The sequence below is a fragment of the Brevundimonas sp. NIBR10 genome, assembly GCF_027912515.1.
GTDB lineage: Bacteria > Pseudomonadota > Alphaproteobacteria > Caulobacterales > Caulobacteraceae > Brevundimonas.
Genome location: NZ_CP115464.1, coordinates 732,600 through 847,942, shown reverse-complemented (window position 1 = coordinate 847,942; position 115,343 = coordinate 732,600). Strand labels below are relative to the sequence as shown.

Here is a 115,343-nt window from a genome sequence, read left to right as displayed (position 1 = left end):
GGATCAGCCCCGGCGCGACCGCCGAAATCTGTTCGAACGAGTTCACCACATTGCGCGTAAGGGTTTCCTGATCGGCGACGACCACGGTCACCGGCACATCCTGCAGCGCCTGATTGCGCTTGAGGGCCGTGACGACGATCTCATCGACGACGGTCGTATCCGTCTGCGGGTCGGACGGCGGTGCGGCGGGATCCGCCGTCTGGGCGTGGGCCGCTCCGGCGGCGAGCGCCAGTCCGACACAGGTCGAGCACAGCAAACGAATGGCGATAGGTCTCATGATCAGCCTCCCTGTCGGCCCCCCGCCTTCTGTGGGCGGAGCAGCCATTCCCGTATGTTAGCGGGGTTCCGCTAATTTCTTTATAGAAGGAATAAGACGCCGTGCGACGGCCCTGTCAACTGATTTCCTTTTGAAAGGAAAAAGCCTAGACGGGGGAGGAATCCGGGCGCAGCCCCTTGACCACCAGGTCATAGACAAACTCCGCGGTGGGGGTGCGGATGGTCTGGGCGGTGGCTTGCGGCCCGAAGATGTCTTTGACGATCGGGCCGTTGTTGGCCGCGAACTCGCAGACGGCGACGATCGTCATGTGCAGGTACCGGGCGTCGACCTTGCGGAAAAGCCCGGCCTCCATGCCGCTTTTGAGAATCTCCTCAAGGTCCTCGAGCGATTCTGAAAGGATGCTCGCCCACTCCCGATAGGCTTCCGAACTGGGATCGGAGTTCAGCATGCTGACCAGCAGCTTGTGATGGTGCGGGTTCTGGTCGAACATGCCCAGGGTGCGGTCGATGCGGTAACGCAACCGCTCCAGGGGCTCGTCGCGGTCGCGCATGCGCGACATGTCCCGGCGCGCCTTGCGGTGGGTGTCCGCGACGACCTCGGCGAGCAATCGGGGCATCTTGCCGAAATAATACCGGATCAGATTGGGATCGACGCCGGCCCGTTCCGCCACGAGTTGCCGGGTGATCATCGCCGGCTCGGTCTCGCGCAGGACCGCCTTGGTCGCCTCGATGACCGCATCCCGGCCCGTCGCCTCCTCGCTCACGGCGGGACGGCCCCGGCCTTTTCGTTTCGGTTCAGCCTGCTGCATCCTTCTCCTATCGGCCATCGCTCGCCGGATTTCCAGCGTGAGCGAAGCCGCGCCCTGTCGTGCGAGGCGAAGGGGCCCTGACGGCGCGGCGAGGGCGATCGACGCCGCCCGGCCGAGGTCGCCTTCTGCGATCAATGGCTGTATCGACGCAGCGATGTCCCTCGACCCTTCTTCGCCCGGGCGGCGCCCGAACGTCGTGCGCTCGGCCCAGACCCGGTCCAGGCTGTTGGAAGCCACCGTCGACTGCCTGCATCAGGTGGGCTACGCCGCAACCACCACCCCTATGGTCAGCCGGCTGTCCGGGGTCACCCGCGGCGGGCTTTTGCACCACTATCCCAGCAAGGTCGCCCTCATCATCGCCACCGGCGAATACTGCCTGTCGACGATGCACGACGACCCCGTCTACGGCGGCGAACCGACCCCCTCGCCCGAGGAGGTCATGGCCAAGCAGATGACGCGGTACGGGATCGCGCTGACGGAAATCATCGTCGGCAGCCGCAGCGACCACGCTCTGGCCGCGGAGTTCAGCGACCTGGGCCGGGCCATTCTCACCCTCTACCGGCGGGGCGCGGAGAAGTTTGCGCGCGATCTCGGGATCTCCGATTCGCGCACCATAGAAGCGATGATCTGGCTGCACATGGCCGCCTTCCGCGGCATGGCGCTCATGCAGATGGCCGGGGTGCGGTCCGAGGTCAATGAGGAGGCCATCGCCCTGCTCCACCTGCACCGCGAGACCGTGTTCGAGAAGATCCGCGCCGCCGAACGCGGTCCCGGCCGGGAGCCTCAGGACCCCTGAAACCCACCTGTCTCTGACCGGTCCCATACGCACAACTTTACAAGAAACAGTCATGCATGTTTTTTTGTGGAATGGGGGCGGGTTTCGCGCTACGCCTGATCGTGAGGAACGCAGATCGACGAAAAGTCGACGCCGGGATCGCGATCGAACGCCATCCTGACCGGGCCTCGCTTCCGTCCGCACAGGGCGCGTCCGGGGAGGGACGGGGTGGCTGATTTTCTGACGTCAGACGGCCTCCGTCTGAGCTACCGGACCTGGGGTCCGACCGACGGAACGCCGGTGGTGCTGCACCACGGCTTCGCCGCCAACGCATCGACCAACTGGGAGAGCCCGGGGGTCGTCGCCGCCCTCGTGGATCAGGGCCGCCGCGTGGTCGCGATCGACGCTCGCGGACATGGCGCCTCCGACAAACCCCACGACCCCGCCCGCTACGGCGAGGTCCGGATGGCGCAGGACCTGGGCGAACTCGTCACCCGGCTCGGCTGCGAGGCGATCGATCTCGTGGGCTACTCCATGGGGGCGGTCGTGTCCCTGGTGTTTGCCTCGACCGACCCGCGTGTGCGCCGGCTCGTTGTGGGCGGTGTCGGCGAGGGGGTCGTGGTGTGCGGCGGCGTCGACCTGCGCGCCCTCCCCAGCGTCGCCCTGGCCGAGGTTCTCGAAGCCGACCTCATCGCCGCCGATACCGATCCCGGTCTCGTGGCCTTTCGCGCCTTCGCCGAACTGATGGGCTCCGACCGTCTGGCCCTGGCGGCCCAGGCGCGGTCGATGCATCGCGACCCGATCGCCCTGGACCGGATCACCGTCCCGACACTGGTCCTGGCCGGCGACGCCGACCCGCTCGCCGCCCATCCCGACAGACTGCGCCAGGCCCTCCCCGACGCCCGGCTCGTCAGCCTCGCCGGCGACCACCTCGGGGTCGTGCGCAACCCGGAATTCGCCCGGGCGATCGTCGATTTCGTCACTTGAATCATAACAGCGGCACAAGCCGCACAAGGAGGAAGCCATGAGACTGAGGATCCTGTTGAACGCCGGCGCGGCCGTTGGCGCATTGGCCTGGCTGGGCCTGGGGCTGGCCGATCCGGCGGCCGCCCAGTCCCGCGACGAGTCCCCCAGCACGGTCGACGACATCGTCGTCACCGCGCAGAAGCGCGAACAGAGCCTTCAGGACGTGCCGATCGTCATCACCGCCCTGAGCCAGGAGACCCTGTCCAACGCGGGGGTTCGTGACATCAAGGACCTGCAGATCCTGACGCCCGGCCTGAATGTCGCCTCCACCGGAGGCGAGGCCTCCACGACGGTGCGGATCCGCGGCGTCGGCACCGTGGGCGACAACCCTGGCCTCGAATCCTCGGTCAGCGTGGTCATCGACGGCGTCTACCGACCCCGCAATGGCGTCGCCATGGGCGATCTGGGCGAACTGCAGCGGATCGAGGTGCTGAAGGGACCGCAAGGCACCCTGTTCGGCAAGAACACCTCCGCCGGGGTCATTAACGTCCTCACCGCCGCGCCCTCCTTCACCTTCGGCGGCCAGGCCGAGCTGACCGCCGGCGCCTATGACGCCCTGGGCGCGTCCCTGTCGTTGACGGGCCCCTTGATCGCGGATCGTCTCGCCGGCCGTCTCTATGTCGCCACCCGGGAACGCGACGGCTTCTATTCGGTCAGCACCGGCGCCGGTCCGCGCACCGAGACAAAGGATGCGAGCCAGGACTTTTACACGGTTCGCGGCCAGCTCCTCTTCACCCCGACGGATACGCTCGATGTCCGGATCATCGCCGACTACACCCGGCGCGACGAATTCTGCTGCGCCGGCGTCCAGATCATCAGCAGCGGCACCGCGGCGCTTATCGATGCGCTGGCGCCCGACTCGGGCGTCGCCCGCCCGGCCGCGCCTTTCGACCGGCGCGCCTGGCTGAATCGCGACACAATCCAGAACATCGAGGACAAGGGCGTATCGGCTGAAATCAATTGGCAGACCCCCTGGCTGGGCGACGCCGTCCTGACCTCGATCACGGCGACGCGCAGCTGGTTTTCCAACGGCTCGGCGGATCTCGACTATAGCTCCGCCGACATCTGGCAGCGCCCCTATGGCTCTTACAGCGCCGGCTTTGACCAGTTCAGCCAGGAGCTGCGTCTGGCTGGCGCGACCGATCGTCTCGAATGGCAGATCGGGGCCTTCTATGCCGATGAGGATCTCGCCAGCCAGACGCCGGTGATCTTCGGCGCCGCCTACGAGACCTATTTCGGCCTGCTGTTGTCGGCCGGGGCCGCGCCCGGCCTGGTCTCGGTCCTGACCGGTCTTCCGGCGGGGACGTCCTTCACGCCCGGCTCGGGGCAGCTCGACACCTTCGCCCAGACCAGCCGAAGCGTCGCCCTGTTCACCAACGAGACCCTATCCGTGACCGACCGGCTCAAGCTGACGATGGGCCTGCGGTGGACCCAGGAGAAGAAGTCGCTCGACAGCCACTACACCAACCTGCCGGGCAATAACGGCTGTGGCGCAGCCCTGGGTCGGCTGCCCGCCATCGCCGCCATCGTCGGCGCCGCCGCGACGCCGACGGTCGTGGGCAATCTCTGTCTGCCCTGGACCGATCCGGCCTTCACCAACCTCACGACCCGGCAGGACCGCGACGAGGATCAGGTCACCGGCACGGCCAAGATCGGCTACGACTTCACCGACACCGTCATGGGCTACGCCTCCTACGCCCGCGGTTACAAGGCCGGCGGCTTCAACCTGGACCGGGCGCGCAGTTCCATCGGCGTGGCCCAGACCGACACGTCCTTCGCCGAAGAAACGGTCGATTCCTATGAGGTCGGGCTCAAATCCTCCCTGTTCGACCGAAGCCTGTCGCTCAACGGCGCCTGGTTCCATCAGCGGTTCGAAGGCTTCCAGCTGAACGCCTTCACCGGGGTCAGCTATATCGTCAGCTCCATCCCGGAAGTGACCTCCGAGGGACTGGATCTCGACGCGCTCTGGTTCACTCCCATCACCGGACTGTCACTCCAGGGCGGCCTGACCTACGCCGACACCCGGTACGGCGATTTCGTGCCCGTGACCGGCGTCTCCCCTCGCCTGCCCGGCGCGCGTCTGTCATTCGCGCCGGAGTGGTCGGGATCGCTGTCGGCGAATTACGAACGCCCGCTCGACGGCGGCGTGACCCTGCGTCTCAGCCTGGCCGCCAAATACAGCTCTGAGTATAATACCGGCTCGGACCTCGCGCCGCAGAAAATGCAGGAGGCCTTCACCGTCGTGAACGGCCGCATCGGCCTCACCGGGCAGGACGACCGGTGGACGGCCGAGCTCTGGGCGCAGAATCTCTTCGACGAGGACTACTACCAGGTCGCCTTCGACGCCCCGCTCCAGTCCGGAGGGTTCAACGCCTTCCTGGGCGCTCCCAGAACCTGGGGCGTGACCGTCCGCAATCGCTTCTAGACGGCTTTCCCGAACTGCCGGAGCGGCTCCCGGCCGCTCCGGCGTCTTTTTGGCCGGCCGCAAGGGCCGATGCCAGCTCGGCGCCGTCAGGGGGCGGAGGCCTCCACGCGAACAACCTCGCCCAGACCCAGGGCGCGGATACCGGCCTCAACCTTCGACATGTCGCCCACAATCACCCACGTCAGGGTCGACGGCTTGAACAGGGCCGCGGCCTCCGAGGACACCGCCTCAGGGGTCAGGGCCTCGTACCGCTGCCGCAGCGTCGCCGCATAGTCATAGGGTCGCCCCTCCTGGATGTTCTGGGCCAGTTGCTGCATCGTCTCCCAGGCGGTCTGGTAGGACCCGGGAAGGCTCCCGACCTCGCCATTGATCACAGGCGTGAGTTCCGCCTGGGTGATCGGCCGGCTGGAGCCGATTTCCGTCACCTCCCGCACCAGTTCGGCCAGAGCCGGCGCCGTCTTGTCCGTCTGGACCGAGGTGCCCGCCTGCCAATAACCCTGGGTCTGCAGGCGCCTCAGGCTCGTGTTGGCCCCATAGGCCCAGCCCTTATCCTCGCGGATGTTCATATTGATCCGCGACGAGAAATAGCCGCCCAGAACCGTGTTGGCGGACCGGGCGACAAAGGCTTCCTCGTCCGGGAGGATCGGCGTGGTGAAGGCGCCGGTGATGACCGATTGCTCGGCGCCGGGCCGATCGACCAGCAGGATCCGGGGCGTCGTCCGCGCGGGCGCGACAGGCCGATCGCGCGCCACACCGGCCGGACCGACCGGACGCCAGCGCCCGAACGTCCGTTCCAGCTCAGGGCGGATTTCCGCCAGGGTCACATCGCCGACCACCAGAAGGCGACCGTTTTCCGGACGGATCCAGGCGTTGCGGAACGTCAGCAGGTCGGCCCGGGTGATGGCCGCCAGCGACTGCGGATTACCGGCCAGCGGCTCACCATAGGGATGACCCTCGCCGAAGATCTGGCGCATCAGGACGCGGTCGGCGAGCGCCGTGGGATATTTTTCCGCGTCCTTCATGGCTTGAAGCCGTTCGTCGCGGATCCGGTCGATGTCCGCCTGCGGAAAATCGGCCTGGGTGACGAGATCGGCGAGCAGTTCCAGGGACGGCTTGAGGGTGCGCTTCAGGGTCAGGGAGGCGACCGATCCCCAGTCCCGCGAACCGCCGACCATCAGCATCGCGCCGTCCGCCTCGGCCCGGCGCGCGATATCCGCCGAAGACAGGCCGCCGGCGCCTTCATCCAGCATATCGAAGGCGAAGGCGTTCAAACCCTCCTTGCCTTCGGGATCGGCGGCGACCCCCACGTTCATCAGCAGGTTGACCGCCACCGTCGGCGCCCCGCGGTTGGTCACCACATCGACCCGCAGGCCATTGGACAGGGTGGCGGTCTCCAGCCCCGGCATCACCAGATCCCGTGCCGGGCCGACGGGGGGCATGACCGATCGATCCGCGCCCGTGGCTGTCACCGCCAGAGACGCGCGCGGCAGGACCGTCACCGCATGGGACCCGCGGCTGAGATAGAGCCGGGTGGCGTCGCGAACCTGGGCCGGGGTCGCCGCCAGGGCCAGTTCGATGTCCTCAACGCCGGCGTTCGGATTGCCGCGATAGAGTTCGCCCTCGGCGAGAAGGCCGGCGCGACCGATCAGGAAGGCCCGGTTCTGAACCATCGCGGCCTCCTGGGCGGTCGCCTTTCGCCGGACCTCGTCGCGGCTGGGCCCCTCGGCCATGAAGCGATCCAGTTCCTCCTGCACGACGGTTCGAATGCGGGGGATATCGTCTGGTGATCGCGGAGACACCCTGAGGGTCACCATGCCGGCGACCTCTGCGGTCATGGTCTGCAGATAGACGTCGGTCGCCAGCTTGTCGCGAACGACCAGCCGGTCATAAAGCCGGGACGTCTTGCCCTCACCGAGGGCGGCGACGCCGAGAGACAGATACACCGCCTGCGGATCGCCGAGCGCCGGAGCCGGCCAGGCCCGGTAGAAGGCGGACTGGGGGACATTGTCGTACTGAACCTGTTCGGATTCATTGAGCCGGACCGGCACATTGGCCTCAAACCGCGTCGGCTCGGGGCCGCCCGGAATATCCCCGAAATACAGCTCCATCTTCTGGCGCGCCGTCGCCGGGTCGATATCCCCGACAAGGACGACGACCGCATTGTTGGGGGCGTACCATTTCTTGAACCAGCCATGGACGTCCTCGACCGAGGCCGCGTCCAGATCCGCCATCGAACCGATAACCGAGTGGTTGTACGGATGATCCGGCGGGAACACATTCTCGTCGAGCAGATAGTCGACGAGGCCGAAGGGCTGGTTGTCGCCCTGGCGCTTTTCGTTCTTCACCACCGCCCGCTGTTCATCGAGCTTGGCCTGATCGAACGCCGCCAGGCTGTGACCCATCCGGTCCGATTCCAGCCACAGGGTGCGATCGAGACCCGCCGTCGGCACCGTCTCGAAGAAGTTCGTCCGGTCCAGCCAGGTCGTGCCGTTGATCTCCAGGGCGCCCATTTGTTCGATGGCGCCGAACCAGTCGGTGTTGTGGTGCTCCGACCCGTTGAACAGAAGGTGCTCGAACAGGTGGGCGAAGCCGGTCTGACCGTGCGGCTCGTCGCGCGATCCCACGTGGTACCAGACCCCGACATGGACGAAGGGCGTCGTATGATCCTCATGGACCACGACCCGCAGTCCGTTGCCGAGGGTGAAGCGGGTGTAGGGGATCGCGAGATCCGACGCCGCCGGCGAGGCGGACGAGGCGACCGCTTCGGCCGCCGGGGTCCCGGCGGCGGACGGGAGCGACGCCGCCCGAACCGGAACCGCCAGCGAAAGAGCCGCGACCAGGGCGAGACAGGAGGTAGAGGTTTTCATGACGGTCCTTGACCCGGCTGAACAATGGCGGCCGGCCTCGCCCTGGTCCGCACCCTGCAGGCGGACCTATGCGCAATCCTTGCGGTCATGACGGGTCCGGCGCGCCGGACCCGTCATAAGGTCGGATGCGATCAGAAGGCCTTGGCGATCTCGAGGAATCCGGTGCGTCCACGAACATCGTAACGGCTGCTGTCGTAGGGCGTCGTCGAATAGGCGCCGACGTATCCAGCTTCCGAGCCGATCAGATTGCGCACCCCGGCCGTGATCCGCACGCCGTCCCGCCAGGCGGAGCCGGTGTTGTCGAACGTATAGCCGAGGCTCGCATCCGCCTTCAGATAGTCGTCGGCGCGGCGGTCCTCGCCCGTGTTGAAGGCGGCATAGCCATAGGAGGGGCGATAGGTGAAGGCGACGTTGGCCCGCCAGTCCCTCCGGGTCCAGTTCAGGGAGGCCACCGCGACATAGCGGTCCGCGCCGGTGATGTTGTCGCGACGCGCCACCGCATCCAGGCCCGGAACAAGTTCGTCGTCGAGCCTGAGGGTGAAGGTCGCATTGAAGGACGCCGTGAACAGGCCCAGGTCCCCCGCATCCACAGCGTATTCGCCGCCGACATCGATCGTTTCGGAAACCCGGGAAGACAGGTTGATGGCGTTGATGTTGACCTGAACCAGATTGCCCGCGGCGTCCCGCACGGCCGTGCCGGGGAACTGGTCGGGGTGGGTGAACACATATTCCGCGAAGTCGCCGAACAGCAGATCGACCGTATTGCCCAGGAGGTTCTCGAATCGGGTGACATTGTAGCCGACGCGGACATTCCAGGGCTTGTCCTGCGGGGCGTAGTCGAAACCGAGCGTCCAGGTCCTGGCCGTCTCGGGCTGCAGGTCCGGATTGCCGCCCGAGGACAGGGTCACGAAGGCGATGTCCGGCCCGCCCGGGGCGGCGTAGTCGAGCAGGGGAATCGTGTCCGGGAACAGTTGGGTCGGCAGGAAGAGCTGGCGCGGATCGGGGGTACGGAAGGATTCGCCATAGGTGGCGCGCAGCCGCAGCGCTGTGAACGGCTGCCACAGCAGCCCCACCTGGGGACTGAACTGCGAGAAGCTGCGGTCATCATCGGCAGCGCCGTCACTGTCGAAATCCCCCGCGAGCGCATACTCTTCCCAGCGTCCGGCCAAGGTCAGGCTCAGGCGGCGCGCGAAGGCCTTGTCCTTGAGCAGCGGCACATCGACCTGGGCGTAGACCGAGGTGATGTCGCGCGGCAGGGTGTCGGTGTTGAAGGTCATGGCCGAGGTGGGCGACCCCGAATAGTCGAGCACTTCGCGCCGGAACTCCGCCCCGGCGGCGAAACGGACCTCACCGGCCGGAAGCGTGATCAGGCCGCCCGACAGGCCCAGATTGGCGCCCGTGACCCGCGATTCATTGGTCAGGGTTCCCGTATCGCCCACAAGCGAGGACAGCAGGGCGTCGTTCTGCGCGGATCCATTACCAAACAGGTTGAGCGCCGTCGCCAGCGTCGCCCCGGCCAGGGCGTCGGCAAAGGCGTCGGAGAAGAGGTCGAGCCCCCGCGAGGACGACTCCGAGGTTTCGCGCGAGAAGACCGCATAGGCGTCCAGCGACCAGTCGCGGATCGGCAGGCTGTATTCGCCGCCGAGATTGATGTGGAATCGTTCATCCCGGGACCGCGAGGTGTTGCGCGGAAGAACCCCGCGTTCGACCTCATTGGCGAACAGATAGCTGACGAAGACGTCCTCTCCGAAGCGGTTGAACGCATTGGTCTCAGGCACATAGGCGAAACTGACCGACGGGGCCTGGCCGATCTGGCGCGTGTCCGTGCGGCTGTAAAGCGCGTCCACATACAGGCGCAGCTTCTGGCTCACGGTCTGCTCCAGATAGACGGTCGCGCTCGACTGCTCGCCTTCCGGACGCAGATAGAGCGGCAGGATGCTGACCGGGACGATATTGGCGTCCGACAGGTCCGCCGGCGTATAGACAACGCCCGCCGAACTCGCCGGCAGCGCGCCGTAGCCATAGACGACGCCCGGCTGGGAGAAGCTGGTGATGCGGAAATCGTCGCCGCCCCGGTCCCGGTAGTCCATCGATGACAGGCCGTAGTCGGCGGTCCTGACCGGATCGGTCTTGCTGTAGCCGAGGGTCGCGATCATCCGGCCGCCCGACCAGTCGTGGCTGATGACCTGCGACAGGCTCGTCCGGTCGGCGCCGTTCTCTCCGATCTCCTGGCGCACCGTGGTCTCGAACCGGCTCGGCAGATCGGTCTTGAGGATGACGTTGATGACGCCGCCGATCGCATCGGACCCATAGATCGCCGAAGCGCCGTCGAGAAGCACCTCGACCCGTTCGATGGCGTTGGCGGGAATGCTCGACAGGTTGAAGGTTGAGCCGTCGAAGCTGGCCGAGCCCGCCACCCGGCGTCCATTGATCAACACCAGGGTCGCGTTGGTCCCGAGACCGCGCAGATTGGGCGCCGATTCCCCCAGACTCTCGGTCGACTGGTTCTTCGACGCGAACGAACTGCTGTTCAGGGCGGACAGGTTCTGCGGCAGCAGATTGATGATCTCCTCCGCCGTCGCCGCCCCGCGCGCCCGGATCTCTTCCTGACCGATGACCACGACCGGCGAAGCGACCGTGCCGCCGCGGATGCGCGTCCCGGTCACCGTCACCGCCTCGACCTCGTCGGCGGTGGGCTCGGCCGTCTGGGCGTGGGCGCCGCCGGCGGCGGTCAGGGTCAGGCCGCAAAGGGCGGCAAGGCCGACGCAGCCCAGCAGGCGGCGGCGGTCGGCGATAGGCGTTGTGATCATGGTAGTCCCCCTTGGAAAAAGCAGTGTTGTCAGCGCGCCGGGTCGTCAGGCCCGGAGTCGATGGGTGGGAAGGCGAGAACGAAGGCGGCGCCGCCGTCCTGCGGCGTCTCGACCGATATCTGGCCGCCATGCAGCGTCATCGCCTCGGAAACGATGGCCAGTCCCAGCCCCGCCCCGGCCTTGTTCGGCGGCTGTTTGAAAAAGGGCTTGAACAGGTGAGGCCGGTCGGCTTCAGCGACCCCGGCTCCATGGTCCCGGATCCGCACCTGGCGGTCGGCGCCCACGGTCACCTCCACGGCGGTTGCGGGCGCCGTGTGGAGAAGGGCGTTCTCCATCAGATTGACGACGGCGATCCGGACGATCTCGGCGTCCCCGGCGATCATGGCCGACCCGTCCTCGACATAGGTCAGGCTCTTGCCGGCCGCGATGGCGATCGGCGCGTATTCGATACAGACCTCGCGCACCAGCCCGTTCAGGCTGATCGGATCCAGCCGGGGCGCGACCGCCTGCCAGGAGGCGAGCTTCAACAACTGGCTGATGATCTGGGACATCCGGCGCACGTCGCGCTCGAGCTGGTGCCTGAGCGCGCCCTCGGGAAGCTCGCCCAGCCGGCCGCCCAGGATGGCCAGCGGCGTGCGGAGCTCGTGAGCGGCGGCGGCGGTGAAGGTCTTCTGGCGCCGGACCGCATCCTCGATCTGGAAGAAGGCGCGATTCACAGAGCGCACCAGCGGCAGGATTTCGCGCGGCAGGCGCGCCTCGGGCAAAGGGGTGAGGACGCCATCCGGTCCCAGATGGTCCGCGATGGCCACGACCGCGCGAAGAGAGCGGGTGGCCAGGTAGAAGACGGTCAGGATCACCAGGCCCACAAACAGGGCGACCAGCGCCAGGCTCTGGCCGTATCGGGTCAGCTCGGTCCTGAAGACGCTGCCGAAGGCCTCGCGTCGGGTCACCACCGCGGTCCGGACCGCCCCGACCTCGATATAATAGGGCGCTTCATCACACCGCCGGGCCTGGACACGGCCCGCCCCGTCCGCATCACGAATGTCCAGGGCCGTGGTCTCGACCCCGCACGCGCTTGCGCCGTCCTGCGGCGCCGCCGGTTCGCGCCACCGTCTGGGCGGACCGCCGATCGTGAACCGGTCGCGGGGCGTATCGATGAAAAGCCGCAGCTCCGGATTGGCCCGGCGCGTCCGCATGAGGACGTCGGACGCCTCCAGGCGGGACCGGTCTATGCGGCCGTCGGGGGCGATTGCGTCGCGGGCGTCCGCAACGAGCAGGTTCAGGGAAATGTCCGTGCGATCGAACCGCGCGGCGTAGGACCCGATCGGCGCCAGGATCAGGATGAACAGGGACAGGGCCGTGGCCGCGACCGATCCGGCGATCAGCGAGGTGACGATCGACGGGTTGTCGCGCCCGTGGGAGCGGCTCATGGCGCCTCCTCCCTCAGGAGATAGCCGATACCCCAGATGGTATGGATGATGACGCCGGCGTTCGCCTTGCGCAGTCGCCCCCGGAGCCGGGAAATCTGGGACTCCAGGGTGTTGGACTGGACCAGTTCATCGAAGCCGTAGACGGCCTCTTCCAGCATTTCCCGAGGCGCGACATGGCCTTTCCGGCGCAACAGGGCTTCCAGGATCAGGCCTTCGCGCCGCGGCGCCTCGAAGGGCGCGCCATGCACCAGGATCTGCCGGTTCACAGTGTCGAAGGCGACACCGCCCAGGCGCAACCATTGTTCGGTCTCCCGATCGGGACGCCGCAGCAGGGCCTTGAGACGCGCGAGCAGTTCTTCCGGGGCGAACGGCTTGGCGAGATAGTCGTCGGCCCCCGCCGCGAGTCCGGCGACCTTGTCGTCCGTCTGATCGAGGGCGGAGAGGACGAGGACGCGCGGCGCGGCGTCAACCGGGCAATGCGCCAGCAGAGACAGGCCGTCTCCGTCCGGAAGACGGCGGTCGAGGATGATCAGGGGATAGGCGAAGCTTCGCACAGCCTCCATCGCTTCGCCAAGCGTCGGGACCCGGTCAACGACGTAGCCGCCGCTGGTCAGCAGACGTCCGAGGACCTCGGACAACTCTGTTTCGTCTTCAACGAGAAGGATGCGCATCGACCACCGTGCCGCTTGTTGGAGGCACTAGTGTGACAGGAGCTTGCGGAAAGCTTGCGCAGCATTTGAGCGAGCGGTTTTGCGTGGCGTGTTGGTCAAATCTTGCGCCTTCGCGACGCGCGCGTGACGATAATGGCACAATCTTGCCGCCAGACCTCAGATGCGCAGGGACTTTAGCGGTGGCCTTGTCCGCGCCTTCAGGTCTGGAACCTGTCTCTCCCCTCATCGTGAGGCAGTCCGTGGGCCTCCAGCGCAGCCCGCCATAAAGGGGGAAGTCCGACCGGACCGTCGGCGCTGCGGCGAACGAGCGTGGCTTCACAGACCGCCACACATCGCCCGTCCTGAAACGCTCCCTCGACGACGGTCCAGGAGGTCCGGCCGATGCGAAGCACGCCAATCGCGATCACAAGATCGGCGGGATAGAGCGCGTCCCGCAGAAAGTCGGTCTTCATCGCGGCGACCACAGTCGCCCCGTTTGGAAGGTGTTCGCCGCCGCCCAGCGCCTGGACGAACCGGACCCGCCCTTCCTCGAACAGCGACGCCAGGGCCACATTGTTGAGGTGCCGGTTGAGGTCCTGGTCGCCGAACCGCGTCCCCAGGCGGCACTGGAAGGGATAGGCGTCGAGACGGGTCAGGGCCGGTGCGACCCGTTCTGGCCGGGCCGTCACGTCTTCGCTCCACCGCGAGGCTGCGGGCTGTGGAGCATCAGGACAGGGCCGGATTGGCGACATCGCGCAGACGGCCATCCGTCCGGGCCAGATCGACGAGAAGATCGGACGGGGCGAACTGCGGTCCAAGCCGCCCCGCCAAAGTCCGGAGGCGCTCGACGACAGAGGCCAGGCCCTCGGCGTCGGCCCAGTACATCGGCCCTCCCCGCCAGGCTGGCCAGCCATAGCCGTTGCGCCAGACCACATCGATATCCGAGCCGCGCAGCGCCTTATGTTCGGCGAGGATCTGTGCGCCCTCATTGACCATCGGCAGGATGAGCCGGTCGAGGATCTCGGCGTCGGCGATCTCGCGTTGCGGCGCGTCCAGATCGAGCCGGTAGGCTGCGATCAGATCCTCGGCGGCCTGTGAACGGATCGCCTTGCGGTCCGCAGTATAGTCATAGAAGCCCGCGCCGCTCTTCTGGCCGCGGCGGCCCGCTTCGCAGAACCGCTCGCGCAGCGTTCGCCCCCTGGACGTTCGCGCGTCCCATCCCAGATCGAGCCCTGCGAGATCCCCCATGCGGAACGGGCCCATCGGCAGACCGAAGGCCTCGATGACCCGGTCGATGGCATAGGGGCTGGCGCCCTCGAGCACCATCGCTTCGGATTCCCGCTTGCGGATCGCCAGCATCCGGTTGCCGATGAAGCCATGGGCGTTGCCGGCCACGACAGCCGTCTTGCCGATGCGTCTGGCGAGCGCAAGCGCCGTCGCAACGACGGCGGGAGACGTCTTCGCGCCTTTGACAATCTCCAGCAGCTTCATGATGTTGGCGGGCGAGAAGAAATGAAGCCCTACCACATCGTCGGGACGACCGGTGGCCGCAGCGATCGCGTCGATGTCCAGGTAGGAGGTGTTGCTCGCCAGGATCGCCCCCGGGCGAACCCGGAGGTCGAGTTGCGAGAAAATCTCGCGTTTGACCTCCAGCGTCTCGAAGGCGGCCTCGATCACCAGGTCCACATCGCTGAGGGCGGCGAGGTCTGTCGTTGAGGACAAGGCCGTCCGGATGTCGCGATACGCCTGCTCGGTCAGACGCCCGGCCTCGAGATTGCGCGTGAGCGCAGCAGCGATCACCGCGAGACCTCGCGCCAGGGCTTCGGGCGCCTTCTCCATCAGGACGACTTCCACCCCGCCCTGCAGCAAGGCCAGGGCGATTCCCGTTCCCATCGTGCCGGCGCCGATAACGCCGACGCGTTCGACGCTGCGCGTGACCGCGTCCTCCAGACCCGGAACACGGGACGCGGCGCGATCGGAGAAGAAGCTGTAGCGCAGGGCGGCCGACTGGGGGCCGGCGCGCAGGGCTTCGAAGCCGGCGCGCTCGACGACCAGACCCGCCGCAATCGGGGCATCGACGGTCTCGCGCACGACCTCGACGATCCGGCCCGCCGCAATCGCGCCGCGGAACCGACGGGGGTTGTCAGTGACGAAGGCTTCAATGTCCGCCGCCGCCCCGGGCGGCCAGGGCAGGTGACCGGTGCGACGCAAGGCCCTGGAGGCCGCCGCGGCGCGAACCCGCCCGGCCGCTTCGTCGACAGCCTCGCCCGGCTCCGCCACCGCGTCCACCAGACCCCAGTCCAGGGCAGTCTGGTGACCGATCCGGACCCCCGAGGTCATCATCTCGAGCGCGCGGGGGACTCCGACGAGGCGGGGCAGCCGCTGCGTCCCACCCGCGCCCGGCAACAGGCCCAGCGTCACCTCGGGCAAGGACAGTTGCGCGCCGGTCTCGGCGATCCGGATGTGGCAGGCGAGCGCCAGTTCCAGACCGCCGCCGAAGGCGACGCCATGCACGGCGGCGGCTATCGGCTTTTCGAACGCCTCGATGACGGCGAGAACCTCGGGAAGAAGCGGTGCGACCGGCGCCTCGAATTCACGGATGTCGGCGCCGCCGGACCAGAGTTTGCCGGCGCCGCGCAGGACGACCCCGTCGACTCCGGCGTCGAGGCGCGCCGCCTCCAGCGTCGTCAGAAGGGCCTGGCGGATCACATGCCCGAGGGCGTTCACCGGCGGATGATCGATCGTCAGGACGAGGACGCGGTCCCGACGCTCGGCGGTGATGACGCCGTCCATCAGGAAAACGCCTGCAGGCCGGTCTGGGCGCGACCCAGGATCAGGGCGTGGACGTCGTGGGTGCCCTCATAGGTATTGACGGCCTCCAGGTTGCACATGTGCCGGATCACCCCGAACTCGTCCGAGATTCCATTGCCGCCATGCATGTCCCGGGCGGTTCGGGCGATCTCGAGCGCCTTGCCGCAGTTGTTGCGTTTGAGCAGGCTGATCGCTTCAGGCGCCAGCGTCCCCTGATCCATGCGGCGGCCCGCGAAAAGACAGGCGCCAAGCCCCAGGGTGATCTCGGTCTGCATGTCGGCGAGCTTCTTCTGGAACAGCTGGGTCTGGGCCAGAGGCCGCCCGAACTGGTTCCGATCAAGACCGTACTGCCTGGCCGCATGCCAGCAGAACTCCGCGGCGCCGAGCGCCCCCCAGGCGATGCCGTACCGGGCCCGGTTGAGGCAGCTGAACGGTCCCTTCAGCCCGACGACATTGGGCAGCAGCCGATCCTCGGGAATGAAGACATCCTGCATGACGATCTCGCCCGTGACCCAAGCGCGAAGCGAGAACTTGCCCTCGATTTTGGGGGTTGAGAGCCCCACGTCGCCGCGCTCGAGAATGAATCCGCGAATGGCCTCGTCGTCGGTTTTGGCCCAGACGACCAGAACGTCAGCGACGGGTGAGCTGGTGATCCACATCTTCGCGCCGTTCAGCACATACCCGTCGGCGACCTTTCGCGCCCGGGTTTTCAGACTGCCCGGGTCCGAACCGGCGTCGGGCTCTGTCAGTCCGAAGGACCCGATCCATTCGCCGCTCGCAAGCCGGGGCAGGTAGCGCTCACGCTGCGCCTCATCGCCATAGGCGTGGATGGGATGCATGACGAGGCTGGACTGAACCGAAAGCGCGGACCGATAGGCCGAGTCCGCGCGCTCGATTTCGCGCGCGACGAGACCATAGGCGACATAGGAGACGCCCGGGCAGCCATAGCCGTCGATCGTCGCCCCCAGAAGGCCGACCTCGCCGAACCTGCGCATGAGATCCCGGTCACAGGTCTCATGCCGGTTGGCGTCTCGAACGATCGGCATCAGCACCGATTGGGCGAACTCCCTGGCGCTTGCCGCGATCAGGGTCTCCTCCTCGCTCAACAGGGAGGCGAGGCCCAGCGGGTCTTCCCAGGCAAAGGCGGGCGAGGCGTGTGAAGCGGCCATGGGTCAGTTCCGGAGCGGGAGGGTGAGAGGATCGGTGACGGGAGAGACGTGGAAGACGAGCGGGGCGCCCGTGACGGCGGCGAGAGCCGCCGCATCGACGCCGGGCGCCATCTTGCGGACGATGAAGGCCTCCCCGGCCGGGTCGAGCACCGCCAGGTCGGTATAGATGCGATGCACGATGCCTCGGCCGGTCGCCGGCATCGTGAGCGCATCCACCAGCTTGGGTCGCCCGTCATGGGTCAGATGGGTGCAGATGATCCGGACGCTTCGCGCGCCCAGGGCCAGGTCCATCGCCCCACCCACGCCGGGGACGCCGCCCTGGCCTGTCGACCAGTTAGCCAGATCGCCGCTCGCCGACACCTCAAAGGCGCCCATGATGCAGATGTCGAGGTGACCGCCGCGGATCATGCCGAAGCTGTCCGCGTGGTGGAAATACGAACCGCCGGCGAGCAGGCTCACGCTCTTCTTGCCGGCATTGATGAGGTCGCGGTCGTCAGTCCCCGCCGCAGGGCGGGGCCCCATGCCGAGAATGCCGTTCTCGCTGTGAAGGACGATCTCGATCCCGCCGGGAAGGACATCGGCGACGCACTCCGGTCGCCCGATGCCGAGGTTCACATAGGCGCCGTCGGGGATGTCGCGCGCCGCCAGGGCCGCGGTCTGGTTCAGAGTCCAGCCTGTCGCCATGACGGCCTCCCGAGTTCGTCAAGATGATCGCTCTCGCTGACCGGGTTCTCGACGCACACGATCCGGTCCAGATAGACGCCCGGCGTGACGACGGTTTCGGGATCGATCTCGCCGAGCGCGACGGTGCGGCGCACCTGGGCGACCGTGACCCGGGCCGCCGTGGCCATGATGGGCGCGAAATTCCGGGCGGACTTGTTGTAGGTCAGATTGCCCCATCGGTCGGCGCACTCGGCCTTGATCAGCGCCAGATCGGCGAAGAGGGCGTCTTCAAGCACATGAGGACGGCCCCGATAGTCCCGGACCTCCTTGCCCCGGCTGATCTCAGACCCGGCCGCTGTCGGGGTGAAAAAGGCGGGTATCCCCGCCCCCGCCGCCCGGATGCGTTCGGCGAGCGTCCCCTGGGCGACCACTTCAAGCTCAATCCTGCCCGCCTGGTAGAGCTCGGTGAACACGAAGCTGTGCGAACTCCTGGGATAGGAACAGATCATCTTGCGCACCCGGCCGGCGGCGAGAAGCGCGGCCAGGCCGATGTGGCCGTTACCCGCATTGTTGTTGACGACCACCAGATCGCGCGCCCCCTGGTCAATCAGGGCATGGATCAGCTCGGTCGGGCTGCCGGCCTCGCCGAAGCCGCTGATCATGACGGTTGCGCCATCATGAACATGGCCGACCGCTTCCGCGGCCCCGGAGACGCGCTTGTCGATCACGGACGATCAGGCCCGGGGCCCTCGACAGGCCCCTGACCCAGCCTGGCGTAACGGGCGAGGTGGTGATCCTCGTCGCCGAGCTGTTGATCGATCATGATCAGGCGTTTGGCGAAATGGGGCAGCGGCAGCTCCCAGGTCATGCCGATGCCGCCGTGCAGCTGGATGGCCTCCTCGGCGACCAGGGCGCCGGTCCGTCCAACCGTATATTTGGCCGCGGAAGCGGCGCGGTCCCGGGCGAGAGCCGGACCCTCCAGCGCCGCGGCGGCGTTGATCACCGCAGACCTCGCCTGTTCGATTTCCAGCAGGACGGTCGCCATCCGGTGCTGCAGGGCCTGGAAGCGGCCGATCGGCGCGCCAAACTGGACACGGGTCTGCAGATAGTCGACCGTCGCGGCCCGGGCCGTTTCCATCGCCCCGAGCGCTTCCGCAGAGAGGGCCAGCAAGCCCGCCGCCGTGGCTCCGGCGATCAGGGCCGCGCCCTCGCGAGCGATCAGGGCGTCCGGTCCCACAGACACCCTGTCGAACCCGACCTCCGCCGCCCGGCCGCCATCGACCAGGCTGTAGCCCCGCACCGTCAGGCCCGCCGCATCTGCGGGAACCAGGAACAGCGACGGCTCGGCGGCGCCCGGCAAGACTGCCGGGACGACCAGCAGATCGGCCGCCCCGGCGTGCAGGACCACCCCCTTGGCGCCGGTCAGGCTCCAGCCCGCGTCGCCCGGCGTCGCGGTCAGGACCGAGGCCAAGCCATCCGCGTCGCGGGCGTCTTCGTGGGCGAAGGCGATCAGAACCTCGCCCGCGATCACCCTGGCGAGAAGATCCTGACGGCCGCCCGCTCCGGCGAGGACGCGTCCGGCCATCAGGGTTCCCAGGAAGGGTTCGACCACGAGCGCGCGTCCCAGGGCCTCGAAAACGACCATGAGGTCGAACCCCTGGCCGCCGAAGCCCCCGGACGCTTCATCGAACAGCGCGCCGATGACCCCCAGCTCGGCCAGGTCGCTCCAGGTCCCGGCGCTGTAGCCGATCGGTCCGAAGGCGGCGTCATTGCGCCGCTCGATCGGATACCGGTCGGCGAGATAGCGGTTCAGGGTGTCCGCCAGCATCTGGCGGTCTTCGGTATGATTGAAGTCCATCGTCAGAGGCCCAGGATCGCTTTGGAGATGATGTTCTTCTGGATCTCGTTGGAGCCGCCGAAGATCGAGAGCTTGCGATTGTTGAAATAGCTGGACGCCGCCGCGGCGCCTTCGGGCGGGCCGACCGGCTCCCCGTTCCAGCCAGGCTCCAGCGCCTCGGGCTGATACGGCTGGGCATAGGGGCCGAGCGCGCGGCGCAGCAGGCCTGTGATCTCCTGGCGAATCTCGGTTCCCTTGATCTTGAGCATGGAACTTTCGGCCCCGGGCGCGCCTCCGCCGGCCACCGCGGCGATGACCCGCAGGTTCGTGGTCTTCATATTCTCAAGATCAATCTCGATGCGCGCCATCCGCGCCGCGAACAGGGGATCGTTCACCATCCCGAGCCGTCGCGCGACGGTCGCAAGCCGCTCGAACGCCGCCACCGAGGCCCCGACGCCCGCGATGTTGGTGCGCTCGTAGGTCAGCAGATATTTCGCATAGGTCCAGCCCCGGTTCTCCTCACCGACGCGGTTCGCCACGGGGACGCGAACATCGGTGAAGAAGACCTCGTTGACCTCGTGGGCGCCGTCGAGGGTGATGATCGGCCGGACCTCGACGCCGGGTGAGGTCATGTCGATCAGAAGGAAGGAGATGCCCTCCTGTCGCTTGCCCTCGGTCGAGGTGCGCACCAGACAGAAGATCATGGTCCCCCACTGGCCCAGGGTGGTCCAGGTCTTCTGGCCGTTGACGACATAGTGGTCGCCCTCGCGCACGGCGCGTGTCTGGACGTTGGCGAGGTCGGACCCGGCGCCCGGTTCGGAATAGCCCTGCGACCACCAGTCCGAACCGTCGAGAATGCGCGGCAGCCAATACTGCTTCTGGGCCTCGGAGCCGTATTTGATCAACACCGGGCCGAGCATATTCACGCCGAACGGCACGATGCGCGGCGCATGGGCCAGGGCCGCTTCGTCCTCGAAAATCGAGCGTTGGACGACGTCCCAGCCGGGCCCGCCCCAGGCGACCGGCCAATGGGTGGCAAGCCATCCCCGGGCATTGAGAACAGCATGCCAGCGTTCGTGATCGGCCTTCTGCAGGTGGCGCCCCGTGCGCACGGCCTCCGCCAGATCCGCCGGCAACTCCGCCTTGAGGAAGGCGCGCACCTGCTCGCGGAAGGCGGTCTGTTCAGCGGTATAGGACAAATCCATCGGGGGCCTCAGGCGATTTCGAACAGACCGGCGGCGCCCATGCCGCCGGCGATGCACATCGAGGCCACGACATAGCGCGCGCCGCGGCGACGGCCCTCGATCAGGGCGTGACCCGCGATCCGGCTGCCGGTCATACCGAACGGGTGGCCCACCGCGATGCCGCCGCCGTCGACGTTGAGAAGCGCCGGATCGATGCCCAGGGCGTCGCGGCAGTAGAGCACCTGACTGGCGAAGGCCTCGTTGATCTCCCACAGACCGATGTCGGCCACGCTCAGCCCGGCGCGCTCCAGGAGCTTTGGAATGGCGAAGACCGGACCGATGCCCATCTCGTCGGGCGCACAGCCCGCGACCTGGAAGCCGCGGTAGACGCCGAGGATCGGCAGGCCTTCGCGCTCGGCGGCGGCGCGATCCATGACGACCTGCGCCGAGGCCCCGTCCGAAAGCTGACTGGCGTTCCCGGCCGTGACGAAGCGGCCCTGCTGGACCCACTGGCCATCGCGCCAGACCGGTTTCAGGGCCGCCAGACCTTCCGGCGTCGTATCCGCGCGAACGCCTTCGTCCGAGGACAGGGTGACCGTCTCGCGGCCGGTCACCGATCCGTCTTTCGCCAGAAGGTTCTTTTCCACGGTCAGGGGCACGATCTCGTCGGCGAAACGTCCCTCGGCGAGCCCGGCGGCCGCGCGTCTGTGGCTTTCTGCAGCATAGGCGTCCTGGTCTTCACGGCTGACGCCATAGCGTTCGGCGACGATCTCGGCGGTCTCGATCATCGGAATATAGGCTGTCGGCTCGGCCGCGATGACGGCCTGAGACCGGTTGCGCCAGGTCGAGGCGTGGGTGTTGACCGTGAGCGAAATCGACTCGCATCCGCCCGCCACCGCGACGTCGATGTCATTGGCGATGATGGATCGCGCGGCCAGGGCCAGCGCGGTGAGGCCTGAACCGCATTTCCGGTCCAGGGTGAAGGCCGGCACGCTCTGCGGCAGGCCGGCGGCGTGGACCGTCAGTCGCCCGAGGTTATAGCTCTGGGTGCCCCACTGGTTGCCGGCCCCGAAGAACAGATCGTCGATCCGCGCCGGATCGATGCCGGCGCGCGCGACCGCCGCCCTCACCGCATGGGCCGACAGAACGGGCGCCTCGGTGTCGTTGAACGCGCCGCGGTAGGCGCGCCCTACGGCGGTCCTCGCGGTCGAAACGATGACAGCCTCGCGCATTGCCAGTCCTCCCCATGGCCGCGCCTGAATGCACGCGGTCCCGTTTTCGCTGCGGCGACGCCGCACGATCCGATTGTTCGCCGCTCGTGCTCCGGAGCTTCCGGGACCGACCGCCGCAGTTATTGACTGCCTGACAATAAACCGGCAAGCAAGGAAATCAATTAATGGGGTAATAATATGAGAGCCTACCGGATCGGTCAGATCGTCCCCAGTTCCAACACGACAATGGAAACCGAAATTCCCGCCCTGTTGCGGGCGCGTGAGGCGATCCGCCCGGAGCGCTTCACCTTCCATTCGAGCCGGATGCGCATGCAGAAGGTGGTCAAGGAAGAACTGGCGGCCATGGACGCCCAGAGCCTGCGATGCGCGGCCGAGCTGGCCGACGCGCGTATGGATGTGATGGGCTACGCCTGCCTGGTGGCGATCATGGCGACTGGCCTGGGCTACCACCGCGAAAGCGAGACAAAGCTCACCGAGGCCAGCACCGAGGTGGGCGGCCCCTGCCCCATCGTCACCTCCGCCGGCGCCCTGATCGACGGCATCCGGCTCCTTGGAGCCCGGAAAATCTCGATTATCACCCCCTATATGCGCCCGCTGACGGACCTGGTCGTCGCCTACATCCGCAATGAAGGCATTGTCGTCCAGGACTCCATCGCCCTGGAGATTCCGGACAATCTCGAGGTCGGCGCCCGTGACCCCATGGCGTTGCTCAAGGACGTCGAACGCCTTGATGTGACGGGCGTCGATCTGGTCGTGGCCTCGGCCTGCGTCCAGATGCCGTCCCTGCCCGCGCTGGAGCCGTTGCAGGACCGGCTCGGCCTGCCCGTGACCTCGGCGGCGGCCTGCACGGTGCGCAAGATGCTCGACAGTCTGGGCCTGGAACCGGTCGCTCCGACTGGCGCCGCCGTGCTGGGAAAGGCGGTGCGTGTGGCCGCTTGACGGCGGTGTTTTATTGATCCACCATCAATAATGAAGCGACCGAAATGTCGGCGCGGTGGGCGAAAGCCTGGACCCAGGGAGGGTTATCATGACGACCGGAGTAAACACGCCCGCGCGGCGCGCGGCTTTCGCTCGCCTGCTCAAGGGCACGGCTGCGGCTGGAGTTCTCACCATGGCGGCGTCGCTTTACGCCCCGGCGGCCCTGGCGCAGACCGCGCCCCCGCCGCCCTCCGACCCCCAGACGGACGGCGCCTCCCTGCTCGATGAGGTCGTCGTCACAGCGCAGAAGAAAAACCGCGCCGAAGAAGTCCAGTCCATCCCGATCGCGATCACCGCGGTCAACGCCGCCCAGCTCGACGCCCTGAACGTTGTCACCCTGCGCGACCTTGGATCGATCGCGCCCAATGTCGCCCTCGAACCGAACGGGTCGGCCAAGGGGGTGGCCAACTTCACCATCCGCGGCATCGGTGCCAACTCCTCCATCGCCTCGGTGGAGCCCACGGTCGGGACCTTCATCAACGGCATCTACCAGGGGGTGAACGGCGGTGTCGTGCTCGACGCCTTCGACCTCGACGGCGTCGAGATCCTGCGGGGTCCCCAGGGCACCCTGTTCGGCCGAAACGTCACCGGCGGCGCCGTGCTCCTGCGCACGGGGCGGCCGACGGCGGAGTGGCAGGGCGCCATGCGCGCCTCGGTCGAGACCGGTCCGCAATATACCGTGGCCGCCACGGTCGGCGGACCTGTGATCGGCGACTATGTCCTGGCCAAGCTGACCGCCTACCACAAGGATGACCGCGGCTGGTTCCACAACGACGCCACCAACAGCCAGTTCGGCGAGGAACGAACGACCTTTGTGCGCCCGACGATCGTCATCGATCCCCACAACGGCCTCAGGCAGACATTCATCTATGACCACCTGACCACGACCGGCGACGGGGTGCCGACGCGCAACATCAATGCGAACCGCAAATTCCAGCTGACCCTGAACAATCCCGGCTTCACCGATGTGAAGAGCGACGCCTTCACCTCCGAAACGACGCTGGATGTGCCCTTCGGCAACGGCGTCATCACCAATCTGTTCGGCTATCGCGCCCTTGACCAGAAGACCGGCACGGATCTGGACTCGACCGCCAATACGATCAGCCATTCGCTGGCGACCGTCTACCAGAGCCAGTACAGCAACGAACTGCGCTACGCCGGGACCTTCTTTGACCGCTGGGACCTGACCGTCGGCCTGTACTATTTCGAACAGGACATCCGCACCTTCGACCGGCGGGACCTGGGTCCGCCGCTCGCCCCGCTCGGCCGGTTCACCACCGGCGGCGGACACATCGACCAGTCCAGCTATGCCGCCTTCACCCAGAGCGACATCCGCCTGACGGACTCGCTCACCGCGACCCTGGGGCTGCGCTATTCGCACGAGACCAAGTCCGCTCAGGTCGCCCTCACCTCCGCGGCCGCGCCCTGCGACTTCTTCGCCGAAACCTGTAATTTCAACACCGCCGGCGCGCTCACCGGTGAACGGGACTGGCATGCGCTGACCCCGAAGATCGGCCTGCGCTGGCAGGTCCAGCCCGGCGTCATGATCTTTGGCTCGTACAGCGAGGGGGTCCGCAGCGGCGGTTACAACCTGCGTCGGTCCAATCCGATCGATCCGGGGGTCTATGACCAGGAACGCCAGAAGACCTATGAGCTGGGCCTGAAGTCGGGCTGGCTCGACAGGACCCTGAGGATCAACCTCACCGGCTTCTACAACGACATCGGCAATATGCAGCGGGATTCCAACACCCAGGGCCCGACCGGGCCGGTGCAGATCCTGTTCAATGCGGTCGACGCCGAAATCTACGGGGCCGAAGGCGAGTTCATCTATGCGCCGACCCGCGCCCTGCAGCTGAACGCCAACTTCGGCTACACCCACGGCGAATACACGGACGTGCGTCTGGATCTCAACGGCAACGGCGTCATCAACGAGGCCGACTACGCCCTGAAGATCCCTCGCCTGTCGCCGTGGACCTACAACGTCGGCGCCACCTACACCGGCGACGTCGCCGGCGGCCAGCTCAGCGCCCATGTCGATTACGGCTACCGCAGCGGCTCGTTCGGCAACGAGGCCAACTCCACCATCTTCGTCCCCTACCGCAATCTGAACGCCAACCTGACCTGGGACGCCCCGGGCGGGATCTGGTCGGCCTCGCTCTACGGCCGAAACCTCGGGGACCATGAGCAGAACGGGGCCTCGGTCCCGGTCGTCACCAATGTCGCTTACTACTACACCATCCAGAAAGGCCGTCAGCTCGGCATCGAGTTGAACGCGAAATTCTAATGAATGCATCAGCGCCCACGGCGGGCCTGCGGGGGTCGGGATGGAATCCCGACCTCCTTCCCGCCGGCACCAAGGTCGAGATCCAGCGCCTGACGACGGCGGACGGCGCCCAGGCGACCGGCTGTCTCTACAGCCGGGGCGGCGAGAAGACCGTCGCCTTCATCATGCACCCCCGGGAGATGACGCTCACCTTCTACGCCATTCCGTACTTGCTGGAGGCCGGGATCGCCTGCTGGTCGCAAGGCGCCCGGACAACCGGGAATGATTTGCGGCTCGAGCACGAACTCGCCATCCAGGACGCAGCAGCCGGCATCGCCTTCCTGCGGGAGCGCTTCGAAAGGGTTCTGAGCCTGGGCGTCTCGGGCGGCGCCAGCCTGATCGCCTTCTATAATCAGCAGGCCCTGCTCGCGCCCGACGCCCGTATCGCCCGCACCCCCTCCGGGCGACCGACCAAACTGAACTTGGCGACCATGCCCGCCCTCGACGGCTTCATGTTCATCTCGCCCCATCCGGGACAGGGCAAGCTGCTGTTGAACGAGATCGACCCCTCCGTCGTCGACGAGACGGACGCCCGTTCGATCGATCCCGACCTGTTCCCCTTCAGCCCGAAGAACGGCTACGCCCGGCCTCCCGAGGGCGCCCATTACGATCCGGACTTCCTGGCCCGTTACCGCGTCGCCCAGCGTCGGCGCGTGGAGCGGATCGACGCCTTCGCCCTTGAGAAGGTCGCCGAAAAACAGGAGGCCCGCAGCCGCCTGAAGGCGGGGACCGCCACGCCTCTGGACCGGATCGTGGCGGCGCATCAGCCGATCTTCCAGGTCTGGCGCACCGATGCCGATCCTCGATGCTTCGATCTCTCTCTCGATCCTTCCGATCGCTCCTTCGGCTCCTTGTGGGGACCGGATCCGTTCGCCTCGAACTTCGGCGCGGTCGGCTTCGGCCGGGTCTGCACGCCGGAGAGCTGGCTCTCGACCTGGTCGGGCGTCACCTCCAACGCCGCCTTCGAAAAGACCGGCGGCGCCATCCATCAGCCGGTGATGATGATCGAGATGACGGGCGACAACTCGGTCTTCCCCTCCGATCTTGACGGGATCTTCGCCAGCATCGGCTCGGCGAACAAGCAGCGCGCAAAGGTGCGCGGCAATCACCACGGCCTGGCCCTCACGCCCGGCGAGACCAGCGGACAGACCCTCGCCTGCAATCTTCTGACCGCCTGGATCGAGGAGACGTTCAAATGACCCAGGACACGGCTCGCGTCGACAGGGTCGCCCGGCCGATGCCCGGCGTCATCTACCCCGACCCTGTGAGGCTGGCGAAATACCTGTCCGCCGGCGAGTTGCCCCGCCGCGGCCTGATCGACGGGCTGATGGACAGCTTCACGCGAAACGCGGACCGCGCCGCGCTCTGGTACGAGGGCGAAACCGTCACCTATGCCGATCTGGACGTTCGCAGCGATCGTGCGGCCGCAGGCTTTCTGGCCCTGGGCATGAAGCCGCTGGACCGCGCGCTTTTCCAGATGCGGAATTCGCCGGAATTCTACGTCGCCTTCATCGGCTGTCTCAAGGCCGGCATCATCCCGATCTGCTCGCTTCTCGCCCATCGCGAGCACGAGATCGAATATCTGGCGACCGAGGGCCACGCCCGGATGCACCTCGTCGACGGGGACGATCCCAGATTCGATCTGGTGGCCTTCGCCAGAGCCGTGCAGACCCGCACGCCGACGCTCAAATTCATCGTCGCGGCCCGCGGAGCTCCCGCAGCCGACATCACACGCCTTGACGCCCTGACGGAGGCCCAGACGCCCGAGGCGGCGCGCGCCACCGTGGCCGCGGTGCCCCGCGATCCGTTCCAGGTCGCGATCTTCCAGCTGTCCGGGGGCACCACCGGAGTGCCCAAGATCATCCCGCGGTTCCAGAACGACTATCTCCTGAACATGACGCTGACGATCGAGCGGCTCGGTTACCGGGCCGACGACACCATGTTCATCGCCTATCCCCCCATTCACAACGCCGCCATGGGCTGCTGCTGGGGCCCCACCCTGCTGGCCGGCGGAACCGTGGCCATCGCCTCCGAGCTCAGCGGCGAGAGCTTCGCCCGCCTCATCACGGACGCCCGTCCGACCTGGATCGCCCAGCTGATCAGCGGGCTGACGCCCTATTTCCAGCAGGCCCAGGCCCTGGGCGCCGATTTCTCGAGCGTGCGCGCCCTGTGGCAGGCGGGCTCGACGGAAATGGCGGAACAGGCCCGCGCCTGGCTCGGCGTCCCGACCTGGCAGATGTTCGGGATGACCGAAGGGCTGAACCTCTATCCGCGGACGGGCGACCCGGAGGACGTCTGGAAGACCACGCTCGGCCGGCCGTTATCGGACTGGGACGAGGTCGTGATCCTCGAGCCGGAAGGATCGCGTGAGGTTCGCGACGGCGAGGTGGGCGAGATGGCCTGCAGAGGCCCCTTTATCGTGCCCGGGTATTTCAACGCCCCGGCGCGGAACCGCGAAGCCTTCACCGAGGACGGCTTTTACCGCAGCGGGGACCTGATGAGCCGGGTCCGGATCGGCGGGCTCAGCTACTTCCGCTACGAGGGTCGCCTCAAGGACGTCATCAGCCGGGGCGGAGAAAAGATCAACGCCGCGGAAGTCGAAGGCGTCCTGCTCCGACACCCTGCGGTCATGCATGCCGCGGTCGTCGCCTATCCCTGTCCCCGGATGGGCGAGCGCGCCTGCGCCATGATCGTGCTCAAGGCCGATGCGCCCGGGTTCGATCTTGCGGAGCTGCAGCGGTTCTTCGGCGCCGTCGGCGTCGCCAAGTTCAAATGGCCCGAACGCGTGCAGACCGTCGCGGCGCTGTCCCTGACCAAGGTCGGCAAGATCGACAAGGCGGCCATGAAGAAGGCCGTCATCGCGGCCCTCGAGCAAGAGGGGCAGGCGGCCGCATGAGCCCTTCACCGTCCAAGGAGATTCGTCATGACTGAGCCAGACCTGACCCTGACGCTGAATGGCGTCCACCATACCGCCCGGCCAACCTGGAAGCTGCGCGAGACCGTCGAATTCTATCGCGACATCATGGGCCTTCCCCTGATCCACTGCATCGCGGCGCGCGGCTGGGGCCCCAACGACCACCCCGACTTCCTGCATTTCTTCTTCGACAGCGGAAACGGCAGCACGATCGCCTTCTTCTACTATATCGGCACCGATCGGCCCACGGAGCTGGTGCAGAAGGAACACCACTTCGACCGGGCCACCCACACGGCCTGGCAGGTCCCCGATCTGGAAACCCTCGCCCGGTGGCGCGCCCGCCTTGAGGGCAAGGGTCTCGAGATCCGCTATCAGCTCCGTCACGAAGTGATCGAGTCGATCTACTGCCTGGACCCGAACGGCTACAGCGTCGAAATCACCGCGCCACTGCGCCCCTTCGTCCCCCTCGACGCCCTTGACGCCGAGATGTCGATCCAGGCCGCGATCGAGGCGGAGGACGCCGCCGCCGCCGCCGGCGACCGGCTGCGCAGCATCACCGACATCTGGGAACGCAAGGGCCAGCTTGTCGCCCGTCTTCTGGAGACCGCGGCATGACGGCGGTGATCTATGTGCCGGACCTGGAGGAGTTCCTTCCGGTCGTCGAGACGTCACGCGAGGCGGGCTATGCCGTGCGCGAGCCTGTGAAGGGCTACTGGCGCATCGAGGCCGAGGACGAGATCCGGCTGCGACGCAAGGCCCTGGGCCTCGGTCCGGCGCTGTGGAACTCGGCTTTGATCGGCGGGATCGTTGGTCGCATCGCGGCCTTCGACAAGGACGAGATGATCATCAGGGGCGTGGAATGAAAATCGGGATCGTCGGCGCCGGCCCGGCCGGCCTCTACCTCGCGCTGATCCTGGGCAAGCGTCTCCCCGGGGCCAGCATCGATGTCTATGAACAGAATCCGAGGGACGCGACCTACGGCTTCGGTGTCGGCCTGAACAGCTCCAGCTGGGGGCGTATGCGCATGGCGGATGAGGCGTCACACGACGAGATCATGCGTTCGGCCTATTTCGGCCGGCATCAGCTTCTGGGTCACCGGGGCGAACGCATCCTGGTCGAGCGCGACGGCTATGGCGCAGGCATCGGGCGCCTGACCCTGCTCGGCATTCTCAAACGCCACGCCGAAGCCGCCGGGGCGCGGATCCATTATGACGTCCGGCTTGAGGGCCTGGACCGGTTCGCGGACTGCGACCTGGTCGTCGGCTCCGACGGCAGCAATTCGATCGTCCGCCGGGCGCATGAGGCGGAGTTCGGCACGCGAAGCCGGACCCTGACCAACCGGATGGCTTGGTACGGTTCCGACCGGCACTACGCGCCGCCGTTCCTGATCTTCAAGAAGACGGAGTTCGGCTATTTCTGGTCGGTGGGCTACGCCCACACCGAGCTGACCAGCACCTTCGTGGCGGAATGCGACGACGAAGCCTGGCGGCGCTCCGGGCTCGGCGAAATGTCCCACGACGAACAGGTCGCGTTTAGCACGGCGATGTTCGCCGAAGAGCTCGACGGCGGCAATCTGATCACCAACAACTCGATCTGGCGCGCCCTGACGATGGTCGAGGTGGACAACTGGTCGGTCGGCAACCGCGTCCTGATCGGAGACGCCCTGCACAGTCCGCACCCGACCATCGGCTCCGGAACGCGGATGGCCATGGATGATGCGGTCACCCTCGCCTTCTCCATCATCGAGAACCCGAACGACGTCGACGCCGCCCTCGCCACCTTCCGCAAGGTGCGTGAACCGGCCAAGGCCAAGCTCGTTGAGGCGCGCGATCGCAGCATCGCCTGGTATGAAAATGTCGGCGAGATCGCCGACCGTCTGGAGCCCGTGCCGTTCGTCTTCGACTTCATGATGCGAACCGGCCGCATCGGGCTGGACCGTCTGCGCTCCGAGTTCCCCGACTTCATGGAGCGGTACGGCCATCTTGCGCCGCCCGATGACGCCCCCTCTTTGGCGTTGGCGGGATGATCCATTTTCGCGAGGGCCTGGTGGGCCGGCGCCCGGTCACAGTCGAGCGTCAGGTGCTTTGGGGAGACTGCGATCCCGCCGGTTTCGTCTACACGCCCCGGTTTGGCGACTACGCCGCCGGGGCGGCCCAGTATCTGTCCAGCGAGGTCATCGGCGAACTGAGGGACCCGGCCACAGATCGCAGGCTCGGCCTGCCGATGAAAGCCCTGTCGACGGTCTTCCGCAGCTTTCTGCGGCCCGATGATCGCTTCCGGATGGTGGTTACGGTCTCCTCGATCGGCAACACCACCTTCGAAATGATCATTGCGGCCGCGCGCCTCTCGGGCGAGCCGGTGTTCGAAACCCGCATGACACGCATCTGTCTCGACCCGGTTGCGGTCGCGGCGGTTCGTCTGCCCGAGGCCGTCAGAGCCCGGCTCGAAGACTATCAAAGGGAATGCGGCGAATAAGCCGCGCTGGCCGCAGAGCCGAGGAAACACAGATGTCCATCGATACGCCTGCCAGGGTTCAGGTCCCGCGCGCCAGCTGGGTGGCGCTGGCCCTTCTGTTCGCCATCGGGGTCTTCAACTATCTCGATCGCACCATCATCTCGATCCTGCAGATCCCGATGAAGGCCGAGCTGGGCTTCACCGACACCCAGCTCGGTCTGTTGCTCGGCGCCTCGTTCGGACTGGTCTACACCACCTTCGGACTGCCGATCGGGCGGCTCGCCGACAGGACCAGCCGCAAGGGCGTGCTGGGCGTCTGCCTTCTCGTCTGGACGGGGCTGACGGCCGTGACAGGCTTCGCCACAAGCTATGCCGCCCTGCTCGTATGCCGCATGGGCGTCGCGATCGGAGAGGCCGGCTGCGCGCCGATCAGCCATTCCCTGATTTCCGACCTCTTTCCTCGCGAACGCCGGGCCGGCGCGGTGGCGCTCTGGGCCATGTCGCTGCCGCTGGGCATCCTGCTGGGCTTCCTTCTGGGCGGTTGGTTGAGCCATGCCCTGGGGTGGCGCCACGCCTTCCTCTGGGTGGGCCTCGCCGGAATGCTGCTCGTGCCGGTCACCTTCCTCATCCTGCGCGAACCGATCCGCGGAGCCCTAGACGGCGCCCGGGCCCACGCCGTGCTGCCGCCGCTCCGCGACGTTCTCAAACTGATGTGGGCGTGCCGCTCCTACCGCCTCATCCTCGTTGCAGCGGCCCTGCACCTGTTCAGCTTCTACGCCACATCCATCTGGTTTCCGCAGTTCTACGCCCGGGTCCACCATATGCCGATCCGCGAGGTCGGCGGTGTCATGGCCCTGATCGGCGGCGTGGGCGGTCTGATCGGAATGGCCTCGGCCGGCTATCTCAGCGACCGCCTCGGCAAAACGGATGCGCGCTGGTACCTGCGGTTGCCGGCGATCGCCGAGGCCCTGCTGATCCCGCTCACCCTCGTCCAGCTGTTCACGCCGAACCTGGGGCTTTCGGTCGCGGTCGGCGTCGTGAACGGGGCGCTGGTGCAGATGTATTTCGCGCCCATGATCGCCACGACCCAGTCGCTGATGCCGGCGCGCGTCCGGACCTTCACAGGCGCCTTCTACGTCTTCTTCGCCAATGTCTTTTCCATGAGCCTGGGTCCGGTGTTCGTGGGCGTCATCAGCGACCGCCTCGGCGGCGGTCCCCAGGCGTTGAGCATCGCCATCGCCCTGGCGCTCGTGGCCAGCGCTGCCGCCATCGTCGTGTTTCTGACAGCGGCCCGCACCCTTCGCTCCGATCTGGTCACCACTCCGGCGACCGAATTCGCCGAAAAAGCCGGATGAGCATGGCCGCCCGGGGCGAAACGTCCCGGGCGGTCTCTGCCCGATCCCGGCCGTCACCCGGGCCTGCGGACAGGCGCGCCCGGCTCAACAGCCTCGGCTTTCCGGGCGACCGGTCCCGGGACCGAGCGGGCGCCCGGTCCGCCCTGGCTCAGATGAGCTTGGCGCGACGGATCTCGAACGCATCCATCATCATCGACAGCCCCTGTTCGAAAAGGGTCTCGTGATCGGTCTGGAAGAGCTCGTCGGAGGCGAAGGCGATGCCCGGATAGGCCTCGGGATCGAGCTTGTCGAAGACGCCGCGCAGAAACGGCTCGTGCGCCCGGGGCAACCGCGTAACGATCGCGGCCCGCGCCTGGGCTGACAGAAACTCGATCAGGGTCTCGCAGAACAGGACGGTATGATGGGCGTCCAGACGCATGCGCATCGCCGCCTGGAACAGCCGGTCCAGAAACACCAGACCATAGTCGGTTTCGCCGACCTCAACCTGCTGGACGACGCGGTGCCGGTTGTGCGCGCCGATGTAAAGCACCACGCCCCGGTATTCGACATAGTAGCGGCGGACGTGATGGGAGACGGCGACGAGGTGTTCGCGCCAATTGCCCGCAGGCTCCGGCCAGTCCACGCTCAGGCGTTGATAGAAGGCGTTCATGACCCCGGAAATGAGCCCTTCCCGTGACGTGATGAGATAGTGAATCATGGCCGGGGTGACATCCAGGGCGCGCGCGATCTCCGTGATCGTGATGTCCTGCAGCGCTGTCGTCCTGGCGATCTGCAGCCCGCGTTCGAAGACGTCCATCTTGGTCAGGGACGTCTGGTCGGCGATCAACGGCCGGCCGCGTCTCCGCGGTGCGGGGCTGGCGTTCTCGCGCGCCGCAGTCTTCTCCATATCGAGCACTTCATAGTCCTTGCAGAACCTTCTGCATAAACCCGTTCGCCCCCCGGACAAACAGCTTCATCCTCGCGCCAGCGCCCCGGCCCGGAGTTCGGCGCCTGGCCTGGCGCCGAACTCCGACGTTTGCCGTTGGCGTCCGCCTCAGGCGGAGGCCGTGCCCTGACCGCCATCGATGCGGTAGTAGGCGCCGGTGATGAAGGAGGCCTTGTCCGAGGCGAGGAACAGCATCAGGTCGGCGATTTCATCGGCGGTCGCATAACGCGCCATGGGCACGCTGGCCTCGAACCGGGCGCGCGCCTCGGCCTCGTGGCCTGGGGCCGCATTGGTCTCGATCGACCGGATCATGGCCGTGTCGACGCCGGAGGGCGCCACCGCATTGACCCGCACGCCGAAGGCGGCGGCTTCGAGGGCGGCGGTCTTGTTGAGGCCCATCAACGCGTGCTTGGAGGCGATATAGGGGCTCATGCCCGGCGCGCCCAGAAGCCCGCCGTTCGAGGCGGTGTTGACGATGGCGCCGGCCTTCTGGGCGATCATGACCTTCATCACATGCTTGAGGCCGAGGAAGGCGCCGACCACATTGACGTCGAGCACCTTGTGGAAATTCTCGATCGTCTGGTCGACGAGAGGGCCGAAATCCCCGTTGATCCCCGCGTTGTTGAGGAAGACGTCGATGCGGCCGTAACGCGCGACGGCCTGATCGACATAGCCCCGGACCTCGCCCTCCTGGCTGACGTCCGCCGCGATCAGCAGAGGGTCGCCCGGCAAGCCCTCCGCCGCCCTGGCCAGAGCCTCAGGGAACAGGTCCACCAGAACGAGCTTGGCGCCTTGTGCGGCGAATTTGCGGGCGGCGGCGATGCCGATCCCGCCGGCGGCGCCCGTGATGACCACGACCTGATTTTCAAACGACATGACTTGCTCCTGGAAGACCATTGCGCGGGATCAAAGGCATTGGCGCCGGCCCGCACAACAGTTAGTGAACGATCACTCACACTTGTCGCTCCCCTATCGCGACCGTATGGGTCAGGTCAAGGCGAGGGAGGGCGCAATGGAGGCCGACACGGAACCGACGACGCGTCAGGGGCGCGGGCAGGCGCGCCGGCAGACCCTGCTGAAAACTGCGAGGGCCCTGTTCGTCGCCCAGGGACTGCACGACACCGGCATGGCGCAGATCGCCACCGTCTCCGGGATCCGGACCCAGCAGATCTACCGTGACTTTCAGAACAAGGCCGAGATCATCGCCTGCGTCTTCGAACGCGAAAGCGACATCTGGCTCGATGAACCGACCCTGCAGGCCGCTCTGGACGCCGGGGATGCAGACGGGGCGCGGCGCTGGATTTTCCAGATCATGCGGATCGGAACCGACGTCGACCAGCCGCGCCTTCTGGCCGAGATCATTTTCGAAGGCGCGCGCAATCCGCTCGTCAGCGCGGTCAATCGTCGTCTCGAACGCAATATCCTGGCCCGGCTGGAAGCCGCGATCGCCCTGATCGCACCCGGCGAGGACAGGAGCGAACGCCGCGCGGTCGCGGCCAGCACGCTCCTGACGCTCAGCTTCGGCGCCACCCTTCGCTGCGCCCTCAACTCGGCGGTCGCGCCGGAGGAGATGACACGCCAGGTCCACGCTCTGGTCGAGCGGGAACTGGAACAGATCGCGAGAGACTAGACGGCCACAGGCCGCGGTCAGGGTGGCGGCATCGCCGCCGAGGCCGGAGCCGACAGGTTTGCATCGCGAACATAGAGGTCAAACCAACGGTCCAGTTCACGCCGGACGTCGGCGTAGTTTTCCGACAGGGTATGGCTGCCGCCCTCATAAACCTTGAGCCGACAGGGCCGGTGCAACGCCTGCAGCGCCGCGGCCATGCGAACCGCGTCGGACGGGTCCACCCGGTCATCGGCTCCCCCCTGGAGCAACAGAAGCGGGATGGCGGCCAGGGCCTGGGGCCATTCGATCGGCGACAGTCGCGTCAGCGCCCGCGTCGGATCCGCGGCATAGTCGGTGATGACGTGAGGATAGACAAAGGCGTCGAACTCGGCGCGCCGGCTGGCATGGACGAGATCAGTCGGACCGCCCACGATCACAGCCGCCCGCAGACCCGGATCCCGGGCGAGCGCGCCGTAGGTGACCAGGCCGCCGCGGCTGAAGCCCCACATGCCGATGCGGTCGGCGTCCGCCTGGGGCAGCCCTGCAGCAACCGTCATGAGGGCGAGACTGTCTGACACATCGCCGCCGTCCATGCTGGGCTGGCCGTCGCTGCCGCTTTCCCCCCGATAGGTCGAGGCCAGGACGATATAGCCCCGCTCCGCCAGCCGGTTGAACTCCAGCACCTCCGGCAGAAGGATACGGCCCCATTGCATGACCCCGCCATGATTGTAGATGATCACCGGATGGGGTCCGGGCGTGCGCGGCGCCACCATCAGGCCGTGGATCGTCAGGCCCTGGTTTCGATACCGGATCCGCTCGATGTGCGTCGTCCGACCCTCGACGTAGCGGGCATAGTCGGCCTCGCTGTAGAGGGTCGCGTAGTCCGCCGCCGCCGCCTCGCCGCCCTCGAGCCCCCGCACAAAGGCGAGCCAGGCCGCCCGGGTCGTATAGGGAAAGACGAACGCCGAGCGATCCACAAGGACAGGCGCCTGCGCGCCGGGACCCTCGCCCGCCTTTGCGAAGACGGGGCCCGCCCCTCCCCACAGGCCCGGCGTCAGCGCCGCCGTCGCCATGGCCCACACAAGGGCGCGCCGCCTCGACGGACGCCGGGACAGGCGCGGCGCAGCGACGTTCACCACCGCATTCCTCCGCCGCGCCCGGCGGGCATCAGAAGTCGGCCTTCAGGCCGATACGGACGGTGCGCGGCGATCCCGGCGTGATCCACAACTCCGAATAGGAACTCGCGAGGTAGTGTTCGTCGAAGAGGTTATCGACCTCAATCCGCCCGGACAGACGCGGGGTGAATTGATAGCCGGCGCTGGCGCGCGCGATCACGTAATCGGGCAGACGGAAGGTGGCGCTGCGCGCGCCCGAACCGGAGTTGACCGTGGCCGTCCCCGCAGGCGTCCCTTCGCGCTCGCCCACATAGGTGACGCCGGCGCCGAGGCTGTAGAAACCGCTCTCGGCCTCGCTCGACCGCCACTGCGCGAACAGACTGCCCGACTGCCGCGGGATGTTGGACAGTTCCGTACCGGCCGGGATGGCCTGGGCCCCGCTGCCGCGATCCTTCAGAACCTCGGTGTCGACGAGGGCGTAGACCCCCGTCAGATCCAGCTGACGCGAGAGCCTCAGATTGACATCGGCCTCGACGCCCCGGCTTCGGGCCCGCCCGATCGCCGCGGAATAACCCGCATTGGCCGGATCACTGGCCAGGACGTTCTCCTTTTCGATATCGAAGGCCGAGACCGTGCCGTTGAGCGCCCCGTCGAAGAGGGCGTATTTGACCCCGCCCTCCCAGACCCGGCCGCGCTCGGGCGCGAACGCTGCGCTGTTCACATCGACGCCCTGGTTGAAGCGGAACGACCGCCCCCAGCTGACATAGGCCGACCAGGCGTCATTGACCTTGTAGGTCAGCGCCGCGCGCGGACTGGTCACCGATGGCTCCTGTTCGACCTCGGTGTTGCGCAGATTATTGCGCACCATCTGGTGAATGGTGTCGCGACGGATCCCCAGCAACAGGCTCCAGTGATCCCCCAGCGTCATCAGATCCTGGGCGTAGATGGCTGTTCCACGCTGACGTTCCGTCGTGTTTGACTGGGGCGCCAAGGTGGGCAGGGGCTGGCCGTAGACGGGGTTGTAGATATTGAGCCCGAAGGGAATGAGGGCGTTTCCGACGAAGCGGTCTCCCCGGGAATCGAGCGTATAGTCATAGGCGTCCACGCCGATCCGGGCCTGGTGCCCGAGGCCCAAGGCCTCACCCCTGGCAGACAGTTCCAGACGGCCGCTGAGGTCATCGAAGGCATTGTCTCGCAACAGGCGGCGGCGGCGCACGACGTCACCGATCAGGGCCGTGGGCTCGGACGCTGCGCCAAAGAGCGTTCCCTTGCGCCAGGCCACACCGCCCTCCAGCGCAATCCCGTCTGACAGTCGCGCCACGAAGGAGCCCTGGTGCTGGAACGACTCCAGCCGGGTGTCGTCGCGACCGGGCTCGCCGAGGTAGCGTTCGGGCGGCAGGACCGTCCCGTCGAGAACGCCCGACCCCGCAATGCGCTCGACGGCGACCACGCCCCGGTCCAGAGGCGCGTGCACCAGGGAGTATTCCGCTTGATACAGAAGGCTGAGGCCGTCTGCCGGGTGGTAGGCGAGCGACGGCGCGACCAGCAGCCGGTCCGTCGTCACCGAGTCCCGGAAGCTGCCGTCTTCCTGGCGGACGACGATCAGACGGGTGGCCCAGGCCTCGGACAAGGGGCCGCCAAAATCGATCACCGCGCGGCGATGATCATAGCTGCCCGCCTCCGCGCTGACCGAGGCATGGGCCGCGTCGAGCGGAGCCTTGGTGACGATGTTGATCGAGCCGCCGGGCTCGCCCTTGCCGCTCAGGGCGCCGGCCGGCCCCTTGAGCACCTGGAAAAGGTCGATGGTGGCGACGTCGCGCTGGGCGTTGAAGCCCCGGTTGGAGTTGAAGCGGTTGATCAGCAGATCCGGGCCGCCGTTGACGTCCCCGGAAAAGCCGCGGATCGCATAGTTGTCCCACAGCCCGCCGAAACTGTTTTGACGCGAAAGCGACCCGGACAGGTCGATCAGGTCGTCCAGGCGGGTGGCGCCCAGATCCTCGATCAGGCCGGCGTCGAGCACCCGAGTGTTCTGGGGCAGGCGCAAGGGCTCGATCGAAACCCCGTTGATGCTCGCGGCGGCGCGACGGGCGGTGACCACCACCTCGTCAAGCTGGGAGGCCGTCTCCGGCTCGGTCGGGGCGAGACCGATTGCCGCAGGTTCAGGCGGGTCGGCCGCGAACGCGACGCCTGGAAGGCCCAGCGCCACAAGGGCGCAACCGGCGCGAAGCGTCCGGGAGATTGGATAAAGCATCGGGAAAGAGCCTTTGGTGCGCGGACGTCACCCCCGGACAGGGGTTGCGGTATTGTTATGATATAACATACATGACGCGACAGCTTGACCTTGGCAACCCCCGTTCGCTGCGGCTTCCCGTTCAGGATTTCTCATGCCCGATCTTTCCACCGCCGCGCTGCAAGCGTGCGCGCTGCACCAGACCTATGGCCTCCGACCGGTTCTCAAGGGTCTCGATTTCGAGGTCGCGCCCGGCGAGATCTACGCCCTGCTCGGCGGCAACGGCGCCGGCAAATCCACCACCCTGAGCGTCTTCCTGGGTCTGGCGCGCCCGACCTCGGGGGTGGCCCGGGTCTGCGGCCGGGACGTTGCGGCGGACCCCGGGGCGGCCCGCGCCAACATCGCCTATGTGCCCGAAAATGTGGCCTTTTACGACCATCTCAGTGCACGCGAAACGCTGGACTATATGTTGACCATCGCCGGCGCAGCCGACCGCTCCCGGGCGACGGTGGACGCGGCGCTCGACGCGGTCGGCCTGGTCGAGGAGGCCTGGGACCGGCGTGTCGGCGGCTTTTCCAAGGGCATGCGGCAGAAGGTGGCGATCGCTCTCGCGATCGCCCGCCAGACCCCCGTTCTGCTGCTCGATGAGCCGACCTCGGGACTGGATCCTCGCGCAACAGCCGAGTTCAACCGGCTTTTGCAGACCGCGCGCGAGCGCCGCGTCGCCACCCTGATGGTCACCCATGACCTGCTCAGCGCCGCCGAAATCGCCGATCGAATCGGCTTCCTGTCGGCGGGACGGATCGAGGAAGAAGTGGCGTCCGGGGCCGGCGACCGCTTCGATCTCTCCCTTTTGCACCAGCGCTATGTCCAGTCGGTCGAGGCGGCCTGAGATGCGGCTCGCCCTCATCGGCCGTATCGCGCGCGAAGACTGGCGCGAGGCGGCCCGCAGCCGGGTCGCCCTGCTCGCCGGCGCGCTTCTGGCGATCCTGACCCTCAGCACGGTCGTGCTCGGGATCGACGCCCGCAACGCCATGGACACGGCCCGGGCCCGCTACCAAGCCCAGTCGGACACCGCCTTCGACGCCCAGCCCGACCGGCACCCCCATCGTATGGTGCACTACGGCCAGTTCGTGTTTCGCCCCCTGCCCCCGCTGGCCTTCTTCGATCCCGGCGTCGATCCCTTCACCGGCTCCACCGTCTTCCTTGAAGGCCACCGCCAGAACAGCGCCAATTTCGCCCAGGCCCGGCAGTCATCGCTGGTGTCGCGACTGGGGCCGCTGTCGCCGGCCTTTGTCCTGCAGACCCTCGCCCCCCTGCTGATCATCTTCCTGGGCTTCGGCGCGATCACGCGCGAGCGAGAGCGCGGAACGCTCCGGCTGCTGCTGGCCCAGGGCCTGACCGGCGGCGAACTGATCGCGGGAAAGATGCTGGGTCATCTCGTCCTGACCGGCCTGGTCGGCATGCCGGCCCTGATTGCGCTTGCCGTCGCCGTGGCGGCGGGCTGGGCGCCGCTCCTGCCCGCCGCACTCATGGCGCTGGCCTATGGCGCCTATCTGGCGATCTGGTCGGTCGCCTCGGTTCTCGCCTCCGCCTTCATGGGCCACAGCCGCAACGCCCTGACCACCCTGGTCTGCGCCTGGATGGTGCTGGTCGTGCTCCTGCCCCGGGCCCTGCCCGAGGTCGCCGCGGCGCGCATCGAAACCCCGACCCGGATCGAGACGGACGTGGCCATTGCCCGTGAGCTCAAGGCCCTCGGCGACAGTCACGATCCCGACGACCCCCATTTCGCGGCCTTCAAGGCCGAGACGCTGCGCCGTTACGGCGTCGCCACCACCGACGCCCTGCCTGTGCAGTGGGCCGGGCTGGTGGGAATGGAGGGCGAGCGCCTGACCAGCGGCCTGTTCGACCGGCATTTCATGGACAACGCCGCGCGCGAAGCCCGGCAGAACGGCCTGGTCCGGTCGCTGGGCGTGGTCAGCCCCCTGGTCGCCTTGCGCCAGAGCTCCATGAGCCTGGCCGGAACAGACCTCGAAAGCCATCAGGATTTTCTGATCCAGGTCGAGCGTTTCCGCTACGCCTTCGTCCAGCGGCTGAACCTTATGCAGGCGGAGCTGATCCCGGGCGTCAATGCCGGAGAAGACCCTCGCATCTCCGCCGACCACTGGCGCGCCGTGCCCCGGTTCGCCTATCGGCCGCCGGATGTCCTGAGACTCGGCGCGAACAGCGTCGCCCTGAACTTCGCGGTCCTGGCCCTCTGGCTCGCCGCCCTGACCGCCCTGTCCGCAGTGGCTGCCCGACGCCTGGAAAGGATCGCCCGATGAGCGCCGTCTTCGCCGACCTGCGTCTGCTGTTGCGCGGACGATTCAGCCTTGCCGTCCTCGGCGTTCTCCTGCTCCTGTCCGGCCTGGCGGTAATCACCGGGCTGTCGATCGTAGGTCGCCAGAACGCCGCCATCGACCGGGCGGCGGACGCCCAGGCTTCCGATCTGGCGGCTGTCGCGTCCGAATATGGCAAGCCCGACGGCGATGCCGGCTACGCCGCCTACTACACCTTCCACCCGACCTGGGACCGGCCCTCGACACTGGCTTTCGCTGCGATCGGCCAGAGGGACATTCAGCCCTGGATATTGCGTGTCCGGCTTCTGGGCCTCCAGTCCCAGCTCTATGAATCCGAGACGATCAATCCCGAGCTGACCCTGCCGGGCCCGTTCGACTTCGCTTTCGTGCTCCTCTATCTGGCGCCCCTCGTCGTCATCGCCCTGATGCATGATCTGGTCACCGGCGAGCGCGAGGCGGGACGTTTGCGCCTGCTCGCCTCCCTGCCGCGTCGCAGCCTGGGTCCGTGGTGGCGGCGGACCCTGCTGCGCTATGGCCTGACGCTGGCCGCGGCGATCCTTCCACTCTGGCTCGGGGGTCTGTCGCATCAGGCGCCTGCGACGGGCCTGCTCGTCCTGACCCTGGCCGCAGCCCTCTATCTCGCCATCTGGTTCGGCCTGGCCCTGACGGTGGCGGCGCGCGCCTCCAGCTCGACGGCTTCGGCCATGGCCCTGGTGGGATCCTGGATCGTCCTGACCCTGATCGTCCCCGGCCTGGCGTCGGCGGCGATCGCCCGCGCGGTTCCCGTCGACCGGGCGATCGACCTGACCCTCGCCCAGCGCGAACACGTCCATCATGGCTGGGACGTGCCCAAGTCGGACACCCTGACCCCCTTCTTCGCCAAACACCCCGAATGGCGCGACACCGCGCCGATCGTCGGCCGCTTTCACTGGAAATGGTACTACGCCATGCACGAGGCCGGCGACGACGCCGTCTCCGGCCAGGTCGCGGCCTATCGGGAGAGCCTGAGGCGGCGCCAGACACTCTCGGACGCCCTGGGCTGGGTCACGCCCGCCGTCGCGCTCCAGGGTGTGATGCATCGCCTGGCCGATACTGACCTGGCGGCCCAACTGGCCTACCAGGACAGCATCCACGCCTTCCACGAGCGGCTCAAGACCTTCTACTATCCCTATCTGTTCCGGGGTCGCCCGTTCACGCGGGCGGATTTCGACGACCTGCCGACGTATGCGCCCCGGCCCGCCGGGGGGCGGACACCGTCGGCGCCCCTGCTCGCCCTGGCTCTGCTCGCCGGCCTGGCGTTCGGCGCCGCCGCCCTCACCCTGGGCAGACCCGGGCGCCTTCTGCGATAGGAGGCCTCGCCGGCGCAGAGCCTTTCGGCGCCCCATCGGCTTGCGGGCGGTTTACTTTTGGGCCCCGGCCCGCGAGACCGGACCGGGGCGCCGCGTCCTCGAAAGGACCGAACGCTGACCGAGCCCGGCCCCCTGAGCGATCTTTCCCGCCGGTCCCACCCGGCAGACGCCCTTGGCCGGATGCGGGCCTACGCGCATCCCTTCTACTGGCGCGAGGCCAGCCTGTGTGTGCCGGCCCTGCCGCTTCTGATGACCGCGGGCATCCTCCTGGGTCAGGTCGGCCCCGCGGCGGTCGCGGTCGGGTCCGCCTTCGCCGTCGGCTTCGGCGCGTCGCGCGATCTGGGGGGCAGGCGCTGGGCGGCGATGCGAACGGCGCTCATCGGGATGACCCTCGCCACCCTCATCGGCTCGACCTTCGGCGCCCATCTTGTCGTCATCGCCGCCCTCGCCTTCCTGGCCGCGGCGGTCGCCGCCGCCCTGGTCCTCATCGACGAGGACCTCTGGTGGGTCTGCCTGCAGGTCGTGATCGCCCTGCTCGTCTCGGCCGCCTATGCCGGCCCGCCCTCCCAGGCTTTCGGACGCGCCGGCCTGGTTCTCGCAGGCGGCGCGCTCCAGATTCTCATCATCGCCGTCCTCGCCCGGGTCTTCCCTCAAGCCTCTGCGCGGTTGCCGCGTAGCACGGGCGTCCTGCCCTCTCCGCCCCGTCTTGTTTTGTCGCACGGCGCGCGCGCCGGCCTGTCCGTCGCCCTGGCCCTGGTGGCGGCCACCGCCCTGAAACTGGGCAACAGCTACTGGGCGCCGATGACCGCCATGCTGGTGCTTCGTCCCGGCCTGCGACAGACGCGGCTGCGCGGCGTCGCGCGCCTCGGCGGGACGTTGGGCGGTGCGATCGCCGCCATGGCCTATGTCGCCCTGTTCGGTGAGGCGCCCTGGCTCCTGGCCATCGGCGTGACCCTTTCGGCCGGGGCGGCCTTCGCCTTGCAGAAGGCGCATTACAGTCTGCTGACCTTTGCGATCACCGCGACCGTGGTGCTGCTGACGACCCTCGGCCACGGCGGCGTGGTCGCCAACTCCGAACATCGCCTGTGGGCCACGATCCTGGGCGGGGCGATCGCCCTGGGGGCGGCGGCGATCCTGCCGCACCGCCCCCGACGCCCCGTCTGCGATCTGTCCCTAACGCCGGCTGAGCATCCCGGCCAGGCCGATCACAGGACGGGCGACGCGGCCCGCGAGTGACGGCTTGACCCGGTCCAGGCCACGCCTCTTGTGTCCAAGATAAGGAAACAGGCTCAGGGCATGGTCGCGAACGACGCCGACCCGCTCCGCCTCGGTGAAGACCGAAAGCTCCTGGAGCGATCGGGTTTCGAGACCGACCGCGACGCGAGGCGCAAACGGAAAGTCGCTGCCGAACAGGATATGGGAGGGGTCGACGAGCGCCTTCAGCGCGCCCATGGCCCAGGGCGACGGCGAAAGGGCCGTGTCGAAATAGAAGCTCCGGATCGCATGCAGGACACCGTGAGGCGCATGTCGGGCGAGACTGGGCATGGCGTTGGCCAACGACAGCCGCCAGGCCACATAGGGCAGGAACCCGCCCGCATGGCTGAGAATGAAGCGAATGTTCGGATAGCGTTCGATCACCCCCTTGAAGATCATATTGGTCGCCGCGCGGGTGGTGTCGCACAGGAACTCGACAAAGAAGGCCGGCAAATCCAGACCCAGGTCCAGACTGGTCGGGTGGACATTGGGATGGACGAAGACCACCGTCCGGCGGCGGTCCAGTTCCGCCATCAGTTCCTCGAAACGCGCATCGCCCAGGAAGATCCCGTTGGTGCTGGCCAGCAGGACCACGCCATCGGCCTTGAGGACGTCGAGCGCATGGATGGCCTCGCGGCAGGCGGCTTCAGTCAGCGGCATCGGCAGGGTGGCGAAGAACCCGAACCGGCCCGGATGGGTTTCGCGCGTCTCTGCGGCGAACTCATTGCAGGCGCGGGCAAGGTCACAGGCCTCCCGATCATCCCCGAAATGAACGCCGGGCGCAGACAGGGACAAAAGCGCCGTACCGATCCCGAACGCATCCATGGTCGAGAGCGATTCCCGCGCGCTCCACGCCGGCAGCGGCGCGCCCGCCACTTCCGGGATTCCGTGACGCGCCATGGCGGCGGTAAAGGCGGGCGGTATCAGGTGATGGTGGACGTCGATCCAGCCCGGCTGCGCCGTGGTGCTCCGCCAGGTCATCGGACGCCCGCGCCTGAAGACCTTGACGGCCGGGGCGAAGGTGCGACGAGGCCGCCGCCCTCACGCCCCGTCGAGCGTTCATTGATCATCATACCTGCTCCTTCGCATCGTCGCCGTCATGTCATCATCGGCCGTCGCCCTGGTCGGCGAGGCCAGACGGCCGGGACAGAACCCTGTCCCGGCCGTCTTCGGATTAAAAGCTCCAGCGTGCGCCAAGAGCCAGGCCGACGCCCTCGCCTTCCGCCGTGCCGCGCAGGCGCGAGACGGTTGCTACCGGCGTTCCGCTGTAGAGGGTCCGATCGAAAGCGATGTCGGCGCCCGCGAAATCGACGACGGTCACCGCGCCGTCGAGACTGAAACCCGGCGTCACATCATAGGTGGCGCCGACCGAATAACGCGTCCGGTCCGAATCCGGCGTGCGGGCGGAGCGCTGGCCGTCCCGCGTCGGGGTTGGATTGAAGGCGGCCCCGGCCCGCAGCGTCAGACGCGGCGACCAGGCGTAATCGACCCCGATCGCCCCGGTCGTGATGTCCTTGTAATCCTGGACGATCGCGTCGGTGGTTGAACCGTAGGCGATGCGGATCGCATCGAACTCGCTCCATCCCAGGCGATTGATCTGGGCGTTGAGGGTCCAGCGGGGCGTGAGGGCGTAGCGCAGCGAGGCCGAGGCCATCCAGGGCGTGGAGAAGGTCGCCTGCCCCGGCCCATCGACATTCGCCCCCGCCAGCGGCCCGAGCAGGCCCGTGATGCGCACATTGCCCTCGAGCGTGTGCTCGATCGCCGAACGGTAGCTGACACCGAAACGCCAGGGTCCCTGATGGGCCTGCAGACCGGCCGCCCAGCCGTAGTCCCAGCCGTCGCCGGTCAGATCCGAGGCGCCGTCGGGCAGGAGGGGCGAGAGGTTGGGCAAGGCGGTGGTCAGCTCGGCATCGCTGTACTCGGCGCTCACCGACACGCCCAGATCGAGCCAGTCAGTGGCTTTCATCGCGACGGTGAACTGGGCGTCCAGGGTGCGCAACTCACTGCGGAGCGCATCGTAGCGCGTGAACGACCCGGCCGGATATTCGTTGGTGAAATTGTACGGCGCAGCGACCGAAACGCCGATGGCCAAGCGGTCGCTGACCGGCAGGGCCAGGGCGAAGTTGGGCAACACGCCATTCTCGACCGGATCCTCGATCCGGGCGGCGCCCCCCGTCGCCGTGGTCAGACCGGCCGGCGGGACCGGGCGCGTCACGGTCGAGCCGGCGTCGGTCACTGTGGAGTTGATGAGAAGCCCATGGGCTCCGAGATAGATCTCCCGGCCCGATCCGGCGATCGCGGCCGGATTCCACCAGAGCGACTGCACGCCGGTATCGGCGGTCTCGCCCGAATAGGAGCGACCCGCGCCCCGCGTCGATTGTTCCTGAAGATAGAAGGACTGCGCCAGCGCAGGCGTTGAGACCGTCGCGGTCAGGATGCCGGCGGCCAGGACGTTTCGAACCCTAGTATTCTTTTTCATTTTGCACCTTTGTGCTTGCCCGAATGGGAGAGGATCAGTGGTCGTTTTTTCCGGCGCCGGGCCGGCCCTCCTTCATGATTTGCCAGTGATGCGTTCGAGCAGCCGGGGCGCGAGCCTCAGCATCAGCGGCATGGCCCGGGTCTGGCCGGCGAAGGCCTCCCGCGAGCGACGCCGCAATCCCTTGACGATGGCGGCCGCCATCGTGTCCGCCGAAATCTTGGGCGCCGACCGATGCGCCACCGCGGGGGTGTCCACCGTCGGAGGCACCACCTCCATGACGTGGACGCCCAGCGGGGCGAGTTGCAGTCTCAGCGACACCACAAAGGCGCGGATGCCGGCCTTGGCCGCCGAATAGAGGGGCGCGCGTCGTGAGGGCGACCAGCCGAATCCCGAGCCGAGCATGACCAGGCTCGGCCGCGACCCCAGTCTGAGCAACGGCAGGGCCTGGTTGACCAGAAGCACCGGCGCCACGAGGTTGAGCTCCAGTTCGCGGGTCAGCGCGGCCGCCTCGAGCGGCGCGGCCGTGAAGTCAAACTCCGAAAGCCCCCCGACATTGGCGACGAGAATGTCCAGCCGTCCGTAACGCTCGCGGATCGCCTCCAGCATGGCGGCGACCTGGGCGGGATCCGCCACATCGCAGACAAAGCCGTCCGCCTGTTTGAGCCCGGATCTGGCCGCCTCGATCCCCGCCGGATTACGGGCGCAGATCAGAACCTTCGCACCGGACGCATCCAGGGCGCGCGCCAGGCTGAGGCCGATGCCGCTGGTGCCGCCGGTGATCAGGACGATGCGACCGGCGAAGTCGGAGGAGGCGGTCATGAGCGGACATCCGGGTTGCGCGACGGAGGGGGCGGCATCAGGCGGCGGGCCGGATGGCGATCTTGGTGGCTTCGTTGAACCACAGGGCGATGACGAACCGGCCGCTCATCCGACACAGCCGATCGTGGAAGGCCCGGTTCATCGCGCTCTCGTCCGGGCTGGTCATCACCCGCACCGCATCAGCGGGACTGCGCCAGACCTGTTCGAAATCGGGCGCGTCGTGCAGCCGCCCGATGAAGCGGAATGACCCGTCCCTGAGCTGAAAATGACCGCCGGCGCCGCCTTCGGTGCGGACTTGCATCGTGAAGTCCTCCTCGGCCAACATCTCGGCCAGACGGACGGACCGGCGGGCGCCCCGACGAACGAGCCAGGCGGACAGGCGCAGCAGGAACGCCAGCTTCACTCGGTCAAACATGGGCGCTCTCCCGCAGCCGACCTGTCGCCGTCCTGAGAACGGCCATGGCGTCTTCGATGACGTCGCCCCGCCAAGCGACGTGCTGATCAGGCCGGACCAGGACGTAGTGCGCAGCGAGAACAGTCCGGGCGGGGCCTGCGCCGACCTGCACCACGCGGATCGGGACATCGAGCCTGTCCGCCGCCTTGAGGAAGCGTTCGGGCGACGCCGCATCGCCGACCAGAAGGGTGAAGCCGGCGGGATCGAGCGCGTCGAACAACGGCGCGCCGTCCTCGCGGTACAGGCTCGGCAATCGCGCCCCGGGGGTCGCGGTCGGGATATAGGCCCGTTCCGGCGAAGGCTCGGGCCCGTCCTGCTCCGCGATCACGACGGGTGAGCCTTCATAGCGGTAGCCCAGTTCGATGCCGAGCGACTCGTACATCCGCGAGATCTTGTCGGTCAGCCCCGCGGCGAGGCGGTCACGCGCCGCCTGGCCCGAAGGCGTGTCGTCCAGAACATCGTCGGCGATGTCGAAATTGGCCTCGAACGCCGCCGCCGCGCAGGCCTTGACGTGGGCGCGGTTGCGCCGGGCCACCGGCAGCCTTTCGGCCTCATAGCTGTCGACCAGATCCGGGCCGCCCCAGCCCTTGAGCGACGCCGCCAGCTTCCAGGCGAGGTTGTGAGCCTCGGTGATCCCGGTGTTCATGCCCAGGCCGCCGGTGGGCATATACTGGTGGGTCGCATCGCCCGCGATCAGCACGCGACCGCGGCCGAACCCGTCGGCGACCAGAAACTGCGGCCGCCACGGCCCCGCCTGGACGATCTCGAAATCGACCGCGACGCCGAGAGCGGCGACCACGATGTCTTCCAGGCTCTCGCCCGGCAAGGGCGGGAACGGGCGATGGATGACATAGTCGTCCTTGCTTGCGTCCGGAGACACCAGAAGGCCGCTGAACCCGGGACGGGCCAGCCACATGTGCCAGTAGGGTTCGCCCTCGGGGTAGAGGGCCGCAACCGCGCTGGACCGGATGTGGATGATGAACAGCTCGCCCAGGAGATCGCGGACGCCGTCGTAGTCGATGTTGAGAAAGTTTCGCACGCGGCTGGCGGGACCGTCGCAACCCACGAGATAGCCGCTGACCACCTGGTCCTGTCCGCCGCCGTCGACGGCATGGATATGGGCGACCACCCGATCCTCATACTGTTCGAACCCGAACAGGCTCCAGCCGAACCGGACCTCGATGTTCGGATCGGCCTGGGCCGCCGCCAGCAGGACGGGCTCAAGGTTCATCTGGGCGATCCGCTGCATCGGCTCCAGCGGAAGCGCGCCGTCGAGGTCCCCGGCGATCTCGCGCCGCGCCTCCGCGACCGGGCGGTAGACAATATGACGGTCTCGCATCACCCCATAGACCGGCCCCGATCCGCTGGCCGCGATCGCGCTGAAGGTGTTGGCGTGAAGAGGATTTCCCGCCGCCCGGACGGCGTCCGCCAGGCCCAGCTGGCGATAGATTTCCATCGAGCGACAGTTCACCACATCCAGCTTGGGATGGGTGGTCGTCGCCGTTCTCTCGTTCACGAGCAGGGACCGGATTCCCTGCTGGCTGAGACACAGGGCCAGGGTCAGGCCGACAGGGCCGCCGCCGGAAATCAGGACAGGGACCTCGATCATGCGGCGAGGGCCAGGGTCTGGTCCGCGACGAAGCGGGCGTTGAAGGCGGCGGCGATCCGGGCCAGATCCGACATCCGGCCGCCGTCGAAAACATAGCGGTCAGGCCTGACAAGGATCAGATCGCAGCGCTCCCGACGCATGAAGCGCAGCAGCGCGCCGCTGGAATCGATGACGTCTGCGCTGTCGTCGACGCCGACGCTGACCAGGGTGACCGGATGATGGAAGGCCGCCCGGATGCGGGCGGGGATCGCGGCGCCCTGACGGACGAGCACGACGAACCCGTCTCCCAGGGCGTCGTCCAGCGGGTGGGGCGCCCCTTTCCAGATCACCTCGGGCTGGATCAGCAGCCGACCCGCGAGCCGCGGCCGAACCTGTCCGATAAAGCCGCACTCCAGGGGTCGCTTGCGGTTGGCCAGGGCGTAGACGACCGCCTTCAGGGGGGGATCGCCTGGGGCAATGCGAAGAGCAGGGCGTTACGCGCCACCGCAACGGCGCGGCGCCGGGTCTGGATCACATTGCCGAGGAACATGGCCCCGTTGATGATGTGACGGACATGGGCGGAGCGCTCGGCCTCATAGTCATCGAGGACCGTCTCGTCGGCCTGCCCCCCGAGAACCAGGTCGAGCCGCCAGGCCAGGCTGACCGCGTCGCGGATCCCCGAACACATGCCCTGACCCAGGAAAGGCGGCATCTGGTGGGCGGAATCGCCGGCCAGCAGGATCCCGCCCCTGCGCCAGGTTCGCGCCCACAACGCATGAAACCGGTAGAAGGCGATCCGGGTGATATCGATCCGGTCGAGGTCGACATAGTCGCGCAGCTGACGGCGTACGAAGGCGGGGTCCGTCGCCTCCTTTTCGGAGCGTCCTCCGGTCACCATGAACTGCCATTCGTAATAGGGTCCCGCCATCGGGACATAGGTCACCGGCTGGCGCGGATCGCAGACCTGGAAGTGGTCCGCCGCCAGGGTGGGATCCTTGCCGCCGCAACGCGCCTTGGCGTCGACCACCACCCACGGCTCGTCGAAATCGGCGCTGTCCAGCACCAGGCCGGCCTGACGGCGGACGAAGCTGCGGCCGCCGTCACACCCGATCACATAGCGAGCGCGCACAGTGCGAAGGTCCCCCCCGATCCTGGCGACGACATCCACGGTGTGATCGTGCTGGGCAAGTTCCACGACCTCGGCGCCGTAAAAGGCCTGAACCGCGCCGAACCGTGTCAGCCCGTCGCGCAGATGCTTCTCAAGGGTGGGTTGATGGAACCACCAGGCGCCGGCGTGGCCGTAACGTCTGTCCTGGTTTCCGATCACGGTCCGCATCGCCGGCCGCCCTTTCGCCGTCAGGCGAAAGGCCATGTCGGCGAACGGTTCGCTCGTACGCCCGATCTCGTCCGACAGTCCGGCGAGCTGGAAGTTGCGCATGATCTCATCGTCGAAATGCACGGCGCGGGGCGCGTAGTAGATGTCGGCGTCGCGCTCCAGCCCGACGACGCGCCAGCCCTTGGGCCCCAGCAGATTGGCCAGCATGGCCCCCGTCGGCCCCAGACCGACGATGGCTACGTCGCATTCGATGATGTCGGACATGCTAGATTCTCACCCAACCGCTCAGGGACTTGACGCGGTTGAACACGAATGTTCAAAACCTGTCAACGATGTACAAGGCTTAGGTATGACGGCACGGACGATCGCCCGCGAACGCATTCAGGACGCCGCTATCCGCCTCTTCGCGGAAAGCGGTTCGGCGCAGGTCAACATCAGCGAACTCGCCCAGGCGGCGGGCATGGCGCGCGGGACCATCTACAACAACGTCCCGGATCCGGACCGGCTGTACGAGGAGATCGTCGTCGATATGGCGCGCGAGATGCACGACGAAGTCGTGGCCCGGGCAGCCGAAATCGATGATCCTGCCGAACGTCTGAGCGTCGGCGTTCGGCTGTTCGTCCGCCGCGCCCATCTGGAGCCCCACTGGGGCCGGTTCATCGTCCGGTTCGCCCTGAACGATCGCAATCTCCGGGCCATCATGAACGCGCCGCCTGCGGCGGACATCGCCCACGGCGTCGCCATCGGACGCTATGCCGTCACGACCGACGAACTTCCCACGGTCCTGGGTCTGATCGCCGGATCCGTCCTGTCGGCCATCCTGATGGTCATCGAGGGCGAGCGCACCTGGCGAGAAGCGGGATCGGAACTGGCCACCTTGCTTCTCAAGGCCCTGGGCCTGTCCGCCGAGGAGGCGCGTGCGATCGCCTGGGCCGATCTGGAGCCCTTGCTCGGGGCCGCCCGTTGAGCGCCGTCGCCCGTCTGGCGGACATCGAGGCGCTCGAACGCACGCCGCTGGAGGCGCGTCAGCTGCCCGACAGCACCTATGCGATGATCGCTCGCGGCGCCGCCCTGGCGCCCCGGGCGCCGGCCCTGTCCTTTTTTCTGAGGACCGCCGATCACCGACGCCTCACGACCCTGACCCACACCGCCCTCCTGCGTGACATCACCCGCGCGGCCAATCTGTTTCGAGGCCTGGGGATCGGTCGCGGGGATGTCGTGGCCTTTCTGCTGCCGAACCTGCCGGAAACCCATCTGACGATCTGGGGCGGGGAAGCGGCCGGTATCGTCCTTGCGATCAACCCCATGCTCGACGTCGATCAGATCGTGTCCCTTCTGGACGCCGCACGCGCGCGGGTCCTCGTCACCCTGGCGCCGACGCCGGGATCGGACATCTGGAACAAGGCGGCCCAGGCCGCCGCCCGCGTCGAGACCCTGACCCACATCCTGGCGGTCGACGTCTCGGCCTACGCGCACGGGCCGGCGCGGTGGCTCGTCCGGGCCAGGGCGGCGGGGCGACCCGGTCGGATCGGACGGATCGAGGTTCGTGATTTTCGCCGTGAACTGGGCAAGCAGCAGGGCGACGCCCTCGCCTTTCCCGCGCCCGTCGCGACGGACATCGCCTCGTATTTCTGCACCGGCGGCACGACCGGCCTGCCCAAGATCGCCCGGCGCACACACGGATCCGAAGTGTTCGACGCCTGGGCGATGGCCCTGTTCACGGACGGCTTCAAACCGGGCGCGACGATCTTCGCGGGCCTGCCCCTGTTCCACGTCAACGGCCAGCTGGTCACGGGACTGGCGGCGTTCGGCGCCGGCGCCCACGTCCTGATCGGGACGCCTCAGGGCTACCGGGGCGAGGGTGTCATCCCGCGCTTCTGGGAACTTGTCGAACATCACAGCCTGTCCGCCTTCTCCGGGGTGCCGACAGTCTATGCGGCCCTGGGTCAGCAACCGGTCGCCGGTCGCGACCTTTCGAGCCTGTCTTTCGCGCTGTGCGGCGCCGCGCCGATGCCGTTGCAACTGTTTGACGCCTTCAGGACGCAAACCGGGCTGGATATCCTGGAGGGCTACGGCCTGACCGAAGGCGCCTGCACCTCGAGCATCAATCCGCCAGGCGGCGACAAGCGGATCGGATCGATCGGCCTGCGGCTGCCCTATCAGGACATGCGGGTCGTCGTTCTCGACGAGGCCGGACGGTTCGTGCGCGACGCCGCGCCCGAGGAAACCGGCGTCCTGGCCATCCATGGCCCCAATGTCTTCGCCGGCTACCTCGACCCGAGCCATGAAGCGGGTCTGTGGATCGAACGGCAGGGCCGACGCTGGTTGAATACCGGCGACCTCGCTCGCCAGGACGCCGACGGCTATTTCTGGCTCACCGGCCGCAAGAAAGAACTGATCATCCGCGGCGGGCACAATATCGACCCCAAGGCGATTGAGGACGCCCTGATGCGGCACCCGGCCGTCGCCCTGGCCGCGGCGGTGGCAAGGCCCGACCCGCATGCCGGCGAGGTCCCGGTCGCCTATGTCCAGCTCCGTCCGGGCCAGAGCGCGGACGTCGAGGATTTGCTGGCTTTCGCTCGCGAGACCATTCCCGAACGCGCCGCCCATCCGAAAACCATCACGATCATCGACGCCCTGCCGCTGACCGCCGTGGGCAAGATTTTCAAACCGGATCTGAACGCCCGCGAGATCGAGAGCGTCGTTCGCGCCGAGGCCTGTGAGGCGGCGGCTGACCTCGTCTCCGTGGCGGTGACCCAGGATGCGCGTCGTGGCCTGACCGCCACCATTGAGGCGCGCAGCCAGGCCGACGAACTGCGGTCACGACTGGCCGCCTACGCCTTTCCCGCTGACGTCACTCTGGCCGCGTCCCCTGCGGCCGCCGCCCAGGAGCGCGCCTTATGACTTCGCCCGATCCGCGCATGGCGCGCGCGACCGCCCCCGTCGCCAGGGCCCGGGACATCGCCAATGTCCGTTTCGTGCGCCCGGATCTGAACCGGACAACCGCCTTCCTGGGCGACTTCGGCCTTCTGGCCGGGCCTTCAGGCGGTGAGCCCTCGGCCCGCCGCCGCAGCTTCAGCGCCGCGGGCGGCTACGGTCCCTGCTACATCGCCGAGCAGGGCCCCCGCCCCGTCTTCCTGGGCTTCAGTCTGGCCATGGCCTCGCCCGCCGATCTGGAGGCTCTGGCCGGCTTGCCCGGCTCCGGGCCGGTGGAGCCGGCCGAAGACTGGCCCGAAGGCCTGCAGGTTCGCCTGAAGGATCCTGCGGGCAATGACGTGCGGGGAGTTTTCGGACCGCCCAGAGCCCCTTCCCCCGACCGTCTCCCGCTGGATCAGAACCTGACGACGCCGCGCCGTCGCCTCAACGCCATGCAGCGGCCGCCGGCAGGACCGTCCAATGTGCTGCGCCTCGGCCATGTGGTCATCAATGTCGTCGACTTCTTCCGCTCGGTGCGGTGGTACATCGACACCTTCGGTCTGATCCCGTCCGACATCCAGACCCTGCCCGACGGCGACGCCGCAATCGTCTTCCTGCGCTGCGACCGGGGCGACGAGCCCACCGACCACCACACGCTCGTGCTCGTGCAGAACGTGGAGAACGGCTATAGCCACTGCGCGTTCGAATGCATCGATGTCGATGACATCGCCATGGGCCAGGAACACCTGCTCTCGCGAGGCTGGACCCACGCCTGGGGCGTCGGTCGCCATCTCCTGGGCAGCCAGTTGTTCGACTACTGGCGCGATCCCTGGGGCGACAAGGTCGAACATTTCGTCGACAGCGACATGTTCACGGCGGCGCGTCCCACCGATGTCACCCCCCTGACCAGCGGCGGTCTGTACCAGTGGGGGCCGCCCCTGCCCGCAGACTTCGAGGCGCCCCGGATCACGCCGGCCTTTCTCTGGCGCGCGATCCGCAATGTCCGTCGCAGCCCGGAAATGACCTTCGCGCGCATGTTCGCCTTGTTGAAGATCATCCAGAAACCGCCCCGTCCGTGGGCCAGACACTAAGGTTGGAGACCTCTCCCATGGCCATTCAGATCGTTCGGTACCAATCCGAGACCGGCCCGGCCTGGGCCGTCCATCGTCAGGGCGGCCTCATTCCCTTGAGGGGCGCATTTGCGACGACCGGCGCCTTCATCACCGACGGCGGTTTGCAGGCGGCCAGGGCGCTTGGCGCCGACGCCCGGGCCACCCTGCGCCTCGATGCTGTCCAGATCCTGAGCCCGGTGACGTCTGATGGGGATTTCATCTGCCAGGCCTCGAACTATGAGAGCCATATCCGCGAGATCGGGCGCACCCGGGCCGATGTGCTTGCGAACGTCTTCTTCACCAAGGCCTCATCCTGCCTGGCCCCGCCCGACACCCCGATCGTGCGCCCCGCCCACGTCAGGCTGCTCGACTATGAGGTTGAGCTGGGTCTGGTCATCGGCCGCCCGGTTACGGGCCCCGTCCTGGTCACGCCCGCCAATCTGGCGGATTATGTCGTGGGATGGGTGATCACCAATGATGTGTCCGCACGCGACGTCCAGGTCAGCCACGAGCAGTTCCACAAGGCCAAGAGCTATCGCACGTTCGGGCCGACGGGACCCTTCCTCGTGGTTCCGGAGGCCGGTGAAAGCCTCCGCTGGGCGGACCTGGTGCTCCAGTTGAAGGTCAACGGCGGGGTCCGCCAGCGCGCCCAGGCGAGCGAGATGCTGTTCGACCCCTATCAGACGCTCACGGAGCTCTCGCAGATCCGCGACCTCAAGCCTGGGGATCTGATCGCCACAGGGACGCCGGCGGGGGTCGCCATCAAGGCGCCGTCCAAACTGAAGATCGCGCTCGCCGGCTTCTTGCCGGCCAGGGCGCGGTTCGCGGCCTTCCTCAAAAGCCAGAGCGGAGTGGAGGCCTATCTGCAACCCGGCGACGTGGTCGAGACCTCGATCGCCAGCAGCGATGGCGCGCTGGATCTCGGGACCCAGCGCAATCTGGTGACCGCGGCCTGACACAGCCGTCCATCCCGGACCCCGGCTCAAAATCCGGGGTCCGGGGATGGACGCGGTCCTAGCGCGTGGCCGGCGCCGCGCGGGGCGGCGCGTTCTTCACATACTGGTCCAGCCAGCGGGTCATTTCCCACAGGGTATGGCCAACAGATTCCCGCGCGCGATAGCCGTGGGTTTCCAGCGGCAGGACGACATAGCGCACCGTCGCCCCATTGCCCTTGAGCGCCGCGTAGAACCGCTCCGACTGGATCGGGAAGGTGCCCGAGTTGTCGTCGGCCTCACCGTGGATCAGCAGGATCGGCTCGTTGAACCGGTTGGCGTAGGTGAAGGGCGACATCTCCGTATAGACGCCCGTCGCCTCCCAGTAGTCGCGCTGTTCGGACTGGAAGCCGAACGGCGTCAGGGTGCGGTTATAGGCGCCGGAACGCGCGATGCCGGTGCGGAACAGATCGGTGTGGGCCAGCAGGTTGGCGGTCATGAAGGCGCCGTAGCTGTGGCCGCCGACGGCGATGCGGTCGCGGTCGGCGACGCCCATGGCCACCACCGCATCGACGGCCGCCTTCGCGTCCGCCGTCAGCTGGGCGACGTAGGTATCGTTGGGCTCGGCCCCGTCCTTGCCGATGATCGGCATGGAGGGGTTGTCCAGGATCGCATAGCCCTGGGTCAGCAGGAACAGGTGGCTGGAGCCGCCGGGCCGCACGAAACGGTTGCCCGTGCCGACGACCTGACCGGCGACGGCGGCGTCCGGTGAACTCGGCGGGATAGGCCCACATCAGCATCGGCAGGGGGCCGTCCCGGGTCTTGTCGTAACCGGCCGGCAGATAGAGGGTCCCCGACAGCTGTACCCCGTCGTCGCGGGTGTAGGTGATGGACTGCTGGGTCACCCCGGCCAGCTGCGGCGCCGGGTCAGGGAAGCGGGTCAGGGGGGTGATCCGGCCGTTACGGGTGTCGCGGATCTGCAGGTTCGGCGGATCGAGACGGCTCTCGCGCCGGGTGATGATCCGGCGGCTCGTGGGATCGACGAGGCCGACCACCGTCTCATAGTCGTTCTCGGCGGCCTGCCACAGACGGGTCGAACGCCCGGTGGTCAGGTTCATCGCGGACAGGAAGGGATGCTCACCCGAGGCCGAGGCGCCGGGGCCGGTCATCAGCACGCCCGATCCGTCGGCGGTGAACTGAAGCACCGAACGTCCGGCGGCGTTGGGCTCCAGGATCGGATCGCCGGGATTGTTGTACCGGTCCTGATAGTTGCGCTCCAGCAGGACGCGCGCCGTTCCCGGGCGGGACGGGTCGACGACGTAGCGGGTCTCGTGGCGGGTGTTGAACCACTGGCTGTTGACCAGGGCGACATCGTTGCGGCCCCAGCGCACGCCGTCGTAGCGCTCCTTGAGGTTCACCAGGGTCTGGGGCGCGGCGTCGAAGGGCGCGGCCAGGCTGAACAGGCGGTCGCGAACCTCGGCGGGTTTGCGCGGATCGCCACCGTCCTGGGCCTCGACCCAGACCAGGGTCGCCGGGGCGTCGGCGCGCCACTGGGCCGCGCGCGGGCCGGGCGCCACGGCGTCGAAGGCGATCGGGATATCGTCACGCAGCGGCAGGTCGGCGACGCGGTGGACGAGCTTGCCGTCGGCGTCGGTGACGAAGACGTCGGCCGGGAACAGGCCCGCCGGGACCGAATAGCTCCACGGTCCCTTGGCCACGGTCTGGAGGATGAAGCGCCCGTCGGGCGAGGCCGAAACGTTCAGGATCACGCCCGGCGCGCCGAGGAGGCGCATCTGGCCGTCCAGGCCGACCCGGGCCAGTTGGACGGTGAAATAATAGTCGAACTGGGCGGCGTCGACCGGATCGGTCAGCAGGTCCTGATAGGTGCGCACCGGGGCGGCGCGTCCCATGCTTTCAGCGACCGTGGGGCCGGTCGGGGCGCGGGCGGTGTCCGGCGCGGCGCCGCGGCCTTCGGGCGTCAGCAGGGTCAGGATGGCCGAGCTGTCGGGCAGCCAGTCGATCTCGGCGCCGGCCGCCGCATTGACGCGCGGGCCGGTCAGGGCCGTGGCCGTGGCGGTAGCGACGTCGGCGACCCACAGCTCAAGCCCGTCGGGCCGGTCCAGCAGGAAGGCCAGCCGCTTGCCGTCCGGCGACCAGGTCGTCGCCGTGAAACGGGCGCCGGCCGGCAGGGCGACGACGCGCGCCGCGCCGCCAGCGACCGACTGGAAGCTGAGCCCGGTCAGCCAGGAGATGCGGGCGTTGGCCGGGCCGTTGTTGCGAGGGTTGATGCGGTATCCGGCCAGCCTCAGCTGGGGCTCGGCCAGTTCGGCGATGGTCGGCAGGTTGGACCGGTCCAGCAGGGCCAGCACCTTGTTGTCCGGGCTGACGCTGGCGCTCGGCGTCGGCCGCGCGTCCAGGATGGCGGCGATGGGCGCCGGCGGCTGCTGGTAAACCAGCGACCCGCTGGCGGCAGGCGCGGCATTCTGGGCGGCCGCCGCTGCGGCGCCGAGCGCCCAGACAAGAGCGGCGGGCAAGGCCAGACGGCGGGCGTGTGGGATGATCATGGTCGTCTCCATTCTGACGTGGGCCGGCGCGATCGCCGCCCCTGAGGTTCGGGTCATCCGGCTTGGCAGTGTTCAACTTCGGCGCGGCGCGCAGGCGCAGGGCGCAGGGCGCAGAGCGCGGGAGGTCGTCATTCCCCCGCCTGATCGACCGCGAGGGGCAGGTCGATGAAGGTGGCGTTGGCGCCGGTGTGATAGACCCGCTGGGTCGCGCGGCGATAATCCCCGGGCTTGGCGAACATGATGTTCGGCACGAAGGTCTGGGGGTTGCGGTCGTAGAGCGGGAACCAGCTGGACTGGACCTGCACCATGATCCGGTGCCCCGGCAGGAAGGTGTGGCTGGCCGCCGGCAGGGCCCATTTGTACTCCAGCGGCCGGTTGGGCGCGATCGCCTTGGGATCGCTGAGGCTCTCGCGATAGCGGCCGCGGAAGATGTCCATCGACACCGCCAGCTGATAGCCGCCCATCTCGGGCTGGAGCCAGTATTCGGAGGGATAGACGTCGATCAGCTTGACCACCCAGTCGGAGTCCGTGCCGGTCGTCGCGGCGAACAGATGCACCTGCGGATTGCCCGAGATGCGCACCGCCTCGGTCAGGGGCTCTGAGACATAGGTCACGACATCGGCGCGGTCGCTGTAGGGGCGCTGGTCGGTCGCCAGCCAGGTCCGCCAGGCGTCGCCGCGCACCGGACGCTGGATATAGGGCACCGGATGGGCCGGGTCGGAGATGTATTCGTCGAAGGCCTTGTTGCTGTCAGATGGGCCGCCTTCCGCCGGAGCGGTGAAGCCCAGACCGTTGCCGGCCTGAAGATAGAGGCGTCGCGACGGGACGTCGGTCGGCCAGGACTGCAGGTGACGCCACTCGTTGCGCCCCGACTCGAACAGGGTCACCGGCGAGATGTCCGCAGGCGCGCCGTGGGTCTTCAGATGGGCGTCGAGGAAGGGCAGCAGGACGTGGCGCTGGAAATAGTAGGCGGTGGCGCTGTCGAACTGGACCTGGCCGATGCTGGAGCCACTGTCGCGATAGGCGCCGCCGTGCATCCACGGGCCGGCGACCAGGAAGTTCATGTCGTTGTTGACGTCCTTGGGCTCCACGGCGCGATAGGCGGCCATCGTCCCGTAGATGTCCTCCTGATCCCACAGGCCGTTGACCCAGAGGGTTGGCACCTTGAGCGGCTGGGTCGCCAGGATCTTGTCCACCGCCTGGGCCTGCCACCAGGCGTCGTAGGACGGGTGGCGCAGCAACTGGTTCCAGAAGCCGGTCTGCTGAACCCCCTTGGCCTCGCCCAGCTGGGCCGCCGAGCCCGCGGCCAGGGCGCACTCATAGTCGTCGAAACAGGCGGCGGGCCAGGCCGGGCCGCCCGAGCGCGCGCCCTCCTGTCCCAGGGCATAGTCGATCGCGCCGAGCCAGCGGAAGGCGCCGTTGTGGAACCAGTCGTCGCCCATCCAGCCGTCGACCATGGCCATCATCGGCACGGCGGCCTTGAGCGCCGGGTGGGGGTTGATCAGGCTCTGGGTGACGGTGAAGCCGTCGTAGGAGTTGCCCATGGTCCCGACGCGACCGTTGGACTCGGACACGTTCTTCGACAGCCAGTCGATGGTGTCATAGGCGTCCGTGGCGTGATCGACGCCGGTCGTGTTCAGCGGCCCGACGACGGGTCGGTTCATGACGTAGTCGCCCTCGGATCCGTACTTCCCGCGCACGTCCTGGGCGACGAGGATATAGCCGTTCTGCAGCAGGGTGCCGTAGCCCTGACGCACCAGCATCTCCACATGGGTGCTGCCCGTGCCGTTGGTCAGGCGATTGGCGTTGTAGGGAGTGCGATCGAGGATCATCGGCGCATCGGTCAGCCCCTTGGGGATGATGATGACGGTGTGCAGCCGGACCCCGTCGCGCATGGGGATCATGACCTCGCGCCGGACGTAGTTGTCGGCGGGGACGCCCGGCTGGAAGGCGGTCGGGATCTCGGTCTTCGACGCGGTCAGGGCGTCGTCCTGCGCGGGCGGAACCGTTTGGGCGAGCGCGGCGGAGGCGACGGTCGCCGCCAGAAGCGAGGGGGCCAGGGCGGCGAGGACGGCGGTAAGGTGGATCCTGGGCACGGTCGGTCTCCTGATCTGTTTGGCCGGGAGAGTGCGCTCCGACCGTGAACACGCTTCAAAATCTCTTGGGCAGGCAACCTGCACGTCAGGCAGTGATCGGGCAAATCCGCAGGCGCCGGCCAGGGATGCGCCCCCGCAGGCGCACCGTGGCCTACTCGGGCACATAGATCATCTTGCCGTCCGGCAAGCGGTAGGCCGAACCGGCCTTGACCCCCTGGCCTTCCCCGATCTGGCCACGCGATTCGTAACGGGTCAGTTCGTCGCCTTCCTTGACGGTGATGCGCATGTCGGCCTTGCCGGGATTTTCGACCACCACCAGATCGCGGGCGTTGAACGGACTGAGCGGGTTCTGAACCAGCACGACCAAAAGGACCGCGATGATGACCACGAATACGTCGATCAGATTGACGACGGCCGCGATGGGATCATCGTCATCCTCTTCCAGAAAGCGCATCAGCCGGCCTCCCGGGTGCGTTCGATCGCCCGGAGGTCGCCCAGCAGCCAGCGACGGCGAACGGTGAGCACATAGTGGGCGATGCTGGCGGCGATCAGGGCCAGCGTCACGCCCGAGAAGGCGACCACCATATTCTGACCCACGCCGGAGGCGTCGCCCCGGCCCAGGGCGAGCAGCGCCGGCCCCATCGGGATCATGGTGGCGACCAGCCCCAGCATCGGCGCGCTGCGCGAGACGATCCGCAGGCCTTCCAGATCCTTCATGATCACCAGTTCGAGGTCATCGCTGGCGGTCTCGGGGCGCCGCGACAGCGGCGCACGCCAGTCCGGCCGCCGCCGCTGCATCGCCTCCACCGCAAAGGCGCCGAGGGCGAAGAGGGAAAACGCCAGGGCGGCGACGATCAGGATCAGGGCCGGAATCAGGAACAGGCTGGCGACCTGATACAGGCCGACTTCAAACGGAGGCATGGGCGAACTTTCGGCGGGAGGCGAACAGGCGGCTAACGCCGCCGGCGAGAAGGGCGAGAAGCAGAAGTCCGCCGCCCCAGGGCGGGGGTGCGGCCGGAAGCAGGGCGGGCGGCGACAGTTTCTCCAGCACCCGGCCGTGAACGGTGTCCGCAGGCTTCGGGGTCGGTGACGGCGCCTCTGCGGCCTCAGCCGCCGCCGGGGCCTGAGCGGCCCGGCCCGGGCGCGGCGTCGCGACCGAGGCTCGCCCGAAGCCGGTTCCGGCGCCGCTCGCAGCCCTGGCGATGTCCGTCAGTCGGTCGTCGAGCTCCTGGCGCGTGCGGGCGTCGGGCGACCAGAAGCCCTTGCGGATCGCATCCTTAAGACGCTCCACAACCTGACTTTCCGCCGTCGGATTGTTGGTCTGGAACCACTGGCGCAGACCAAGCCCGCGCTCGTCGCGGACATAGACGTCGTGCAGGGCCTGCCACTGGTCGGGGCGCACCACGCCGGGCGCCGTCGCCTGCCAGCCGAACAGATTGTCCGCCACATCGATGATCGCCAGGGTTCCGGCATAGCCCTCGGCCTGCATCGCCTCGATCCAGGCGCGATTGGTGTAGCGGCTGCGGATTTCGGCGGCGAGGAAGTCCCTCGCCGCGACGGCCTTGGGCGCCCCCGCCCGGGCGTCGGTGATGTAGAGCGACGGCGCCTCGCCGCCCGCCCGACGGATGGCCAGGGACAGACCGCCCAGATATTCAAAGACGTGGTCGGTCGAGAGAACGCCGTGCAGGTTCGAGGACCGGGCCAGGGTCGCAGCCTGAACGTCAGCGAGTTGCGCCGCGAAGACGCCGGCCCCTCCGGTGGGTTTGTCCCCCCATCTACCGCCGCCATAGACATAGCCCAGACGATCCAGGAAGGGATCGGCCAGGGCCTCGGCGTCGTCCCAGCCGTCGGTGTCGCGCACCGCCTCGGGCAGTCCGCTGCCGTAGTCGCCGGGCGCATTGCTGAAGATGCGGGCGCGGCCCAGGCGTTCGGCCTCCTCAGGGGAAACGCCTTCGGCGATCAGCCGTCGGGCCGCCTTGTGGCTGTTGGCGGCGACCGGATCGCCCGGCTCATCGAGGTCCGCGATGCGCTCGACCGCGTCGGCAAGAAGCCGCAGGAAGCCGTCGAACTGATCGCGGTAGACGCCGGTGGCGTGGACAACCACATCGATGCGCGGGCGGCCCAGTTCCTGGGCGGGGATGATGTCGAGCGCCGTCACCCGGCCGCCCGCATCCCGGCGGGGACGCAGGCCCAGGGCCTGCAGCACCTGGGCCTCCGGCAGGCCCAGGGTGCGGATGGTCTCGGACGACCACAGGCTGACCGCCATCTTGGTCAGGGGCTGACCCTGGTGTTCGGCGGCATAGCTGTCGCGCAGACTGTCCAGGCCGCCGGCCGCGGCCTCATAGGCTGCGGGCGCCGGGACCTTGTCCGGCTCAAACCCGTAGAGGTTACGCCCGCCCACGGCCTCGGGATTGCGCACCGGGTCGCCGCCCTCGCCGGGCAGAACAAACCGGCCGGAAAGGGCCTTGAGGAGCGCCTCGCTCTCGCCGGTCTCGGCGAGGCGGCGATCGAGCATCAGGGCGCGCTCGACCTGGGCCCGGAGCGCCAGATCCTCGATCTCGTCCGGCGGCGCGCCGTCGCGAAGATGATGCTGGAGAAGCCGGAAGGCCGGGCTGGATCGCAAGGTCGCCTCGTCCTCGGCCAGGGTCTCGGTCTGGTCCGCGCCCAGGGCGTCGAAGAAGGGACGACCGAGTTGCTGCAGCACGGTGGTCAGGCGGTGCTCCGGCGCGGCCGCACGACCGAAGGTATGGAGCCCCATCGGCGTCGGCGCCCCGCCGACCTGGTGCAGATAGTCATGCAGCCGGGCCGAGAAGGTCGGGAAGTCGGCGTTCGCCGCCGCCGGAGTCCAGCCCATGTCGGCGTCGATCCCGCGCGTCTGGGCCAGCGTAAGGATTTGCTTCCGGACCTGGTCCTTCACCGGCCCGTCGTCGAGCTGCAGTTCCTGGTGGATGAGGGCGTGCAGATCCTTGAGTTCGTCATTCAGCCCGGCCGGCGAAAACGGCGGGGTCTGGTGACTGACGACCACGGCTCGTCCCCGACGCTTGGCCTGGGTGGCTTCCCCGACATTGTCCTGGATGTAGGGATAGACCACGGGCAGGTCGCCCAGCACCATCAGGGCGTCGTCGTCGATCGAAGGACCGCGGTCCTTGCCGGGCAGAAACTCCTGGGTCCCATGGGTGCCCAGATGGATCAGGGCGTCGGCCCCGGACGTCTCGCGCACCCACAGATAGGCGGCCAGATAGAGATGGTCCGGGGCCGCGGCCGTGTCGTGATAGGCTTCGCCGACCCGTGCAGCGCGCGGCGGCTGCGGCAACACCGTCAGGGCGCCGTCGTGGAAGGCGGGAATGACGAAGACCGCCTGCCCGTCGATGGTGCGGACCGCCCAATGCCGGCCGGGATCGCCCCAGCGCGCGACAATGGCCTCACGGCGATCGGCGGAGAGGCTGTTCAACCAGGCGCGGTAGCGCGCGACCGGCAGGGTCACCGCCAGCCCTTTGCCTATCAGGCCGTCCAGTTCATCGTGACGGTAGAAGACGCCCAGCATCCCCTGCCCCGCCTCGATCCAGCGTCGCTCGGGCAGGGGCGGGACGGCGTAACCGGCCGCGTTGAGGTCCTGGCTCAAGGCCTCGAGGCTGCGCGGCACGTTCAGATTGGACGCCGAGATATTGGCCTCCCCGCCCGGGTGGTTCCAGAACATCAAGGCGATGTGCTTGTCGGCATTGGCCGTGCGGCGCAGGGCGACCAGTCGCGCGGCGCGGGCGGCGACCGCCTCGATCTGTTCGGGGATCGGAACCAGGGCGTCGTGATCCACCGCCGAGATCACCATGGGATCGCTCATGCCCCAGGTCTCCGGCGGGGCCAGAAGCGCGGCCGCGGATCGGCTGGACAGACCCGTCGCCGACGCCCGCCAGGCGGCCGCGTCGCCTTCGCGATACGAAAAGGTCATCACGACAGGCCTGTCGAGCGCAACCAGCTGGTCGCGCATCGCCCCGCCCGCCACGATATGCTGGGTGTTGACGATCAGATCGGGCGAGAGCGGCGCCAGCGCGTCGATCAGGCCTCGCGGGCTTCTCTGGTCGAACCAGACCCCCACGCCGTCGATCCCTTTGGCGTCGAGGGCGGCGATGAGCGCATCATGCACGGCCGTGTCGTCATCGCCGACGCTGGACGCGGACATCAGGATGGCGACGCGGGGCCGGAGGGGCCGCCCCTGCAGCCAGGCGCGGAACCCGTCGGCGCCATGGATCGCGGTCGCGGGGTTGTAGTAGCCGACCTCGCCCAGAGGCGCCGGGGCAGGCAAGCCCTCGACCGACGTCCCGGCCTTCCACCGTGACAGATACCGGAACAGGACCGTGAAGTTCGCCTCGCCGCCCGCCGCATAATAGCCCGCGATCCGGCGCGCGACGTCGGGCGGCAGGCCGCCGAAGGCCGGAGGCCCGCCCCCGATCCTGACCCAGGGGCGGCCCGAGCGGTCCAGAGCGTCGCCGATCCGGGCCTGCACGGCCTCGACATCGGCCGGACGCGGCGTATCCAGCAGGATCAGGTCCGCCTCGCCCCAGTCGGGCTGGGTCCCAAGCGTCGACACGGTCGCGCCGCGCACCGAGACCCCTTCGCCTGTAGCGTAGGCGGCCAGCCGGTGGAATTTGGACGCCAGAACGAAGTCGCTTGCGATCACCTGGACCCTGACGCCGACCTGGGCCGGGTCTGCGCCCTGGGCGCTCGCGCCGCCGGCGGCCGAAAGGCCGGTCAGCAGAACGAGCATCATGAGGCAAACGAGGCGCCGCATGGATCAGAAGCTCGCCGTGAAGCTCAGATAGTAGAACCGCCCCGGCTCGGCGAAGCTGAAGTAGGCGGACTCTTCCGCCATCTGAACGTCACCGAGATTCTGGACCCCGGCGCGAACCCACAGCTTCGGGTCGAGGCGATAGCCACCCTCCAGGGAGACCAGGGTGTAGGCGTCGACCGGGTACTGGATCGAGTTCGACAGCATGAACTGCTCGCCGACATATTCGCCGCGCAGCTGGAGGAAGCGGCCGTCGTCGGGCTGCCAACGCAGGGTCGCATGGCCGCTGTGCTCGGGCCGCTCCGAGAGGGGCGCGCCGGTGTCCCGGTTCTGGCTGTCGAGATAGGTGTAGTCCGCCGACAGGATGAAGCCGGCCGGCAAGGGCGCGACCGCACCCGCCTCAAGTCCTGTGATCCGGGCCTGGGAAATGTTCTGGTAAAGCCGGACCTCGCGGCCGCGTACGCCGCAGAACTGGGTGCAGCGGGTCTCGATCAGATCCTCGATGTCATTGTCGAAGACGCCGACGCGACCCATCCAGCCGTCATGGCGATATTCCGCCGACGCCTCATAGGAGACCCCGATCTCCGGCCGCAGATCCGGATTGCCGTAGACGGTGAAACGCCCCGCCGCCGCCACCGTGACGAATTCCGGCGACAGCTGCTTGAGGCTGGGCGACTTGAACCCGCGTCCGCCGCCGGCCTTCAGCGTCAATCCTTCGACAGGGGCCCAGACGGCGTACAGCCGCGGGCTGGTCTGCCAGCCGTATTTTTCATGATGATCGAACCGCGCGCCCCCTGTCAGGGACAGGGTAGAGGTCAGCGACCACTCGTCCTGGGCGAACAGGGCATAGCGTTGTCCGTCGAGGTCGCCGGAGGTCGAGGCCGCGGGATCCTGCAGCGTCTCGCGCCGCCACTCGCCGCCAAGGCTGACGCGGTGCCCGGCCAGGCGGTCGAAGGTGGCCCGGCCATCGACGATGTCGTCCTGCATGCCGATCGGACGCGAGGCCGTCTGGCCCGCCGTCACCGTGTTCTCACGATCCAGGCTCGAGCGATAGGCCCGGATCACGGTCTCGCCCCACCCCCATTCGCCCGTATGCGACAGCGCATACTGGCGACGTTCCACGCTGTCGGAATAGCGGTAATAGACCGGGACGGTGGCGGTGGTGGCGGTGTCGCGGTAGCGCTCGTCGTGTCCGGCCAGCACGGTGAAGTCGATCCGCTGCGCCGCATCAGGGGTCCAGCTCAGGGTGGCTGATCCCGTCAGGGTCTCGCGATCCTCGAGATCCGACAGACGCTCGTTGGCGGCCTGGGGCGTATTCCCGCGCCCCTTGCTTTCGGCGAAGAGGCTCAGACCGAGCCGGTCCTGAAGCAGCGGGCCGCCGGCGTAGGCGCCGATCGAATAGGTCTCGCCTCCGCGGCCGTCCTCGCGCAGGCCGCCCATGGCCGTCAGGCTGCCGAGCCATTCATCCGTGGCGCTGCGCGTGATCACATTGACCACCCCGCCCAGGGCTTCGGATCCGTAGAGGGAGGATATCGGGCCGCGCACAACCTCGACGCGGTCGATGGCCTCAGCCGGAACCCAGCCCAGATCGAAATCCGCGTGCTGGATCGCATTGGCGGCCGCATTGACCCGACGTCCATCGAGCAGGACCAGCGTGTGTTCGCTCGGCATGCCGCGGATGGAAATGCCGCGACGGGTTAGGCCGGCGCCGTTGACCGTCACGCCCGGCACATCGCGCAGGACATCGGTCAGGTCCTGCACGGGCCGACGCTGCAGGGCGTCGCGATCCACGACGGTCACGCTCGCAGGTGCATCGGCCGTGGTTCTTTTGGTCGCCGTGGCCGTGACGACGACATCCGGCACGGCGGTGACCGGCTCGTCAGACGCGTGAGCTGCGGCGGCGGGACAGACGATGGCGACGGCGAGCGCCGCCCGTGAAACGGAACGCAGGAACAAAGACATAAAAACATACCCCCGGGGAAGAGCCGGGTTCATGTTATATTATATCGTAACGGTCAAGGCCGGTGCGACATTTCGTGCGTTTTGACTGCGAGCGCAGACAACCTTTCAAACCAGGCCGGGCGCACTTCGCCCTGACCGCCCCCTTGGCTCGGACGAGGGGCCGAACCTTTGCGGGGCGCAACAGCGGCCTGGAGACATCCGGGGCGTCCTGATCCCGACCGGACCGTTGGCGACGACAGCGGACAGACGTGGGATTTTCAAACCCCTGCGACAGCCGCAGGGTCCGGTCACGCCCCGGTCCGGTCGCCAGAGGCGCGCCACCGTCTCCGGCAAGGAGAGAAGGTGACGGCTGATCGTCAGCGAACTCCCAGTTCCGCGAGCAGACGGGGCTGGTGGTAGATGTTGCGCAGGGCCTCGGTGATGGCGGCGGTCGAGACCGTCACCGTCCGGTTCAGCGTGCCGTCGTAACCGAACGAACCGCCCAGCGAGTGGATGTTGCCGTCGAAGGCCGCGCCGATGACTTCACCCTTGGCGTTGATCACGGGCGAGCCCGAGTTGCCGCCGATGATGTCGTTGGTCGAGACGAAGTCGTAGACGGTGTCCTTGTTCACCTTCGACTCGTTGTCGAGGAAGGCCTGGGCCGCGTTGAACGGCTCGGCGCCCGTGGCCCGCTCATAGAGGCCGCCCATATAGGTGAAGGGCGGAACGGTCACGCCGCGATAGGTCCAGCCGGCGACGGCGCCGTAGGACAGACGCAGGCTGAAGGTCGCGTCCGGATAGAGGTTGGTGCCGTAGACCGCGAACCGGGCCTGGGCGATCTTCTCGCCGGCCTTGGCGGTCGGGCCGTTGACGGCCGAGTCCCACTGGGCGCGCACGGCCTGGGCCGCGTTGTCATTGGCCAAAACGAAGGCGATCAGCGGGTCGCCCGAAGCGGCCAGTTGCTCCGGCGTCATGGCGAACAGTTGCGCGCGCACGGCCGGGTCGCCCAGCTTCGTGCCCGTGACCAGACGGTCGGCGATGTCGGCCGGAGCGTCCTTGCCGAGCAGGGCCTTCACCTCGGCGTTGTCGACGGTCAGGTACTCCCGCGTCTTCAGCATCCAGTGGGTCAGGTAGATTTCTTCCAGCCCCTGATCGATCGGGGTGACTTCGGCCAGGCGACGGGCGGTCTGGGCCAGGGCGGCGTCGGTATAGCCGGCGCGGCGCTCGGCCATCGGCTTGGCGCGCTCCTTCGAGGCGCGGACGATGGCCTTGGCATAGCCGTACAGGGCCGAGCCGCCGCCAGCCGAAGCTTCCAGCTGGCGGTAGGGCAGGTAGAGGTCGCGGGCCGAGGCCTGGACCTTCTCCAGATCGCCCCACGGGTCGCCGATGCGGGCGGCGATGGCGGGATCGGCGGCGACGCGGGCGCGCAGCTCGGCCTCTTCCTCACGCTTCTTGCCCATGAAGGCCGGGTCGGTCAGGGCGCCTTCCTGGCCGTAATAGACCTTGAAGCTGTTCTCCAGACCGAACAGGGGATCGAACACAACCCGCTTGGCCTCTTCCGAGGTGGTCGCATATTCCTGCAGACGGCCGCGCAGTTCCGAGGCCTGGATCAGGGTGATCGGGTTCACCTGATCGCGCAGACGTTCGAGTTGCGACATGGTCAGCAGACGCGAGGTCGAGCCCGGGTTGCCGGCGACGAAGGTGACCTCGCCTTCCTTGGGCGGATTCGGGTTCCAGGTCAGGTGGGTCGGGGTCGAGACCGGCTTGCCGTCCTCATAGATGCGAAGGAAGCCGCTATCCAGGGCGTAGCGCGGGAAGTTGAAGTTGTCGGGATCCCCACCGAAGAAGGCAGCCTGGTTTTCCGGCGCGAAGACCAGGCGGACGTCCTCGTACTTGCGGAACTTGTACAGGGCGTAGCGACCGCCGCGGTAGAAGCTGATGACCTGGCAGGTCTGGGTTTCCTTGTCGGTGCAGTTCTCGTCCTCGATCTTCGTCGTCTCGGCGCCGCGCGCCTGGACGAAGGCCGCGCCCTCCAGGCCCTGGCCGGCGCCCAGCACCCGGTCGGTGACGTCGATGATGTCGGTCAGGATCTCGGCGGTCTCGCCGGGGCATTCCTTCTCTTCCTCACGGGTCGCGGTCAGGAAACCGTTCTTGACGTAGTCATGCTCGGCCGAGGACAGCTCCTGGGCGCAGCCGACGACGCAGTGCCAGTTGGTCAGGATCAGGCCCTCGCCCGAGACCAGCGAGGCCGAGCAGCCGTTGATGCGGACCGCCGAGTTGCGGACGTGGTCCAGCCAGGCCTGATCGATGTGGGTGCCGTATTTGTCGTTCACCGTCTGGATGGGGAAATTGTCAAACGTCCACATGCCCTCATCCGCCTTCGCGGGCGTGGAGGCGGCGGACAGGACGGCCGTGGCGGCGCCCAGAAGCAGCAAGGACGGTGCGGTCCGGGAAAGGGTGAAGCGGATAGACATGGAAGGCTCCGTGCGGGACTGGGTCAAGGGCGACGCCGGCGATCCGCCGACGTCGCCCCCACGAGGACTGGGTCAGCTATGTGAGGTCGGCCGCGCCGAAGCCGCGGCCGGGCGGCCCTGGGCGGCGCTGGCGACAGTGCGATCATAGAAGTCGGCCAGATCCCCGTGGAGTTGATGCAGGGCTTGCGGGTTCAGGTAGATCATGTGGCCGGAGGGATAGTATTTGAACTCCAGGTTTCGCTGCTGGGCCGGCTCGAGCATCATATGGGCCAGGTCGTATTCGGTCGCGAAGAACGGCGTCGCCATGTCGTAATAGCCATTGAGCGACAGCACTCGCAGATAGGGGTTGGTCCGCATGGCCGCCGACAGATCGACACCGACGTCCGGGACGATCTGTTCGGCGCCGGACGGCGCCCTGTGCTTCCAGTTCCAGTCGAAACCGGGAAGCGAATAGGCCGAAACCAGATAAGGCATCTGGGTCTCATAATGCAGCTGGCTCGCGACATAGTCGTTGAAGGTGGCGATGAAGGCCCCGCTGATGGCCGTATCGGAGGCGTCGTAATCGGGCGAGGCGCCGGCGGCATTGGTGTCAACGCCGGTATAGCGGCTGTCGAACCGGCCGACGGTCAGGCGTTGGTCGCGTAGCAACTCCTTCTGGAACAGATCCAGGTCGACCCGCAGATTGGCGCGTTCCAGAAACGCCGGCGACAGGCCAGTGAAGGCGCTCATCTGGCGCGCGATGTCCGCCCTTTCCTCCGGCGTGATCAACTGCCCCTTGGCCAGGGCCGCTGTGTAGGGCCCCTGGGCGAATTCCCGGGCCTTCTGGACAAAGTCGGCCACGTCCGCCGGGCGGTCCGGCACGCGGTTATGATACCAGGCGGTGGCGGCATAGCTGGGAAAATAGCCGACATAGCCGAGGTCATAGCCGCTCTGTTCGATCCCGTAGTTGAGGATGGTCGAGAGCAGCACCACCCCGTTCAGGGCCATGCCGCGATCCTGAAGCTGATAGGCGACCGCTGCCGAGCGCAGGGTGCCGTAGCTCTCGCCGAAGAGGAATTTCGGGCTCGCCCAGCGGCTGTTTTTGGTCACATAGCGCAGGATGGCCTTTGAAAACGCGTCGGCGTCCCGATCGACGCCCCAGAAGGCCGAGCCGGGCGTCGCGCCGAGCGGCCGCGAATAGCCCGTGCCGATCGCGTCGATGAAGACCATGTCGGTCTTGTCCAGAAGGGTCTCCGGATTGGGGCCGAAGGCGTAAGGGGCCGGGCGGATGGTTTCAGGATCGCCGGTCTGCACCCGCATCGGGGCGAAGGATCCCATATGCAGCCAGACGCTCGAGGAGCCGGGACCGCCGTTGTAGAAGAAGGTCACCGGTCGGCCGGACGCCGGCGCGCCGTTGAGCGTATAGGCGACGTAAAAGACGCTGGCCGTCGGCTTGCCGTCCGCATCGCGCACCGTCAGCGTGCCCGCCGTCGCCGTATAACGCAGCGTCCGGCCCTGGGCCTCGACGGTGTGTTGCGTCACAGACTGGGCTTCGGTGGCGCTCGGCGCCGCCCAGCCTTCGGCCACGTCACGCGCCGCCGCATCGCGCTGACGCGCTTCCGCGCTCTGGGAACCCTCCCCCGCCTCGGCGCTCGCCCGCCCGGGCGAAGAGGTCTGGGCCTGGGCCGGCGAGGTCGCCAGCGCGGCCAGCGCCCCCCAAAGCAGCAGGGCCGAGGTCACGCGTGTCATCATCCGGCGCATGGGTGTCTTTCGTGAAAGGAGGACAGGGCTGGGGCCGCGGTCAGGCAGCCTGAAGATCGGTGCGGTCGTCCGCCTCGCCTGCGGCCTCGCGCGGCCGGGGGAGGTCCAGGGTGCAGACGGTTCGCGGATGCTTGCGGCTGGCGGCCGGCGAGCGATGCAACAAGGCGGGCCCGGCCTCGAACAGACGCGCGGCGCGGCCCTTGAGGAGCAGGACGGAGCCCGCCGATGTCGGCCGGACATGGCGCCGGGTCGCGGCGCGTCGCGCCGAAAGATCGCCGTCCAGCTCGACGTCGAAGGCCCATTCCGTACCGGGGCCGTCATAGGTGGTGATCAGGCGTAGCGGAGGCGCATCCTGGTGAAAGCGCGGACAGACCCGGCTCGTCACCCGCTCGCATCGCGCCCGCCAGCGGTCAGACCCGGACAGGGCGCTGAAAATGTCCCCGAGCATCTGCAGATCCTCCATCAACCAGGCCGCGACCGGCGCGTCGGGCGCGATCCAGTCTCCATTGCAGTCAAAGCCCACAGCCGCGCCGGCCGTCGCATCGCCTCTCCGGGGACTGGGCCGTGTCCAGATGGCCATTTGAACGTGGGGCTCGAACAGGGTCTTGAAGACCAAGGGGCTGTCCCCGATCACCACTGCTCCGACCGCCACGCCCGCCTCGCTATTGATACGTTATACCGTAACGTCTAGACCGGGATCTTCCTTCTTGTCGAGATGCGATCGTGAAAGACCCGAAACGTGCGGATTTTCGTGGCCCCCTTGTGGACCGGCGGGCGCTGCTCGTCGCCGGTCTGGCGCCGCTGGCCTTTCCCGGACCGGCCCGCGCCGAACCCTCGCCTGCCCCTTTTCCCTTCGGCGTGGCCTGCGGAGATCCGACGTCGGACGGTTTTGTCATCTGGACGCGACTGGCCCTTGATCCGCTCGCCGCCGACGGTCTGGGCGGACTGTCCGCGCCGACGACGGTGCGTTGGGAGATCGCCGCTGACGAAGCCTTCCGTCACATCGTTCTGACTGGAGAGGCCACGGCGCTGAGCGACAATGCCCACGCCGTGAAGATTGAGGTCCAGGGCCTCGCCGCCGGCCGCCCCTGGTGGTACCGGTTCATGGCCCTGGGTCACCGCAGCGCCGTCGGCCGCGCCGCAACGGCCCCGGATGCGGGGGCGGCGACCGAAAGCCTCAAACTGGTCGCGGCCTCCTGTTCCCACTGGGAGACGGGTTATTTTTCGGCCTACCGCCACATGGCGGCCAGCGACGCCGACCTGACCCTTCTCCTCGGCGACTACATCTATGAGTACAGCTATGTCGGGGAGCGCGCCGCCGGTCGCCCCCGGCGTCACGACCGCGCGGCGGACGTCGTCGATCTGGCCGGCTACCGCAACCGCTACGGTCTGTACAAGACCGATCCGGATCTCCAGGCGCTTCACGCCGCCCGTCCGTGCGTCGTGACCTGGGACGATCACGAGGTCGAGAACGACTACGGCGGCCTGCTGTCCCAGGACGTCGCCGAAGACCCCGGCTTTCCGGCGCGACGACAGGCGGCCTATCAGGCCTTCTTCGAACATATGCCGATCCGTCGGGCGAGCCTGAGCGACCCCTGGAGGCTGTACCGTCGACTGGCCTGGGGCGACCTGGCCCGGATCCACGTCCTCGACGGCCGTCAGTACCGCTCGCCGGCAGCCTGCGCGACCGCCACCTCCAGACGAGGGTCAGTGGTTGGCGACGACTGCCTCGAACGGCTCCAGCCCGAGCGCTCCATGTTGGGCCTGACCCAGGAAGACTGGCTCTACCAGGGTCTGGGCGGGCCCTCGGCGCGCTGGACGATCATCGCCCAGGACCTCCTGGCGGCCTCGATCCGTCAGAAAGGACGCAACGGCGTCGTCGGCCACTGGACCGACGGCTGGGACGGCTATCCGGCGACGCGGGACCGGCTGCTGTCGGCGATCCGGAACAGTCCGGCGCAGAACCCCGTCCTTCTTGGAGGCGACATCCACTCCTTCTGGACCACCGACCTCAAGGCCGACTTCGCCGATCCCGAGTCCGCGACGGTCGCCACGGAGTTCGTCACCGGCTCCATCACCGCCGACCCACCGCCCTATGCGCCGTTCGCGGAAATGCTGCCCGAGAACCCCCACGTGAAATATTTCGAGAGCCGGGCGCACGGCTTCATGTCGATCGCGATGACGCCCGACCGGATGCTTACCGACTACCGGGCGATCAGCGACCGGCGCGATCCCCGGGCGACCGTCTCCACACTCAGGACCTTCGCCGTCGAAAGCGGGCGCGCCGGCGCCGTCGCCGCCTGATTGTCGCACGTCTTCCCTTCCTCTCCTTGTCTTCAGGACCCCGTCATGGCTGACACCCGACTCCCCGTCACCGTCCTCTCCGGCTTCCTCGGCGCCGGCAAAACCACTCTGCTCAACCACATCCTGAACAATCGCGAGGGCAAGCGGGTCGCCGTGATCGTCAACGACATGAGCGAGATCAACATCGACGCCGCCCTGGTGCGGGAAGGCGGCGGAGCGGACCTGTCGCGCACGCAGGAGCGGCTGGTGGAGATGTCAAACGGCTGCATCTGCTGCACCCTGCGTGAGGATCTGCTGATCGAGGTGGGCAAACTCGCGCGCGAGAACCGGTTCGACTACCTGCTGATCGAGTCGACCGGAATCTCCGAGCCGATGCCGGTGGCCGCGACCTTCGACTTCCGCGACGAAGACGGGTTCAGCCTCGCGGACCTTGCGCGGGTGGATACGATGGTGACCGTGGTGGACGCCTTCAACTTCTACCGCGACTATCCTTCGACGGATCGGCTCAAGACCCGGGGCGAACATCTCGGCGAGGATGACGAACGCACGGTCGCCGACCTGCTGATCGATCAGATCGAGTTCGCCGACGTGATCGTCCTGAACAAGACCGATCTGCTGCCCGCCGCCGACCTCGCCGTCCTGTCCGCCATGATGGGTCAGCTGAATCCCTCGGCGCGGATCATCGAGGCCCGGCGCGGGGCGGTTCCGCTCGATCAGGTCATGGGCGCCGACCTGTTCGATATGGACCGGGCCGAGAGCGCCGCCGGATGGAGCCAGGCCCTGCGGGGTGAGGTGACGCCCGAGACCGAGGAATACGGCGTTTCTACCTTTGTCTACAAGGCGCGCAAACCCTTCCATCCCGAACGGTTGCTGGAGGTTCTGAAGCGCGAATGGCCCGGAGTCTGGCGCTCCAAGGGCTTTTTCTGGCTGGCGACCCGCATGGCCTATGTCGGATCCTGGAGCCAGGCCGGGGCCGTCACGGAACACCAATGGGGCGGTCTGTGGTGGGCGTCCGCCCCGCGCGAGCGATGGCCCGATGACAATCCTGAATGGCTGAGCGCCCTCGAAGCCGTCTGGCGCCAGCCGTTTGGCGACCGACGTCAGGAAATCGTTCTGATCGGCAAGGACATGGACCGCGCCGCCCTGACCGCCATGTTCGACGCCGCCTTGCTGACGCGGTTCGAAATGGAGCGGGGCGAAAAAGGCTGGAAGAAGTTCGCCGACCCGTTCCCGCTCTGGGGTCCGGCGGCCGAGGCCGCCTGAACCCCGGTCAGGGCGTCTCGAATGGGGGGCGAGGGTCGGCGGGCTCTCGCTCCCTCCGCCCTAGTCGGGGTGGTGATGGCGCGGCCGGCGACGCCAGTTGAGACCATGGGCCGTCGCCAGCAGCAGACCGCCGCTGACCGTGATCGGCGTCTCCAGCGCATGGCTGGGAAACTCCGCCGCGCCAGCGACCAGCAGACACAGGCCCAGGGTCGCCAGACCAATGGCGCCCCAGGCGGGTCTGCGCGGATGGGGACGCGACAATGTCCAGGCCGAGACCGGCGCGGCGAAGGCGGCAAAGGTCCAGTGGACCCAGGGCGCCTCCGCCCAGGCTCCGGCGAGCGGAAGCAGTCCCGCCACTAGGGGCAGGGCCAGGCAATGAACCAGGCACAGGGACGACAGGCTGATGGCCACCAGGTCGCCCGCCCGGCCGGTGTGGGCGGCGCGGGCGAGGGGGGGATCGCAACTCATGGCTTGGGCCCTAGCGCCTGATCTTTGTTATGATATAACACCCCCATGATATGTTACTGTGTAACAGCTAAAACAACCCCTGCCGGAGCTTTTTCGTGACGATCGCGGCAGAACCGGTATCCAGCGCACGCCGACGCCCCCCCGCCTGCAAGACGACGCCGGCGCGAACCGGGATGGTCGCGCTCCTTGGCGCCACGCTTGTGGGGCTCACAGCCTGCGCGCCGGCGCGGCCGAACGCCCAGCTCCAGGGCCGGGACCTGAACGGCCGACACGTCCGGGTCGCCGACCTCGCCGGACAGCCGGCGGTCCTTCTCCTGTGGCGCAGCGACTGCGGTCCCTGTTTGATCGAACTTCAGGGCTGGGCCGGGCTTGAGCGGGCTGCGCGCGGCCGGCTCGTCGCGGTGGCCCTGGAACCTGCCCCCCCCGCAGCGGCGGCCAGCCAAAGGCTTGGTCTGCCATCAACGATGGTCTGGACCGCGAGCGAACCCGCGAGCGAGGTGCTCACCCGGTTCGGCGGCGCACCGCCGCGACTGCCGCTCGCGATCGCCGTGGACTCCGCTGGCCGGACGTGCGCGACCCATCATGGCATTCTCGGCACCGACCGGGCGAAGGACTGGATGCGGCGATGCTCCTGACACAGGACCTTGTGGTCGGACATCACGGCCGCCCTGTCGCGGCCATCGCGGACTTCGAGGCGGGATCAGGCGAGGCGGTCCTGCTGCTCGGACCGTCGGGCTCAGGGAAATCCACAGCCCTGTTCACCCTCGGCGGTCTCCTGCCTGTGATTTCCGGCGCAATCACGCTCGACAAGGCCCCCTTCAGCGCCCTGTCGGCCGGGCGACGGGATCGGCTGCGGGGAAGCCGGATCGGGATGATCTTCCAGGACGTCCACCTGCTCCCCGGCCTCAGCGTTCTCGACAATGTCCTTCTGGGGCCTTTCGCCGCCGGCGCGCGCCAGGACCGCGAGGCGGCCCTGGCGCGGATCGAGGAACTGGGTCTGGCCGATGCGCGCCATCGCAAGGCTGAGACATTGAGCCGGGGCGAGGCGCAGCGGATCGCCATCGCCCGCGCCATGCTGATGAACCCGTCCCTGATCCTGGCCGACGAACCGACCGCGAGCCTCGACGACGCCAACGCCGGCCTGGTCGCCGACCTGCTCATCCGCGCGGCCTCGGAGACCGGGGCGGCCCTTGTGATCGCCACCCACGATCACCGTCTGAAGACGCGGTTCACGCGCCGGATCGACGTCGCTGCGCTTGCGACGCGCCAGGAGACGTTGGCATGACCCTGGGCAAGTTGCTGGCCGCCTTCATCGGACGACGTCCGGTGACCTGGAGCTTTCACGCCCTGGTCCTGGCCGTGGCCGTGGCGGTCACGGCCTCGGTTCTGCTGCTGGAACAGGCGGCGTCAGACCGGATGACCCGGGACCTGGGAGCCGTCGATCTGGTCATCGGGGCCAAGGGCAGCCCGCTTCAACTGGTGATGTCCGCCATCTTCCAGGTCGACGCCCCGACCGGCAATATCGACCTCGCCGACGCCGAAAGATTCATACACAATCCCATGGTGCGCCAGGCCATCCCCGTCTCCATGGGCGACAATGTCGGCGGTGCGAGGATCATCGGGACGACCCTCGCCTATCCCGCCCTCTACAAGGCGCGGCTGGCTGAGGGGAGCTGGTGGGACCAGCCCATGCAGGCGGTGATCGGCGCTGCGGCGGCGGCGCGTCTCGGTCTGAAGGTCGGCGATGATTTCGTCGGCGAGCATGGGCTCGTGTCCGGCAGCGGCGACCTGCATTCGGCCACGCCCTATCATGTCGTGGGGGTGATGGCCCCCACCGGAACCGTGGTGGACCGGGTCGCCCTGACCGACTACCGCAGCATCTGGAAGGTCCATGAGCATCCCGACGCCGACGAGGCGGCGGAGGCCGCCAGGGGGCCGCAAATCACCGCCCTGCTGATCACTTACCGCTCTCCCCTGGGCGCCGTTATCCTGCCCAATCAGGTCAAGGCGACGCCCGATCTCCAGCCCGCCTCGCCCGCCCTGGAGGCGGCGAGACTGAACCAGATCGCCGGCGCCAGCGCCGACGCCATCCGCAAACTCGGCGGGGCCCTGCTCGGTCTCTCGCTCATCGGCTTCATCGTGGCCCTGAGCGCAGCGGTGCTCACACGCCGGCGCGAGCTTGCCCTGCTGCGTGCGCTCGGCGCCCGGCCCGGCCTCCTGATCGCCGTCACCGCGCTCGAAGGCCTGTTGCTGGGCGGGCTGGGCGGCCTTGTCGGCATCGGCCTGGCGCGCTCCGGCGTCGGACTGGTCGCCGCCGCCAGCGCGTCCAGCTACGCACTGCCGATTCCTCCGATCGGTCCAATCGACGCCGTCCTCTTCGGCGTCGCCTTGCTGCTCGGGCTGGTGGGCTCCCTGGGTCCGGCGCTCGCCGCAGCCCGGATCAATGTCCCCGATGTTCTTGGAGGCGCCTGAAATGACCCTGATGGCGTCCCGCCGGAGCCTTTTGACGACCCTCGGCGCCGCCGCAGCCCTGGCGACCCTCCCCGCCTGGCAGGAGGAGGACGAGCGCCCTGGCCATATGCAGGTTCTCAGCCCGGATCCCCTGTGGACCCGGTTCGCCACCACGCCGATCGTCATGGACCGGCGCTCCGGCGCCTATACAGCGACGTTCCGGCCGGACGTGACGCGCCTTGCGGGTCGGCCGATCACCATCATGGGCTTCATGCTGCCGCTGGAGGCGGCCAGGGCGACGCGCCATTTTGGTCTCATGCGCAAGAACCACCAGTGCGACTTCTGCCCGCCGAGCCTGCCGACGGAAGCGATCGAAGTTCGCCTCATTCAACCCCATGCGAACACCACCGATCTCATCCAGGTCTCGGGGCGGTTGAGCCTGCACCCGAGCAGTGACAGCGGCTTCTTCTTCCAGCTCGATCAGGCGGTCGCCCGTTGACGCCGCGCCGCCTCATGGCGTCCAGGCGAAGCTGCCCCGGCCTGTTCACGCTTGCCGTCGCAGGGGTGATGGCCACGGCCGCCTGCCATCCGACCCGCCCGCGCGAGCCGTCGAACGCGCCCCGCGCCGTGAGCGCCGAGGTGACGGCCCAGGAGAACGCCGCGATCGACGCCGCCGTCGCGCCCTTGCGTGAGGACGCCCGCCTCAGTGATCTTCCTGTCGCCGACGACGGGTTCGGCGGTCCGGAAGGGGCCGCCGAACCCCTGGCCGGAGGCGGACCGCCTGCGGAAATCGCCGGCGAACGGATCCAGCAGTCCGGACTTCCCCAATCGCATGACCGGGAATGGGCCGTGTTGCGGACCACACGGATCGGCATCGACAAGGACGGCTACTACACCGCCGCCCACTCCCCCCAGGTCCGGGCGCTGGCCGGAACCCGGCTGACCATCAGCGGCTTCATGGTGCCGCTGGAAGCGACCGACACCACGCGCCATTTCCTCATCTCGCCCTACACGCCGGTCTGCTTCTTCTGCCCCCCCGGCGACCCCAACGAGGTCATTGAGGTCCGCACCGCCCGGCCGGTGCGCTCCGGCTACAGCCTGCTGCGGATTTCGGGCCGCTTCGGTCTCGCCAACAATGCCGACAAGGGCCTGTTCTTCACCCTCGACGACAGCACCGCGACCGTCCTGCGCCAGGTGTCGGCCGACTATTGATCCGCTCAGGCGCGGCGCGCCTCGGTCAGCTGGTAGAACATGCCCTGGTCGCTGCTGCTGTGAAGGTGCAGTCTCCCGCGCATCCGCGTGAGTTCGGGTCCCACGGTCACAGGGCTGACAGACACGACCTCCACCGCTTCGGTCGGCTGGTTCGGCGCGCAGAACGGACAGCCCGCATTGCGTCGCGTCAGCGCGAAATGGTTGGTGGATCTCAGAATGTCGAGGGGAAGGATGAATCCCTCAACGGTGACGATCTGCTCGGCCATGAGGATGATCTCGGGACGAAACCCGGCATGGAGCGCGCCGCTGGCGCGATCAACCGTCACCGCCGCGGCCGACAAGGGCTCCCACAGCGGATCGTCGCTGACCGGATGGCCGCCGTTCCATTGCGGGGCGCCGGCGCGGACCTGTGCGCCGACAAGGCCCAGCGCGAGAGGCGTGAGCAAAAGCTCTCTTCGACGCATGCCAACCCTCCGGCGCGCGAGCCGGTCGTCACCCGACCGTCTCAATGGGTCGTTATAGTATAACACACCCCAAACCACCAGACATCGCCAGGTTTCCTCATGCCCCTTGATCGTCGCAGTCTGATTGTTCGCGGCGGCGCCGCCCTCGCCTTTGGCGGCTTCGCGCGCCAGGTCCGGGCTGAGCCAGGGGAAACCTATATCAACCAGGTCGCGGGCTACGGGCCGCTCCTGCCCGATCCTCACGGCGTCCTCGACCTGCCCCGCGGCTTTGTCTACCGGATCATTTCCCGGGCGGGAACGACGATGGACGACGGCCTGATCACGCCGGGCCAGTTCGATGGCATGGGCTGTTTTGCCCTCGGCGGCGATCGCGTCGCCCTGGTCCGCAATCACGAACTGAAGGGCGCGGTCGAAACCCACCGGATCCAGGGACCCGGCGGCCCGCGTGAGGAGCGGCTGGGACGGCTGGCGCGCGACAAGGTCTTCGACACCTTCGCCGACGGCCGCCCCCTGCCGGGCGGCGTCACCACCCTGGTCTATGATCTGCGGGCCCGCCGGCTCGTGCATCAGCACCTTAGCCTCGCCGGAACGAGCACCAACTGCTGCGGCGGCCAGACCCCGTGGGGATCCTGGCTCAGTTGCGAGGAAACCGAGGAAACGCCCGCCAGCGCCGACGTTCAGCGCCCGCACGGCTGGGTCTTCGAGGTGCCCTCCAACGCCACGGGTCTGGTCGACCCTGTGCCCCTGACCGGCCTTGGCCGCTTCGACCACGAGGCGGTCTGTATCGATCCGTCCACGGGCGTCGCCTATCTCACCGAAGACAAGGTCGACGGCCTGTTCTACCGGTTCGTGCCGGAGCGCGCCGGCGACCTCCGGGGTGGCGGACGGCTGCAGGCCATGGCGATCCGCGGCGCCCGGTCCGCCGACAGTTCCAACCATACCGACCGGTTCTGGGCGCCCGGCGACTGGCTCGACGTCGACTGGATCGATCTGGACCATGTGGACAGTCCGGACAGCGACCTGCGGCTTCGGGGTCATGCCTCGGGCGCGGTTCGCGTGTCACGCGGCGAAGGCGTGCACTGGGGCGACGGCGAACTGTATCTCACCGCCACCTCCGGCGGGCCGATCCAGCGCGGCCAGATCCTTCGCTATCGTCCCTCGCCGGACGAGGGCCGGCCGCAAGAAGCGCGCGCGCCCGGGCGGGTCCAGTTGTTCGTCGAAAGCGCCGACGAGAAGACTCTCAACATGGGCGACAACCTGACCGTCGCGCCCTGGGGCGATCTGATCGTGTGCGAGGACAACTATTCAGAGACGGTTCGCAACCACATCAAGGGCGTCACCCCCGGCGGGCGCCTCTACACCCTGGCGCGCAACGTTCACCCCGCGAACGCCGAATTCGCCGGCGCTGTCTTCTCCCCGGACGGCGCGGTGCTGTTCGTCAATATCCAGAACCCGGGACTGACGCTCGCCATTGAAGGCCCTTGGCCCCGCCGCGGCGGGGCCTGAGGCCGAAACGACAGAAGGCTGTGCGCGGGGCCCGCGCACAGCCTTCATCTCGCGACGTCCTGAAGGGGGAACAGCCGGCGCCGGAGAGCTCTAGAACCGGTAGGCGACGCCCACGCGGAGATTGCGACCCGGCAGGGGCGCAATGTCCTTGAGGAAGGACACATGCTCGCGCGCCTCCTCGTCGGTCAGGTTATGCGCCTCGGCGAACAGGGTGACATTGCGGTCAGCCATCGGACGCCAGGCGGCGGAGAGGTTCAGCAAGGTGTAGTCGTCAGTGGGCAGTTCAAGATCGGCGACACGATCCTGGGCGCCGACGTGGCGCACCTCGACACTGGCGTCGAACGGCGTCGAGGTCCAGGCCAGTCGACCCGTCACGGAGTAGGGCGGGATCCGCGCTGCCGGACCGAGGTCGGTTTCGGCGTGCACATAGTCCGCCTGGCCTTCCAGGGCGAGCTTGTTGGCCCCGCTTTCCCACAGGGCGTAGGAGCCCTCCAGTTCGAAGCCGTAGAAGGTCGCGTCGGTCTGGACGAACTGATAGACGGGAAACTCCTCGTTCTCTTCCACGAAGAGATAGGTGTCTCCGGTCGGACGCTCGTCGATGAAGCCGTCGTACTTGGATCCATAGACGTGCAGGTCCCCGCTGAATCGGCCGGTGTCGTAGTGGACCGTGCCTTCAAGCGTATTGACCTTTTCGGTGTCGAGGGTGCGGTCGCCGGTCTCATAGGCGGCGGTCGCGATATGGACGCCGTCGGCGAACAGTTCGACCTCGGACGGCGCCCGCTCGTTGTGGGCCAGGCTCAGACCGAGGAACAGGCCCGGCGCCGGACGCACGAACACAGCGGCGGAGGCCGAGACATTGTCGAACTCCCGCTCGACCTCGCTCACCGTTCCGATCGGCGTCGCGCTTAGGGTGCGCCGGTCGTAGCGCAGTCCGCCTTCAAAACCGAAGGCGCCGCGGTCGAGGCGCTGGACCGTATAGACCCCGCCTTCCTCGATGTCGGTGGTGGGAACGAAGGCCTCATCGCCGATCGCCTCGAAATTGCGCTTCAGCGCCTGGACGCCATAGGCGGCGTTCCAGGTCCCGCCGCCGATCGACCGGGCGCGCTGGACGAGGTCGATCCGGCCTTCCTCGCCGTCCGAGTTGAAAATGGTGCCCGGCTCGCCGGGGCCTTCGAACTCGGTGTGGGTGTATTCGGCGTGGCCGAAATTGCCCCGCACCGCAGAGAAGGGACCACCGTCGAAGCGATACTCGCCGCGCAGATCCTCACGGGTCTGATGCAGCTGGATGAAGACCGATTCCTCCGCCACCGTGCCGTATTCGCTGTCGGTGTCCTTGTACGACGCGCCGAGGAAACCCTTGTCGCCGATCCAGGACGCGCCGACGCCCCAGGCTTCCAGGTCGGTATAGGAGTTCGCCTGTTTGCCGCCCTCGCCGCGCGGCTCGCCGTCCTCGGCCGCCAGACGGGCCGAACGGGCGGGCGACGGGATATCATAATCGTCGCTGGTGCGTTTCACGCCGTCGATATTGAAGGCGAAGTGACCGGTTCCGGCGGTCAGACGACCGAAGACAGACCGGCCGTCGTCGACGCTCGACGCCTGGGTCGAGATCACGCCGGAGAGGCCGCCTTCGGGAATTTCCGTCGGGATCCGATTGTCGATGATGTTGACCACGCCGCCGATGGCCGAGCCGCCGTAGATCAGGGTCGCCGGGCCGCGCACCACCTCAATGCGGCTGGCCTCTGCCGGGTCGGTGGCCACGGCGTGATCGGGCGAGACCGAGGACGCGTCGATCATGCCGATGCCGTTGGTCAGGACCTGGACGCGCGGACCAGACAGGCCGCGGATCACGGGACGGCTGGCGCCGGGGGCGAAGTCGGTCGAACGCAGGCCCGGCTGGCTGGCCAGCAGATCGCCGAGCGACTGGGCCGGCGCCACGGCCAGGGCCTGTTCGTCGATGACGTCGGTGGCGATGGTCGAGGCCCGCTGGCTGACGCCATACGGCGCAGCCGTGACGATCACGTCATCGACCGTATCGGCCTTGTCCGGCGCGGTCTGGGCGGCCGCGGCGCCGGCCAGGGCGGCCCATCCGGCGGCGGCAAGAAGGATCGCCCGCGAAGGACGGGCGGGAGCGACAAACGGACGCATGGGGGAACCTCTGGTCGGGGGGAGTCCGGACCTGTTATGAGATAACGTCACATCAGGTCAAGCTGCGATGTTGCGGACCCTCCGGTGAATGGCTAGCTGTGTCTCATGAGCGACGTCTGTAGCCACGCCCCCGCCGATCGCCGCCGAACGCCGTCGCAGGTCCAGGCGCTGGTCGCCGCTGCCGAAGCCAACTGGGCCGCCGAAGGCGAGCGGATGACCGAGCCCCGGCGGCGCGTGTTCGAAATGCTGTTGCAGGCCGGGGAGCCGGTGAAAGCCTACCACCTGATGGACCACTATGCGGAGGGCGGTCACGCCGCCAAGCCGCCGACCGTCTATCGCGCCCTGGAGTTCCTGACCCGCAAGGGCCTCGTGCACCGTATCGCCTCCACCAACGCCTTTGTCGCCTGCAGCTCGGGCGATGTGGCCCACACCGCCGCCTTCCTGATCTGCAGCTGTTGTGGGGCGACCGCCGAGGTGGCGCCGCCCGAGCATATGGGACTGTCCGCGGCCGCCGAGGACGAGGGGTTCGTCATCGACCATACGACCGTGGAAATCCTCGGCCGATGCCGGGCCTGCCGCTGAAGACGAAAGGCGGCTGAAGCCCTTAAGCGGCCTTATGGGCCTTGAGGGAGAAGGGACGTCAGCGCTCCGCCCGGACTGCAGGCGTCGGCCCGCGGGCGAGGGCGACGTCAACCCGACGATCCTGCGCGCCCGTCCAGACACCGAAGGCGGCGGCGCGCGCCGAAGCCTTCCCGAACGCGGTCAGGCCTTCGGCGGGCGGCCCGGAGCGCCGGCCCGCCGAAGGATGAGACGTCAGCGCGTCGTCAGAAGGTCGATGTGAGGATGAGGCCCACCGTCCGCGGATTGGGCGGATTGTTGAAAGGATCATAGCCCAGGACGCCGTCGACGACCGTTGAAGGCTGTTGATCGAAGACGTTGGCCACGACGATCTGCAGCTCGCTGCCGTCCAGCCACGGTCTGGACGTGACCCGGCCCAGGTCGAAGCCGAGAAACAGCGACGCCGTCGTATAGGGATTGATTTCGCGGACCGGTTCGCCGGGCCGATCGTCGGTGATCGCGTCGACATAGTTGATCACCGAACCAACCGAGACGCCGTCTCGTCCCCAGACGACCGACCCGTTGAGTTTCAGATCGGCCGGCTTGGCATAGCCGCCCAGACGGGAGACGACCGTGCCGCCCCCTGCCGTGAGTTCGAGCGACAGGATGTATTGCGCCGTGAACTTCACCCGCAACGGCCCGCCCAGAAGTTCGGTATCGTACCGGACGTCGAGATCCAGGCCGTCGGTCGCCTCCTCGGCGAAATTCTGCGAGCGGATGTCGGCGATCAGCTGGATCTGGGACAGAAGGCTGGTCGGCACCGCCGCCGCATTGGGGAAGTTGTAGTACCGCCCGTTGTTGTAAAAGGGCACATCCACGGCGAAGCGTTGCGTTACGACGGGGTTCTGAAGGATGGCCTGCACCTGGGCCAGGGTCGGATTGACGACGTTGAACACCTGCAGATCGGCGACAGACAGACTGTCCTCCGGCGTGGGCGTGCCGACACGATCGGAAATGCGGATGTTGTAATAGCCTGCGCGCACCTCAAGCCCGGGCAGGAACGACGGCGTCAGATCGAAGCCCAGGGTGAAGGTCTCCGCGTTCTGGGTCTTCAGATCCGGATTGGCGCCGGCGCGATACATGATCACCGCATCGCCCGTCGGCACGAGTGGGTTCTGGTCGGACGGGTTCAGGAAGGCGTAGGGCTCACTCCAGAACGAGACCTGTTCCGAAATGCCGATGGTGTCGCGGAAGCGCGGAACAAGGAAGGAGCGGGCCCATGTCCCCCGCAAAGCGATGACATCATTGACCTGCCAGCGCATCCCCACCTTGGGCGCCAGGGCGGTGTCGAAGCCGAGATCCTCATAACGGGCAGCCGCCGACAGGGTGAGCCCCTGCACCCACGGGATCGCCTGGTCGCGCGAGATCACCGGAACGTTGAGCTCGCCAAAGACCGAATCGACCTCGCGTTCGCCGCCGTCGCGGCCGAAAAAGACCGGCGCGTTGGTCGATAGCGTCTCCTCGCGATGCTGCACGCCCCCGGCGACCAGAACCGGTCCGCCAGGAAGCGTCAGCAGGGTGGTCTGTCCGCGGAGCTCGGCGACCAGCAGGGTGTTCGTGTAGTCGCGAACGGAGGGCGCCAGCGTCGGCCGGTTCGGCCGCGTCAGCCGGCTTTGGGTGAAGTTCTCGCTGTAGTCGACGGTCAGGTCGACGGAGCTGCGTCTGGAGCCGCGCCAGTTCACGCCGCTGTAGATCGCATATCCGTCGGTCGACGACTGATACAGCCGGTCGCTCGCGGGGGCGTCGAGGAAATACTGACGGGATTCACGGTCGCGGTCGAACCGCGAGGCGTCCACCGTGAAGGTGAAATCCCCCGCGTGCTGCTCGACGCCGGCATAGAGGCCCGTCAGACGCTCATCCGGCAACTGGGTGATCTGGTAGTCGCTGCCGTTGACCTCGACGGGCGTGTCGATGAAGGGCGTCCTGTCCTGGATCATGGCCATCGCATAGGCGGACCCGCTGCCCCAGGATCGGCCGCCGAGCGCGCTCGCTTCAAGATCGGTCTTGCCCGTCCGCGTGGAGGTCGCGCCCCGAACGCGCAACTCCAGGCCGTCCTTCGGCCGTCGCGTCACGATGTTGACCACGCCCGCGACGGCGTCAGCCCCATAGGTGGCCGAGGCGCCGTCGGGAATGATGTCGATCCGTTCGATCAGCGCGGACGGGAGCACTGAAACCGTCGGGGCTTCGGTCATCCCGACCGAGGCCATACGCCGACCATTCAGCAGGGTCAGCGTGGCGTCGGAGGCCAGACCCCGCAGGGCGAAGCCGGCGAAGGCGTCGAACTGGTTATAGGTCGTGGCGTCGCCGAGCGGGCTGCCGATACCGGCCGCCGTAGTCGCGAACTCGCTGAGGTCCCCGGTGAAGTTCTGGGGGATCGAGAGAATATACTGGCCCAGGGAAGGCGCGCCTGATCCCTCGATCTCCTCCCGCCCATGGCTGAACAGCGGGCTGGCCACATATTCGCGAGGCAACCCCCGGATCAGCGAACCGGTGACCACCACCTCGTCCACGGCGTCCACCTGATCGTCAGAGCTCTCCGCGTCGCGGGTCTGGGCGGGCCGAACAGGATCGCCCTGTTGCGCCCAGGCCGACGCCCCGGTCAGGGCCGCGCCGGCCAGGACCGCAGCACCCAGAAAATGTCTCATTACAACACCCCGAATAACACGAATGATATGTTATATCGTATCGTATGCTTAAGCTTGGCCGTCAACCGGTGGCTGGCGCTTCTGACAGGTGAGGTCGCAAGACGCCGGGCGACAGCTCGTCGTCCGTTTACCGGCTGATGAGTGGGCCTGATTGATCCATCCGCCCGCGCGTCAGGCCCCTTCAGACGATCGCTCGCGCCAGACCCGGTCGTCGTCAAAGGCCGTCGGCCGGACCGGCGAGGCGAAGGCCTGATGTCGTCCAATCGATCGCGATCGTCCTGGCGGACCCCGTCGCCACGGGCCGCAGACCTCACAGAGGTGACACGCCCCGCCTCCGCGGAACACCGTCGCCCGCGAACCTGGAAATCGCTGCTGACCTGACGGCGCGCCTCCAGCCTAAGGGCTCCGCCCTCGCGCAGGCCAGGGTGAAGCGGCTCCGCCGCCGGAGCGGCCGGTCTCCCCGACCTTCCGCGCCGACGAGGGTCGCCCTGCCTGGCAGAGGTCGCAGGCTTGTGCAGGCCGGGCGATCCCCCTCCGGCCGGTCCGCCCTGGCCCTTGCTACCCCGCTCTCGCCGAGGGGCAGGGTTTCAGGCGCGCAGTTCGCGTGCCTGCAACCCCTCTGCCGCCGCGCTTTCTCCGCACATCGGAGGCGGCCCGTCAGCTCGGCCTGTCCGGCCGCACGCTCGAGAAGCACCGGACCTATGGCACGGGCCCGGTGTACCGCAAGATCGGCGGCCGGGTCGTCTACGCCCTGCAGGACCTCCAGGCCTGGGCGGATCGCGGCGCCAAGGCCTCGACCTCCGACCCCGGCGTGGGCGTCGTTCTGCCGGCTAGACGTCCCGATGACACCCGTCCTCACCGCCCGGGATCGCGGTCGTGACCCCGACGCCTCTTCACCCGCCCGGCCAGCCGCCCGCCGGAACCTCCCAGAATCTGCGGCGGGCGGCGGGCGCCGCGCACGGGCGTGTGGACGATCGCACCTGGGTCGAACTCGTTTTCGACAGGGGTCGGATCGAGCGCTGGATCCGTTTCGGCGCCATCGTCGAAGAGCGCATCGTCACCCGCCAGAACCGCTTTGTCGCCTTCCAGCCGGGCAGTGTCTTCGCCTTCGTTCGCTGGGCCGCCGGAGAGCGCGGGACCGTCGCCTCCCGGCTCGACATCCTCATCGCCCCCCGGCCTGGCGAGGCGCGAACGAGCGTGCCCGGCGTGACCCCGGGGGGAACGAGTCTGCTCCGGCTGAATGGCTGGCCGCGGGTCAAGGCCGCCCTGGAGGCCATCGACGCCGTCGAGGCCATCGGCATTGCGCCCGAAGCGGTCGCCCCCGATCACTGGCGACACCTGCACAACCGCCTGCTCGTCGGCGAACGCGCGCAAGCCTATAGCGCCAGCCGACACGCGGCCTGGCTTCTGCGCAGAGCGGTCTCGTGACCCGCGCCTTCGCCCTGGGCGCAACCCTGGCCGGCGCCCTTTTGATGTGGGCGCCTGTGGACCTGCCCCTGCCCACCCTGCTCGTCTGGAACGCCAGCGCGAGCGCTCCGATCGGTCTGTATCTGGTCGATCCCTTCGCTTCGCCCCGGGCCGGAGATCGGGTCATCGTCGACCCGCCCGCGCCGGTCGCCGACTTCCTGGCCGCACGACAGTATCTCCCTCGCGGCGTTCCGCTGATCAAGACGGTGGCGGCCATGGCGCCCGCACGCGTGTGCCGCGACGGCCTGGTGGTCTCCGTTTCGCTCACGCACGCCGCCGTCCCTGAAACCCTCCCCGGCGCCGTCCCAGACGCCGTCCCGGACGCCGCCGTAACGATCGAGGCGCAGGCGACGGATCGGCGCGGCCGCGGCTTGCCGACCTGGTCGGGCTGCCATTCCCTGACGACCGACGAGGTCTTTCTTCTCAATGCGGACGTCGCGCAGTCCCTCGACGGTCGCTATTTCGGACCGACCCCGAAAGCCTCGATCCGGGGCGTGGTTCACCCCCTGTTTCTCCCCCGGGTCCGGCCATGACCGCGCCCGCAAGACCCTGGATGGGGACGCCCGTGAAGGCGAGTCTGACGGCGCTGGCTTTGGGCGTCGCGCTCGTCATGACGACGGCCCCGCAGGCCGATGCGGCGCTCTCTTCCGGGCCGGATTCTCACGCACACGACCGGCTCGTTTCCGGCGCCGTCATCGAAGCGGCGCAACGTTTTGGCCTGCCCGAAACCTGGATCCGGGCCGTCATCCAGGCGGAAAGTGCGTTCGATCCGTCAGCGACCTCACACGCCGGGGCCATGGGTCTGATGCAGGTGATGCCCGCGACCTGGGACGAATTGCGTGTCCGCTATCGCCTTGGACCCGACCCCTATTCGCCCCGCGACAACATTCTGGCGGGCGCGGCCTACCTGCGGGAACTCTACAATCGCTTTGGCCCCGAGGGCTTTCTCGCCGCCTATAATGCCGGGCCCGGCCGCTATCTGGAGCATCTCCGGACCGGCCGCCCCCTGCCCTTGGAGACGCGGCTCTATGTCGCCCGCATCGGCGACCGCCTGGGTCTAGAAGCGGCAGATGCGATGGGACAGGCCGCGCCCCCCGGATCCCGTCCGTCGACTTTGGACCCGCTCTCGGCCCCGCTGTTCGTCGCCGTCGGCGGCGCTGGCGCCGCCCCCGCATCTGCGACCGGGCCGGCCGCCTCCAGCCTCTTCGCGGCAGGCGGCCGGGGGCTGACAGACCATGAGTAGGCTTTGGGGAAAGGCGGATCCGGGGATCCGCACAGATGGAAAACCGGGAGGGCAAGATAAAAGCCGCGAGGTGCGGGCGGGGTGGGGGATGGTTTTCCTCAATCCATTCAAGGCCCGCTCACGAGGCGTACGCGCCTGCCGCAGCCTGCGGCCCCTCGCAGAACGCCGCCGGTCCGGGCTTTTACGCACCTCATGGCCCACAAAATGACCGCCGACGATGATTTCGAGGTCCGGCCGGGTCGTATCCGCCAGGGACGGGCGAGATCCGGCTCCGCCCTGCGCCAGGTCCTGGGGTCGGTCCAGCGCGCGGGCGGTTTCAACGGCGGACGTGTCGCTCGCGCCAGTGTCTTCGGCCGGGGTCGCGCGGCCGGCGTCCAGGCCGTCCGCCGCCTCGGGGCGGGCCATCGCGCCGTCGTCATCAAGACGCGCATCGTGCGCCATGCGCCGGGACGGGCTCCCCTGTCGTCCCATCTGCGGTATCTCCAGCGCGACGGCGTCACGCGCGACGGCGCGCCCGGCCGCCTCTTCGACGGCCGCATCGACAATGCCGCCGGACCCGAGGCGAAGGCGCGACGTCCGGATGCGTTCGCCACGCGGTGCGAGGGCGACCGCCACCATTTCCGCTTCATCGTCTCGCCCGAGGACGGCGCGGAGCTCCAGGACCTGAAAGCCTTCACCCGCGATCTGATGCGCGCGGCGGAAACCGATCTCGCAACCCGGCTGGACTGGGTGGCGGTCGAGCACTGGAACACCGCCCATCCCCACGTCCATATCCTCGTGCGCGGCGTCACGGATCGCGGCGACGATCTCATCCTCTCTCGCGACTACATCGCCCAGGGCCTTCGGGCGCGGGCCAGCGCTCTGGTGACCCGCGAGCTGGGCCCTCGCACCGAACACGATATCCGGCGCAGTCTGGCGCGCGACGTGACCTCCGATCGCTGGACCCGCCTGGACGGACTGATCGTTCGTGAGGCGGCCCGGTCCGGGAACAGGCTCGACGTGCGACCGGGCGCCGATCGCGCCAACCCCTGGCGGGCCCTCAAGATCGCCCGTCTCGAAACACTCCAGGACCTCGGGGTTGCGACCCTCGAACGCCCGGGCCGCTGGCGGCTGGCGGACGAGGTCGAAACCACCCTGAAAGCCCTGGGTCGACGCAACGACATCATCGCCCGTTTGCATCAGGGCCTGGCGTCGCAAGGGCTGGCGCTCGCCCCGGAGAGGCTGCGCGCCGAGGAGATGATCACCCGTCCGGTCACGGGCCGGGTCATCGCCCAGGGGCTTGACGACGAGTTGAAGGGTTCGGGCTATCTCGTACTCGACGGCCTGGACGGCCAGGCGCACCACCACCGCGTCCGCGACCTCGGCGACCTGGATGTGCGGGTCGGCGCCGTGGTGGAACTGGCCCCGATCAAGGGCGCGGCGGACGGTCGGCTCGGCCTCCACGTCAGGGCCGATCTTCCCGTCGAGCGCCAGGCCGTCGCGGACGGCGCCACCTGGCTCGATCGTCGGCTGCTTGAAGGCCGGTTCACGGGATCGGAGACGCGGATGCCGGCGACCGGCTTCGGCCAGGCTGTGTCAATCGCCCTCGAAAAGCGGGTCGCCTACCTCCAATCCCTGGGCCTGGCCCGCAGCGATAACGGTCGTGTCCGCCTCGTCCCGCGTCTTCTGGAAACGCTTCGCGAGCGGGACCTCGCCGCCGCCGGTCGACGGCTGAGCACTGAGACAGGCCTGGCCCACCGTCCGGCCATCGAGGGCGACACCGTGTCCGGGACCTATCGCCAGAGGGTCACCCTGGCCTCGGGCCGGTTCGCCATGATCGACGATGGCCTGGGTTTCACGCTCGTGCCCTGGCGTCCGGCTCTGGAACGCCAGTTGAACCAGACCGTCACCGGCCTGGCCGGACCGGGCGGATCGATCGACTGGCGGCCCGGGCTCACCAGAGGCCCTGGCCGATGATCCTTCACCTCACACCCTGGAGACTTGCCCATGTCCGCCGGTAGAATTCTCTGGGGGCCGATCATCGTCGTCAGCCTGATCCTCCTCCTCGGGATCTGGGGCGCGACCGAATGGACGGCCTGGCGCCTCGGGTTTCAGGCGGGGCTGGGGCCGCCGTGGTTTGTGATCGCCGGCTGGCCCGTCTACTGGCCGCCGTCGGTCTTCGGCTGGTGGTTCGTCTACGACGCCTATGCGCCGCGCATCTTTCTGGAGGGCGGTGCGATCGCCGCCGGCGGCGCCTTCGTCTCCATCGCCGTCGCGATCGCCATGGCGGTGTGGCGTTCGCGCGAAGCGGCGTCGGCGACCACCTACGGCACGGCGCGGTGGGCGAACGACGCCGACGCCGCGGCCGCCGGTCTCCACGGTCCCGACGGCGTGGTTCTGGGCCGGACCGATGCGGCCTATCTGCGCCACGACGGGCCCGAGCACGTTCTCTGCTTTGCGCCGACCCGAAGCGGCAAGGGCGTGGGTCTTGTCGTGCCAACTCTCCTGACTTGGCCGGGCTCCGCCATGATCCACGACATCAAGGGCGAGAACTGGTCCCTGACCGCCGGATGGCGCGCCCGCTTCGGACCCGTCTATCTGTTCGACCCCACCAACCTCGACAGCGCAGCCTACAATCCGCTTCTGGAAGTGCGCCGCGGTGACCGGGAGGTGCGCGACGTCCAGAACATCGCCGACATTCTGGTCGATCCGGAAGGCGCTCTGGAACGGCGAAACCATTGGGAAAAGACCAGCCACTCGCTTCTCGTCGGCGCCATCCTTCACGTCCTCTATGCCGAGCCTGACAAGACCCTCGCCGGCGTCGCCGCCTTCCTGTCGGATCCCGCGCGACCGATCGAGGTCACCCTCAAGCGCATGATGACCACCCGCCACCTGGAGGATCGACCCCATCCCGTCGTCGCCTCCTCGGCGCGCGAACTGCTGAACAAGAGCGAGAACGAACGCTCCGGGGTCCTGTCGACCGCGATGAGTTTCCTGGGCCTCTATCGTGATCCGGTCGTGGCGCGCGTCACGCGCCAGTGCGACTGGCGCATCGAAGATCTCGTGGGCGGCGCCCGGCCCGCCTCCCTGTACCTCGTCGTTCCACCGTCCGACATCAATCGCACCAAGCCGCTGATCCGGCTGATCCTGAACCAGGTCGGTCGACGCCTGACCGAAGATCTCCACGCCCGAGACGGGCGGCATCGCCTGCTGATGATGCTGGACGAGTTTCCCGCGCTCGGCCGGCTCGATTTCTTCGAAAGCGCCCTGGCCTTCATGGCCGGCTATGGTCTCAAGGCCTTTCTGATCGCCCAGTCCCTGAACCAGATCGAGCGCGCCTACGGGCCCAACAACGCCATTCTCGACAACTGCCACGTCCGGGTCGCCTTCGCCACCAATGACGAGCGGACGGCCAGACGCATCTCGGATTCTCTCGGAACCGCCACCGAGCTGCGCGCCATGCGCAACTACGCTGGCCACCGCCTCAGTCCCTGGCTCGGCCATCTGATGGTCTCGCGCCAGGAGACCGCACGTCCGCTCCTGACCCCCGGGGAGGTGATGCAGCTGCCGGCCGATCAGGAACTGGTTCTGGTCTCGGGTTGCGCGCCTATCCGGGCCCGCAAGGTCCGCTACTTCCTCGACGCCGAGCTGAGGCGTCGCGTCCTGAAAGCGCCGACGATTCCCCGGCCAACATCCCCCGTCCCTGGAGCGGCTCACGATCCGGGCCAGGCGCCCGCCTCGCGCCAGGGTCCGCAAGCCGCACGCCGTCAGACCGACTGGCCGGCCCCTTCGCCGGAGCCGGCGCCTACGGGCTCGGGCCCGGACAGCTCGACCGGCGACGACGGCGAAGGCGGCCTGCGGCTCGAACCCGAACTGGCTTCGCCGGATCGCGCGGTCGAGCCGCTGACGCCGGACGGGCTCGACTGGCTTGAGGTCGACGATGAGGATCCGACCGCGGTCCTGCGCCTGGATCTGGATCAGGGCCTGCGCCGTGTGGCCCGGCAGGCTGCGCTCGACCCCGACGACGGCATCGAGCTCTAGGAGACGCCGATGAAGTCCCGCCTGTCCGTCTACCTGGAGCCAAGACTGCTCGAGCAACTCGAGGCCTATGCTGACCGACGCGGCGTCTCCAGATCCATGGTCGCCGAAGCCGCTGTGGCCAGCTTCCTGTCGCCCGACGCCGCGGAACGTCAGGAAGCCGCTCTGGTTCGTCGCCTCGACCGACTGAACCGCCACGCTGACCGCCTCGAACGCGATGTCGGCATCGGGATCGAGATGCTGGCCATGTTCGTACGCTTCTGGCTCACGGCCACCCCGCCTCTGCCGGAAGCCTCGCAGGCCGCCGCGCGGGCCAAGGGACGCGAGCGCTACGGCGCCTTCGTGGAATCCCTGGGCCGTCGGCTGGCCACAGGGCGCGCCTTCACCCGAGAGGTGACGTTCGAGCTGTCCGACGTCGATCCCGACCTCGCGACCGGCGGCGACGAGACGCCGGCCTAGTCACGGGTCGGCGGCGTTTCGACCTCGCGTTCGAACGTCACCCGCTCAGCCCGGAAATCGACTCTTGGCGAGAAGCGCACGGCCTTCCAGGCGCGGATCTGGGGGGCGCCGGGCGTGTCCTCGGCCGCCCACCATTCCGGACGTGTCGACGCCTTGGGGAGGATGCCGCCGACGATCCTTTCGATCTCGCGAAAGGTCAGTGAGACCTCCGCCCCGCGCTGCTTGCGGAGGAAGGCCGCCAGAGGATCATACTTGCCCATCGGCGCATTTCGACGTCAGCCTCCTCTCCGTCAAGGCGTTCGCAGACGCCTGGCGCAGGATCGGCCTGATCCGGAGCGGACCGCAGGTCCCGAGGGTCGGGCCTTTTTCGGACGGCGGACGAGCCCTGGAGGAGGATTTTCATGACGGTTCAGCAACTCATCGCCGCCCTGTCGCAATGCGACCCGGACCTGCCGGTCATCATGCCGGGCGAACGGGACTACGACTTCTGCGAGGTGCGCGCCGTCTATGCGGACCTCGCCCGGTTCGAAGGCTTCTCCGTCGAGCTGACAGACGAACGCGAGAGCGAACGGACTTCCGTCGTGCGACTGTTTGGTCCCGAATCCGAGTTCGGTCGGGCCTGACGATTCCGCCGATCCCCTGTCGTTGTACGCCACAGCCCTACGCCGGTCCGAAGGGTGTTGAACGTCGAAAAAAATAGGCCCCCTTAATCGCCCGTCCGGTCGCCCCTGCGACCTTCCCCTCCGCGACGGGTCCGATGAACAGCGTCACCTCCCTGAAGGCCGGCAAGGCGCGCACGGTGCAGATGCTGCGGACGGCCTTCGGTCCGGAGGTGACCACGCGGCTTGAGGACCCCGACGTCCTGGAGGTGATGCTCAACCCGGACGGCTCCCTCTGGGTGGACCGCCTCAGTCTCGGACTGCAGGCGACCGGCGACCGGATCGCGGCCTCCGACGGCGAACGCATCATACGGCTGGTGGCGCACCATGTCGGGGCGGAAGTCGACGAGGACCGGCCGCGGGTCTCGGCTGAACTGCCGGGTTCGGGTGAGCGGTTCGAAGGGCTGCTTGCGCCCGTCGTTTCGGGCCCGGCCTTCGCCATCCGCAAGCCGGCCGTCTCGATCTTCAGTCTCGAGGACTATGTGGCCGCAGGCATCATGCCCGACGCGGCCGCCGAGGTGCTGCGCCGGGCGGTGCTCGACCGGAAGAACATCCTGGTCGCGGGCGGCACATCCACGGGCAAGACGACGCTCGTCAACGCCCTTCTGGCCGTCATCGCCGGCAGCGATGACCGCATCATCCTGATCGAGGATACCCGTGAGCTTCAGTGCGCGGCGCCCAATCTGGTGGCGATGCGCACCCGCGCCGGCGCCGTCAGCCTGTCGGATCTGGTGCGCTCGGCGCTGCGGCTCCGGCCGGACCGGATCCCCATCGGCGAGGTGCGCGGCCCTGAAGCGCTGGATCTGATCAAGGCCTGGGGCACCGGGCACCCCGGGGGTGTCGGCACGCTCCACGCGGGCTCTGCGATCGGCGCCCTGCATCGGCTCGAGCAACTGATCCAGGAGGTCGTGGTCACCGTGCCCCGCCCGCTGATCGCCGACACCATCGACCTGATCGCCGTGCTCGACGGACGCGGCGCGGCGCGCCGTCTGGTCGATCTGAGCGTCATCGATGGCCTGACGCCCGACGGCGCCTACCGCCTCACGCCTCTTCTGCCTGCAACCCCCGAAGGACATTGACCATGACCAGCCGCCCCGCCCGTTTCGCCCCGCACCTGCTTCGCCGCCCGACCCGCATCCTGAGTGGCGTGAGCCTCTTCGCGCTCGTCGCGGCCTTCGCCGTCCCTGCCTGGGCCGGCGGATCCTCCATGCCCTGGGAGGCGCCCCTGCAGCAGATCCTGCAATCGATCGAAGGTCCGGTCGCCAAGATCATCGCCGTGATCATCATCATCGTCACCGGCCTGACCCTGGCGTTCGGGGACACCTCCGGCGGCGCGCGACGCATGATCCAGATCGTGTTCGGGCTCTCGATCGCCTTCGCCGCAAGCTCCTTCTTCCTGAGCTTCTTCTCTTTCGGCGGCGGGGCCCTGGTCTGATGGGGGCCGGCGCCGACGACCTGCCCATCGGCTATCTGGCGCCGGTTCACCGCGCCCTGACCGAACCCATCCTGCTGGCGGGCGCGCCCCGCACCCTCGCCCTGCTCAACGGCACCCTTGCGGCGGCGCTCGGTCTGGGTCTGCGGCTCTGGATCCTGGGCGGCCTGCTCTGGATCGTCGGCCACGGCCTGGCCGTCTGGGCCGCGCGCAAGGACCCCGACTTCGTCGAGGTCGCCCGTCGCCACCTGCGCATCCCCGCCTTCCTGGACGTCTGAGGCCTTCATGTTCGATCTTCGCGAATACGCCCGCCGCCCGCGTCAGCTGTCCGACTTCCTGCCCTGGGCCGCCCTGATCGCGCCCGGTGTGGTGCTCAACAAGGACGGCGCTTTCCAGCGCACCGCCCGCTTCCGCGGCCCGGACCTGGACTCTGCCACCCGCGCCGAACTGGCCGCGACGGCGGGTCGGCTGAACAATGCGTTGCGGCGTCTGGGCTCCGGCTGGACGGTGCTGGTCGAAGCCCAGCGCAACGCCGCTGTCGCCTATCCGCAGACCGTCTTCCCCGACCCCGTCTCCGCCCTCGTTGACGAGGAGCGACGCGCCGACTTTCTGGCGGAGGGCGCCCATTTCGAGAGCGCCTATTTCCTCACCCTTGTGTGGATGCCGCCGGCCGAGGACACAAGCCGGGTCGACCGCTGGCTCTACGAGGGCCGTGACGCCCGCGGGATAGACTGGCCGGAACAGATCCGGGGCTTTGTCGACCGGACCGACCGTCTGCTGGGTCTGGTGGAAGGCTTCATGCCCGAAGCCGTCTGGCTGACCGACGAGGAGACGCTCACCTATCTGCACGCGACCGTCTCCACCGCCCGCCACCGCGTCCGTGTGCCGGAGACGCCGATGCATCTCGACGCCCTGGTCGCCGATCATCCGCTGACGACGGGGCTGGCGCCGCGGCTCGGCGACGCCCACCTGCGCACCCTGACCGTCATCGGCTTTCCTTCGGCGACCTGGCCGGGACTGCTCGACGAGCTGAACCGCCTGCCCTTCCCCTATCGCTGGACCACCCGGGCAATCTGCCTGGACAAGACCGAGGCCGCAAAGCTGCTCGGCCGCATCCGTCGGCAATGGTTCTCCAAGCGCAAGTCCGTGGCCGCCATCCTCAAGGAGGTGATGACCAACGAGGCCTCGGCCCTGATGGACTCGGACGCCGGCAACAAGGCGCAGGACGCGGACGAGGCCTTGCAGGACCTGGGCGCCGACGGGGTCGGCTACGCCCTGGTGACGGCGACGATCACAGTCTGGGACGCCGCCCCGGCGGCGGCCGACGTCAAGCTGCGACTGGTGGAGAAGGTCATTCAGGGCCGGGATTTCACCTGTATGGCCGAGAGCCTGAACGCGGTGGACGCCTGGCTCGGCTCCCTGCCCGGACAGGTCTACGCCAATGTGCGCACGCCCCCGATCTCGACCCTCAATCTGGCCCATCTCATGCCCCTGTCGGCGGTCTGGGCGGGGGTGGCCTGGAACGACCATCTCGACGGTCCGCCGCTGTTCTTCGCGCGCACCGAGGGGTCGACTCCCTTCCGCTTCTCCAACCACGTCGGCGATGTCGGCCACACCCTGATCGTCGGACCGACCGGCGCCGGCAAGAGCGTGCTGCTGGCGCTCATGGCCCTGTCGTTCCGTCGTTACGACTGCGCCCAGATCTTCGCCTTCGACTTCGGTGGCTCGATCCGCGCCGCCACCCTGGCGATGGGCGGCGACTTCCATGATCTCGGCGCCGCCCTGTCCGGCCAGGGCGAGGGTCTGGCGCTGCAGCCGCTGGAGCAGATCGACGACGCCGGAGAGCGCGCCTGGGCGGCCGGATGGCTTGCGGATGTGTTTCGCGGCGAGGGCGTGGACATCACGCCCCAGATCAAGGATCAGATCTGGTCGGCCCTGACCAGCCTAGCGTCGGCGCCGCCCGTCGAACGCACGCTGTCCGGCCTCGCCGCCCTTGTGCAATCAAACGTCCTGAAGCGGGCGCTCGGGCCTTTCACCCTTGATGGTCCCTGGGGACGACTTCTCGACGGCGAGTTCGAACATCTCGGCGTCGCCCCGGTCCAGGCCTTCGAGACCGAGGGTCTGATCGGAACCGGCGCGGCCGGCGCCGTACTCGCCCACCTGTTTCACCGGATCGAGGCGCGTCTCGACGGTCGCCCCAGTCTGATCATCATCGATGAGGGCTGGCTGGCGCTCGACGACCGCGGGTTCGGAAGCCAGCTGCGCGAATGGCTCAAGACCCTGCGCAAGAAAAACGCCTCGGTGATCTTCGCCACCCAATCGCTGGCCGACATCGAATCCAGCGAGATCGCCGCGGCCATCGTCGAAAGCTGCCACACCCGCGTCTTCCTGCCGAACGACCGGGCGCTCGAGCCTCAGATCCAGGCCATCTATCGGCGCTTCGGTCTCAATGCCCGCCAGATCGAGATCCTCAGCCAGGCCATCCCCAAGCGCGACTATTACTGCCAGTCGCGACGCGGCAATCGCCTGTTCGAACTGGGTCTGGGTCCGGTGGCCCTGGCCTTCTGCGCCGCCTCCTCAGCCACCGACCAGGCGGTGATCGCCCGCCTTATCGCCGAGCATGGACGCGACGGCTTCGCCGCCGCCTGGCTTCGCCACCGCCGTCTGCCCTGGGCCGCCGACCTGCTCGAGAGCGCTCAGCCGGACGCCGCCCGTCCTCAATCCTGAACAGGAGTTCCCCATGAACCCTCCCCGTCGCGTCCTGCTCGTCGCCGCCCTCGGCGCGAGCCTCATCTGTCAGACCGCCCATGCGCAGGTCGCGGTCTATGACCCCTCGAACTACGCCCAGAACCTGATCCAGGCCGCGCGAGCGCTGGAGCAGGTGAACAACCAGATCCAGTCGCTGCAGAACGAAGCGACGATGCTGCTGAACCAAGCGCGCAATCTCGCCAGCCTGCCGACCTCGTCGCTTCAGCAGCTGCAGGGTCAGGTCAGCCGGACGCAGGCCCTTCTCGGTCAGGCCCGGTCTCTGGCCTTCGATGTCAGCCAGATCGAAGACGCCTTTCGCGGTCGCTACGGGTCCGCGGCCCTGACGGCGACCGAACGCGACCTCGTCGCCCGGGCCGACGCCCGCTGGTCGACGTCCGTCGGCGCTTTCGAGGACGCACTGAAGGTTCAGGCCGGCGTGGTCGGCGGTCTGGAGACCTCCCGCGTCGAAATGGCCCGGCTTGTGTCCGCCAGCCAGACGTCCACCGGAGCCTTGCAGGCCGCCCAGGCCGGCAACCAGTTGCTCGCCCTTCAGGCCGCGCAGCTGTCGGAGATCAGCGCGCTTCTGGCGGCCCAGGGCCGCGCCCAGGCGCTCGAAGCCGCAGACCGGGCCGCCGCCCACGCTGACGCCCAGGCCCGGTTCCGGCGCTTCATGGGCTCTCCCGCGGCGCCGGGCCAATGACCTCGTCCCGGATCCCGACGCTTCCGCTCGGCCGGGTCACCCTCGGCCTTGCCGTCCTCGCGGTCGTGGTGGCCGGCGTGATCGCAGGCCGATCGGTCCGCGATGATCAGGCGAGAGAGGTGCGGGTTATGACGATCGAACCCCGATCGCCACTGTCCGAAACCCTGGACCGATGCCGGCTCTCCGCCGCCGCCGGGGAAGACCCCGCGTGCCGTGCGGCCTGGGCCCGCAGTCGCGACCGCTTCTTCTCGCATCCGGCCCCGGAGCGCGCCGATGACTGACACCGGCGTCATCGACCGCTTCCTCGAGGTCTTCACCCGCTACATCGATTCCGGCTTCGGTCTCCTGGGCGGCGAGGTCGCCTTCATCGCCTCCAGCCTGGTGGTGATCGATATCACCCTGGCCGCCCTGTTCTGGGCCTGGGCGCCCGGTGACGACGTCATGGCCAGGCTGGTGAAGAAGATCTTGTTCGTCGGCTTCTTCGCCTTCCTGATCGGCAACTTCAGCCATCTCGCCAACATCGTCTTCCAGAGCTTTTCAGGCCTCGGCCTGAAAGCCTCCGGCTCCGCGATGTCCGCGGCTGATTTTCTGCGCCCCGGAAAACTCGCCCAGGCGGGGATCGACGCCGGCCGCCCGATGCTGGAGTCCGCCTCGCAGATGTCCGGCTTCCCGGGCTTCTTTGAGAATTTCGTCCAGATCGCGGTCCTGATGGTCGCCTTCGTGATCGTGGTGATCGCCTTCTTCGTGCTGGCGGTCCAGCTCTTCGTCACCCTGATCGAGTTCAAGCTGACGACCCTGGCCGGTTTCGTCCTCGTGCCGTTCGGCCTGTTCGGCAAGACCGCCTTCCTGGCCGAGCGGGTGCTCGGCAATGTCGTCGCCTCCGGCGTCAAGGTGCTGGTTATGGCCGTCATCGTCGGCATCGGCTCCACCCTGTTCGACACCTTCGTCTCCGATTTCGGCGGCGATGCCCCGACCCTCGAGGAGGTCCTGGCCGTCATGCTGGGCACCCTGTCCTTGCTGGGCCTCGGCATCTTCGGCCCGGGCATCGCCACGGGCCTCGTCTCGGGCGCGCCCCAACTGGGCGCCGGCGCGGCGGTCGGAACCGGCGTCGTTGTGGGCGGCGTGGCCGCCGCAGCGGCCGCCGGTGTCGGCCTCGCCGCCGGCGCCGGAGCGGGTCTCGCCGGACGCGCCGGTCTCGGGGCCGTCGCGACACGGACCGGCGGCGGCGGCGCTTCCGGGGCGAGCGGTGCGAGCGCCGCCGGCGGACCGCCCAAAGGCCCGGCAGGCGGCGGATCGGGTTCGGCCGCCTCCGGCCCGACGTCCGGAGGCTCGCCCTCGGGCGGCGCCACGCCTGCCGGCGGGTCATCGGCAAGCGCCGCTGATCCGGATGGGAGAAGCGGACCCAACGCCGCCCCGTCGACGGCAGACACGTCTTATTTCACGCCTCAAGGCGCGGAACCGGCCGGAGCTGGCGCGGCCGACACCGGCTTCGAAGCCCCGCCCCCGTCCGGGAGTGAGTCGACTGGACCCGAGCGCGACGCCACCCGCCGCTCCGCCCCCCAGCCGCCCCCTCAGCCTGCCCCCTATCCCGCATCCTCGGAACGACCGGCCTGGGCTCGCGACATGGCGCGACGTCAGGCTCTGGCGCATGGCGTCCAAACCGCAATCCACGCCGTGCGCACCGGTGATCGGCCGGGCGGCGGCGCCTCAGTCTCAGTCTCGGAGGATCGATCATGAACCCGTTCAAGCGCGCCGCCGCCCACTATGGCGCGACGCCCAAACCGACCACCCCCTACCAGCGCGCCGCCCAGGCCTGGGACGACCGGATCGGCTCCGCCCGCGTCCAGGCGCGCAACTGGCGGCTGATGGCGCTCGGCTCTCTGCTGTTGTCGTCTGGCCTGGCCGGCGCGCTCGTCGTTCAGTCGGCGCGCGGCGTCGTGACCCCCTGGGTCGTCCAGATCGACAAGTTCGGCCAGGCCCAGGCCGTCGCTCCGGCCGAGGCCGCTTACCAGCCATCCGACCCCCAGATCGCCTGGCACCTCAGCCGGTTCATCGAGGAGGTCCGGAGCATCGCGGCCGACCCGGTCGTGGTGCGGTCGAACTGGCTGCGCGCCTATGACTACACCACCGACGAAGGCGCTCAGGCCCTGTCGGACTGGGCGCGCGCCAACGATCCTTTCGCCCAGGTCGGACGGGTGCAGGTCGCGGTCGATGTCTCGAGCGTCATCCGGGCCTCGCCCTCGAGCTTCCGCGTGGCCTGGACCGAGCGCCGCTACGTCGAGGGCCAGCTCGCCTCGACCGAGCGCTGGACCGCCATCCTCACCGTCGTCGTACAGCCGCCTCGCACCGCCGACGCGCTGCGCAAAAACCCCCTGGGCGTCTTCGTCCGGGCTCTCAACTGGTCAAAGGAACTCGCCTGATGTCCCGTCCCCTTCTCCCGTCCCTGGCCATCCTAACCATGGCGAGCCTCGGCGCCTGCGCGAGCGCGCAGCTCTCCGGGGGCGCGGCGCCCCTCGTCCCGGCCACCCTCGTTGCAACGTCCTCAGTCGTCGTCGCCTCCGCTGATCCGGCAGCGCCGGGCGGCGAGGAGCCGGTCACGTCCGCGCCGGTGCAACCGCCTGCCCCGCCGACACTGGATCCCCCTGCCCCCGATCTGCGCGATCCGACGGACCGCATCGCGCGCGCCAACGCCGCAGCGCGGGTCGAGCCGACCCGCGACGGCTATGCCAACGCTATGCAGGTCTACGCTTTCGACGAAGGCGCCCTGTTCCAGGTCTATGCCGCGCCGGGGCAGATCACCGACATCGCCCTGCAGCCGGGCGAAAGCCTCTCGGCCTCGGGGCCGGTGGCGGCCGGCGACACGGCGCGCTGGATCATCGGCGACACCCTGAGCGGAAGCGGCGCCGAAGCCCGCGTGCACATTCTGGTCAAGCCGACCCGCCCGGACCTGCGCACCAATCTCATCATCAATACCGATCGTCGCACCTACCATCTGGACCTTCGATCCACGGCGTCGACCGCCATGACCTCGGTCTCCTGGCGCTATCCCCAGGACGCCCTGATCGCCCTGCGGGTCGCGACTGCCCGCCAGGCGGCGCGCGCCGCGGAACCGACTCTCTCTGTCGACGCCCTGAGTTTCGACTACCGGATCTCTGGGGCGAACGCGGCCTGGCGGCCGGTGCGGGCCTTCGATGACGGGCGACAGGTCATCCTGGAGTTTGGTCCGGGGCTGGACGCCTCCACCCTGCCGCCCCTGTTCGTGCGCAGCGACGATGGACGCAGCGCCGATCTCGTAAACTATCGCATCGCCGGTCGCCGTCTGGTCGTGGACCGGTTGTTCGATATCGCCGAGCTTCGGCTCGCCGGCCCTCACGGGCGCGAACAGGTGGTGCGGATCGAGAAGACGGGGCGGGCGACCCGATGACCGACGAACCGAACATCGAGACCTCGGACGTCGCCCGGCAGATGCGGCTGAGGCCTTCGCCGCCGCCTGTTATGCGTCTTTCCCGCAGGGCGCTTGTGGTGATCGGAGGCGTCTCCGCACTCGCCCTTGCGGCGGCACTTGGCTTCGCCCTGCTGGAGCGACCGCAAGGACATGCCAAACCGGAACTCTATCGGGTCGGCGGCCCGCCGCCGGAAACCCTGCAAACGCTTCCGGCCGACTACGCCCTGCGCGCCGGCTCACCGGGCGCCCCGCAGTTGGGACCGCCGCTGCCGGGCGATCTGGGACGGCCCATCCTTGCGGCGCAAGCCAATGGCGTCGACGTCGCGCCGCCGGCGATGGGCGCGACCGTCGCGCCAACCGATCGCGTGCAGACTCCGGCGGACGCCGCTCGCCGGCACGCCTTTGAGGAACGGGAGGCCGCGCGATCGAGCGGTCTGTTCCTGAACGGCTTGAGTACAGGGACATCATCGGCCGCGGCGTCGACCGCGACTTCGCCGGCGCCGGCTGCGTCCGGGCCGACCGTCGCGGCGTCGCCCGATACCAGCCCCGTCCCCTCGCCCTACACGATCCAGGCCGGCGCCATTCTTTCCGGAGCGCTGATCACAGGCCTGCGCTCCGATCTGCCGGGAACCGCGATCGGCCAGGTGACGGATGACGTCTATGACAGCGTCACCGGCCGTCACCTGCTGATCCCGAAAGGCTCGCGCCTGCTCGGCGCCTATGAGGCGGATGTCGGCTTTGGCCAGTCCAGACTGGCGCTGATCTGGACGCGCCTGATCCTGCCCAACGGCCGCTCCATCGCCCTCGACGATCTGCGCGCCACCGACGCGCAGGGCTACTCAGGCCTGGAGGACCGGACCGACAACCGCTGGGGCGAAAGATTGAGGACCGCCGCCCTGACCACCCTGCTGGCGATTGGAGCCTCCTCCGGCGTCAGCAGCGGCGACGACGCCGTGGCTCGCGCCCTGACGCAGGGCGTTTCGGGCGGGGTCAACGCCTTCGGCGAAGGCCTGATCCAGAAGGGGCTCAGTGTCGCCCCGCGACTGACGATCCGACCGGGTTTCGCCTTCCGCGTCATCGTCGCCCGCGATCTCGTTCTTGAACCTTATGGAGATGTCCGATGACCCTGAAGCTCGCGGGACTGCCGGACGACACGCCGGTCAAATTGACGATCGAGCTCCCGGCGGATGTTCACCGCGATCTTGTCCGGTACGGCGCCATTCTCGGCGAGAGCGAAGGGCGAGCGTTCACGCCGTCCCAGTTGATCGGCCCGATGCTGTCCCGCTTCATGGCGACAGACCGGACCTTCATCACCCGACGCAACAGCGGCTGATCCTGTCGCGCCGTTCACTGGACGGGGTTGGGCGTCGCTCGCGTGGGGCCTGCGGCCCGCCGCCCAGTTGGTATCGACGGCAGGTCATGGCTGATCCCCCCGGCGGAGGCATCAACACGGCTTTCCGCGCAGCCGCGGTCTGAAGCGGGCGTCGATCGAGCCGTTAGCCTCCCATCGACGAACGTCGATATGGTGACGCTGGACAATCGTGGCCCGGGTTCTGTTTAATCTCTGACGCTATGGGACGCCTGTTGGATCGCCTTATGGCGGGGTCTGCCGCCTACACCGTCGAGTCGACCGGAGAAGGCGGCATCGTCCTCGTTCGCCAGGATTCACATGCCGAGGAGTTTTCGCGCCTGGTCCGCGACCTGATCAATACGCCCAACGACGAGTACGTCATCCTGCCATCGCGCGACGCCCGGTCCGAATACGAGCGGGTGGTGGTGTTGCCGCTCTAGAGTCTGATGATCGTGAGCTTGAGGACCGCTCGCCAGGACAACGGGTTGGCCGCCGGCTTTCTCTGCCGTTCCTGACAAAACCTCTCTGGCCTGTCTCATCCGCAGAGGTCAAAGCCCGCAGCCGCTGCGAGGCGTTGGACAGGTAGCGGCGGCCTCCGCGGAGAGCATCGCGTTCGTCCCGATCTCCCAGAACCTGGGCCAGCCAGCCTTCCGGAAGGAGAGATTCGATGAAGGGAGGAAGACTTCCAGGACGGGTCTCGCGCACCAGCGGCGGGCGTAGGCCCTCTGCCGGGGCCCAGCGCCATTCAACCCCGTCGTGGGTCAACCGACCGATCTCCTCGCCATGCCAGGCAACGATGAAATCGGCGGCCGCCCGGTTCGGGGCGGGCCGAAGGCCTTGAAGATCCGTGCGGAGATAGCGTTGGGCAGCGTCAGCCTCGTGCGACCACCCATTCTGCTCTGCAAGCGCAAACAGGGCATCGGTGGTAGCGCCCACGCCGCCGAACTCTCCTAACAATCGTTCGGCCATCCGCCGCTTTATATCGGGGCCGATCGCATTGGCGTGTTCGCTGCGCCTGCGAAAGGCCTCAAGAAATTGTTGGCGAGGCGATGAGGCGGTCAGCGTCAGTTCACCCAGATCGTCACCGACGATAACCGGCACGGTCGACGGGTGGGACGGGGCCTGATTACGGATAATTTCCAGGCTGCGAATACGGGTTCGGTCATTGCGGCGGTCGCTCAGGAACAGGCGATAGTTCGCATCCGGACCCAAGGTCGCTGCGCTTACGCCGGCCAAATAGGCTCGGGGGTAGAGAAAGGCGGCGATACGGACGGCGTGGTCCAGAACGACCTGATCCGCGTTATCGGCGGCGTCCACATAAATGCCCTTATAAACACTGACGAGGTCGCCCGCTTGAGCGCCGGCATGGGCGCGATGCTTGTCGATGGTTTCGCCGACGAGATACAGCATCTCTAACTTTCCCGCTTTTAAGATGCGTCAAAGTTAGGAGTCTTCCCATCCAAACGCCACGCCACAACCCTTAAAAGGCATCAAAATAGGCCAATAAGCAGATTATTCGTGGCATTCCGAAAATGCATATTGCGAATATTCGCATATTGAACGATGGTTCATAGCGAAAGGAAATTTCTATGCGCTATCCCGTTCCTTCCGAGGTTTTGAAGCACGCCCGCGAGGCTGACAAACAAAGCCTGGCCAGGTTGGCCGAGACCATGAAGACGGTCGCAAGCGTCCTGTCGAAACAGGAGCGCGCTGTTGAAACCGATCCCGAGATGGCGGAGCGCTATCTGTCGGCAGTGGGTACGCCCTTGGCCGCGGAAATTCTGGCCTACTATGCGCGCCCCTGGACTCAGGAGCCGCCCTCGTTCCTCCATCCGGACGCGGAAACCCTCTGGACCATCGATGAGGCACTGGCCTCGCTTGAGACCTTCGAAGCAGACAATCCCGAGCCTGTGCTCCGCGGCCCGATCGGACTGTTGCGAGACGACCTGCACGCCACATGGATCTATCTCAAGCGTCAGGATCACACCGTGGCCTGGGTTGGCGACATCGGCGTGGGCAAGACGACCGCCCTCACCCATGCCGTCGGCCTTTTGGTTGGCGACGGCCGCAGCGGCCGCAAGCCCGCCTTCCCTGTCGGTTCAGGGCGGGTCACGGTGTGCGAAACCGCCGTCAAGGCCTCGCCAACCTTCGGCGTCCTGGTCGATCCGGAGGATGACGACGAAGTGGCCCGGCTGACCCGGGACATGGTCGCCAGCCTGAAGCCGGACAGCGGCGCACTTGGCCCATCGGCCGAAGTCGCTCGCGTCCTCCGGAACATGTCAGGGACGAGGGATTTTCCCGTCATCATCAACGATGAGCCCGTCATGCAGGATCCGATCAAGGACCTGCTGGAAGGCGGTCTTGGCGTCGATGAGACGACCGATCGCCTGATCGCGGCCATGACCCTGTCCGAGCGGCGCGAACGTCAGGTCATCCTGCCCGAGGGCAGCGAGGATGGGCTGTCCTGGGTTTCGAAGCGGGTCTCCGCCATCAACAATGGTCTGGACCGCCAGTTTACACTTCCAAAGCGGATCACGGTTCTGATGCCCTCAAGTCGCCTCAGCGCTGAAGGCCAGCAGCTTCAGGTGATCGACACCCGAGGCGTCGAGGGTCTGACCCAGCGCAAGGACCTGATCGACCACGATCAGGAGCGTCGCACCTTGATGGTCCTGTGCACCAAGTTTGCCGACGCGCCGGCGCCAACCGTGCAACGCCTCCTGCAGGATTCGGTCGACGCCTTCTCTGGCGCCGTCGACCGGCGCCGAAAATGCATTCTCGTCCTCCCCAGAGGAGATGAAGCCCTCGACGTGCCCGGAATGGACGCCGACGTCGCAACCCGGCAGCTCGGCTACGCCATCAGGCGAAAGGATATCGAACAGGCCCTGGTCAAAGCGGGTTTGCCCGCGACGCCTGCGTATTTCTTCGACGCGCGCAACGATGACCCCGACAAAATCTGGGCGACGCTGCGCGGCCAGATCACCCAGATGCGGGCGGTCTACGGCGACCGCGCGGCCAAGGCCGCAGCCGGGGTCGCCCATCTTCGCGAAAACCCTCACGACGTTTTGGCCGAACAGGCCCGTCACGATGTGTCGGTCGAACTCGACACGGTTTTGACCTTGGCCGATCGCCTGGGAGACAGCGTCCGGCCAGCCTACCAGAATCTGGTCGATCAGATGGCTGTCGGCCACCACAGTTCGATCGCCGCTTCGATCGCCCGACGGGGCGACTGGAGCGCCTTCGATTTCGCAGAAATCCTCGGCCAAGGGGTGCGGATCGATGCCAACGCGCGAACCCAGCGTGAGGCCACGAGGCTTGAACTGAAAATCGAGGAACTCGAAAACCGTTGGGCAAACGTTGTTTCCGTGCGTCAAACTTTGGAAAGTCTGCGAACGAAACTGGCAGACAGCCGACAAGGGTTCCTGACATCTGCGCGCACGATAGGCCGAGAGGCGTACGCGGATCTCCTCTCAGGTCAGAGTGACATCTGGGCGCTCACGGCGGATCGATACGGACGCGGCGCGGGCTACAAGCGTGATGTCGCCGCTGACTGGCGGAGGTGGTTTGTTGAGACGCCGGAAGCGGCCGACACAGCTGCGGCGATCAGTCAGCGCCTGATGGAAGCTTGGCGATGGTGGGTGATCGAGGCTCTGCGCCGGTCGGCCCAGCCAACCCCGGAATGAACGGGGCGCCATCGCTATTGGCGCCTATCGCCGCGGCACAGACGCCGATGCCGATGCCGCCGGGCGGCGCCGAGTTCGTTCCCTCGATCCGTGAACCGACCGAACTGCGCTGACGAAACGACGCAAGGCGGGATTATCATTGGCGGCGGACCAGGCTGCGGCAAAGGGGGCGTTGACCAGGCTTTCCAGCGGCCTCACCACCACCCCGTCCGGCAGACGCATCGCCGAGACCGCGCCGGCGCTCACGACCGTCAAGCCCAAGTTCAGCCGGGTCATTCCGATCAGAATGGTCGCGCCCGCGTCGGTGCTCTCCAGATCGAACGGGACGCCTGCTGCCGTTGTCAGCAATGCGATATCGCGAAACCCAAGGTCACGAGTGCTGACAAGAACATGGTCTGCAAGGATATCGTCGAGCCTCACCCTCTCGGCCGCGCTCATCCGGTGCGAGGCTGGCAAGGCGATCTGGAGCGGTTCACGCCAAAGCTCCGACACATCCAGACCGGTCACGATTGTTCCCCCGGCAGGACGGCCAGATCGAGACGTCGATCCTCGACGGCGGCGACATGGTCCTCTGCAGATCCGTCCGATACCTCAATGCTGACTTTCGGGTGCGATCCCTGAAAGCGTTCCAGCAGGCCAAGAAGGAAGTCGCCGATAGACGGCGCCGTCAGCCCGATGCGAAGCCGCCCCTTCTGACCTGTCCCCGCGACACGCGCGTCGGCGACCGCAGTTGTCAGAAGAGCCAGGGCGTTCTCGACGACCGCAATGAACTCGAGCCCGGCATTCGTCAGCGTCACCCCTCGGGCGTTGCGTTGAAACAGGGAAACCCCCAGGCCCTCTTCCAATGCGCGCACCCGCCGGCTGACCGCCGACTGCTCGACGCCGAGCCAACTGGCCGCGCGTCGAAACCCGCCCAGTTCCGCGACCTTCACCGCCCATCTCAGGGAGGTGATGTCGAGAGCCGCGAGCACCGGAGCCATCATGAACCCATGCCGTCATCACGTGTGTTGATCGGTCTGCGCGCCATCATAAGGATCGCCGCTGCGGCATCTTCCAGGCGATGATGAAAACGCTCGATGGAGATCGCCAAACTGGCGGGCTCCTGGCGGAACGCGGCGTCAAGGGCTTCGACCTCGCCGGCATAGCCTGGAACAACTTCGGCCTCGGCGGACGCCAGCCAGGCGAGCTGTCGAGCCACCCTCTCATAGGCACGCCAGAGAACGTCATCGCCGCGCAATCGCACGATTTTGGCGAGGAAAACGTTCAGGCCTTCAGCCTCGCTCGCGACCAGGAGCCCCGGGTCGCCGGCCTGTTGCGCGTCCGTTATCGCAGAGACGAGAAGCGCACCCCGCAGTCGGTAGCGCCCTCTGATCGAGGGCGCGTCTTGGCGAAGGCCCTTGTAGCCGCCGTTCGGCGAGCGCTCGATCATGCCCTCGCCGCCCAGCCAAGCAAGGGCTTCCCTGACGGGTGTCGTCGACAACTTCAATCGACGAGCTTCATCGAGAATGATGATGGCCTGGTCCGGCGCGAACGCGCCCTCTGCGGCAAGCCGTCTTAGGGTTTGCAGAGCGAGGGTGAAAGGATCGCGGTTGCGGGCCATGACGTCCGTGAATTCGGTGTGAACGCTGAATCGTCGAGAATTCTCCACAGGGTTGAAAGAGTGAGCGCGTGTTTTACGGCAGATCCTCGCTTGCTCCGGGATGATCTGCGGCGCGCGCGCGGATATTCCGTGTACCGGTTCCGGGAATTCAACGCCGCGTACAAGTGTGCGTTGATCGACTACACAAATGGCACCAACATTGTTGCGGAAGGTTTGTATGCGTGATGTCTGAATCGCCTCAGCAGCCCCACGACGGACAGATCCTTGCCGAGGCCTTGAAACGCATCCGCAGATTGCGTGACCTGTCCGCCCCGCAGGTCAGCGAACGAATGCATATATCCTTGCGAACCTATCAGGACTTCGAGGCGGGCCGCGGCCGGCTGAATGAAGACTACGTGCACCGCTTCGCCCGCGCGACAGACAGCGATCCCCACGCGATACTTCACGCGGTGAAGATCGGATCGCCCCAACTCGCCGTCTGGTGCGCCGACAATAAATTCCTGACTGTGTTCGAGATCGAACTGCAGCGTTTCGGCGACCGGATGGGAGAACGGATACGGTCGCTGGAGCCCCGCGAATTGATCCTGGCGATCTCGGCGATGTTCCATGGGCTTGAATCGGAAAGCCGCGACCGGGAAGTCGACTCCCGGACCTGGCTGGAAACGGGTCAGGCCGACCTGAACCGCCGCAGGCCCAAACCCGGCCGCTGAATATACAGCAATATAGATTTTCAGCCTGTCCGAAGGCGCGCTCCATGAGAACGCCAAATCCTTGGCGAACCGGAGGACACAGACATGACCACCTCGATCCTGAACCGCGTCAGCGTTGGCAGCGCCAAGGCGCTGACCCAGGGGGACATCACCGGCAAGTACCTGGAAGCCAACTTCATGCCGAGCCGCGTTCCCGCCTGATCGGACCGGGCGGTCGTCGACGACGGCCGCCCGACTTTCTGCGATGTCACACGAACTTCACGCCTGGCCGGCCGCTCACATCCATCTGGCGCGTATCGGCGCCGATATTGTCGTGCTCGACACCGCGGGCGATGCCTACACCTGCCTGGTGGGTGGCGCGGAACATCTACAACTCCTGACCGACGGCCGTATCCGGATGACGCAAAACGGCGTTCTGGAGGATTTGACGGCCGCAGGATGGGTAGATCCGTCCGCCGCCGCCGCCACGCGCGAGCGTCGACGTTTTCAGACGCCCATCCGATCTCTGAACGCCGAGCCTTCGGGATTTGCCTTACGCCTTTTGCCGCTCGGTCTCCAGATGCTCGCCACGACAACGTGGATGCACGAGCAGCCTTTGTCGGAAATTCTCGATGCGGCGCGACGTCTGCGCCCTGCCGACCGCAAACCCGACGGCGCGATCACCGTGGACCGCACGATTGGGGCCTTCGAGACCGTGCGACCGTGGCTCCCGGGCCAGGGTCTATGCCTCCAGCGCGCGTTCTCACTTCTCAGCTGCCTCGCTCGACGCGGCGTGCCGGTGGATTGGGTCTTCGGGGTTCGCACCTGGCCGTTCGCTGCCCATTGCTGGTTACAGCAGGGGGACACTGTCCTCGCCGATGACCTGGACAGGGTCCTCGGCTTCACCCCGATCCTGATCGTCTGACAATGGGTGACTATCTGATCGTCGGAGAGAAGGCCGGATCCCAAGCGTCCGGCGCGCGATCGACCTCTCTGCGGGACCAGTGCCGCGCCCAGGGCTTCACGGTCCAAAGCCTTGGGCCGAGGTCCTGGCTGGCCGCACGCGGCCCGAGACCGCTGAAAACCCTGACCGTCGGCGCCTGGACTCTCGTTGGCGATGTCCTGAACCGCAACCATCGCCAGCTGGATCCCGCATCGGACCTCGAGCCCCATAGCTATGAAAAGAAGCTGTTCAGCCGGTTCTGGGGCCGGTTCGTCGGCGTCAGGCTTCGAGGAGAGGCCCTCGACGCCGTGCTCAGGGACCCGTCCGGATCTCTGGAGTGCGTGACCTGGCACGACGACGATCTCGTCCTTGTCGGCTCCGACATCCCGGGCTGGATCACTCCAACCCTACCGCCGCAGACGCGGATCGACTTCAATCGTGTTGGCCTGGCTCTGGCCGATCCCATACGTGTGTGGAGCGACCTTCTGCTCGAAGGCCCGCGCGTCGTTCTGCCCGGCTCCATCCTGGCCTTACCGGCTGAAGATCCCGCCACCCTGCTCTGGCGTCCCGACACCTTCGCTCACCAGTCGGACAGGTGGGACATGGCGCCAGCCGCCGCCGCCGACCTGATCGCGAAGGCCATCGACGAAGCCGTGGCGGGCCTCGCAAGCCTCAGTCGCTCTCTCGGCTGCGAAGTCTCGGGTGGGCTGGATTCGAGCGTGGTCGCCGCCAGTCTCACGATTGCGGCCAAGGATAAGGTGCGCCTTTGGTTGAATGCCTGGGGCGACGATACGGGGGCGGACGAGCGGCGCTACGTCGCCGACCTCGGCCTTCAGCTGGGAATGGCGCCGACCCATGTCCCGCGCGCACAGGCAAGCCTGTCTGAAGCAGATCTGCTGAGCATGTCCCAAGGCGTCAGGCCGGGACTTAACGCCATGGATTGGGCTTACGATGCCGCTTGGGCCGCGCAATGGCAGGCCGCGGGCGTGGACGCGGTGATGACCGGCAAGGGCGGCGACTCCGTGCTGATCCAGGCGGCTACAGCCGACGTCTTCACCGACCGCTTCCGATCACAAGGATGGCGCTCGATCCTTTCGCCGGACCTGCCCGGCCTCGCGCGCCTGAACCAGCGCTCCGTGTGGTCTCTGATTGACGAAGCCCGGAGGAAGTCGGGCACGCGTCTGGCGGGGGGAGAGGCGGCCCCGGGCTGGGCCCTGACCACGGCGACGCGGGAGGAGCTTGGCCCGGCACATCCCTGGCTGTCGTCGGATGCGGCATCGGGCCCCGCCAAAACACATCAGATCGCGGGGATCGCAAGCGGCGTGTCCTTCAGCGCGCCGTCGCGCCAGACGGCGGTCGTTGATGTCTTCCACCCGTTGCTCGCTCAACCCGTCGTCGAAGCGGCCCTGAGCCTGAGCCCGGCGCAGTTGACGCTCGGGGCCAAGGATCGCGGTCTCGTTCGACTGGCCTTCGCCAACCGCCTGCCGCCGAGCATCACGCACAGGCGTTCGAAGGGCGACATGACAGCCTTCTATGGTCGCCTGTTGGCCGCGAGCTTGCCGGTCCTGCGTCCGTGGTTGCTGGACGGAAGACTGGCGCGTGAGGGTCTGCTGGATGTCGCCGCACTCGAACAGGCTCTGAAGCCTGAAGTGCTCCTGTGGCGCGGAGGCTTTGGCGAGATCATGATTGCGGCGGCGCTGGAGGGCTGGGTGCGAGTGTGGGCGGATCGGCTGTCGCAAGCGGCGAAGACCCTGACGGCCTGAGGGTCTCGTCCCACCAGGCGAAGAGCTGCGCATAGAGATCGCGCGCATTGGCGGGGCTCCACATCATGTGCCCCTCTCCCCAATAGGTCACCAACCGCGACGTTCGGTTCTGGCGATGAAGCGCCGAGAAGATGCGCTCCGCTTGGGACATCGGCACGAAGTCCCGATCCGCCGTAATTAGCATAACCGGCTCGGTGATCCGGTCGGCCGAGAACAGGGGGCTCTTTTCCAGATAGACCCCCGGCTTTGCCCAGGGCGGACCGCCGGTCCCCCCCTGCCCGACCTCGGCCCATCCCATCTGGTAGGCGACGGTGGAGCCCTCCTCCGGTCGGCTTCGGCTGATCGGGGTGAACTCGCCCCAGGCACCGACCAGATCGGACAGGCCGGCCCACGACACATAGGAGCGATACCGGTGGGACCGGCTGGCGATTCCCAGGGCCGCGTAACCTCCATAGCTGTGGCCCAGGATGGCCATGCGATCGGCCGGCAACGCAGCAAAGGCCGCAAGCATCGTATCCACTGCGACATCGACGCTCTGCGCGTAGCCGTCGATCGTATCGGAGCCCTCTCCATCAATAGGAATGGCGGGAGACAGAACCGCGTAGCCGGCGCCGGCGATCAGCTCGAGGCTGAGCGACACTCTCATCGTCACGGGATCCTGAAAGGCGCCGTCATCGACCGATCCGGGATAGACCGCGATGATGACGCCCTTGACGTCTCGCGGCGCCACGCCGACCGGGAGATAGAGATAACTCTGCGTGTCGCGGCCCAGGCGATCCTTATGCGCCAAGGCAATCGCCCGAGGCCACGACCGGTCGGCGAGTTCGTCATTGAGATGGTCGACCGTGCGGGTCTCAAGGGCGGTCGCGAGCCGCAGCGTCTGCTCCCCCTTGTCCGTCGTCAGGGAGACGATCGTCGACGGGCCCGCCGCGACGATCCGGGTCATCCCGCCCGCGGGTCCCGGCGACAGGCCTACCACGTCGCCTGCCCCCACGGTTCGGGCTTCGCCGTTCGCCAGGACGCCCACCGCCCAATCCCGATCAGCCGGCGTGTTGATACGCAGACGCAGCGGCGCGAGCATATCGGTGAACCCGGCGTCAGCAAGAATCTGGTCCGGGTCGGATCGACGCTTCAGACCGCCCCTCTGCGTTTCCCACAGGCCGCCATCGGCAAACATCAGAAGACTGTGCCCGGTGCTCGCCGCCAGCCGGGCAGGAGGAGTGACCAGGTCCCGGGTCAGAGCGACCGGCGGCTGCTCCGGGCTCACTCCCCACCAGTCGAACCGGTCTTCGCCCGATTGTCGCGCGTACAGCACTGGTTGCTCGCCGTTGAGATTGGCCCGCACACCGCGCAGGCTGTCGAGGCCGCTGCCGGCGGGAAAGGGATCGAGGCCATCGAGGCGCAGGGCGATACGGGAGCCGTCCGGCCGCACCTGGAACAGCCCCCCGGCCGCCCAGTCTGCGCCGTACGGGCGGCCCCAGATCAGAAGGGAACCCGAGTTCGGCGACCATCGCAGAAGGTGGGGCGCCACGTCCAGGTCTCCGACCGGCCGCGTCAGGGCGCCGGTCCTGACGTCAATCATCACGAGGTCGCCACGTTCGGCAATATCGCTCTGGATGAGGGGCCGCGATGGATCGGCGGCGATGCCCGCCCCGCCCTGGAGGACGGCGATCGCACGCCCGTCGGGTGACGCGGCGATATCGCGGACGCGCCCGCTGAGCAGGGGTTTGATGCTGTTTGTGGTGCGATCGAAAATCACGACGCTCTGGTCGACGAGCGCATTCTGCGTCGTGGCCACGCCGCTATCGGTGTCCACCACCGTGCGCGAAGGGGTCTTTCCTTGCGCCATCGTGGTCCATTGACGCGCGACCTCGGTCTGGCTGTCGCCGTCATGACGCAGCACCCACGGCAGGCTTGCGTCCGGGCGCACCGTCATCGCCAGACGGTCCTCATCGAGCCAGGCGGCGAAGGCGCCGGCGACGGGCATGTCCGGCGTCAGACCGGTCCATCGAACGGTTCGCGTCGCCATCTCGACGACACCCGCCTCGAGCTTTCGGTCCACCAGGCGATAGACCAGAAGATGGGCGCCAGATGGCGACCAGGGGCCGGGGATCAGCCCGCCGGGACCGGGGTTCGCAAGCAAGGGAGCCGGCGATCCCGCATGGCGCAGGTCCAGCGCATAGAGACCGCTGACCGTCCAGACCGAGCGATATCCGAGATCGTAGTCCGTCGCGGCGTCAAAGGCGCCGCGCCGTTCATAGACCAGCCACGATCCACCCGGATCAATCGTGACCGATCCGATCGTCTCGAGGCCCACGACGTCGTCGATGGTGATTGGACGGGATTGGGCGAGGGCGTGGGTCGAGATCGAGACGAGCGCCATCCCCGCCGCCACGAGGCGGGTGAACTTTCCGCACATGGCGGGCCTACCAGCGCTTGGCCAGCTGGAACGCGACGACGCGACCGAGCAGATTGGCCTGACCCGGGTCGAAGCCGTAGCCCGTCGGGTTGTCGTAGAACGGGGGATCCCGGTCGAACAGGTTCTGGACCGTCAGGGCGACGGTCAGCCCATCCCACCGGCCGCCGACGGGCGACCAGCCGAGGCTGAGATCGGCCGTGTCCCAGGCGTCGATCTTGCGACCCGAAGCGTCGGCATAGTCGGACACATGTATCCAGTGAAGGTCCGCCGCATAGTTCCGCCACCGCGTCGAGGCCCCCGCGCGGGACCGCAGCCTTGTGGGACGTCCAACCTGATCGAGCACGTCGAGCGTCGGCGCCGCGGGCGTCGTTTGAGTACGGTAGTCGAACAGGTACGATGCGGTCGCGTCCAGGGTCACCGTCGCTCCACCAATCGTGAACGGATACGCCGCCGCGAGATCCAGTCCGCTCAGGGCGACCGAGGCGGCGTTGACCCAACGGCCATCCAGAAGAGCGCCATAGGTTGAGGGCGGAAACAGGTTTCCGAAGACGAAGCCGGGGGTGGAAATATAGCTTTGGACCAGGGCGAGATCGGCGGCGTTGGCGGGGTCGATCAGGTGGACGAAAGGCGCCAGCGACGGGTCAGTCAGAACACCCGAGAGGTTCTCGTTGGTCGGTTGAGCGATGCGGTTGTCAAACCGCGTGTTGAAGTAGCTCGCACTCAGTTGCAGGCCGTTGGCGCGGCGATAGTCGAACCCGGCTGTCCAGGTTTCAGCCGTCTCCGGCTTCAGGTCCGGATTGCCTCCGTACAGATAGATGGCGAGGAGCCGGGATCCGTTGGCGCGGGGGACAAGTGTCGCGCCAACCGCGGACTCATCGAACAACTGCGGAAGCGCTGGCGCGCGAAACGACGTCCCCCAGGATCCCCGGAACGTCAGGTCGGCGACCGGCGACCAGACCAGGCCGAGCTTGGGATTGGAGGTCGTGCCGAAGTCGTCATACTCCTCGATCCGGCCCGCGATGGAGAGTTCGAGCCGACGCAAGCCGGGCCGGCCGTTGTCCGGACCAAAGACCGGTATCCGCGCCTCGGCGAAAGCCGCCTCGATCGTGCGATCGCGCTGCGGCGTCTCGGTCACGATCGGAACGAGCGACGACAGGAAGGCCGTCGAACGCGTCTCGAACGCCTCGTTTCGCACCTGGGCGCCGACGGCGATCTTCAGATCGCCGCCTGGCAGGCTCATGAGCGGCCCCTCCAGAAGCAGGTTGGCGGACATCGCCCGGCTGCGGTCGAGCTCGCTGGAATATCCGGCGCCGATGAAGTTCAGCACCGCCGGGCCGTTCGCGGCGCCGGCGCCGAAGGGGTTGAAATAGCCGTCGCGCGCGGCGCTGTAGGTCGTGGCCGGATCGTCTGGCGTATTGCCGAGAGCCTCGTCCAGACGCGCGGTGTTGACCCGGTCCGTGATGGCCGCCTCGCCCCGCTCATCGGCGTAGGAAAGGTAGCCTTCCAGCGACCAGCCTTTCCCGAAATCGTAGCTGGCGCCCGCCGTCACGCCCACGCTGCGTGAGGAGCCCGACTGCCGGGTCAGTCCCAGATCGCCCAGGAACGAATA

Annotated in this window: 100 protein-coding genes (2 of these 100 cut by a window edge); 54 read left to right on the top strand and 46 right to left on the bottom strand. The window is 67.7% G+C overall.

Annotated elements, in window-relative coordinates:
* Together O5K39_RS04040 and O5K39_RS04035 are read right to left on the bottom strand one after the other, a co-directional pair.
* A protein-coding gene (locus O5K39_RS04040) for a TonB-dependent receptor (RefSeq protein WP_271146003.1) crosses the window boundary here: on the bottom strand, positions 1-277 show its 5' portion. 1,919 nt of this gene lie to the left of the window's left edge; 277 of the gene's 2,196 nt are visible here — the first part of the coding sequence; the start codon lies at positions 275-277; its stop codon lies off the left edge, out of view.
* A gap of 145 nt (positions 278-422) precedes the next feature.
* Entirely contained in the window at positions 423-1,322 is a 900-nt protein-coding gene (locus O5K39_RS04035) for a TetR family transcriptional regulator C-terminal domain-containing protein (RefSeq protein ID WP_271146002.1), read from the bottom strand.
* On the opposite strand from O5K39_RS04035, the gene O5K39_RS04030 reads away from it, so the two are divergent.
* The 3 genes from O5K39_RS04030 to O5K39_RS04020 all read left to right on the top strand — a co-directional run bounded on the left by O5K39_RS04030 (position 1,312) and on the right by O5K39_RS04020 (position 5,311).
* On the top strand, positions 1,312-1,881 hold the full coding sequence (locus tag O5K39_RS04030; protein WP_271146001.1) for a TetR/AcrR family transcriptional regulator: 570 nt from the start codon (positions 1,312-1,314) through the stop codon (positions 1,879-1,881). The two genes, O5K39_RS04035 and O5K39_RS04030, sit on opposite strands and share 11 nt — an antisense overlap.
* Positions 1,882-2,088: 207 nt before the next feature.
* On the top strand, positions 2,089-2,847 hold the full coding sequence (locus O5K39_RS04025; RefSeq protein ID WP_271146000.1) for an alpha/beta fold hydrolase: 759 nt from the start codon (positions 2,089-2,091) through the stop codon (positions 2,845-2,847).
* Positions 2,848-2,884: 37 nt separating this feature from the next.
* Positions 2,885-5,311, top strand: coding sequence for a TonB-dependent receptor (locus O5K39_RS04020; protein WP_271145999.1), 2,427 nt, complete (start codon positions 2,885-2,887; stop codon positions 5,309-5,311).
* 86 nt (positions 5,312-5,397) lie between these two features.
* On the opposite strand, the gene O5K39_RS04015 is transcribed toward O5K39_RS04020, so the two are convergent.
* From O5K39_RS04015 to O5K39_RS03960, 12 genes are all read right to left on the bottom strand, one after another.
* On the bottom strand, positions 5,398-8,178 hold the full coding sequence (locus O5K39_RS04015; RefSeq protein ID WP_271145998.1) for a pitrilysin family protein: 2,781 nt from the start codon (positions 8,176-8,178) through the stop codon (positions 5,398-5,400).
* Positions 8,179-8,309: 131 nt separating this feature from the next.
* Positions 8,310-10,988: a TonB-dependent receptor gene (locus O5K39_RS04010; protein ID WP_271145997.1), complete on the bottom strand. Its 2,679-nt coding sequence runs from the start codon at positions 10,986-10,988 to the stop codon at positions 8,310-8,312.
* Positions 10,989-11,017: 29 nt separating this feature from the next.
* Complete coding sequence (locus tag O5K39_RS04005; protein ID WP_271145996.1) at positions 11,018-12,418, bottom strand: HAMP domain-containing sensor histidine kinase; 1,401 nt, start codon at positions 12,416-12,418, stop codon at positions 11,018-11,020.
* The gene (locus O5K39_RS04000) at positions 12,415-13,089 is read right to left on the bottom strand and encodes a response regulator transcription factor (RefSeq protein WP_271145995.1); all 675 of its coding nucleotides are present in this window, start codon (positions 13,087-13,089) and stop codon (positions 12,415-12,417) included. The genes O5K39_RS04005 and O5K39_RS04000 overlap by 4 nt, the downstream gene beginning before the upstream one ends.
* A 197-nt stretch (positions 13,090-13,286) precedes the next feature.
* Positions 13,287-13,757, bottom strand: a complete 471-nt coding sequence (locus tag O5K39_RS03995; protein ID WP_271145994.1) for an acyl-CoA thioesterase — start codon at positions 13,755-13,757, stop codon at positions 13,287-13,289.
* 37 nt (positions 13,758-13,794) lie between these two features.
* A complete protein-coding gene (locus O5K39_RS03990) occupies positions 13,795-15,861 on the bottom strand; it encodes a 3-hydroxyacyl-CoA dehydrogenase NAD-binding domain-containing protein (protein ID WP_271145993.1) in 2,067 nt (688 codons plus the stop codon).
* Positions 15,861-17,048 (bottom strand): acyl-CoA dehydrogenase, encoded by a 1,188-nt coding sequence (locus O5K39_RS03985; RefSeq protein ID WP_271145992.1) that lies wholly within the window; start codon positions 17,046-17,048, stop codon positions 15,861-15,863. The genes O5K39_RS03990 and O5K39_RS03985 overlap by 1 nt, the downstream gene beginning before the upstream one ends.
* Positions 17,049-17,051: 3 nt before the next feature.
* Entirely contained in the window at positions 17,052-17,732 is a 681-nt protein-coding gene (locus O5K39_RS03980; protein WP_271145991.1) for a 3-oxoacid CoA-transferase subunit B, read from the bottom strand.
* Positions 17,711-18,439: a 3-oxoacid CoA-transferase subunit A gene (locus tag O5K39_RS03975; RefSeq protein WP_271145990.1), complete on the bottom strand. Its 729-nt coding sequence runs from the start codon at positions 18,437-18,439 to the stop codon at positions 17,711-17,713. Before O5K39_RS03975 ends, O5K39_RS03980 begins: the two co-directional genes overlap by 22 nt.
* Positions 18,436-19,569, bottom strand: coding sequence for an acyl-CoA dehydrogenase family protein (locus tag O5K39_RS03970; protein ID WP_271145989.1), 1,134 nt, complete (start codon positions 19,567-19,569; stop codon positions 18,436-18,438). The genes O5K39_RS03975 and O5K39_RS03970 overlap by 4 nt, the downstream gene beginning before the upstream one ends.
* A gap of 2 nt (positions 19,570-19,571) precedes the next feature.
* Positions 19,572-20,753, bottom strand: coding sequence for an acyl-CoA dehydrogenase family protein (locus tag O5K39_RS03965; protein WP_271145988.1), 1,182 nt, complete (start codon positions 20,751-20,753; stop codon positions 19,572-19,574).
* 8 nt (positions 20,754-20,761) lie between these two features.
* A complete protein-coding gene (locus tag O5K39_RS03960) occupies positions 20,762-21,964 on the bottom strand; it encodes a thiolase family protein (protein ID WP_271145987.1) in 1,203 nt (400 codons plus the stop codon).
* 225 nt (positions 21,965-22,189) lie between these two features.
* Here O5K39_RS03960 and O5K39_RS03955 point away from each other — a divergent pair, with 225 nt between their 5' ends.
* The 9 genes from O5K39_RS03955 to O5K39_RS03915 all read left to right on the top strand — a co-directional run bounded on the left by O5K39_RS03955 (position 22,190) and on the right by O5K39_RS03915 (position 31,988).
* A complete protein-coding gene (locus tag O5K39_RS03955) occupies positions 22,190-22,903 on the top strand; it encodes an Asp/Glu racemase (protein WP_271145986.1) in 714 nt (237 codons plus the stop codon).
* Between the two features lie 88 nt (positions 22,904-22,991).
* The gene (locus tag O5K39_RS03950) at positions 22,992-25,226 is read left to right on the top strand and encodes a TonB-dependent receptor (protein ID WP_271145985.1); all 2,235 of its coding nucleotides are present in this window, start codon (positions 22,992-22,994) and stop codon (positions 25,224-25,226) included.
* Positions 25,226-26,464: a hypothetical protein gene (locus tag O5K39_RS03945; RefSeq protein WP_271145984.1), complete on the top strand. Its 1,239-nt coding sequence runs from the start codon at positions 25,226-25,228 to the stop codon at positions 26,462-26,464. The genes O5K39_RS03950 and O5K39_RS03945 overlap by 1 nt, the downstream gene beginning before the upstream one ends.
* Positions 26,461-28,161 carry an AMP-binding protein gene (locus tag O5K39_RS03940; RefSeq protein ID WP_271145983.1) on the top strand — a complete coding sequence of 567 codons (1,701 nt, stop codon included), beginning with the start codon at positions 26,461-26,463 and terminating at the stop codon, positions 28,159-28,161. The genes O5K39_RS03945 and O5K39_RS03940 overlap by 4 nt, the downstream gene beginning before the upstream one ends.
* A gap of 27 nt (positions 28,162-28,188) precedes the next feature.
* Positions 28,189-28,794: a VOC family protein gene (locus tag O5K39_RS03935; RefSeq protein WP_271145982.1), complete on the top strand. Its 606-nt coding sequence runs from the start codon at positions 28,189-28,191 to the stop codon at positions 28,792-28,794.
* Positions 28,791-29,042 carry a hypothetical protein gene (locus O5K39_RS03930; protein ID WP_271145981.1) on the top strand — a complete coding sequence of 84 codons (252 nt, stop codon included), beginning with the start codon at positions 28,791-28,793 and terminating at the stop codon, positions 29,040-29,042. The genes O5K39_RS03935 and O5K39_RS03930 overlap by 4 nt, the downstream gene beginning before the upstream one ends.
* Entirely contained in the window at positions 29,039-30,205 is a 1,167-nt protein-coding gene (locus O5K39_RS03925) for an FAD-dependent monooxygenase (RefSeq protein WP_271145980.1), read from the top strand. The genes O5K39_RS03930 and O5K39_RS03925 overlap by 4 nt, the downstream gene beginning before the upstream one ends.
* A complete protein-coding gene (locus O5K39_RS03920; RefSeq protein ID WP_271145979.1) occupies positions 30,202-30,654 on the top strand; it encodes an acyl-CoA thioesterase in 453 nt (150 codons plus the stop codon). The genes O5K39_RS03925 and O5K39_RS03920 overlap by 4 nt, the downstream gene beginning before the upstream one ends.
* Before the next feature lie 32 nt (positions 30,655-30,686).
* Entirely contained in the window at positions 30,687-31,988 is a 1,302-nt protein-coding gene (locus O5K39_RS03915) for an MFS transporter (RefSeq protein ID WP_271145978.1), read from the top strand.
* A 148-nt stretch (positions 31,989-32,136) separates the two neighbouring features.
* On the opposite strand, the gene O5K39_RS03910 is transcribed toward O5K39_RS03915, so the two are convergent.
* Positions 32,137-32,883: a hypothetical protein gene (locus O5K39_RS03910; RefSeq protein ID WP_271145977.1), complete on the bottom strand. Its 747-nt coding sequence runs from the start codon at positions 32,881-32,883 to the stop codon at positions 32,137-32,139.
* Between the two features lie 138 nt (positions 32,884-33,021).
* Positions 33,022-33,789: an SDR family NAD(P)-dependent oxidoreductase gene (locus tag O5K39_RS03905; RefSeq protein WP_271145976.1), complete on the bottom strand. Its 768-nt coding sequence runs from the start codon at positions 33,787-33,789 to the stop codon at positions 33,022-33,024.
* A gap of 82 nt (positions 33,790-33,871) precedes the next feature.
* On the opposite strand from O5K39_RS03905, the gene O5K39_RS03900 reads away from it, so the two are divergent.
* The gene (locus O5K39_RS03900) at positions 33,872-34,543 is read left to right on the top strand and encodes a TetR family transcriptional regulator (protein ID WP_271145975.1); all 672 of its coding nucleotides are present in this window, start codon (positions 33,872-33,874) and stop codon (positions 34,541-34,543) included.
* A 17-nt stretch (positions 34,544-34,560) separates the two neighbouring features.
* Here O5K39_RS03900 and O5K39_RS03895 read toward each other — a convergent pair whose 3' ends face one another.
* On the bottom strand, positions 34,561-35,658 hold the full coding sequence (locus O5K39_RS03895; protein ID WP_271145974.1) for a prolyl oligopeptidase family serine peptidase: 1,098 nt from the start codon (positions 35,656-35,658) through the stop codon (positions 34,561-34,563).
* A 31-nt stretch (positions 35,659-35,689) separates the two neighbouring features.
* On the bottom strand, positions 35,690-37,888 hold the full coding sequence (locus O5K39_RS03890) for a TonB-dependent siderophore receptor (protein ID WP_271145973.1): 2,199 nt from the start codon (positions 37,886-37,888) through the stop codon (positions 35,690-35,692).
* A 133-nt stretch (positions 37,889-38,021) separates the two neighbouring features.
* Here O5K39_RS03890 and O5K39_RS03885 point away from each other — a divergent pair, with 133 nt between their 5' ends.
* The 4 genes from O5K39_RS03885 (at position 38,022) to O5K39_RS03870 (ending at position 42,791) form a co-directional block, all read left to right on the top strand.
* Positions 38,022-38,759, top strand: coding sequence for an ABC transporter ATP-binding protein (locus O5K39_RS03885; RefSeq protein ID WP_271145972.1), 738 nt, complete (start codon positions 38,022-38,024; stop codon positions 38,757-38,759).
* Position 38,760: 1 nt separating this feature from the next.
* Entirely contained in the window at positions 38,761-40,191 is a 1,431-nt protein-coding gene (locus O5K39_RS03880; RefSeq protein ID WP_271145971.1) for a DUF3526 domain-containing protein, read from the top strand.
* Positions 40,188-41,555, top strand: coding sequence for a DUF3526 domain-containing protein (locus O5K39_RS03875; protein ID WP_271145970.1), 1,368 nt, complete (start codon positions 40,188-40,190; stop codon positions 41,553-41,555). The genes O5K39_RS03880 and O5K39_RS03875 overlap by 4 nt, the downstream gene beginning before the upstream one ends.
* A gap of 180 nt (positions 41,556-41,735) precedes the next feature.
* A complete protein-coding gene (locus O5K39_RS03870) occupies positions 41,736-42,791 on the top strand; it encodes an FUSC family protein (RefSeq protein ID WP_271145969.1) in 1,056 nt (351 codons plus the stop codon).
* Here the strand turns inward: O5K39_RS03870 and O5K39_RS03865 are convergent.
* From O5K39_RS03865 to O5K39_RS03835, 7 genes are all read right to left on the bottom strand, one after another.
* On the bottom strand, positions 42,729-43,790 hold the full coding sequence (locus tag O5K39_RS03865; RefSeq protein ID WP_271145968.1) for an amidohydrolase family protein: 1,062 nt from the start codon (positions 43,788-43,790) through the stop codon (positions 42,729-42,731). The two genes, O5K39_RS03870 and O5K39_RS03865, sit on opposite strands and share 63 nt — an antisense overlap.
* A gap of 193 nt (positions 43,791-43,983) precedes the next feature.
* Positions 43,984-45,288, bottom strand: coding sequence for an outer membrane protein transport protein (locus tag O5K39_RS03860; protein WP_271145967.1), 1,305 nt, complete (start codon positions 45,286-45,288; stop codon positions 43,984-43,986).
* Positions 45,289-45,360: 72 nt separating this feature from the next.
* Positions 45,361-46,107 carry an SDR family NAD(P)-dependent oxidoreductase gene (locus O5K39_RS03855; protein ID WP_271145966.1) on the bottom strand — a complete coding sequence of 249 codons (747 nt, stop codon included), beginning with the start codon at positions 46,105-46,107 and terminating at the stop codon, positions 45,361-45,363.
* Positions 46,108-46,144: 37 nt separating this feature from the next.
* Positions 46,145-46,522, bottom strand: a complete 378-nt coding sequence (locus O5K39_RS03850) for a hypothetical protein (RefSeq protein ID WP_271145965.1) — start codon at positions 46,520-46,522, stop codon at positions 46,145-46,147.
* Positions 46,515-48,170, bottom strand: a complete 1,656-nt coding sequence (locus O5K39_RS03845; RefSeq protein ID WP_271145964.1) for an FAD-dependent monooxygenase — start codon at positions 48,168-48,170, stop codon at positions 46,515-46,517. Before O5K39_RS03845 ends, O5K39_RS03850 begins: the two co-directional genes overlap by 8 nt.
* Positions 48,167-48,499 (bottom strand): hypothetical protein, encoded by a 333-nt coding sequence (locus O5K39_RS03840; protein WP_271145963.1) that lies wholly within the window; start codon positions 48,497-48,499, stop codon positions 48,167-48,169. Before O5K39_RS03840 ends, O5K39_RS03845 begins: the two co-directional genes overlap by 4 nt.
* A gap of 104 nt (positions 48,500-48,603) precedes the next feature.
* Complete coding sequence (locus tag O5K39_RS03835) at positions 48,604-49,749, bottom strand: bifunctional 3-(3-hydroxy-phenyl)propionate/3-hydroxycinnamic acid hydroxylase (protein ID WP_271145962.1); 1,146 nt, start codon at positions 49,747-49,749, stop codon at positions 48,604-48,606.
* Between the two features lie 85 nt (positions 49,750-49,834).
* On the opposite strand from O5K39_RS03835, the gene O5K39_RS03830 reads away from it, so the two are divergent.
* From O5K39_RS03830 to O5K39_RS03815, 4 genes are read left to right on the top strand one after another with little or no spacing between them, the layout of a single operon-like run.
* Complete coding sequence (locus O5K39_RS03830) at positions 49,835-50,452, top strand: TetR/AcrR family transcriptional regulator (RefSeq protein ID WP_271145961.1); 618 nt, start codon at positions 49,835-49,837, stop codon at positions 50,450-50,452.
* A complete protein-coding gene (locus O5K39_RS03825; RefSeq protein ID WP_271145960.1) occupies positions 50,449-52,389 on the top strand; it encodes an acyl-CoA synthetase in 1,941 nt (646 codons plus the stop codon). The genes O5K39_RS03830 and O5K39_RS03825 overlap by 4 nt, the downstream gene beginning before the upstream one ends.
* Positions 52,386-53,492 (top strand): VOC family protein, encoded by a 1,107-nt coding sequence (locus O5K39_RS03820; RefSeq protein ID WP_271145959.1) that lies wholly within the window; start codon positions 52,386-52,388, stop codon positions 53,490-53,492. The genes O5K39_RS03825 and O5K39_RS03820 overlap by 4 nt, the downstream gene beginning before the upstream one ends.
* 17 nt (positions 53,493-53,509) lie before the next feature.
* The gene (locus O5K39_RS03815) at positions 53,510-54,469 is read left to right on the top strand and encodes a fumarylacetoacetate hydrolase family protein (protein WP_271145958.1); all 960 of its coding nucleotides are present in this window, start codon (positions 53,510-53,512) and stop codon (positions 54,467-54,469) included.
* A 58-nt stretch (positions 54,470-54,527) separates the two neighbouring features.
* Here the strand turns inward: O5K39_RS03815 and O5K39_RS19545 are convergent, their stop codons facing one another.
* The 10 genes from O5K39_RS19545 to O5K39_RS03770 form a co-directional block, all read right to left on the bottom strand.
* On the bottom strand, positions 54,528-54,977 hold the full coding sequence (locus tag O5K39_RS19545; protein WP_348637137.1) for a prolyl oligopeptidase family serine peptidase: 450 nt from the start codon (positions 54,975-54,977) through the stop codon (positions 54,528-54,530).
* On the bottom strand, positions 54,877-57,009 hold the full coding sequence (locus O5K39_RS03810) for a S9 family peptidase (protein ID WP_348637123.1): 2,133 nt from the start codon (positions 57,007-57,009) through the stop codon (positions 54,877-54,879). The genes O5K39_RS19545 and O5K39_RS03810 overlap by 101 nt, the downstream gene beginning before the upstream one ends.
* 128 nt (positions 57,010-57,137) lie before the next feature.
* Entirely contained in the window at positions 57,138-59,105 is a 1,968-nt protein-coding gene (locus O5K39_RS03805) for a CocE/NonD family hydrolase (protein ID WP_271145957.1), read from the bottom strand.
* 151 nt (positions 59,106-59,256) lie between these two features.
* Entirely contained in the window at positions 59,257-59,559 is a 303-nt protein-coding gene (locus O5K39_RS03800) for a DUF2149 domain-containing protein (protein ID WP_271145956.1), read from the bottom strand.
* The gene (locus O5K39_RS03795; RefSeq protein WP_271145955.1) at positions 59,559-60,026 is read right to left on the bottom strand and encodes a MotA/TolQ/ExbB proton channel family protein; all 468 of its coding nucleotides are present in this window, start codon (positions 60,024-60,026) and stop codon (positions 59,559-59,561) included. The genes O5K39_RS03800 and O5K39_RS03795 overlap by 1 nt, the downstream gene beginning before the upstream one ends.
* Positions 60,013-63,870, bottom strand: a complete 3,858-nt coding sequence (cobN, locus tag O5K39_RS03790) for a cobaltochelatase subunit CobN (RefSeq protein ID WP_271145954.1) — start codon at positions 63,868-63,870, stop codon at positions 60,013-60,015. Before cobN ends, O5K39_RS03795 begins: the two co-directional genes overlap by 14 nt.
* 24 nt (positions 63,871-63,894) lie before the next feature.
* A complete protein-coding gene (locus O5K39_RS03785; protein WP_271145953.1) occupies positions 63,895-65,850 on the bottom strand; it encodes a TonB-dependent receptor in 1,956 nt (651 codons plus the stop codon).
* Positions 65,851-66,206: 356 nt separating this feature from the next.
* Positions 66,207-68,303 carry a S46 family peptidase gene (locus tag O5K39_RS03780; RefSeq protein ID WP_271145952.1) on the bottom strand — a complete coding sequence of 699 codons (2,097 nt, stop codon included), beginning with the start codon at positions 68,301-68,303 and terminating at the stop codon, positions 66,207-66,209.
* A 72-nt stretch (positions 68,304-68,375) separates the two neighbouring features.
* Positions 68,376-70,043, bottom strand: coding sequence for a peptidase S10 (locus O5K39_RS03775; RefSeq protein WP_271145951.1), 1,668 nt, complete (start codon positions 70,041-70,043; stop codon positions 68,376-68,378).
* A 40-nt stretch (positions 70,044-70,083) separates the two neighbouring features.
* The gene (locus O5K39_RS03770) at positions 70,084-70,695 is read right to left on the bottom strand and encodes a DUF1826 domain-containing protein (RefSeq protein WP_271145950.1); all 612 of its coding nucleotides are present in this window, start codon (positions 70,693-70,695) and stop codon (positions 70,084-70,086) included.
* Positions 70,696-70,766: 71 nt separating this feature from the next.
* Between O5K39_RS03770 and O5K39_RS03765 the strand changes: the two genes are divergently transcribed.
* Together O5K39_RS03765 and zigA are read left to right on the top strand one after the other, a co-directional pair.
* Entirely contained in the window at positions 70,767-72,347 is a 1,581-nt protein-coding gene (locus O5K39_RS03765; protein WP_271145949.1) for an alkaline phosphatase D family protein, read from the top strand.
* Between the two features lie 45 nt (positions 72,348-72,392).
* Complete coding sequence (zigA, locus tag O5K39_RS03760) at positions 72,393-73,610, top strand: zinc metallochaperone GTPase ZigA (protein WP_271145948.1); 1,218 nt, start codon at positions 72,393-72,395, stop codon at positions 73,608-73,610.
* 60 nt (positions 73,611-73,670) lie between these two features.
* On the opposite strand, the gene O5K39_RS03755 is transcribed toward zigA, so the two are convergent.
* Entirely contained in the window at positions 73,671-74,078 is a 408-nt protein-coding gene (locus tag O5K39_RS03755) for a MerC domain-containing protein (RefSeq protein WP_271145947.1), read from the bottom strand.
* 95 nt (positions 74,079-74,173) lie between these two features.
* On the opposite strand from O5K39_RS03755, the gene O5K39_RS03750 reads away from it, so the two are divergent.
* The 5 genes from O5K39_RS03750 to O5K39_RS03730 are packed head-to-tail and all read left to right on the top strand — an operon-like array spanning position 74,174 to position 77,741.
* Entirely contained in the window at positions 74,174-74,713 is a 540-nt protein-coding gene (locus O5K39_RS03750; RefSeq protein ID WP_271145946.1) for a redoxin domain-containing protein, read from the top strand.
* A complete protein-coding gene (locus tag O5K39_RS03745; RefSeq protein ID WP_271145945.1) occupies positions 74,704-75,363 on the top strand; it encodes an ATP-binding cassette domain-containing protein in 660 nt (219 codons plus the stop codon). The genes O5K39_RS03750 and O5K39_RS03745 overlap by 10 nt, the downstream gene beginning before the upstream one ends.
* Positions 75,360-76,550, top strand: a complete 1,191-nt coding sequence (locus O5K39_RS03740) for an ABC transporter permease (protein WP_271145944.1) — start codon at positions 75,360-75,362, stop codon at positions 76,548-76,550. The genes O5K39_RS03745 and O5K39_RS03740 overlap by 4 nt, the downstream gene beginning before the upstream one ends.
* Position 76,551: 1 nt before the next feature.
* Positions 76,552-77,028 (top strand): hypothetical protein, encoded by a 477-nt coding sequence (locus O5K39_RS03735; RefSeq protein ID WP_271145943.1) that lies wholly within the window; start codon positions 76,552-76,554, stop codon positions 77,026-77,028.
* A 14-nt stretch (positions 77,029-77,042) separates the two neighbouring features.
* Positions 77,043-77,741, top strand: coding sequence for a DUF3299 domain-containing protein (locus O5K39_RS03730; RefSeq protein ID WP_271145942.1), 699 nt, complete (start codon positions 77,043-77,045; stop codon positions 77,739-77,741).
* A 5-nt stretch (positions 77,742-77,746) separates the two neighbouring features.
* Here O5K39_RS03730 and O5K39_RS03725 read toward each other — a convergent pair whose 3' ends face one another.
* Positions 77,747-78,205: a hypothetical protein gene (locus O5K39_RS03725; RefSeq protein ID WP_271145941.1), complete on the bottom strand. Its 459-nt coding sequence runs from the start codon at positions 78,203-78,205 to the stop codon at positions 77,747-77,749.
* A gap of 99 nt (positions 78,206-78,304) precedes the next feature.
* Between O5K39_RS03725 and O5K39_RS03720 the strand changes: the two genes are divergently transcribed.
* Positions 78,305-79,711, top strand: coding sequence for an alkaline phosphatase PhoX (locus O5K39_RS03720; protein WP_271145940.1), 1,407 nt, complete (start codon positions 78,305-78,307; stop codon positions 79,709-79,711).
* A gap of 90 nt (positions 79,712-79,801) precedes the next feature.
* Here the strand turns inward: O5K39_RS03720 and O5K39_RS03715 are convergent, their stop codons facing one another.
* Positions 79,802-81,856 (bottom strand): TonB-dependent receptor, encoded by a 2,055-nt coding sequence (locus tag O5K39_RS03715; protein WP_271145939.1) that lies wholly within the window; start codon positions 81,854-81,856, stop codon positions 79,802-79,804.
* Positions 81,857-81,961: 105 nt separating this feature from the next.
* On the opposite strand from O5K39_RS03715, the gene O5K39_RS03710 reads away from it, so the two are divergent.
* The gene (locus tag O5K39_RS03710; RefSeq protein WP_271145938.1) at positions 81,962-82,438 is read left to right on the top strand and encodes a Fur family transcriptional regulator; all 477 of its coding nucleotides are present in this window, start codon (positions 81,962-81,964) and stop codon (positions 82,436-82,438) included.
* A gap of 242 nt (positions 82,439-82,680) precedes the next feature.
* Here O5K39_RS03710 and O5K39_RS03705 read toward each other — a convergent pair whose 3' ends face one another.
* A complete protein-coding gene (locus O5K39_RS03705) occupies positions 82,681-85,119 on the bottom strand; it encodes a TonB-dependent receptor (protein WP_271145937.1) in 2,439 nt (812 codons plus the stop codon).
* A 604-nt stretch (positions 85,120-85,723) separates the two neighbouring features.
* On the opposite strand from O5K39_RS03705, the gene O5K39_RS03700 reads away from it, so the two are divergent.
* The 7 genes from O5K39_RS03700 (at position 85,724) to O5K39_RS03670 (ending at position 92,305) form a co-directional block, all read left to right on the top strand.
* Entirely contained in the window at positions 85,724-85,999 is a 276-nt protein-coding gene (locus O5K39_RS03700; RefSeq protein WP_271145936.1) for a helix-turn-helix domain-containing protein, read from the top strand.
* A complete protein-coding gene (locus O5K39_RS03695) occupies positions 85,996-86,547 on the top strand; it encodes a DUF2840 domain-containing protein (RefSeq protein WP_271145935.1) in 552 nt (183 codons plus the stop codon). The genes O5K39_RS03700 and O5K39_RS03695 overlap by 4 nt, the downstream gene beginning before the upstream one ends.
* Positions 86,544-87,119, top strand: coding sequence for a S26 family signal peptidase (locus O5K39_RS03690; RefSeq protein WP_271145934.1), 576 nt, complete (start codon positions 86,544-86,546; stop codon positions 87,117-87,119). The genes O5K39_RS03695 and O5K39_RS03690 overlap by 4 nt, the downstream gene beginning before the upstream one ends.
* The gene (locus O5K39_RS03685) at positions 87,116-87,829 is read left to right on the top strand and encodes a lytic transglycosylase domain-containing protein (RefSeq protein WP_271145933.1); all 714 of its coding nucleotides are present in this window, start codon (positions 87,116-87,118) and stop codon (positions 87,827-87,829) included. The genes O5K39_RS03690 and O5K39_RS03685 overlap by 4 nt, the downstream gene beginning before the upstream one ends.
* Positions 87,830-88,033: 204 nt before the next feature.
* Positions 88,034-89,785, top strand: a complete 1,752-nt coding sequence (locus O5K39_RS03680; RefSeq protein WP_271145932.1) for a DUF3363 domain-containing protein — start codon at positions 88,034-88,036, stop codon at positions 89,783-89,785.
* A gap of 30 nt (positions 89,786-89,815) precedes the next feature.
* Complete coding sequence (locus O5K39_RS03675) at positions 89,816-91,849, top strand: conjugal transfer protein TraG (protein WP_271145931.1); 2,034 nt, start codon at positions 89,816-89,818, stop codon at positions 91,847-91,849.
* A 9-nt stretch (positions 91,850-91,858) separates the two neighbouring features.
* Positions 91,859-92,305, top strand: a complete 447-nt coding sequence (locus tag O5K39_RS03670; RefSeq protein WP_271145930.1) for a CopG family transcriptional regulator — start codon at positions 91,859-91,861, stop codon at positions 92,303-92,305.
* Here O5K39_RS03670 and O5K39_RS03665 read toward each other — a convergent pair.
* The gene (locus O5K39_RS03665; RefSeq protein ID WP_271145929.1) at positions 92,302-92,565 is read right to left on the bottom strand and encodes a toxin-antitoxin system, antitoxin component; all 264 of its coding nucleotides are present in this window, start codon (positions 92,563-92,565) and stop codon (positions 92,302-92,304) included. The genes O5K39_RS03670 and O5K39_RS03665 overlap by 4 nt on opposite strands.
* Positions 92,566-92,706: 141 nt before the next feature.
* Between O5K39_RS03665 and O5K39_RS03660 the strand changes: the two genes are divergently transcribed.
* The 13 genes from O5K39_RS03660 to O5K39_RS03600 all read left to right on the top strand — a co-directional run bounded on the left by O5K39_RS03660 (position 92,707) and on the right by O5K39_RS03600 (position 103,080).
* Positions 92,707-92,928, top strand: coding sequence for a hypothetical protein (locus O5K39_RS03660; protein WP_271145928.1), 222 nt, complete (start codon positions 92,707-92,709; stop codon positions 92,926-92,928).
* A gap of 134 nt (positions 92,929-93,062) precedes the next feature.
* Complete coding sequence (trbB, locus tag O5K39_RS03655; RefSeq protein WP_271145927.1) at positions 93,063-94,043, top strand: P-type conjugative transfer ATPase TrbB; 981 nt, start codon at positions 93,063-93,065, stop codon at positions 94,041-94,043.
* Between the two features lie 2 nt (positions 94,044-94,045).
* A complete protein-coding gene (locus O5K39_RS03650) occupies positions 94,046-94,399 on the top strand; it encodes a TrbC/VirB2 family protein (protein ID WP_271145926.1) in 354 nt (117 codons plus the stop codon).
* On the top strand, positions 94,399-94,674 hold the full coding sequence (locus O5K39_RS03645) for a VirB3 family type IV secretion system protein (protein WP_271145925.1): 276 nt from the start codon (positions 94,399-94,401) through the stop codon (positions 94,672-94,674). The genes O5K39_RS03650 and O5K39_RS03645 overlap by 1 nt, the downstream gene beginning before the upstream one ends.
* Positions 94,675-94,681: 7 nt before the next feature.
* A complete protein-coding gene (trbE, locus tag O5K39_RS03640) occupies positions 94,682-97,123 on the top strand; it encodes a conjugal transfer protein TrbE (RefSeq protein WP_271145924.1) in 2,442 nt (813 codons plus the stop codon).
* Between the two features lie 13 nt (positions 97,124-97,136).
* Positions 97,137-97,844 (top strand): P-type conjugative transfer protein TrbJ, encoded by a 708-nt coding sequence (gene trbJ, locus O5K39_RS03635; protein WP_271145923.1) that lies wholly within the window; start codon positions 97,137-97,139, stop codon positions 97,842-97,844.
* On the top strand, positions 97,841-98,125 hold the full coding sequence (gene trbK-alt / locus O5K39_RS03630; protein ID WP_271145922.1) for a putative entry exclusion protein TrbK-alt: 285 nt from the start codon (positions 97,841-97,843) through the stop codon (positions 98,123-98,125). Before trbJ ends, trbK-alt begins: the two co-directional genes overlap by 4 nt.
* A complete protein-coding gene (gene trbL / locus O5K39_RS03625) occupies positions 98,118-99,581 on the top strand; it encodes a P-type conjugative transfer protein TrbL (RefSeq protein ID WP_271145921.1) in 1,464 nt (487 codons plus the stop codon). Before trbK-alt ends, trbL begins: the two co-directional genes overlap by 8 nt.
* Positions 99,578-100,264, top strand: a complete 687-nt coding sequence (trbF, locus tag O5K39_RS03620; RefSeq protein ID WP_271145920.1) for a conjugal transfer protein TrbF — start codon at positions 99,578-99,580, stop codon at positions 100,262-100,264. The genes trbL and trbF overlap by 4 nt, the downstream gene beginning before the upstream one ends.
* Positions 100,264-101,268: a P-type conjugative transfer protein TrbG gene (trbG, locus tag O5K39_RS03615; protein WP_271145919.1), complete on the top strand. Its 1,005-nt coding sequence runs from the start codon at positions 100,264-100,266 to the stop codon at positions 101,266-101,268. The genes trbF and trbG overlap by 1 nt, the downstream gene beginning before the upstream one ends.
* On the top strand, positions 101,265-102,413 hold the full coding sequence (locus O5K39_RS03610) for a TrbI/VirB10 family protein (RefSeq protein ID WP_271145918.1): 1,149 nt from the start codon (positions 101,265-101,267) through the stop codon (positions 102,411-102,413). The genes trbG and O5K39_RS03610 overlap by 4 nt, the downstream gene beginning before the upstream one ends.
* Positions 102,410-102,622 (top strand): DUF2274 domain-containing protein, encoded by a 213-nt coding sequence (locus O5K39_RS03605; RefSeq protein ID WP_271145917.1) that lies wholly within the window; start codon positions 102,410-102,412, stop codon positions 102,620-102,622. The genes O5K39_RS03610 and O5K39_RS03605 overlap by 4 nt, the downstream gene beginning before the upstream one ends.
* A 263-nt stretch (positions 102,623-102,885) precedes the next feature.
* Complete coding sequence (locus O5K39_RS03600) at positions 102,886-103,080, top strand: hypothetical protein (RefSeq protein ID WP_271145916.1); 195 nt, start codon at positions 102,886-102,888, stop codon at positions 103,078-103,080.
* On the opposite strand, the gene O5K39_RS03595 is transcribed toward O5K39_RS03600, so the two are convergent.
* Positions 103,019-104,050, bottom strand: a complete 1,032-nt coding sequence (locus O5K39_RS03595) for a hypothetical protein (protein WP_271145915.1) — start codon at positions 104,048-104,050, stop codon at positions 103,019-103,021. The two genes, O5K39_RS03600 and O5K39_RS03595, sit on opposite strands and share 62 nt — an antisense overlap.
* Positions 104,051-104,229: 179 nt before the next feature.
* Between O5K39_RS03595 and O5K39_RS03590 the strand changes: the two genes are divergently transcribed.
* Positions 104,230-106,320, top strand: a complete 2,091-nt coding sequence (locus tag O5K39_RS03590; RefSeq protein ID WP_271145914.1) for a hypothetical protein — start codon at positions 104,230-104,232, stop codon at positions 106,318-106,320.
* 24 nt (positions 106,321-106,344) lie between these two features.
* Here O5K39_RS03590 and O5K39_RS03585 read toward each other — a convergent pair whose 3' ends face one another.
* Genes O5K39_RS03585 through O5K39_RS03575 form a run of 3 tightly spaced genes read right to left on the bottom strand, consistent with a single transcriptional unit; the run spans position 106,345 to position 107,920 of the window.
* Entirely contained in the window at positions 106,345-106,827 is a 483-nt protein-coding gene (locus O5K39_RS03585) for a LysR substrate-binding domain-containing protein (RefSeq protein ID WP_271145913.1), read from the bottom strand.
* Positions 106,824-107,303, bottom strand: coding sequence for a LysR family transcriptional regulator (locus tag O5K39_RS03580; protein WP_271145912.1), 480 nt, complete (start codon positions 107,301-107,303; stop codon positions 106,824-106,826). Before O5K39_RS03580 ends, O5K39_RS03585 begins: the two co-directional genes overlap by 4 nt.
* Entirely contained in the window at positions 107,300-107,920 is a 621-nt protein-coding gene (locus tag O5K39_RS03575) for a hypothetical protein (protein ID WP_271145911.1), read from the bottom strand. The genes O5K39_RS03580 and O5K39_RS03575 overlap by 4 nt, the downstream gene beginning before the upstream one ends.
* A gap of 224 nt (positions 107,921-108,144) precedes the next feature.
* On the opposite strand from O5K39_RS03575, the gene O5K39_RS03570 reads away from it, so the two are divergent.
* From O5K39_RS03570 to O5K39_RS03560, 3 genes are all read left to right on the top strand, one after another.
* Entirely contained in the window at positions 108,145-108,630 is a 486-nt protein-coding gene (locus tag O5K39_RS03570) for a helix-turn-helix transcriptional regulator (RefSeq protein WP_271145910.1), read from the top strand.
* A 244-nt stretch (positions 108,631-108,874) separates the two neighbouring features.
* Entirely contained in the window at positions 108,875-109,534 is a 660-nt protein-coding gene (locus O5K39_RS03565; RefSeq protein ID WP_271145909.1) for a lasso peptide biosynthesis B2 protein, read from the top strand.
* Between the two features lie 2 nt (positions 109,535-109,536).
* Complete coding sequence (locus tag O5K39_RS03560) at positions 109,537-111,315, top strand: asparagine synthase-related protein (RefSeq protein WP_271145908.1); 1,779 nt, start codon at positions 109,537-109,539, stop codon at positions 111,313-111,315.
* Here the strand turns inward: O5K39_RS03560 and O5K39_RS03555 are convergent.
* Positions 111,233-113,734: a prolyl oligopeptidase family serine peptidase gene (locus O5K39_RS03555; protein ID WP_271145907.1), complete on the bottom strand. Its 2,502-nt coding sequence runs from the start codon at positions 113,732-113,734 to the stop codon at positions 111,233-111,235. The two genes, O5K39_RS03560 and O5K39_RS03555, sit on opposite strands and share 83 nt — an antisense overlap.
* Positions 113,735-113,741: 7 nt before the next feature.
* On the bottom strand, positions 113,742-115,343 hold the 3' portion of the coding sequence (locus O5K39_RS03550; RefSeq protein WP_271145906.1) for a TonB-dependent receptor. 1,338 nt of this gene lie beyond the right edge of the window; the window shows 1,602 of its 2,940 coding nt (coding positions 1,339-2,940); its start codon lies beyond the right edge, outside the window — the gene reads right to left on this strand; it ends in the stop codon at positions 113,742-113,744.

Excerpts from the sequence above, each read along its gene's own strand:
- trbL (WP_271145921.1), top strand. The coding sequence starts at position 98,118 with ATGACTGACACCGGCGTCATCGACCGCTTCCTCGAGGTCTTCACCCGC.
- O5K39_RS03930 (WP_271145981.1), top strand. The coding sequence starts at position 28,791 with ATGACGGCGGTGATCTATGTGCCGGACCTGGAGGAGTTCCTTCCGGTC.
- O5K39_RS03860 (WP_271145967.1), bottom strand. The coding sequence starts at position 45,288 with ATGAAAAAGAATACTAGGGTTCGAAACGTCCTGGCCGCCGGCATCCTG.
- O5K39_RS03960 (WP_271145987.1), bottom strand. The coding sequence starts at position 21,964 with ATGCGCGAGGCTGTCATCGTTTCGACCGCGAGGACCGCCGTAGGGCGC.
- O5K39_RS04005 (WP_271145996.1), bottom strand. The coding sequence starts at position 12,418 with ATGAGCCGCTCCCACGGGCGCGACAACCCGTCGATCGTCACCTCGCTG.
- O5K39_RS03725 (WP_271145941.1), bottom strand. The coding sequence starts at position 78,205 with ATGCGTCGAAGAGAGCTTTTGCTCACGCCTCTCGCGCTGGGCCTTGTC.
- O5K39_RS03710 (WP_271145938.1), top strand. The coding sequence starts at position 81,962 with ATGAGCGACGTCTGTAGCCACGCCCCCGCCGATCGCCGCCGAACGCCG.
- O5K39_RS03555 (WP_271145907.1), bottom strand. The coding sequence starts at position 113,734 with ATGTGCGGAAAGTTCACCCGCCTCGTGGCGGCGGGGATGGCGCTCGTC.
- O5K39_RS03950 (WP_271145985.1), top strand. The coding sequence starts at position 22,992 with ATGACGACCGGAGTAAACACGCCCGCGCGGCGCGCGGCTTTCGCTCGC.
- O5K39_RS03570 (WP_271145910.1), top strand. The coding sequence starts at position 108,145 with ATGTCTGAATCGCCTCAGCAGCCCCACGACGGACAGATCCTTGCCGAG.
- O5K39_RS03915 (WP_271145978.1), top strand. The coding sequence starts at position 30,687 with ATGTCCATCGATACGCCTGCCAGGGTTCAGGTCCCGCGCGCCAGCTGG.
- trbE (WP_271145924.1), top strand. The coding sequence starts at position 94,682 with ATGTTCGATCTTCGCGAATACGCCCGCCGCCCGCGTCAGCTGTCCGAC.
- O5K39_RS03565 (WP_271145909.1), top strand. The coding sequence starts at position 108,875 with ATGTCACACGAACTTCACGCCTGGCCGGCCGCTCACATCCATCTGGCG.
- O5K39_RS03925 (WP_271145980.1), top strand. The coding sequence starts at position 29,039 with ATGAAAATCGGGATCGTCGGCGCCGGCCCGGCCGGCCTCTACCTCGCG.
- O5K39_RS03745 (WP_271145945.1), top strand. The coding sequence starts at position 74,704 with ATGCTCCTGACACAGGACCTTGTGGTCGGACATCACGGCCGCCCTGTC.
- O5K39_RS03595 (WP_271145915.1), bottom strand. The coding sequence starts at position 104,050 with ATGCTGTATCTCGTCGGCGAAACCATCGACAAGCATCGCGCCCATGCC.
- O5K39_RS03845 (WP_271145964.1), bottom strand. The coding sequence starts at position 48,170 with ATGATCGAGGTCCCTGTCCTGATTTCCGGCGGCGGCCCTGTCGGCCTG.
- O5K39_RS03830 (WP_271145961.1), top strand. The coding sequence starts at position 49,835 with ATGACGGCACGGACGATCGCCCGCGAACGCATTCAGGACGCCGCTATC.
- O5K39_RS03985 (WP_271145992.1), bottom strand. The coding sequence starts at position 17,048 with ATGGCCGCTTCACACGCCTCGCCCGCCTTTGCCTGGGAAGACCCGCTG.
- O5K39_RS03990 (WP_271145993.1), bottom strand. The coding sequence starts at position 15,861 with ATGGACGGCGTCATCACCGCCGAGCGTCGGGACCGCGTCCTCGTCCTG.
- trbF (WP_271145920.1), top strand. The coding sequence starts at position 99,578 with ATGAACCCGTTCAAGCGCGCCGCCGCCCACTATGGCGCGACGCCCAAA.
- O5K39_RS03795 (WP_271145955.1), bottom strand. The coding sequence starts at position 60,026 with ATGCCTCCGTTTGAAGTCGGCCTGTATCAGGTCGCCAGCCTGTTCCTG.
- trbG (WP_271145919.1), top strand. The coding sequence starts at position 100,264 with ATGTCCCGTCCCCTTCTCCCGTCCCTGGCCATCCTAACCATGGCGAGC.
- O5K39_RS04015 (WP_271145998.1), bottom strand. The coding sequence starts at position 8,178 with ATGAAAACCTCTACCTCCTGTCTCGCCCTGGTCGCGGCTCTTTCGCTG.
- O5K39_RS03670 (WP_271145930.1), top strand. The coding sequence starts at position 91,859 with ATGAAGTCCCGCCTGTCCGTCTACCTGGAGCCAAGACTGCTCGAGCAA.
- O5K39_RS03855 (WP_271145966.1), bottom strand. The coding sequence starts at position 46,107 with ATGACCGCCTCCTCCGACTTCGCCGGTCGCATCGTCCTGATCACCGGC.
- O5K39_RS03835 (WP_271145962.1), bottom strand. The coding sequence starts at position 49,749 with ATGTCCGACATCATCGAATGCGACGTAGCCATCGTCGGTCTGGGGCCG.
- trbJ (WP_271145923.1), top strand. The coding sequence starts at position 97,137 with ATGAACCCTCCCCGTCGCGTCCTGCTCGTCGCCGCCCTCGGCGCGAGC.
- trbK-alt (WP_271145922.1), top strand. The coding sequence starts at position 97,841 with ATGACCTCGTCCCGGATCCCGACGCTTCCGCTCGGCCGGGTCACCCTC.
- O5K39_RS03610 (WP_271145918.1), top strand. The coding sequence starts at position 101,265 with ATGACCGACGAACCGAACATCGAGACCTCGGACGTCGCCCGGCAGATG.
- O5K39_RS03715 (WP_271145939.1), bottom strand. The coding sequence starts at position 81,856 with ATGCGTCCGTTTGTCGCTCCCGCCCGTCCTTCGCGGGCGATCCTTCTT.
- O5K39_RS03730 (WP_271145942.1), top strand. The coding sequence starts at position 77,043 with ATGGCGTCCAGGCGAAGCTGCCCCGGCCTGTTCACGCTTGCCGTCGCA.
- O5K39_RS03665 (WP_271145929.1), bottom strand. The coding sequence starts at position 92,565 with ATGGGCAAGTATGATCCTCTGGCGGCCTTCCTCCGCAAGCAGCGCGGG.
- O5K39_RS03740 (WP_271145944.1), top strand. The coding sequence starts at position 75,360 with ATGACCCTGGGCAAGTTGCTGGCCGCCTTCATCGGACGACGTCCGGTG.
- O5K39_RS03680 (WP_271145932.1), top strand. The coding sequence starts at position 88,034 with ATGACCGCCGACGATGATTTCGAGGTCCGGCCGGGTCGTATCCGCCAG.
- O5K39_RS03945 (WP_271145984.1), top strand. The coding sequence starts at position 25,226 with ATGAATGCATCAGCGCCCACGGCGGGCCTGCGGGGGTCGGGATGGAAT.
- O5K39_RS04010 (WP_271145997.1), bottom strand. The coding sequence starts at position 10,988 with ATGATCACAACGCCTATCGCCGACCGCCGCCGCCTGCTGGGCTGCGTC.
- O5K39_RS03820 (WP_271145959.1), top strand. The coding sequence starts at position 52,386 with ATGACTTCGCCCGATCCGCGCATGGCGCGCGCGACCGCCCCCGTCGCC.
- O5K39_RS03785 (WP_271145953.1), bottom strand. The coding sequence starts at position 65,850 with ATGTCTTTGTTCCTGCGTTCCGTTTCACGGGCGGCGCTCGCCGTCGCC.
- O5K39_RS03810 (WP_348637123.1), bottom strand. The coding sequence starts at position 57,009 with ATGATCATCCCACACGCCCGCCGTCTGGCCTTGCCCGCCGCTCTTGTC.
- zigA (WP_271145948.1), top strand. The coding sequence starts at position 72,393 with ATGGCTGACACCCGACTCCCCGTCACCGTCCTCTCCGGCTTCCTCGGC.
- O5K39_RS03865 (WP_271145968.1), bottom strand. The coding sequence starts at position 43,790 with ATGACCTGGCGGAGCACCACGGCGCAGCCGGGCTGGATCGACGTCCAC.
- cobN (WP_271145954.1), bottom strand. The coding sequence starts at position 63,870 with ATGATGCTCGTTCTGCTGACCGGCCTTTCGGCCGCCGGCGGCGCGAGC.
- trbB (WP_271145927.1), top strand. The coding sequence starts at position 93,063 with ATGAACAGCGTCACCTCCCTGAAGGCCGGCAAGGCGCGCACGGTGCAG.
- O5K39_RS03685 (WP_271145933.1), top strand. The coding sequence starts at position 87,116 with ATGACCGCGCCCGCAAGACCCTGGATGGGGACGCCCGTGAAGGCGAGT.
- O5K39_RS03890 (WP_271145973.1), bottom strand. The coding sequence starts at position 37,888 with ATGCTTTATCCAATCTCCCGGACGCTTCGCGCCGGTTGCGCCCTTGTG.
- O5K39_RS03580 (WP_271145912.1), bottom strand. The coding sequence starts at position 107,303 with ATGATGGCTCCGGTGCTCGCGGCTCTCGACATCACCTCCCTGAGATGG.
- O5K39_RS03870 (WP_271145969.1), top strand. The coding sequence starts at position 41,736 with ATGCGGGCCTACGCGCATCCCTTCTACTGGCGCGAGGCCAGCCTGTGT.
- O5K39_RS03590 (WP_271145914.1), top strand. The coding sequence starts at position 104,230 with ATGCGCTATCCCGTTCCTTCCGAGGTTTTGAAGCACGCCCGCGAGGCT.
- O5K39_RS03875 (WP_271145970.1), top strand. The coding sequence starts at position 40,188 with ATGAGCGCCGTCTTCGCCGACCTGCGTCTGCTGTTGCGCGGACGATTC.
- O5K39_RS04000 (WP_271145995.1), bottom strand. The coding sequence starts at position 13,089 with ATGCGCATCCTTCTCGTTGAAGACGAAACAGAGTTGTCCGAGGTCCTC.
- O5K39_RS03560 (WP_271145908.1), top strand. The coding sequence starts at position 109,537 with ATGGGTGACTATCTGATCGTCGGAGAGAAGGCCGGATCCCAAGCGTCC.
- O5K39_RS03850 (WP_271145965.1), bottom strand. The coding sequence starts at position 46,522 with ATGTTTGACCGAGTGAAGCTGGCGTTCCTGCTGCGCCTGTCCGCCTGG.
- O5K39_RS04020 (WP_271145999.1), top strand. The coding sequence starts at position 2,885 with ATGAGACTGAGGATCCTGTTGAACGCCGGCGCGGCCGTTGGCGCATTG.
- O5K39_RS03955 (WP_271145986.1), top strand. The coding sequence starts at position 22,190 with ATGGAAACCGAAATTCCCGCCCTGTTGCGGGCGCGTGAGGCGATCCGC.
- O5K39_RS03755 (WP_271145947.1), bottom strand. The coding sequence starts at position 74,078 with ATGAGTTGCGATCCCCCCCTCGCCCGCGCCGCCCACACCGGCCGGGCG.
- O5K39_RS03935 (WP_271145982.1), top strand. The coding sequence starts at position 28,189 with ATGACTGAGCCAGACCTGACCCTGACGCTGAATGGCGTCCACCATACC.
- O5K39_RS03705 (WP_271145937.1), bottom strand. The coding sequence starts at position 85,119 with ATGAGACATTTTCTGGGTGCTGCGGTCCTGGCCGGCGCGGCCCTGACC.
- O5K39_RS03720 (WP_271145940.1), top strand. The coding sequence starts at position 78,305 with ATGCCCCTTGATCGTCGCAGTCTGATTGTTCGCGGCGGCGCCGCCCTC.
- O5K39_RS03800 (WP_271145956.1), bottom strand. The coding sequence starts at position 59,559 with ATGCGCTTTCTGGAAGAGGATGACGATGATCCCATCGCGGCCGTCGTC.
- O5K39_RS03980 (WP_271145991.1), bottom strand. The coding sequence starts at position 17,732 with ATGGCGACAGGCTGGACTCTGAACCAGACCGCGGCCCTGGCGGCGCGC.
- O5K39_RS03575 (WP_271145911.1), bottom strand. The coding sequence starts at position 107,920 with ATGGCCCGCAACCGCGATCCTTTCACCCTCGCTCTGCAAACCCTAAGA.
- O5K39_RS03660 (WP_271145928.1), top strand. The coding sequence starts at position 92,707 with ATGACGGTTCAGCAACTCATCGCCGCCCTGTCGCAATGCGACCCGGAC.
- O5K39_RS03735 (WP_271145943.1), top strand. The coding sequence starts at position 76,552 with ATGACCCTGATGGCGTCCCGCCGGAGCCTTTTGACGACCCTCGGCGCC.
- O5K39_RS03970 (WP_271145989.1), bottom strand. The coding sequence starts at position 19,569 with ATGGACTTCAATCATACCGAAGACCGCCAGATGCTGGCGGACACCCTG.
- O5K39_RS03885 (WP_271145972.1), top strand. The coding sequence starts at position 38,022 with ATGCCCGATCTTTCCACCGCCGCGCTGCAAGCGTGCGCGCTGCACCAG.
- O5K39_RS03645 (WP_271145925.1), top strand. The coding sequence starts at position 94,399 with ATGGGGGCCGGCGCCGACGACCTGCCCATCGGCTATCTGGCGCCGGTT.
- O5K39_RS03605 (WP_271145917.1), top strand. The coding sequence starts at position 102,410 with ATGACCCTGAAGCTCGCGGGACTGCCGGACGACACGCCGGTCAAATTG.
- O5K39_RS03780 (WP_271145952.1), bottom strand. The coding sequence starts at position 68,303 with ATGTCTATCCGCTTCACCCTTTCCCGGACCGCACCGTCCTTGCTGCTT.
- O5K39_RS03775 (WP_271145951.1), bottom strand. The coding sequence starts at position 70,043 with ATGCGCCGGATGATGACACGCGTGACCTCGGCCCTGCTGCTTTGGGGG.
- O5K39_RS03600 (WP_271145916.1), top strand. The coding sequence starts at position 102,886 with ATGGCGGGGTCTGCCGCCTACACCGTCGAGTCGACCGGAGAAGGCGGC.
- O5K39_RS03880 (WP_271145971.1), top strand. The coding sequence starts at position 38,761 with ATGCGGCTCGCCCTCATCGGCCGTATCGCGCGCGAAGACTGGCGCGAG.
- O5K39_RS03965 (WP_271145988.1), bottom strand. The coding sequence starts at position 20,753 with ATGGATTTGTCCTATACCGCTGAACAGACCGCCTTCCGCGAGCAGGTG.
- O5K39_RS03650 (WP_271145926.1), top strand. The coding sequence starts at position 94,046 with ATGACCAGCCGCCCCGCCCGTTTCGCCCCGCACCTGCTTCGCCGCCCG.
- O5K39_RS03905 (WP_271145976.1), bottom strand. The coding sequence starts at position 33,789 with ATGTCGTTTGAAAATCAGGTCGTGGTCATCACGGGCGCCGCCGGCGGG.
- O5K39_RS03815 (WP_271145958.1), top strand. The coding sequence starts at position 53,510 with ATGGCCATTCAGATCGTTCGGTACCAATCCGAGACCGGCCCGGCCTGG.
- O5K39_RS03940 (WP_271145983.1), top strand. The coding sequence starts at position 26,461 with ATGACCCAGGACACGGCTCGCGTCGACAGGGTCGCCCGGCCGATGCCC.
- O5K39_RS03920 (WP_271145979.1), top strand. The coding sequence starts at position 30,202 with ATGATCCATTTTCGCGAGGGCCTGGTGGGCCGGCGCCCGGTCACAGTC.
- O5K39_RS03675 (WP_271145931.1), top strand. The coding sequence starts at position 89,816 with ATGTCCGCCGGTAGAATTCTCTGGGGGCCGATCATCGTCGTCAGCCTG.